97 protein-coding genes and 2 tRNA genes (2 of these 99 cut by a window edge) are annotated in these 115,343 nt (G+C 63.6%); 58 read left to right on the forward strand and 41 right to left on the reverse strand.

The annotated features are described in order from the left end of the window. From parE to U873_RS0122850, 5 genes are all read left to right on the forward strand, one after another. Positions 1-1,539: the 3' portion of a DNA topoisomerase IV subunit B gene (parE, locus tag U873_RS0122830; protein WP_025130448.1), read on the forward strand. 369 nt of this gene lie to the left of the window's left edge; only the last 1,539 of its 1,908 coding nucleotides appear in the window; its start codon lies off the left edge, out of view; the stop codon is at positions 1,537-1,539. Then, positions 1,539-2,522, forward strand: coding sequence for an esterase-like activity of phytase family protein (locus tag U873_RS0122835; RefSeq protein ID WP_025130449.1), 984 nt, complete (start codon positions 1,539-1,541; stop codon positions 2,520-2,522). Before parE ends, U873_RS0122835 begins: the two co-directional genes overlap by 1 nt. Continuing rightward, entirely contained in the window at positions 2,519-3,040 is a 522-nt protein-coding gene (locus tag U873_RS0122840) for a TIGR02281 family clan AA aspartic protease (protein WP_025130450.1), read from the forward strand. Before U873_RS0122835 ends, U873_RS0122840 begins: the two co-directional genes overlap by 4 nt. Positions 3,041-3,047: 7 nt before the next feature. Then, the gene (gene parC / locus U873_RS0122845; RefSeq protein WP_025130451.1) at positions 3,048-5,306 is read left to right on the forward strand and encodes a DNA topoisomerase IV subunit A; all 2,259 of its coding nucleotides are present in this window, start codon (positions 3,048-3,050) and stop codon (positions 5,304-5,306) included. Between the two features lie 179 nt (positions 5,307-5,485). Then, positions 5,486-6,196 carry a membrane integrity-associated transporter subunit PqiC gene (locus tag U873_RS0122850; protein ID WP_025130452.1) on the forward strand — a complete coding sequence of 237 codons (711 nt, stop codon included), beginning with the start codon at positions 5,486-5,488 and terminating at the stop codon, positions 6,194-6,196. 216 nt (positions 6,197-6,412) lie between these two features. Here U873_RS0122850 and U873_RS0122855 read toward each other — a convergent pair whose 3' ends face one another. Then, positions 6,413-7,954, reverse strand: a complete 1,542-nt coding sequence (locus tag U873_RS0122855; protein ID WP_025130453.1) for an AhpA/YtjB family protein — start codon at positions 7,952-7,954, stop codon at positions 6,413-6,415. A gap of 134 nt (positions 7,955-8,088) precedes the next feature. On the opposite strand from U873_RS0122855, the gene serB reads away from it, so the two are divergent. Further along, positions 8,089-9,303, forward strand: a complete 1,215-nt coding sequence (gene serB, locus U873_RS0122860) for a phosphoserine phosphatase SerB (RefSeq protein WP_025130454.1) — start codon at positions 8,089-8,091, stop codon at positions 9,301-9,303. A gap of 86 nt (positions 9,304-9,389) precedes the next feature. On the opposite strand, the gene asd is transcribed toward serB, so the two are convergent. From asd to U873_RS0122875, 3 genes are read right to left on the reverse strand one after another with little or no spacing between them, the layout of a single operon-like run. Further along, positions 9,390-10,250 (reverse strand): archaetidylserine decarboxylase, encoded by an 861-nt coding sequence (gene asd, locus U873_RS0122865; protein ID WP_025130455.1) that lies wholly within the window; start codon positions 10,248-10,250, stop codon positions 9,390-9,392. Between the two features lie 18 nt (positions 10,251-10,268). Beyond that, positions 10,269-11,084 carry a thiosulfate sulfurtransferase gene (gene rhdA / locus U873_RS0122870; RefSeq protein ID WP_025130456.1) on the reverse strand — a complete coding sequence of 272 codons (816 nt, stop codon included), beginning with the start codon at positions 11,082-11,084 and terminating at the stop codon, positions 10,269-10,271. Positions 11,085-11,127: 43 nt separating this feature from the next. Further along, complete coding sequence (locus tag U873_RS0122875) at positions 11,128-12,666, reverse strand: HDOD domain-containing protein (protein ID WP_025130457.1); 1,539 nt, start codon at positions 12,664-12,666, stop codon at positions 11,128-11,130. 166 nt (positions 12,667-12,832) lie between these two features. Between U873_RS0122875 and motA the strand changes: the two genes are divergently transcribed. Further along, positions 12,833-13,684, forward strand: a complete 852-nt coding sequence (gene motA, locus U873_RS0122880; RefSeq protein ID WP_025130458.1) for a flagellar motor stator protein MotA — start codon at positions 12,833-12,835, stop codon at positions 13,682-13,684. 3 nt (positions 13,685-13,687) lie between these two features. Continuing rightward, positions 13,688-14,704, forward strand: a complete 1,017-nt coding sequence (gene motB, locus U873_RS0122885; protein ID WP_025130459.1) for a flagellar motor protein MotB — start codon at positions 13,688-13,690, stop codon at positions 14,702-14,704. A gap of 172 nt (positions 14,705-14,876) precedes the next feature. Here the strand turns inward: motB and rsgA are convergent, their stop codons facing one another. Beyond that, positions 14,877-15,908 (reverse strand): small ribosomal subunit biogenesis GTPase RsgA, encoded by a 1,032-nt coding sequence (gene rsgA / locus U873_RS0122890; protein WP_025130460.1) that lies wholly within the window; start codon positions 15,906-15,908, stop codon positions 14,877-14,879. A 109-nt stretch (positions 15,909-16,017) separates the two neighbouring features. Between rsgA and orn the strand changes: the two genes are divergently transcribed. Both orn and U873_RS0122900 read left to right on the forward strand, forming a co-directional pair. Then, entirely contained in the window at positions 16,018-16,560 is a 543-nt protein-coding gene (gene orn / locus U873_RS0122895) for an oligoribonuclease (protein WP_025130461.1), read from the forward strand. 116 nt (positions 16,561-16,676) lie between these two features. Further along, complete coding sequence (locus tag U873_RS0122900) at positions 16,677-17,291, forward strand: trimeric intracellular cation channel family protein (RefSeq protein WP_177330307.1); 615 nt, start codon at positions 16,677-16,679, stop codon at positions 17,289-17,291. Here the strand turns inward: U873_RS0122900 and queG are convergent. Further along, positions 17,273-18,352 carry a tRNA epoxyqueuosine(34) reductase QueG gene (gene queG / locus U873_RS0122905; protein ID WP_025130463.1) on the reverse strand — a complete coding sequence of 360 codons (1,080 nt, stop codon included), beginning with the start codon at positions 18,350-18,352 and terminating at the stop codon, positions 17,273-17,275. The two genes, U873_RS0122900 and queG, sit on opposite strands and share 19 nt — an antisense overlap. 63 nt (positions 18,353-18,415) lie before the next feature. Between queG and U873_RS0122910 the strand changes: the two genes are divergently transcribed. The 12 genes from U873_RS0122910 to U873_RS0122965 all read left to right on the forward strand — a co-directional run bounded on the left by U873_RS0122910 (position 18,416) and on the right by U873_RS0122965 (position 32,754). After that, a complete protein-coding gene (locus U873_RS0122910; protein WP_025130464.1) occupies positions 18,416-19,276 on the forward strand; it encodes an NAD(P)H-hydrate dehydratase in 861 nt (286 codons plus the stop codon). Beyond that, entirely contained in the window at positions 19,264-19,734 is a 471-nt protein-coding gene (tsaE, locus tag U873_RS0122915; RefSeq protein ID WP_025130465.1) for a tRNA (adenosine(37)-N6)-threonylcarbamoyltransferase complex ATPase subunit type 1 TsaE, read from the forward strand. Before U873_RS0122910 ends, tsaE begins: the two co-directional genes overlap by 13 nt. A gap of 3 nt (positions 19,735-19,737) precedes the next feature. After that, complete coding sequence (locus U873_RS0122920) at positions 19,738-21,165, forward strand: N-acetylmuramoyl-L-alanine amidase (protein ID WP_218188939.1); 1,428 nt, start codon at positions 19,738-19,740, stop codon at positions 21,163-21,165. After that, positions 21,162-23,072: a DNA mismatch repair endonuclease MutL gene (gene mutL / locus U873_RS0122925; RefSeq protein WP_025130467.1), complete on the forward strand. Its 1,911-nt coding sequence runs from the start codon at positions 21,162-21,164 to the stop codon at positions 23,070-23,072. The genes U873_RS0122920 and mutL overlap by 4 nt, the downstream gene beginning before the upstream one ends. After that, complete coding sequence (gene miaA / locus U873_RS0122930; RefSeq protein ID WP_025130468.1) at positions 23,072-24,043, forward strand: tRNA (adenosine(37)-N6)-dimethylallyltransferase MiaA; 972 nt, start codon at positions 23,072-23,074, stop codon at positions 24,041-24,043. Before mutL ends, miaA begins: the two co-directional genes overlap by 1 nt. A 93-nt stretch (positions 24,044-24,136) precedes the next feature. Further along, on the forward strand, positions 24,137-24,397 hold the full coding sequence (gene hfq / locus U873_RS0122935) for an RNA chaperone Hfq (protein ID WP_007921378.1): 261 nt from the start codon (positions 24,137-24,139) through the stop codon (positions 24,395-24,397). A gap of 12 nt (positions 24,398-24,409) precedes the next feature. Continuing rightward, positions 24,410-25,711 (forward strand): ribosome rescue GTPase HflX, encoded by a 1,302-nt coding sequence (gene hflX / locus U873_RS0122940; RefSeq protein WP_025130469.1) that lies wholly within the window; start codon positions 24,410-24,412, stop codon positions 25,709-25,711. A gap of 96 nt (positions 25,712-25,807) precedes the next feature. Continuing rightward, positions 25,808-26,986 carry an FtsH protease activity modulator HflK gene (gene hflK, locus U873_RS0122945; protein WP_025130470.1) on the forward strand — a complete coding sequence of 393 codons (1,179 nt, stop codon included), beginning with the start codon at positions 25,808-25,810 and terminating at the stop codon, positions 26,984-26,986. Further along, the gene (gene hflC / locus U873_RS0122950) at positions 26,986-27,855 is read left to right on the forward strand and encodes a protease modulator HflC (protein WP_025130471.1); all 870 of its coding nucleotides are present in this window, start codon (positions 26,986-26,988) and stop codon (positions 27,853-27,855) included. The genes hflK and hflC overlap by 1 nt, the downstream gene beginning before the upstream one ends. Before the next feature lie 291 nt (positions 27,856-28,146). Next, positions 28,147-29,334, forward strand: a complete 1,188-nt coding sequence (locus U873_RS0122955) for an ATP phosphoribosyltransferase regulatory subunit (protein ID WP_025130472.1) — start codon at positions 28,147-28,149, stop codon at positions 29,332-29,334. Between the two features lie 54 nt (positions 29,335-29,388). After that, positions 29,389-30,681, forward strand: a complete 1,293-nt coding sequence (locus U873_RS0122960) for an adenylosuccinate synthase (protein ID WP_025130473.1) — start codon at positions 29,389-29,391, stop codon at positions 30,679-30,681. A 138-nt stretch (positions 30,682-30,819) separates the two neighbouring features. Then, positions 30,820-32,754, forward strand: coding sequence for a methyl-accepting chemotaxis protein (locus U873_RS0122965; protein ID WP_025130474.1), 1,935 nt, complete (start codon positions 30,820-30,822; stop codon positions 32,752-32,754). 63 nt (positions 32,755-32,817) lie between these two features. Here the strand turns inward: U873_RS0122965 and U873_RS0122970 are convergent, their stop codons facing one another. The 4 genes from U873_RS0122970 to U873_RS0122985 all read right to left on the reverse strand — a co-directional run bounded on the left by U873_RS0122970 (position 32,818) and on the right by U873_RS0122985 (position 35,953). Next, a complete protein-coding gene (locus U873_RS0122970) occupies positions 32,818-34,383 on the reverse strand; it encodes an iron ABC transporter permease (RefSeq protein WP_025130475.1) in 1,566 nt (521 codons plus the stop codon). Then, complete coding sequence (locus U873_RS0122975; protein ID WP_025130476.1) at positions 34,383-35,408, reverse strand: extracellular solute-binding protein; 1,026 nt, start codon at positions 35,406-35,408, stop codon at positions 34,383-34,385. Before U873_RS0122975 ends, U873_RS0122970 begins: the two co-directional genes overlap by 1 nt. A 206-nt stretch (positions 35,409-35,614) precedes the next feature. Then, positions 35,615-35,701: transfer RNA gene (locus tag U873_RS0122980), tRNA-Leu, on the reverse strand. 165 nt (positions 35,702-35,866) lie between these two features. Continuing rightward, positions 35,867-35,953: transfer RNA gene (locus U873_RS0122985), tRNA-Leu, on the reverse strand. A 226-nt stretch (positions 35,954-36,179) separates the two neighbouring features. Between U873_RS0122985 and rnr the strand changes: the two genes are divergently transcribed. From rnr to U873_RS0123055, 14 genes are all read left to right on the forward strand, one after another. Further along, the gene (gene rnr, locus U873_RS0122990) at positions 36,180-38,807 is read left to right on the forward strand and encodes a ribonuclease R (protein ID WP_025130477.1); all 2,628 of its coding nucleotides are present in this window, start codon (positions 36,180-36,182) and stop codon (positions 38,805-38,807) included. Further along, entirely contained in the window at positions 38,804-39,571 is a 768-nt protein-coding gene (rlmB, locus tag U873_RS0122995) for a 23S rRNA (guanosine(2251)-2'-O)-methyltransferase RlmB (protein ID WP_025130478.1), read from the forward strand. Before rnr ends, rlmB begins: the two co-directional genes overlap by 4 nt. Positions 39,572-39,820: 249 nt before the next feature. Continuing rightward, on the forward strand, positions 39,821-40,246 hold the full coding sequence (gene rpsF, locus U873_RS0123000; RefSeq protein ID WP_020299424.1) for a 30S ribosomal protein S6: 426 nt from the start codon (positions 39,821-39,823) through the stop codon (positions 40,244-40,246). 28 nt (positions 40,247-40,274) lie between these two features. Next, positions 40,275-40,505 (forward strand): 30S ribosomal protein S18, encoded by a 231-nt coding sequence (gene rpsR, locus U873_RS0123005; protein WP_002551829.1) that lies wholly within the window; start codon positions 40,275-40,277, stop codon positions 40,503-40,505. A 36-nt stretch (positions 40,506-40,541) separates the two neighbouring features. After that, the gene (locus tag U873_RS0123010; RefSeq protein WP_025130479.1) at positions 40,542-41,438 is read left to right on the forward strand and encodes a hypothetical protein; all 897 of its coding nucleotides are present in this window, start codon (positions 40,542-40,544) and stop codon (positions 41,436-41,438) included. A gap of 19 nt (positions 41,439-41,457) precedes the next feature. Then, entirely contained in the window at positions 41,458-41,904 is a 447-nt protein-coding gene (rplI, locus tag U873_RS0123015; protein ID WP_020299422.1) for a 50S ribosomal protein L9, read from the forward strand. 125 nt (positions 41,905-42,029) lie between these two features. Then, the gene (gene dnaB, locus U873_RS0123020; RefSeq protein ID WP_025130480.1) at positions 42,030-43,427 is read left to right on the forward strand and encodes a replicative DNA helicase; all 1,398 of its coding nucleotides are present in this window, start codon (positions 42,030-42,032) and stop codon (positions 43,425-43,427) included. A gap of 281 nt (positions 43,428-43,708) precedes the next feature. Continuing rightward, positions 43,709-46,006: a YgiQ family radical SAM protein gene (locus tag U873_RS0123025; protein WP_025130481.1), complete on the forward strand. Its 2,298-nt coding sequence runs from the start codon at positions 43,709-43,711 to the stop codon at positions 46,004-46,006. Between the two features lie 174 nt (positions 46,007-46,180). Beyond that, complete coding sequence (locus tag U873_RS0123030) at positions 46,181-47,122, forward strand: NAD synthetase (protein ID WP_371261342.1); 942 nt, start codon at positions 46,181-46,183, stop codon at positions 47,120-47,122. Positions 47,123-47,124: 2 nt separating this feature from the next. Further along, positions 47,125-47,586, forward strand: a complete 462-nt coding sequence (locus tag U873_RS0123035; protein ID WP_025130483.1) for a hypothetical protein — start codon at positions 47,125-47,127, stop codon at positions 47,584-47,586. A 169-nt stretch (positions 47,587-47,755) separates the two neighbouring features. After that, on the forward strand, positions 47,756-51,031 hold the full coding sequence (locus U873_RS0123040; RefSeq protein WP_025130484.1) for a DUF2126 domain-containing protein: 3,276 nt from the start codon (positions 47,756-47,758) through the stop codon (positions 51,029-51,031). 87 nt (positions 51,032-51,118) lie between these two features. Continuing rightward, entirely contained in the window at positions 51,119-53,605 is a 2,487-nt protein-coding gene (locus U873_RS0123045) for a circularly permuted type 2 ATP-grasp protein (RefSeq protein ID WP_025130485.1), read from the forward strand. Beyond that, positions 53,605-54,495, forward strand: coding sequence for a transglutaminase family protein (locus U873_RS0123050; RefSeq protein ID WP_025130486.1), 891 nt, complete (start codon positions 53,605-53,607; stop codon positions 54,493-54,495). Before U873_RS0123045 ends, U873_RS0123050 begins: the two co-directional genes overlap by 1 nt. Positions 54,496-54,572: 77 nt before the next feature. Then, a complete protein-coding gene (locus tag U873_RS0123055) occupies positions 54,573-54,953 on the forward strand; it encodes an NUDIX domain-containing protein (protein ID WP_025130487.1) in 381 nt (126 codons plus the stop codon). A 19-nt stretch (positions 54,954-54,972) separates the two neighbouring features. On the opposite strand, the gene U873_RS36995 is transcribed toward U873_RS0123055, so the two are convergent. Together U873_RS36995 and U873_RS0123065 are read right to left on the reverse strand one after the other, a co-directional pair. Continuing rightward, positions 54,973-55,149 (reverse strand): hypothetical protein, encoded by a 177-nt coding sequence (locus U873_RS36995; RefSeq protein ID WP_177330302.1) that lies wholly within the window; start codon positions 55,147-55,149, stop codon positions 54,973-54,975. A 68-nt stretch (positions 55,150-55,217) separates the two neighbouring features. Continuing rightward, positions 55,218-55,805, reverse strand: coding sequence for a TIGR00730 family Rossman fold protein (locus U873_RS0123065; protein WP_025130488.1), 588 nt, complete (start codon positions 55,803-55,805; stop codon positions 55,218-55,220). 341 nt (positions 55,806-56,146) lie between these two features. On the opposite strand from U873_RS0123065, the gene azu reads away from it, so the two are divergent. Next, positions 56,147-56,593, forward strand: coding sequence for an azurin (azu, locus tag U873_RS0123075; RefSeq protein WP_025130489.1), 447 nt, complete (start codon positions 56,147-56,149; stop codon positions 56,591-56,593). Between the two features lie 152 nt (positions 56,594-56,745). On the opposite strand, the gene nadE is transcribed toward azu, so the two are convergent. From nadE to U873_RS0123090, 3 genes are all read right to left on the reverse strand, one after another. Continuing rightward, positions 56,746-57,573 carry an ammonia-dependent NAD(+) synthetase gene (gene nadE / locus U873_RS0123080; protein ID WP_025130490.1) on the reverse strand — a complete coding sequence of 276 codons (828 nt, stop codon included), beginning with the start codon at positions 57,571-57,573 and terminating at the stop codon, positions 56,746-56,748. 3 nt (positions 57,574-57,576) lie between these two features. After that, positions 57,577-58,791, reverse strand: a complete 1,215-nt coding sequence (pncB, locus tag U873_RS0123085) for a nicotinate phosphoribosyltransferase (RefSeq protein ID WP_025130491.1) — start codon at positions 58,789-58,791, stop codon at positions 57,577-57,579. 202 nt (positions 58,792-58,993) lie between these two features. Then, complete coding sequence (locus U873_RS0123090; RefSeq protein ID WP_025130492.1) at positions 58,994-59,896, reverse strand: LysR family transcriptional regulator; 903 nt, start codon at positions 59,894-59,896, stop codon at positions 58,994-58,996. A gap of 171 nt (positions 59,897-60,067) precedes the next feature. Here U873_RS0123090 and U873_RS0123100 point away from each other — a divergent pair, with 171 nt between their 5' ends. The 9 genes from U873_RS0123100 to U873_RS0123140 all read left to right on the forward strand — a co-directional run bounded on the left by U873_RS0123100 (position 60,068) and on the right by U873_RS0123140 (position 71,242). Further along, the gene (locus U873_RS0123100; RefSeq protein ID WP_025130493.1) at positions 60,068-61,558 is read left to right on the forward strand and encodes an aldehyde dehydrogenase family protein; all 1,491 of its coding nucleotides are present in this window, start codon (positions 60,068-60,070) and stop codon (positions 61,556-61,558) included. Between the two features lie 113 nt (positions 61,559-61,671). Further along, the gene (locus U873_RS0123105; protein WP_025130494.1) at positions 61,672-62,955 is read left to right on the forward strand and encodes an FAD-binding oxidoreductase; all 1,284 of its coding nucleotides are present in this window, start codon (positions 61,672-61,674) and stop codon (positions 62,953-62,955) included. A gap of 364 nt (positions 62,956-63,319) precedes the next feature. Further along, a complete protein-coding gene (locus U873_RS0123110; RefSeq protein ID WP_025130495.1) occupies positions 63,320-64,456 on the forward strand; it encodes a branched-chain amino acid ABC transporter substrate-binding protein in 1,137 nt (378 codons plus the stop codon). Between the two features lie 161 nt (positions 64,457-64,617). Next, positions 64,618-65,532 carry a branched-chain amino acid ABC transporter permease gene (locus U873_RS0123115; protein WP_025130496.1) on the forward strand — a complete coding sequence of 305 codons (915 nt, stop codon included), beginning with the start codon at positions 64,618-64,620 and terminating at the stop codon, positions 65,530-65,532. 2 nt (positions 65,533-65,534) lie between these two features. Continuing rightward, on the forward strand, positions 65,535-66,830 hold the full coding sequence (gene livM, locus U873_RS0123120) for a high-affinity branched-chain amino acid ABC transporter permease LivM (protein WP_025130497.1): 1,296 nt from the start codon (positions 65,535-65,537) through the stop codon (positions 66,828-66,830). Then, positions 66,827-67,699 carry an ATP-binding cassette domain-containing protein gene (locus tag U873_RS0123125; RefSeq protein ID WP_025130498.1) on the forward strand — a complete coding sequence of 291 codons (873 nt, stop codon included), beginning with the start codon at positions 66,827-66,829 and terminating at the stop codon, positions 67,697-67,699. Before livM ends, U873_RS0123125 begins: the two co-directional genes overlap by 4 nt. Beyond that, positions 67,696-68,412, forward strand: coding sequence for an ABC transporter ATP-binding protein (locus tag U873_RS0123130; RefSeq protein WP_025130499.1), 717 nt, complete (start codon positions 67,696-67,698; stop codon positions 68,410-68,412). Before U873_RS0123125 ends, U873_RS0123130 begins: the two co-directional genes overlap by 4 nt. A gap of 838 nt (positions 68,413-69,250) precedes the next feature. Next, positions 69,251-70,018 carry an SDR family oxidoreductase gene (locus U873_RS0123135; protein WP_025130500.1) on the forward strand — a complete coding sequence of 256 codons (768 nt, stop codon included), beginning with the start codon at positions 69,251-69,253 and terminating at the stop codon, positions 70,016-70,018. A 318-nt stretch (positions 70,019-70,336) separates the two neighbouring features. Continuing rightward, positions 70,337-71,242: a cation diffusion facilitator family transporter gene (locus tag U873_RS0123140; protein ID WP_025130501.1), complete on the forward strand. Its 906-nt coding sequence runs from the start codon at positions 70,337-70,339 to the stop codon at positions 71,240-71,242. A gap of 54 nt (positions 71,243-71,296) precedes the next feature. On the opposite strand, the gene U873_RS0123145 is transcribed toward U873_RS0123140, so the two are convergent. From U873_RS0123145 to U873_RS0123175, 7 genes are all read right to left on the reverse strand, one after another. Continuing rightward, entirely contained in the window at positions 71,297-72,436 is a 1,140-nt protein-coding gene (locus U873_RS0123145) for an AGE family epimerase/isomerase (protein ID WP_025130502.1), read from the reverse strand. A gap of 125 nt (positions 72,437-72,561) precedes the next feature. Further along, positions 72,562-73,134, reverse strand: a complete 573-nt coding sequence (locus U873_RS0123150; RefSeq protein ID WP_025130503.1) for a HupE/UreJ family protein — start codon at positions 73,132-73,134, stop codon at positions 72,562-72,564. Between the two features lie 35 nt (positions 73,135-73,169). Continuing rightward, complete coding sequence (gene ureG, locus U873_RS0123155; protein WP_025130504.1) at positions 73,170-73,784, reverse strand: urease accessory protein UreG; 615 nt, start codon at positions 73,782-73,784, stop codon at positions 73,170-73,172. A gap of 9 nt (positions 73,785-73,793) precedes the next feature. Next, positions 73,794-74,468 carry an urease accessory protein UreF gene (locus tag U873_RS0123160; protein ID WP_025130505.1) on the reverse strand — a complete coding sequence of 225 codons (675 nt, stop codon included), beginning with the start codon at positions 74,466-74,468 and terminating at the stop codon, positions 73,794-73,796. After that, positions 74,465-74,965 carry an urease accessory protein UreE gene (gene ureE, locus U873_RS0123165; protein ID WP_025130506.1) on the reverse strand — a complete coding sequence of 167 codons (501 nt, stop codon included), beginning with the start codon at positions 74,963-74,965 and terminating at the stop codon, positions 74,465-74,467. Before ureE ends, U873_RS0123160 begins: the two co-directional genes overlap by 4 nt. 268 nt (positions 74,966-75,233) lie before the next feature. Continuing rightward, the gene (locus tag U873_RS0123170; protein ID WP_025130507.1) at positions 75,234-75,866 is read right to left on the reverse strand and encodes a TetR family transcriptional regulator; all 633 of its coding nucleotides are present in this window, start codon (positions 75,864-75,866) and stop codon (positions 75,234-75,236) included. Positions 75,867-76,035: 169 nt separating this feature from the next. Beyond that, positions 76,036-76,542, reverse strand: a complete 507-nt coding sequence (locus U873_RS0123175; RefSeq protein WP_025130508.1) for a hypothetical protein — start codon at positions 76,540-76,542, stop codon at positions 76,036-76,038. Positions 76,543-76,927: 385 nt separating this feature from the next. On the opposite strand from U873_RS0123175, the gene U873_RS0123180 reads away from it, so the two are divergent. Beyond that, the gene (locus U873_RS0123180) at positions 76,928-79,003 is read left to right on the forward strand and encodes an AsmA family protein (protein WP_025130509.1); all 2,076 of its coding nucleotides are present in this window, start codon (positions 76,928-76,930) and stop codon (positions 79,001-79,003) included. Positions 79,004-79,075: 72 nt separating this feature from the next. Here the strand turns inward: U873_RS0123180 and U873_RS0123185 are convergent, their stop codons facing one another. Both U873_RS0123185 and U873_RS0123190 read right to left on the reverse strand, forming a co-directional pair. Beyond that, a complete protein-coding gene (locus U873_RS0123185; RefSeq protein WP_025130510.1) occupies positions 79,076-79,606 on the reverse strand; it encodes a bacterioferritin in 531 nt (176 codons plus the stop codon). A 138-nt stretch (positions 79,607-79,744) separates the two neighbouring features. After that, positions 79,745-80,668, reverse strand: coding sequence for a LysR substrate-binding domain-containing protein (locus tag U873_RS0123190; protein ID WP_177330303.1), 924 nt, complete (start codon positions 80,666-80,668; stop codon positions 79,745-79,747). A gap of 125 nt (positions 80,669-80,793) precedes the next feature. On the opposite strand from U873_RS0123190, the gene U873_RS0123195 reads away from it, so the two are divergent. From U873_RS0123195 to U873_RS0123205, 3 genes are all read left to right on the forward strand, one after another. Continuing rightward, entirely contained in the window at positions 80,794-81,432 is a 639-nt protein-coding gene (locus U873_RS0123195) for an FMN-dependent NADH-azoreductase (RefSeq protein WP_025130512.1), read from the forward strand. A gap of 10 nt (positions 81,433-81,442) precedes the next feature. After that, entirely contained in the window at positions 81,443-81,748 is a 306-nt protein-coding gene (locus U873_RS0123200) for a multidrug efflux SMR transporter (RefSeq protein WP_025130513.1), read from the forward strand. 114 nt (positions 81,749-81,862) lie between these two features. Continuing rightward, on the forward strand, positions 81,863-82,753 hold the full coding sequence (locus tag U873_RS0123205) for a triacylglycerol lipase (RefSeq protein ID WP_025130514.1): 891 nt from the start codon (positions 81,863-81,865) through the stop codon (positions 82,751-82,753). 66 nt (positions 82,754-82,819) lie between these two features. Here U873_RS0123205 and U873_RS0123210 read toward each other — a convergent pair whose 3' ends face one another. Beyond that, on the reverse strand, positions 82,820-83,722 hold the full coding sequence (locus tag U873_RS0123210; protein WP_025130515.1) for a DMT family transporter: 903 nt from the start codon (positions 83,720-83,722) through the stop codon (positions 82,820-82,822). 95 nt (positions 83,723-83,817) lie between these two features. On the opposite strand from U873_RS0123210, the gene U873_RS0123215 reads away from it, so the two are divergent. The 6 genes from U873_RS0123215 (at position 83,818) to U873_RS0123240 (ending at position 98,585) form a co-directional block, all read left to right on the forward strand. Continuing rightward, positions 83,818-84,606, forward strand: a complete 789-nt coding sequence (locus U873_RS0123215) for a helix-turn-helix transcriptional regulator (RefSeq protein ID WP_025130516.1) — start codon at positions 83,818-83,820, stop codon at positions 84,604-84,606. Between the two features lie 71 nt (positions 84,607-84,677). Then, positions 84,678-84,977, forward strand: coding sequence for a PsiF family protein (locus tag U873_RS0123220; protein ID WP_025130517.1), 300 nt, complete (start codon positions 84,678-84,680; stop codon positions 84,975-84,977). Between the two features lie 243 nt (positions 84,978-85,220). Next, positions 85,221-86,924 carry a ShlB/FhaC/HecB family hemolysin secretion/activation protein gene (locus U873_RS0123225; RefSeq protein ID WP_025130518.1) on the forward strand — a complete coding sequence of 568 codons (1,704 nt, stop codon included), beginning with the start codon at positions 85,221-85,223 and terminating at the stop codon, positions 86,922-86,924. A gap of 35 nt (positions 86,925-86,959) precedes the next feature. Next, complete coding sequence (locus U873_RS0123230; RefSeq protein WP_025130519.1) at positions 86,960-96,595, forward strand: hemagglutinin repeat-containing protein; 9,636 nt, start codon at positions 86,960-86,962, stop codon at positions 96,593-96,595. A 98-nt stretch (positions 96,596-96,693) separates the two neighbouring features. Further along, entirely contained in the window at positions 96,694-97,449 is a 756-nt protein-coding gene (locus tag U873_RS0123235; protein WP_256244775.1) for a hypothetical protein, read from the forward strand. Between the two features lie 125 nt (positions 97,450-97,574). Next, the gene (locus U873_RS0123240; protein WP_016967043.1) at positions 97,575-98,585 is read left to right on the forward strand and encodes an AI-2E family transporter; all 1,011 of its coding nucleotides are present in this window, start codon (positions 97,575-97,577) and stop codon (positions 98,583-98,585) included. A gap of 82 nt (positions 98,586-98,667) precedes the next feature. On the opposite strand, the gene U873_RS0123245 is transcribed toward U873_RS0123240, so the two are convergent. Further along, complete coding sequence (locus U873_RS0123245) at positions 98,668-99,933, reverse strand: Hsp70 family protein (protein ID WP_025130521.1); 1,266 nt, start codon at positions 99,931-99,933, stop codon at positions 98,668-98,670. Between the two features lie 298 nt (positions 99,934-100,231). Here U873_RS0123245 and U873_RS0123250 point away from each other — a divergent pair, with 298 nt between their 5' ends. Together U873_RS0123250 and U873_RS0123255 are read left to right on the forward strand one after the other, a co-directional pair. Beyond that, entirely contained in the window at positions 100,232-101,170 is a 939-nt protein-coding gene (locus tag U873_RS0123250; RefSeq protein ID WP_025130522.1) for a DnaJ C-terminal domain-containing protein, read from the forward strand. 23 nt (positions 101,171-101,193) lie between these two features. Then, positions 101,194-101,496 (forward strand): chaperone modulator CbpM, encoded by a 303-nt coding sequence (locus tag U873_RS0123255; RefSeq protein WP_025130523.1) that lies wholly within the window; start codon positions 101,194-101,196, stop codon positions 101,494-101,496. 386 nt (positions 101,497-101,882) lie between these two features. On the opposite strand, the gene U873_RS0123260 is transcribed toward U873_RS0123255, so the two are convergent. The 15 genes from U873_RS0123260 to U873_RS0123330 form a co-directional block, all read right to left on the reverse strand. Next, on the reverse strand, positions 101,883-103,022 hold the full coding sequence (locus U873_RS0123260) for a sensor histidine kinase KdpD (protein ID WP_025130524.1): 1,140 nt from the start codon (positions 103,020-103,022) through the stop codon (positions 101,883-101,885). A gap of 98 nt (positions 103,023-103,120) precedes the next feature. Beyond that, positions 103,121-104,821, reverse strand: coding sequence for an urease subunit alpha (gene ureC, locus U873_RS0123265; RefSeq protein ID WP_025130525.1), 1,701 nt, complete (start codon positions 104,819-104,821; stop codon positions 103,121-103,123). 110 nt (positions 104,822-104,931) lie between these two features. After that, on the reverse strand, positions 104,932-105,237 hold the full coding sequence (locus U873_RS0123270; RefSeq protein WP_025130526.1) for an urease subunit beta: 306 nt from the start codon (positions 105,235-105,237) through the stop codon (positions 104,932-104,934). Beyond that, complete coding sequence (locus U873_RS0123275) at positions 105,234-105,767, reverse strand: N-acetyltransferase (protein ID WP_025130527.1); 534 nt, start codon at positions 105,765-105,767, stop codon at positions 105,234-105,236. Before U873_RS0123275 ends, U873_RS0123270 begins: the two co-directional genes overlap by 4 nt. 7 nt (positions 105,768-105,774) lie before the next feature. After that, positions 105,775-106,308, reverse strand: a complete 534-nt coding sequence (locus U873_RS0123280) for a GNAT family N-acetyltransferase (RefSeq protein ID WP_025130528.1) — start codon at positions 106,306-106,308, stop codon at positions 105,775-105,777. 9 nt (positions 106,309-106,317) lie between these two features. Further along, the gene (locus tag U873_RS0123285) at positions 106,318-106,620 is read right to left on the reverse strand and encodes an urease subunit gamma (RefSeq protein WP_025130529.1); all 303 of its coding nucleotides are present in this window, start codon (positions 106,618-106,620) and stop codon (positions 106,318-106,320) included. 42 nt (positions 106,621-106,662) lie between these two features. Next, complete coding sequence (locus U873_RS0123290) at positions 106,663-107,502, reverse strand: urease accessory protein UreD (RefSeq protein ID WP_025130530.1); 840 nt, start codon at positions 107,500-107,502, stop codon at positions 106,663-106,665. A gap of 30 nt (positions 107,503-107,532) precedes the next feature. After that, on the reverse strand, positions 107,533-108,231 hold the full coding sequence (gene urtE / locus U873_RS0123295; RefSeq protein WP_025130531.1) for an urea ABC transporter ATP-binding subunit UrtE: 699 nt from the start codon (positions 108,229-108,231) through the stop codon (positions 107,533-107,535). A 104-nt stretch (positions 108,232-108,335) separates the two neighbouring features. Then, a complete protein-coding gene (gene urtD / locus U873_RS0123300) occupies positions 108,336-109,196 on the reverse strand; it encodes an urea ABC transporter ATP-binding protein UrtD (RefSeq protein ID WP_025130532.1) in 861 nt (286 codons plus the stop codon). Further along, the gene (urtC, locus tag U873_RS0123305) at positions 109,193-110,272 is read right to left on the reverse strand and encodes an urea ABC transporter permease subunit UrtC (protein WP_025130533.1); all 1,080 of its coding nucleotides are present in this window, start codon (positions 110,270-110,272) and stop codon (positions 109,193-109,195) included. The genes urtD and urtC overlap by 4 nt, the downstream gene beginning before the upstream one ends. Continuing rightward, entirely contained in the window at positions 110,272-111,774 is a 1,503-nt protein-coding gene (gene urtB / locus U873_RS0123310; RefSeq protein WP_025130534.1) for an urea ABC transporter permease subunit UrtB, read from the reverse strand. The genes urtC and urtB overlap by 1 nt, the downstream gene beginning before the upstream one ends. Positions 111,775-111,920: 146 nt before the next feature. Continuing rightward, a complete protein-coding gene (urtA, locus tag U873_RS0123315; RefSeq protein WP_025130535.1) occupies positions 111,921-113,186 on the reverse strand; it encodes an urea ABC transporter substrate-binding protein in 1,266 nt (421 codons plus the stop codon). A 226-nt stretch (positions 113,187-113,412) separates the two neighbouring features. Beyond that, positions 113,413-113,712, reverse strand: coding sequence for a hypothetical protein (locus U873_RS0123320; RefSeq protein WP_025130536.1), 300 nt, complete (start codon positions 113,710-113,712; stop codon positions 113,413-113,415). 145 nt (positions 113,713-113,857) lie between these two features. After that, on the reverse strand, positions 113,858-114,868 hold the full coding sequence (locus tag U873_RS0123325) for an iron ABC transporter permease (protein ID WP_025130537.1): 1,011 nt from the start codon (positions 114,866-114,868) through the stop codon (positions 113,858-113,860). Beyond that, positions 114,865-115,343: the final stretch of an ABC transporter substrate-binding protein gene (locus U873_RS0123330; RefSeq protein WP_025130538.1), read on the reverse strand. Its footprint extends 481 nt past the window's final position; the window shows 479 of its 960 coding nt (coding positions 482-960); its start codon lies off the right edge, out of view — the gene reads right to left on this strand; its stop codon occupies positions 114,865-114,867. The genes U873_RS0123325 and U873_RS0123330 overlap by 4 nt, the downstream gene beginning before the upstream one ends.

A 115,343-nucleotide genomic window follows, 5' to 3' on the forward strand; every position in this document is an offset into this window, starting at 1 on the left:
AACGCCCTGTCGAACCAGGTGCGGGTGCGGGTCAAGCGCGACGGCAACGAATACCAGATGACCTTCGCCGACGGCTACAAGGCCACCGAGCTGGAAGTGGTCGGCACCGTGGGCAAGCGCAACACCGGCACTAGTGTGTTCTTTGCGCCGGACCCGAAATACTTCGATTCGCCGAAATTTTCCGTCAGCCGCCTCAAGCACGTGCTCAAGGCCAAGGCTGTGCTGTGCCCGGGGCTGCTGGTCAGCTTCGAAGACAAGTCCAGCGGCGAGAAGGTCGAGTGGCACTACGAAGACGGCCTGCGCTCCTACCTGGTGGATGCGGTCAGCGAATTCGAGCGCCTGCCGGACGAGCCGTTCTGCGGCAGCCTGGCGGGTAACAAGGAAGCGGTGGACTGGGCCCTGCTGTGGCTGCCCGAAGGTGGCGACAGCGTCCAGGAAAGCTACGTCAACCTGATTCCCACGGCCCAGGGCGGCACCCACGTCAACGGTTTGCGCCAGGGCTTGCTGGACGCCATGCGCGAGTTCTGCGAGTTCCGCAACCTGCTGCCCCGTGGCCTCAAGCTGGCCCCGGAAGACGTCTGGGAGCGCATCGCCTTTGTCCTGTCGATGAAGATGCAGGACGCGCAATTCTCCGGCCAGACCAAAGAGCGTCTGTCGTCCCGCGAGGCGGCGGCTTTCGTTTCCGGCGTGGTCAAGGACGCCTTCAGCCTGTGGCTCAACGCCAACCCCGAGCTGGGCATGCAACTGGCGGAGCTGGCCATCAGTAACGCCGGTCGTCGCCTGAAGGCCAGCAAGAAAGTCGAGCGCAAGCGCATTACCCAGGGCCCGGCGCTGCCGGGCAAGCTGGCGGATTGCGCCGGCCAGGACCCGATGCGCTCCGAGCTGTTCCTGGTGGAGGGTGACTCCGCCGGCGGTTCGGCCAAGCAGGCACGAGACAAGGAATTCCAGGCGATCCTGCCGTTGCGCGGCAAGATCCTCAACACCTGGGAAGTGGACGGCAGCGAAGTCCTGGCCAGCCAGGAAGTGCACAACATCGCCGTGGCCATCGGGGTCGATCCGGGCGCCGAGGACATGAGCCAACTGCGCTACGGCAAGATCTGCATCCTCGCCGACGCCGACTCCGACGGCCTGCACATCGCCACCTTGCTCTGTGCCCTGTTCGTCCAGCATTTCCGCCCGCTGGTGGATGCCGGGCACGTTTACGTGGCCATGCCGCCGCTGTACCGCATCGACCTGGGCAAGGAAATCTACTACGCCCTCGACGAGGCCGAGCGCGATGGCATTCTCGATCGCCTGGTGGCCGAGAAGAAGCGTGGCAAGCCGCAAGTCACCCGATTCAAGGGCCTGGGTGAAATGAACCCGCCGCAACTGCGCGAAACCACCATGGACCCGAACACCCGGCGTCTGGTGCAGTTGACCCTCGGCGAGGACTTTGCCGCGACTTCGGAAATGATGGACATGCTGCTGGCGAAGAAACGCGCCGGTGATCGCAAGTCCTGGCTGGAGTCCAAGGGCAACCTGGCCGAGGTGCTGGCCTGATGCACAGAGGTTTTGCCCTGGCTCTAGCGCTATTGGCAACCTCGGTGGTGGCCGCGCCGATGCCCGAACTGAGCTTGTTGTCCGAGCATCCCGTTGAGGGCATGCGCGGCGGCAATCTGTCCGGGCTGGCGCTCTGTGGCCAGGATTTGTGGACGGTCTCCGACCGCGATGACGATCAAATCTACAAACTCGATACCCGCGACAGCGTCTGGCAGGCCGAGACCGTCAAGCTGGAGGTGCCTGCGGTGCCCGACAGCGGCTTGCCCTGGGGGTTGAAGTCGCGGACCTGGGCGGCGTCCTTCGTGCGCGGTGGCGATCTGGATTTCGAGGGCATCTCCTGCGATGCCGCCGGCAACAAATACCTGGTCAGCGAAGCTCATGCCGCGGTGTTGCAAGTGCCGGCGCAAGGCGCTCCGGCCTGGTTGAAGATCTCGCCGATCATGGTTCGCGAGGCTCGGGCCAGTGGCATGCTCCTGCACTTCAATGCCTTGTTCGAGGGCCTGGCGGTGAACCCCGCCGGCGACCGGATCTGGCTGGCGGCGGAGCGCGAGCGGCGCGGGCTGTTGTTGATCAAGCGCGGGCAGACCACCTGGGATTGCGATGGCGGTTGCGTGCTGCTCAGCGAAGCCGGTTCGGAAATGCAGCCAGCACAGGTGCCCGACGCCAAGGCGGTGTCCCGGGATTTTGCCGACCTGTCACTGTTTGACGGCAAGCTGTTCACCCTGGAGCGCAACGCCTACCAGATCTGTCGCCGGGATGCGCTGAGCGCCAAGGTCGAGCAGTGCTGGTCGTTTGCTGCCCAGGCGCTGGTGGCGCATCGACGTTATCCACAGCCCTACGGGCTGACGGAAGCCCTGGTGGTAGACGCCAAGGGGGCCTGGATCGGTGTGGACAACAACAACGGCGCCCGCGCCGATGGCGAGGCACGTCCCATCGTCTGGCGCTTTGCCGCTCCTGAAGGTGGCTGGAGTAGCAAGCCATGAGCCAGCAACCGGGCAAGAGTGCCGGGCGAGTGATGCTGATCATGGCCTGGGCCGCGGCGCTGTTCCTGGCCACGCGTTTTTTCGCCGATTGGGAAGCTCGTCAGGAAAATCCCAACACCGTCGTCAGTTCGCAACAACATGAGGGTTACATCGAAGTGCAACTGGTCGGCAACAGCCAGGGGCATTTCGTCGCCAGCGGCCATATCAACGGCCAGCCGGTGCAGTTCATGCTCGATACCGGTGCTACCGAGGTATCGATTCCTTCCGGGCTGGCCGAGCGCCTGGGCCTGGAACGCGGGGTGCCGGTCACCCTGAGTACCGCCAACGGGCGCAGCGAGGGTTACCGGACCCGCATCGACCGTCTGCAACTGGGGGACATTGTCCTGCGGGATGTCCGGGCCCTGGTGGCTCCGGGGCTCGATGGCGAGCAGGTCTTGCTGGGCATGAGCGCTTTGAAGAAACTTGAATTCACTCAGCGTGGCGGCACCATGCTGCTGCGCCAGACCACGAACCAATGAGGCCCGCATGAGCGACTCCCTTGATCTCAGCCTGGATGGCGTAGAACGCCGGTCACTGGCTGACTTCACCGAAAATGCCTACCTCAACTACTCCATGTACGTGATCATGGACCGTGCTCTGCCGCATATCGGCGACGGCCTGAAACCGGTACAGCGGCGTATCGTCTACGCCATGAGCGAGCTGGGGCTGGATGCCGACTCCAAGCACAAGAAATCCGCGCGTACCGTGGGTGACGTACTGGGCAAGTTCCACCCCCACGGCGACTCAGCCTGCTACGAGGCCATGGTGCTGATGGCCCAGCCGTTCAGCTACCGCTACACGCTGGTGGACGGCCAGGGCAACTGGGGTGCACCGGACGATCCCAAGTCCTTCGCCGCCATGCGTTATACCGAGGCGCGCCTGTCGCGCTACTCCGAAGTGCTGCTCAGCGAGCTCGGGCAGGGCACCGCCGACTGGGGGCCGAACTTCGATGGCACGCTGCAGGAGCCGCTGGTATTGCCGGCCCGCTTGCCGAACATCCTGCTCAACGGCACCACCGGTATCGCCGTGGGCATGGCCACCGACGTGCCGCCCCACAACCTGCGGGAAGTGGCGTCCGCTTGCGTGCGCCTGCTGGACGAGCCCAAGGCCACGGTGGAGCAGCTCTGTGAGCATATCCAGGGCCCGGATTACCCCACCGAAGCGGAAATCATCACCCCCCGCGCCGACCTGCTGAAGATCTATGAGACCGGCCGTGGCTCGGTGCGCATGCGCGCCGTGTACCGCGTCGAAGATGGCGACATCATCGTCACCGCGTTGCCGCATCAGGTCTCCGGGGCCAAGGTGCTGGAGCAGATCGCCGCGCAGATGCAGGCCAAGAAGCTGCCAATGGTGGCTGACCTGCGGGACGAGTCGGACCACGAGAACCCGTGCCGCATCGTGATCATCCCGCGCTCCAACCGGGTCGATCCCGAGGAGCTGATGCAGCACCTGTTCGCCACTACCGAGCTGGAGTCCACTTACCGGGTCAACGTCAACATCATCGGCCTGGACGGCAAGCCGCAGTTGAAGAACCTGCGAGCCCTGCTGGTGGAATGGCTGGAGTTCCGGGTCGCCACCGTGCGCCGGCGCCTGCAGTTCCGCCTGGACAAGGTCGAGCGTCGCCTGCACCTGTTGGACGGCTTGCTGATCGCCTACCTCAACCTGGATGAAGTGATCCACATCATCCGTACCGAGGAGCACCCGCGGGCCAAGCTGATCGAGCGTTTTGCCCTCAGCGAGATCCAGGCCGACTACATCCTCGACACCCGCCTGCGGCAGTTGGCGCGGTTGGAAGAAATGAAGTTGCGGGCCGAGCAGGATGAGCTGCTCAAGGAGCAGGCCAAGCTGCAGGCCCTGCTCAACAGCGAAGCCAAGCTGAAGAAGCTGGTGCGCACCGAATTGCTGCAAGACGCTGAAACTTATGGCGACGATCGCCGTTCGCCGATCGTTGCCCGGGCGGAAGCCAAGGCGCTGTCGGAAAACGAGCTGATGCCGACTGAACCGGTGACCATCGTTCTGTCGGAAAAAGGCTGGGTCCGCTGTGCCAAGGGGCATGATATTGACGCCACTGGTTTGTCCTACAAGGCCGGTGACGGTTACAAGACCGCGGCTGCCGGGCGCTCCAACCAGTTTGCGGTGTTCATCGACTCCACCGGTCGCAGTTATTCGGTGGCAGCCCACACCTTGCCGTCGGCCCGTGGCCAGGGCGAGCCGTTGACCGGCCGCCTGACGCCGCCGCCGGGGGCAACGTTCGAGTGCGTGCTGCTGCCCGATGACGATGCGCTGTATGTGATTGCCTCCGACGCCGGCTACGGTTTCGTGGTCAAGGGCGAGGACCTGCAAGCCAAGAACAAGGCGGGCAAGGCACTGTTGAGCCTGCCGAACAACGCCAAGGTCCTGGCACCACGGCCGGTGGCCGATCGTGAGCAGAACTGGCTGGCCTCGGTGACCACCGAAGGTCGCCTGCTGGTGTTCAAGATCAGCGACCTGCCGCAGCTGGGCAAGGGCAAGGGCAACAAGATCATCGGCATTCCCGGTGAGCGAGTGGCCAGCCGCGAAGAGTACGTGACCGACATCGCGGTGCTGCCCGATGGCGCGACCCTGGTCCTGCAGGCCGGCAAGCGCACCCTGTCGCTGAAGGCTGACGACCTTGAGCACTACAAGGGCGAGCGTGGGCGCCGTGGCAACAAATTGCCTCGCGGTTTCCAGCGGGTCGATGCCTTATTGGTAGAGACTCTCAATTAAGGGCGGGCTAGAGCGCTCGATCTGCGATTTAAGCGCTGGATCGACGCTAGAACACTGGAGTCATGGCGCATATTCACGGATGATATGCGCTTTCAAACGCCAGCGTGGCTGGGCGTTATTCAGGTTTTTTTGAGTATTTACACTGTGGCTAGCCTTGTGGCCGCCACCTGGATGGGATGATGACTGCTCTGCGCCTTCCTTTTGTTTTCTTGCTCGCTGGCGTTCTTGGCCTGGCGGGTTGCAGCGTACACCAGCCGGTGTCGCTGTATCAGCTGGACAGCGGAAGTCCAGCCCAGCCGGCCAGCGCCGGCATGTCGGTATTGCTGGGCCCGGTGCTGATCGCCGATTACCTGCAACGTGAAACCCTTCTGCAACGCCAGGATGATGGCAGCCTGCAAGCCTCGACCGACGGTCGTTGGGCCGGCAGCCTGTCTTCGGACATCGACCAGTTGCTGCTGCGCCAGGTGGCTGGCCACCTGGACAGCCAGCGTGTGGTGTTGGCCCCGGCCACCAGCGGCTTCACCCCGGATGTACAGGTGTTGCTGTCGATCACCCGCCTGGATTCGGGCAAGTCGCAGCCGGCGGTGCTGGATGCGCAATGGCGCCTGATCGACCGTCGTGGCCAGGTGCGGGACAACCGCATCGTTCACCTGCAGGAGCAGCACGCAGGCACCACGGCCTCCCAGGTCCAGGCTCAAGGCGTGTTGTTGCAGCGTCTGGCCGAGCAATTGTCGGGCGCCCTCAAGCCCCTGGCCAACCAGCCAGCAGTGGCCGAAGTGCCACGCAAGGCGCCACCGGCGCCGGTGGCCAAGCCGACAGAGCAGGAGAAGCAGCCGAAGATTCCGATGGCCACGCCGATCCGCACGGACATGGAAGTGTTCAGGTTCTGAGGTGATTGGCTGCAAGACCAGGCCCGCCCATTGGCGGGCCTTGTCGTTTCTGCAGTGAGCGTGTCTGGTCGATTGCCTTCGCCGGCAAGCCGGCTGCTACCCAGTTCGCCAGGGCTATTGTCGGAGCTGGCGTGCCAGCGAAGGGCGCCACACCGCCCGCCCGCCAGGCACAAAAAAGCCCGCACTGGGCGGGCGTTTTCTTGCACGGCTTCAGCCTTACAGCTTGGCCCGTGTCTCATGCATGCGTGCCAGTTGCCGTTCAAGCATCGACGGATAGGGCTCCATCAGGCGCTCGACACAGCAAGCGCCTTCCGGACTGGCGATCGGGCGGATACGCGCCCGCTGACGAATCAGCGGGTCGTCGTTGATCTTGCGCTCCACCAGCAGCAGGTTGCGGCTGTGCTGGGACAGGGCCAGGGCGTCCTGGGCGGTCTCGGTCAGCAGCAGGTCGATCTGGCTCAGGCCGAACAGCTCGTCACCCAGGGTCAGGCCCAACTGCAGTTGCAGGGTGATGCCGCTGTCCGCCACTTCGATCTGCAGGGCGTGGCCCAGGGCGCGCAGCAGCTCGCCGCAGCAGATGGCGTTGGTCAGGTAGTCGTCGCCGCTGTCTTCGCTGTGGAACAGCATCAAGGTGCTACCGTCGTTCAGGGTGTGCAGTTCGCTCTGGTACAGCGACGCAGCCTGGTCGAGGCAGTCGCGATAGCGCTCCAGCAATTCCATCAGGCGCGCGCGGGGCAGGCGGCGCAGTTGTTCCTGGGCGCCCAGTTGCACGGCCAGCACGGCACTGTGCTGAGGTTGTGTCGGAGCCTGAGGCTGTAGCGGCGGCTGGGGTTTGGCGGCAGGAGCCGACGAGTGATCGCGCAGGTCGGCGAAAGGGTCTTCTTCGTCCTGTTCATCTTCTTCGGCGTTGACCTGATGCCGCGGCGCAGGCTTGAGGCCGGCGATCGGGGCGCTTTCGTCAAAGCTTGGGTCGCGCAGGTTGCGCACTTCGAAGGCCGGTTCGTCTTCCTCGGCATCCTCATAGGCGTCGTGGTCTGCTTCCGGCTGGGGTTCGGGCTCGGGTTTCTCGGGTACCAGGCGTGCGTGCAGCTGACGCGCCAGGTCGCCGATTTCGTCCTGGCGCTGGATCGCCGGGGTGTGCTCGTCCAGGTCCCGCAGCCAGACCCGCAGTTGCAGCAGCGGGGTGGAGATGTGCCGCCCCAGGCGCAGGCTCAGGGCCAATGCCAGGGCCAGCAGGATGGCGCTAAGGATGCCCATGCTCTGCAGGCTGATGGTCATCGGTTGCTGGAACTGGGCCATGTCCAGGCTGATCCGCAGGTTGCCGGCGGTCACGTCCTGGAAGGTGATCTTGGTCTGGTAAACGCCCTCGGTTTCACCCAGCAGGCTGCTTTTCGGGCGCTGGCCGGCCTCGGCGAGGATGCGGTTGTCGACGCTGTAGATCGCCGCGTGGGCCACCAGCGGGTTCTTGGTCAGGTTGTTGAGCAGGACATTGAGGCTGAGGATGTCGTTGGACACCAGCAGCTCGGTGGCCGAGGTGGCGGTCTGGGTGGTCAGGCTCTGACCCAGGGCGTCGGCTTGTTCGTGCATGGCTTGCTTGAACTGCAGGCCCATCACGCCGGCATAGATCACCAGGGCCAGGGCGACCAGGATCACGTTATGGCTGGCAATGCGCAATGCAATCGGCACACGGCGGTGGCGCAGTGCACGGAAGATCAGCAGGAAGAAGTTATCGGTTTTAACTGGCGTGGGCCGGTTCACTGAGCTCGGCTCTTTTGTCCGTGAAGTTGACGCGCAGTATAGCGACAGGCCCTAGACCGGCAAAGCGCTGGCTGTGCCCGATGGTCACCGAAAGTGGGTAGAATGCGCTTTTTTTCCACCTGCGGGGGTGCGCCTTGCGTGAAATTGTCCTGATAAACATCACCGGCGAAGATCGTCCCGGTCTGACTGCGGCCATTACCGGCGTTCTGGCCCAGGGTGGTGTGAACATTCTCGACATCGGTCAGGCGGTGATCCACGACACCCTGTCGTTCGGCATCCTGGTTGAAATCCCGAGCAACGAGCAGAGCTCGTCGGTGCTCAAGGACATTCTGTTCACCGCCTACAAGCTCGACCAGCAGGTGCGCTTCACTCCGGTTTCCGAGGCGGACTACCAGCAGTGGGTCGACGGGCAGGGCAAGAAGCGCCATATCGTCACCCTGCTGACCCGCAAGGTCACCGCCGAGCAGTTGCAGCGGGTGAGTTCGATCACCGCCCAGTATGGGTTGAACATCGACCATATCGATCGCCTGTCCGGGCGCATGCCCCTGGACATGCCGGCCGATCAGGGCAAGGGCTGCATCGAGTTCTCGGTGCGGGGCGAAGCCGCCGATCCTCAAGCCCTCCGGGCCGAGTTCCTCAGTGTGGCCCAGGAACTGAACGTCGATATCGCCTTCCAGGAAGACTCGCTGTTCCGCCGCAACCGGCGCCTGGCGGTGTTCGACATGGACTCGACACTGATCGAGGCGGAGGTCATCGACGAGTTGGCCAAGGCGGCGGGAGTGGGCGACCGGGTGGCGGAAATCACCGAGCGGGCCATGGCAGGCGAGCTGGATTTTCGTGCCAGCTTCAAGGAGCGCCTGGCGCTGCTCAAGGGCCTGGACGTCAAGGTGCTGGACTCCATCGGCGCCTCGCTGCGCCTGACCGAGGGGGCTGAAACCCTGTTCGCCGAACTCAAGCGCCTGGGTTACAAAACCGCGATCCTCTCCGGCGGCTTCACCTACTTCGCCAAGCAATTGCAAGCCAAGCTGGGCATCGACTACGTGTTCGCCAACGAGCTGGAAGTGCTGGATGGCAAGGTGACCGGCGTAGCCGTGGAGCCGATTGTCGACGCCCAGCGCAAGGCCGACCTGCTGCGCGAACTGGCCCACAAGGAGGGCCTGCGCCTGGAGCAGACCATTGCCGTGGGCGATGGTGCCAACGACCTGCCGATGCTGGCCATTGCCGGTCTAGGGGTGGCGTTCCGCGCCAAGCCCCTGGTCAAGCAGTCGGCCAAGCAGGCGATCTCGACCCTGGGCCTGGATGGCGTGCTGTACCTGTTGGGGTTCCGCGATCGTGACGGGCAGCTCTGAGCCGCTCTCATCCCGGGTGGGGTGAAAACTGCCCCGATAAAAAAACGCCGCTGATTCGCGGCGTTTTTTTATTCGTTCTTCCTGCGTCAGGCCTTGGGCTCGCCCAGGCGCTGGCCCATCTGTACCGGCGAACCGGCTGCCAGTTCTTCGGCCCATTTCACCTGATCCGGACCAAACAGCACGATGGCGGTGGAGCCCAGCTTGAAGCGGCCCATCTCGGCGCCTTTCTCCAGGTGGATTGGCGCCCGTGCGGCTTCGTCGTAGCGCACGGTCTTGAGTTCGCGCTTGGGCGGCGTCACCAGGCCGGCCCAGACGGTTTCGATCGAGGCGACGATCATTGCGCCCACCAGCACCAGCGCCATTGGCCCGCGCTCGGTGTCGAAGATGCACACGACGCGCTCGTTGCGGGCGAACAGCTCGGGGACGTTTTCCGCGGTGGTCTGGTTGACCGAGAAGATCCGGCCGGGAACATAGACCATTTCCCGCAGGGTGCCGGCCAATGGCATGTGTACACGGTGATAGTCCTTGGGCGACAGGTAGATGGTGGCAAAGTCGCCGCCCATGAACGGCTGGGCCAGGGTCGGATCGCCGCCCAGCAGTTCCAGCACGCTGTAGCTGTGGCCCTTGGCTTGGAATACCCGGCCATGCTCGATCGGGCCCAGCTGGCTGACTGCGCCATCGGCGGGGCTGAGAACCGCGCCCGGGGTCGGGTCCAGTGGCCGTGCACCGTCTTTCAGGGCGCGAGTGAAGAAGGCGTTGAAGTGCTCATAGGCGGTCACGTCCTCCACTTGGGCCTCGGACATGTTCACCTGATACTGCTTGGCGAACCAGCTGGTGAAGGCATTCTTGAACCAGCGCACGCGGCACTCGGCAATGCAGCCGGCCAGGCGCGACAGCAGGTGGTGAGGCAGCAGGTACTGGCTGATGATGAACAGACGCTTTTTCATTGGGTGTCCTTAAAAAACTCAAATCTCTACGGGCGTATCGGGATGATTGCCCCATTCGCCCCAGGAACCGGCGTAGCCCTTGACCCGTGGGTAGCCCAGCGCCTTGGCCACCAGGTAGGTGAAGCCGGAGCGGTGGTGGGTCTGGCAGTGGGTGATCACTTCTTTGTCTTTGCTGATGCCCAGGTCCGCAAGGATCTGTGGCATGTCGCGGCGGATGCGCAAATGGCGCGCCTGATCCATCCCGGCGGTCCACTCGAAGTTCACCGCACCGGGGATGTGCCCGCCCTTGGCGGCCAGGACCTTCTCGCCGGAATACTCCAGCGGCCCGCGAGCGTCCCAGATCGCCAGGTCGGCGGCGCCGAGGCGGCTTTGCAGGTACTCGCGGGTGGCTGTGGGTTCGTCATGCAGGGTCAGTGGTACGGGGCCGCCTTTCGAGGCCGGAACCTCGGTGGCTAGCGGCAGGCCCTCTGCGAGCCAGGCAGGCAGGCCGCCGTCCAGATAGTGGTAGCGCTGATGACCGATGACGTCCAGCAACCAGATGAAGCGTCCGGCCCAGCCGCCGCCTTCGTCGTCATAGACCACGTAGACCGCGTCCGGGTTGTGCCCGAGCTCGCCGAACAGCGCCTCGAGGGCGGACTGCGGCGGCAGCAGGCCCGGGGCCGGGGCCTGGCCGAGCTGGGTGCGCTTGGGGTCGATGAAGCGTGCCCCGGGAATATGCCCGGCAGCGTAGCGGGCGGCGCTGGTCAGGTCGACCAGGATCAGTTCGCGGGCAGCGAGACGGGCGAGCAAGTCGCTCGGTTCGATGACCAGCGGCAAGCCAGAGAATTCAGACATGGCAGGTTCCCAGGGCGCAAAGGGAGGGATTGTAGCGCAAGCGTCATTGGCTGCGGTTGGTAAAGCTGTGCAAGGCTTTTTCAATGCACTGAGCGGTCTTGCCGAACGCCTGGACGCTGGTTTCCGAGAACGGCACTCCGCCTTGGTCGGCCACGGCCAGCATCAGGACCCGGCCGTTGCACGACAGGGAGCGCATCAGCAGGTGTTCGCCACGAAACAGCTGGCGCAGGACGCCTGGCAAATGGGCAGAGAACTGCCTGTGGTTGCTTGGGGTGATGCGAACCTGCGCGGACTTTTCCAGCAGGCGTTGCAGTAGCGTGCTCTGCTTGGCTTGCAGGGTCAGGCCGGCGGCCTCCTGGGGCAAGCCATGCAGCTGTTGCACCCGCAGGTGGTTCAGGCCGCGATCGACCATCAACAGCATGACTCGCTGCATGCCGCAGGCGGCCAGGGCGTCCCGGGCAAAGCCGGTGAGGTGCACGGCATTGGTAAAGGGGCTGGGGTCCAGCAGCAGCTCGCTGCAGAGCTTGCGCCATTTGCCCAGCTCTGCGGCGGTCGGGGCCGGCGCGGGTTGTTCGCCCGGGTGCAGGCGGCGCGCGTCCCAGGGCCAGAGCAGTGCCTGTGCCGGGTGCCAGAGATCGGGCTGGCTGTCGTTGCGGGCGCTGGTGGCGGCCTGTTGGTGCAGCTGTTGCTGGACCTCGGTCACCGGCATTTGCAGATACAGCCCGGTGAGGTTCTGCCAGCGGCGGCCGTGGGGGTTGTTCCAGGAGTGCTGCGCGGCCAGCGCCATGCCGTTGGCCAGCAGCACGCAATTGGCCGGCTGATTCAGCCAGCGCTGTAGATCCGGGTCGGCGTCCAGGCGCTGCTGTTGGCGCAGTGGATGATCGCCATCGCGGGCGATCAGCATGACCTTGGCCAACTGGTGTTGTTCACGGGTCAGCAGCCGGTAACCTTGTTGCACCCAGATCGGCAGGTGCCAGGCCTGTACCAGGGCCTGGCACAGCTCCATCAGCCGTACCCCGAACAACTGCATCTCGACGTGCCGTGCCGACTCGTGCTTATAGATGACCCGCAGTTCCCACTCTTCCAGGAGCTTTGGGTAGGTCAGGGCCATGGCCCATAGCGGCGACAGAAACAGCAAGCTGCCCCAGTGGATGTCCTGCCACAGGCGGGCCAGGCGCCCGGCGAAAAAGCCGTTGGCTTGCTGGGAAGCGTGCTGGCTGACCAATTGCAACTGCCGCAATGCCCGGGGGATTTGTGCCTCCGGCAGGGTCGGTAACTGCTCGAGCAACTCCTGGGTACGCGTGAGGCCCAGGCGATTGACCGCAATCTCCAGGTTTTCTGCCGGCTCGCTCATGCTGCCGTGGGAGTGGCGGTTGGCTTCGCGGATCACGCTCAGGGCCAGCGCTGGGCTGTTCTGCATCAGATCGGCGATGTCCCGCAGTGAGCTGCGGTTGTTGGCGATGGCTTTGCAGACGCGATCATGACTGACCTGCGGCACGGGCAGGCGCACGGCATTGAGGAGCTTTACCCAGGCGTCTAGAGAGGTGGGCGGGGAGGTTGGGACGCTGGTTTCATTGGACATGGTCGGGCGCAATCATCGTCTGCTGTGAACACGCCCAGAACGGGCCAAACTGGCTTTTCGCCTTAACTGGCTATAGTCTGGCGCAGTTTTGCCGATAAGTAGAAGAAGAGTTTTAAGAACTTCCGAATATGACCTTGAACCCGACTCAATAAGTACTCTCCTACCTATGGCTAAAATTATCGGCATCATCGTCGTATTCGCGAGCGTGCTCGGCGGATACGTGCTCTCTCACGGCAAGATCGCAGCGCTGATCCAGCCTTTCGAGGTTCTGATCATTGGCGGGGCTGCCTTGGGTGCATTCCTCCAGGCCAACCCCGGCTACATGACCATGCACGTGCTCAAGAAGTCCCTGGGCATGTTCAGTTCGCGCTTCACCCACACCTTCTACCTGGAAGTACTGGGCCTGATCTACGAGATCCTCAACAAGAGTCGCCGCGAAGGCATGATGGCCATCGAAGGGGACATCGAGGACGCCGCCGCCAGCCCGATTTTCGCCAAGTACCCTGCGGTGCTCAAAGACGAGCGCATGACGGCCTTCGTCTGTGACTACCTGCGCATCATGTCCTCCGGCAACATGGCCCCCCACGAGCTGGAAGGCCTGTTCGACATGGAACTGTTCAGCCTCAAGGAAGACCTTGAGCATCCTTCCCACGCGGTCAACGGGATCGCCGACGGCATGCCGGGTTTCGGTATCGTCGCGGCCGTACTGGGGATCGTGGTGACCATGGCGTCCCTGGGGGACGGCGACCAGAAGTCCATCGGCCTGCACGTAGGTGCGGCCCTGGTGGGTACCTTCTTCGGTATTCTCGCGGCCTATGGTTTCTTCGGCCCGCTGGCTCATTCCCTGGCCCACGACGCCAAGGAAGAGCTGAATGTCTACGAGGCCATCAAGGCGTCCCTGGTGGCTTCGGCCTCCGGCATGCCGCCTTCGCTGGCGGTGGAGTTCGGGCGCAAGGTTCTGTATCCAGCGCACCGTCCTAGCTTCGCCGAGCTGGAACAAGCGGTCCGCGGTCGCTAAGTCATGGAAAATAATCAGCCGATTATCATCAAGCGCGTCAAGCGCTTCGCTGGCGGACATCACGGAGGCGCCTGGAAAATCGCCTTCGCCGACTTCGCCACGGCGATGATGGCGTTCTTCCTGGTGCTGTGGCTGCTGTCCACGGCCACCCCGGAGCAGAAGATCGCCATCGCCGGTTACTTCAAGGACCCGATCGGCTTCTCGGAAAGCGGCACGCCCTACATCATTGACCTGGGTGGTTCCCCGGAACTGGCGCCGGACAACACCCTCAACCCCGAGATCAAGTCCCAGCCACAGCCGGACAAGGTCACGGTGGACGCCGATCAGGTGGAGGGCATGGCCGAGCAAGTGGAGCGCGAGCGCCTGGAACTGTTGCTGCAGGAGCTGCAGAACAAGGTCGAAGAGAACCCCCAGCTGCAGAAGTTCAAGGACCAGATTCTCTTCGAGATCACGCCGGACGGCCTGCGGATCCAGATCATCGACTCCGAGAACCGGCCGATGTTCGACTCCGGCAGCGCACGCCTGAAACCGTACTTCGAGGACATCCTGCTGGCCATGGCCGACACCATCAAGGCGGTGCCGAACAAGATCAGCATCAGCGGCCACACCGATGCCAAGCCTTACTCGGGCAGCGGTGATTTCGGCAACTGGGAGCTGTCTGCCAACCGTGCCAACGCTGCGCGTCGGGCTCTGGTGGCTGGGAGTTATCCGGATGCCCAGGTTGCTCGTGTCGTGGGGTATGCCTCCTCGTCGCTGTTTGATCGCCAGGACCCGTTCAACCCGATCAACCGCCGTATCGACATCGTGGTGCTGACCAAGAAGGCTCAACGCGCCATCGAGGGTGAAGGTGCTCCCGAGGCACCCGTACCGACCCAGGGTACGGGAGCGCCGGGCGAGGTTCCGGCGGATCCGAACGCCCTGCCGCCGGAGCAGGAGCCGTTGCCGGCCCACGAGCTGCGCGAGCGCTTGAATATCTTCGATGATCCGGCGCCGAAACCCGCCGAGCCGCCGAAGCCCTAACCGACAAAAAAGCCGACTGTGAGGTCGGCTTTTTTGTGGGCGCTGGCAGGCTCGGAAGAGCCTGACGGATCTGGGGCTTGAGGTGTTGTAGAGGTGCTTGGCATGGGCCGCTGTCGGCCCGGAGCGAAGGTCGAGGGTAACTCCGCGCAGGCGCGGAGTTACGGGCGGCGGCTCAGTAGCTGCTGTCAGGCAGGCTGGCGAGGATCGAGCGGTAGCTGTTCATCCGCTGTTGCTGGATGCGTCCGTCTTCCAGGGCCTTGAGCAGGGCGCAGCCTGGCTCGCGGTCGTGCTTGCAGTCACGGAAGCGACAGGTGCCCAGCAGGTCGTTGAACTCGATGAAACCAGCCTCGACATCGGCCCGGCTGACATGGCCCAGGCCGAACTCGCGGATACCGGGAGAGTCGATCAGCTCGCCGCCACCGGGGAAGTGGAACAGTCGCGCGGTGGTGGTGGTGTGGGTGCCCTGGCCGGAGAACTCCGACAACGGCCCGACCCGGGTTTCGACTTCCGGTAGCAGGCTGTTGACCAGGGAGGATTTGCCCACCCCCGACTGGCCGACGAACACGCTGATGCGCCCGTCCAGCTGGGCTTGCAGTTGTTCCATGCCGTCGCCGTGATGCGCCGAGACTTCCAGCAGCGGATAGCCCAGTTGGCGATAGACCGCCAGCAGCGCGTTGAGCGCCGGAGCGTTCTGCTCGTCGATCAGGTCGGCCTTGTTCAGCAACAGCAATGGACGGATGCCGGCGTGTTCAGCGGCCACCAGGTAGCGGTCGATGAGGTTGGCATGGGGCTCGGGCATGGGCGCGAACACGATCACGATCATGTCGACGTTGGCCGCCACCGGCTTGAGCTGGCCACGGCTGTCCGGGCGGCACAGCTCGGTAGTGCGCGGCAATTGCGCGACGATCACCCCGATGCCCTGGTTGCCGGCGCGCCAGACCACCTGATCACCGGTCACCAGGGCCGGCAGGTTGGCTCGCAGGTAGCAGCGGAATACCTGTCCGGCCAACTCGCCGTCGCGGGCCTCGACCTCGACCTGGACGCCGAAGTGGGCAATCACCAGGCCGGTCTGTTCCGGACCCAGGTCGCCACCTTCGAGCGCCTCGACGGCAGAGGACTCGCGTTTGGCGGCGCGGGCAGCGCGCTCACCTTGAATCTTTTCGATGCGCCAGTTTTGGCGACGGTTGAGCTGGCGTTTGGCCATTGGTGTTCCGTGTCGATAATTACGGCGGTTGGGTAAAACGGCGGCGAGTTTAGCACGCCGGGCAGGCCCTCTAGGCTAAACTGCGCAACTACGCCGAGGAGCCCACCCCATGCAAAACCCGCAGAACCTGATTTGGATCGACCTGGAAATGACCGGTCTGAACCCTGACACCGACGTCATCATCGAAATGGCGACCATTGTCACTGACAGCAATCTCAACACCTTGGCTGAAGGGCCGGTCATTGCCATCCACCAGAGCGACGAGATCCTCGCCGGCATGGATGAGTGGAACACCCGCCAGCACGGCGGTTCGGGCCTGACCCAACGGGTTCGAGACAGCCGCATCAGCATGGCCGAAGCCGAAGCCCAGACCATTGCCTTCCTCGAGCAGTGGGTGCCCAGGGGCAAGTCTCCGATCTGCGGCAACAGCATCTGCCAGGACCGGCGTTTCCTCTATCGCCATATGAAAGACCTGGAAAGCTACTTCCATTACCGCAACCTTGATGTGTCGACCCTCAAGGAGCTTGCCGCGCGCTGGGCGCCGGACGTGCGCGACAGTTTCAAGAAAGGTGGCACCCACCTGGCGCTGGACGACATCCGCGACTCGATCGCCGAGCTGCAGCACTACCGCAAGCACTTCATCAAGTATTGATGGCGGGCACAGGTTTGCTCGCAGGCGGGCGCGGTGGATCACTCGCGCCGCGTGACCGCCCTCTTTTGGTGCCTGCTTCAACTGAGTAGACTGCGCGCCTTCCCGTAAGGACCGCCATCATGCTGTTGATGCTTTATCTGATCGCCATTACCGCCGAAGCCATGACCGGCGCCCTGTCTGCCGGTCGTCGAGGCATGGACTGGTTCGGCGTGGTGCTGATTGCCTGCGTCACCGCGCTGGGCGGCGGCTCGGTCCGTGATGTGCTGCTCGGGCACTACCCGCTGACGTGGGTCAAGCATCCGGAGTACTTGGTGCTGACCTCGGTGGCTGCACTGGTGACGATCTTTATCGCGCCGCTGATGCGCCACTTGCGCTCGCTGTTCCTGGTGCTCGACGCCGTGGGTCTGGTGGCCTTTACCCTGATCGGCTGCATGACCGCACTGGAAATGGGTCATGGCATGCTGGTGGCTGCGGTCAGTGGGGTGATCACCGGGGTCTTTGGCGGCATCCTCCGGGATATCTTCTGCAACGACATTCCGTTGATCTTTCGCCGCGAGCTGTATGCCAGCGTGTCCTTCGCCGCGGCCTGGTGCTACATGCTGTGCATCTACCTGCAGTTGCCCAGCGAGCAGTCGATCCTGGTCACCCTGTTCGGTGGTTTCCTATTGCGCCTGTTGGCGATCCGCTTTCACTGGGAAATGCCCAAGTTCGTCTATAACGACGAGCATTGACGGTTGGCGTGCTGGTTCAGCGCCCATTGCACGTGCTCGCGCACCAGTTCCGAGGGGTAGTCCTGGCGGGCCTTGAGGGCCTCCAGCACCGGAATGCTCGACGGCGCGTTGCCCAGGCCCACCGCGAGGTTGCGCAGCCAGCGCTCGTAGCCGGCGCGACGTAGGGGCGAGCCCTCGGTGCTGCTGAGGAACCGGTCCTCGTCCCACATGAACAGTTCGGCCAGTTCGGCATTGTCCAGGTTGTGCCGCGGCTTGAAGTCACCTTCGCCCGAGGTTCGGGCGAAGCGGTTCCAGGGGCAGACGATCTGGCAGTCGTCACAACCGAATACCCGGTTGCCGATCAGTGGGCGCAGGTCTTCGGGGATGGCGTTTTTCAGCTCGATGGTCAGATAGGAGATGCAGCGTCGTGCATCCAGCACGTAGGGGCCGACGAAGGCATTGGTCGGACAGATGTCCAGGCAGGCGGTGCAGCGCCCGCAATGCTCGGTGGTGTGTGGGGCGTCCACCGGCAGCGGCAGGTCGACGAACAGTTCGCTGAGGAAGAAGTAGCTGCCGGCCTTGCGGTTGAGCACCAGGGTGTTCTTGCCGATCCAGCCCAGGCCGGCCTGCTCGGCAATGGCTTTCTCCAGCACTGGAGCGCTGTCGACGAAGGCGCGATAGCCAAAGGGGCCGATGGCTTGCTGGATGCGCTCGGCCAGTTGCTGGACGCGTTTGCGGATCAGCTTGTGGTAGTCGCGGCCCAGGGCGTAACGCGAGACATAGGCCTTGGAAGGCTCGGCGAGGCGCTTTGCCATTTCAGTATCGCCGGGCAGGTAGTCCATGCGCAGCGAAACCACTCGCAAGGTGCCGGGCACCAGTTGCTCGGGATGGGAGCGCTTGCTGCCGTGGGCGCCCATGTATTCCATCTCGCCGTGGTAGCCGGCGGCGAGCCAGCGCTCCAGGTGCTGCTCATGCTCGGCCAGGTCCAGGCCGCTGATGCCGACTTGTTGAAAGCCCAGTTCACGGCCCCAGTCCTTGATCGATTGGGCGAGAGCGGGGAGATCCTGGGTAATAGCGGGCATGAGGCGAGAGAAACCGGGGCTGAGGTGCGTATAATTCTGCCAGACATCGGAGCCCGAAGACGCATGCCGCAGACAAAACACCCATTACCTGACGTTCAGTTGCTGACAGCTGGCCATTTGCCGTGTCTGAGTGCGCGTTCTCCGGATGCCCACAAAGGACAGTTCGGCCACCTGCTGCTGATAGGTGGCGACCGTGGTTTTGCCGGCGCCGCTCTGCTGGCCGCAGAAAGTGCCTTGCGCAGCGGCGCAGGGCTGGTGTCCCTGGCTACCCGCAACGAACACGTGGCGGCGGCCGGCGCACGCTTGCCAGAAGTCATGACCCAGGGCACCGATTCGGCCAATCAGCTGATGGGCTTGCTGGCGCGGGCCACGGTGGTGGTGGTCGGTCCCGGGCTGGGCCAGGGGGCCTGGGGCCGCAGCCTGCTGTCGGCGGCGGCCAATGCGTCATTGCCCCAGGTCTGGGATGCCGATGCCTTGAATCTGTTGGCCGGGGGCGAGGTGCAACTGCCGGCCGCCAGTGTGATCACGCCCCACCCGGGGGAGGCGGCGCGCCTGCTGGGGCTGTCCATCGGCGAAGTGCAAGGCGATCGCCCCGCGGCGGCGTTGGCGCTGAGCCGCAAGTTTGCGGCTGTGGCCGTGCTCAAGGGCGCCGGCAGTCTGATCGCCAGCCCGGACGGACGCCTGGCCCGTTGTGATGCCGGGCATCCGGCAATGGCCACGGCAGGGTTGGGGGATGTGCTTGCCGGGTTGATCGGTGCGCTGCTGGCCCAGGGGCTGCCGGCATTCGATGCCGCCTGCCTGGCGGTCTGGCTGCATGCCAGTGCCGGTGAGCAGCAAGGGAAATTGGGCCGTGGGCTGGCGGCCAGTGATCTGATACCAGCCATTCGTCAGTTGTTGGAGGAGCAATCACCGTGTCTGAGTTAACCCTTTATCTGGCCGATGAACAGGCCATGGTGGAATTTGGAACGCGCATTGCTCGGGTGACCCAAGGGGTAGGGGTGATATTTCTCGAGGGCGACCTGGGGGCGGGGAAAACCACCCTGTCCCGGGGAATCATCCGTGGGCTGGGGCATGTAGGGGCGGTCAAGAGCCCGACCTTTACCCTGGTGGAGCCTTACGAGATAGGTTCGGTGCGGGCCTTTCACTTTGATCTCTATCGTCTGGTAGACCCAGAGGAGCTGGAGTTCCTGGGGATTCGCGACTACTTCGAGGGTGATGCTCTGTGTCTTCTGGAGTGGCCTCAGCGTGGTGCAGGCTTTTTGCCAAAGCCCGACCTGACCATTACCATAACCCCGCATAACAATGGGCGTTCTGTACATCTGTTGTCTCAAGGCTCGCGCGGCGAGTCCTGGTGTGCCGCTTTGGCGTTGGAATTCAAATAATTGATGGGGTTAGGTATGCGCATTCGCGCGTTGGTTGCTGTCGTAGGACTGTTGCTTACGGCATTGGCCGTCGATGCTGTGGCCGCTACACAGGTTCGCAGCGTCCGCCTGTGGCGGGCACCGGATAACACGCGGCTGGTGTTCGACCTGTCCGGCCCGGTTCAGCACAGCGTCTTCACCCTGACGGCCCCCGATCGCCTGGTGATCGACATCAACGGCGCGACTCTGGGCGGTCCGCTGAATGTCGCCACGGCCAACACGCCGATTACCGCCATGCGCTCGGCGCAGCGGACCCCGAGTGACCTGCGGGTGGTCATCGACCTGAAAAAAGCGGTCACGCCGAAGAGCTTTACCCTGGCCCCCAATGCCCAGTACGGCAACCGCCTGGTGGTCGACCTGTTCGATAACCCGGCCGATGCCGCGCCGCCGGTCGCTCCACCCCCTTCCGTGGCGACCGTGCCGGCAGTCCCTGTCACACCGACCGCACCGGCGATCAAGCTGCCTCCGGCTCCTGCGGGCAAGCGCGACATCATTGTGGTGATCGACGCCGGTCACGGTGGCGAAGACCCGGGTGCCTCCGGTTCTCGCGGCCAGCATGAAAAAGATGTGGTGCTGGCCATTGCCCGGGAGCTGCAACGCCAGGTCAATGGCCTCAAGGGCTTCCGGGCCGAACTGACCCGTACCGGCGACTACTTCATTCCATTGCGCGGCCGTACCGAGATCGCCCGCAAGAAAGGCGCCGACCTCTTCGTTTCCATTCACGCCGATGCCGCGCCTTCCACCGCCGCTTTCGGGGCCTCGGTGTTTGCCTTGTCCGAGCGCGGAGCGACCTCCGAAACCGCCCGCTGGCTGGCGGACAGTGAAAACCGTTCCGACCTGATTGGCGGTGCCGGCAATGTCAGTCTCGATGACAAGGACCGGATGCTGGCCGGGGTGCTGCTGGACCTGTCGATGACTGCGTCCCTGACCTCCAGCCTGAATGTCGGGCAGAAGGTCCTGAACAACATCGGCCGGGTCACGCCGCTGCACAAGCAGCGGGTGGAGCAGGCCGGGTTCATGGTGCTCAAGTCCCCGGACATCCCATCGATCCTGGTGGAAACCGGCTTCATCTCCAACTCCAACGAAGCCTCGAAGCTGGCTACTGCCAGCCATCAACAGGCCCTGGCCCGCTCCATCAGCAGCGGTGTACGGCAGTTCTTCCAGCAGAATCCACCACCGGGTACCTACATCGCCTGGCTGCGGGATTCCGGGAAGATCGCCCAGGGGCCTCGCGACCACCGGGTCAGTCCGGGCGAAACCCTGGCCATGATCGCCGTGCGTTATCAGGTTTCGGCGGCGGCCTTGCGCAGCGCCAACAACCTGAAAAGCGATGAATTGAAAGTGGGGCAGGTCCTGACCGTCCCTGGTACAGAACTGGCGGCCAAGGAATGAGTGAGTCGCTAATCAGTGGCGCCCGCATCGAGCTGCTCAGCCCGCGCCTGGCCAACCAGATCGCTGCGGGCGAGGTGGTCGAACGCCCGGCTTCGGTGATCAAGGAGTTGCTGGAAAACAGCCTGGATTCCGGCGCCAAGCGTATCGATGTGGATGTCGAGCAGGCTGGGGTCAAGCTGCTGCGGGTCCGCGATGATGGCAGCGGCATTTCTTCCGATGACTTGCCCCTGGCCCTGGCGCGCCACGCCACCAGCAAGATCCGCGACCTGGAAGACCTTGAACGGGTGATGAGCCTGGGGTTCCGCGGCGAGGCCCTGGCCTCCATCAGTTCGGTGGCGCGTCTGACCCTGACTTCTCGTACCCGGGAGGCCGAGCAGGCCTGGCAGGTGGAGACCGAGGGCCGGGACATGGCGCCGCGGGTTCAGCCAGCGGCGCACCCGGTGGGCACCTCGGTGGAAGTGCGCGATCTGTTTTTCAACACCCCGGCCCGACGCAAGTTCCTCAAGGCCGAGAAGACCGAGTTCGATCATCTGCAGGAAGTGATCAAGCGCCTGGCACTGGCCCGTTTCGACGTGGCGTTCCATTTGCGTCACAACGGCAAGAGCATCCTCAGCTTGCACGAGGCCAAGGACGATGCGGCCCGGGCCCGGCGCGTGGCGGCGATCTGTGGCTCGGGTTTCCTGGAGCAGGCGTTGCCCATCGAAGTCGAGCGCAATGGCCTGCACCTGTGGGGTTGGGTAGGTTTGCCGACCTTCTCCCGCAGCCAGGCAGACTTGCAGTACTTCTACGTCAATGGCCGGGCCGTGCGTGACAAGCTGGTGGCGCATGCGGTGCGCCAGGCTTACCGCGATGTGTTGTTCAACGGCCGGCACCCGACCTTCGTGCTGTTTTTCGAGGTCGACCCGTCGGTGGTCGACGTCAACGTGCACCCGACCAAGCACGAAGTGCGCTTTCGTGATGGACGCATGGTGCATGACTTCCTGTATGGCACCTTGCACCGTGCCTTGGGCGATGTGCGTCCCGAAGACCAGTTGGCAGCGCCGGCGGCGGTTGCCGGCATCGTGCGGCCAACCGGTATCGAGGCCGGAGAGTTCGGGCCTCAGGGCGAGATGCGCCTGGCCGCCAACCTGGCCCTGGAGCAGCCGCAGTCTCAGCCAGGCTTCAGCGCGCCGGGCAGTGGCGCCGGCAGTGGCTATCAATACCAGTACACGCCCCGCCCCCAGCCGGTGCTGCCGGCAGCGGAGGCCCAGGGCGCCTATCGCGAGTTCTTTGCACCGCTGCCTGGCGCCGCCACTGCTGCCCTGCCAGAGGGGCAGGAGGACATTCCCCCCTTGGGTTACGCCCTGGCTCAGCTCAAGGGGATCTACATCCTCGCGGAGAACGCCCATGGCCTGGTGCTGGTGGACATGCACGCGGCCCATGAACGGATCATGTACGAGCGCCTGAAAGTGGCGATGGCCAGCGAAGGCCTGAGTGGCCAGCCACTGCTGGTGCCGGAGTCGATTGCGGTCAGCCAGCGCGAAGCCGATTGTGCGGAAGAACACGCCAGCTGGTTCCAGCGTCTGGGCTTCGAGCTGCAGCGCCTGGGCCCAGAGTCCCTGGCGATCCGGCAGATTCCGGCGCTGTTGAAGCAGGCCGAGGCCAATCGACTGGTGCATGACGTGCTCGCGGACCTGATGGAGTACGGCACCAGCGACCGGATCCAGGCTCACCTCAACGAGTTGCTGGGAACCATGGCCTGCCACGGTGCGATCCGTGCCAATCGGCGCCTGGCCTTGCCGGAAATGAACGGCTTGCTGCGGGACATGGAAAACACCGAGCGCAGCGGCCAATGCAACCACGGTCGACCGACCTGGACCCAGATGGGCCTGGACGATCTGGACAAACTCTTTCTGCGCGGCCGTTGATGACTCAGCTTCCTCCAGCGATTTTCCTCATGGGCCCGACCGCTGCGGGCAAGACCGATCTGGCCATCGAGCTGACCAAGGTACTGCCTTGCGAGTTGATCAGTGTCGACTCGGCGTTGGTTTACCGGGGGATGGACATTGGTACCGCCAAGCCTTCCAGGGAGCTCCTGGCAGAATTTCCCCATCGCCTGATCGACATCCTCGACCCGGCTGAAAGCTACTCGGCGGCGGACTTTCGTCACGATGCCCTGGCGGCGATGGCCGATATCACCGCCAGGGGCAAGATCCCGCTGCTGGTGGGCGGCACCATGCTGTATTACAAGGCGTTGCTCGAAGGCCTGGCGGACATGCCCGCAGCGGACCCTCAGGTGCGCGCCGAGCTCGAAGAAGAGGCGGCACGCCTGGGCTGGCAAGCGCTCCATGAACAACTGGCGGCGGTGGATCCCGAGTCCGCGGCAAGGATCCACCCCAATGATCCCCAGCGCTTGAGCCGGGCCCTGGAAGTCTATCGGGTCAGTGGCCTGACGATGACCGCACATCGTCAGCGTCAATTGGCGCAAAGTGCTGAAGCAGGCGCATCGGGACGCAGTCAATTGCCCTATACTGTCGCCAATCTGGCCATCGCTCCGGCGAATCGCCAGGTGCTTCACCAGCGTATTGCACAAAGATTCACACAAATGTTGGAACAGGGATTCATTGACGAGGTCGTAGCTCTGCGTTCCAGAAGTGACCTGCATGCCGGGTTGCCGTCTATACGTGCAGTGGGTTATCGCCAAGTCTGGGATCATCTGGATGGCAAGCTGACGTCAGCCGAAATGCAGGAACGGGGCATTATTGCCACGCGCCAGTTGGCGAAACGACAGTTCACCTGGTTACGCAGTTGGGCTGACCTGCAATGGTTGGACAGCCTCGATTGCGACAATCTGCCACGCGCCTTGAAATACTTAGGGACGATCTCCATATTGAGCTGAGTCCCTGCAATTGCCGTCTATCCTTGGGGGTGTGACGGCTTTGGCCATCTGTTTTCTGATTTTTTATTATTGATCCTTAAAGGAGTGCGGCACATGTCAAAAGGGCATTCGCTACAAGACCCTTACTTGAATACATTGCGTAAAGAGAAGGTTGGGGTTTCCATCTATCTGGTCAACGGGATCAAGCTGCAAGGTACGATCGAGTCTTTCGACCAGTTCGTCATCCTGCTGAAAAACACCGTCAGCCAGATGGTTTACAAGCACGCTATCTCGACAGTGGTTCCAGTTCGCCCAATTCGCCTGCCTAGCGCATCCGAATCCGAACAGGGTGACGCTGAGCCAGGTAACGCCTGATAGGAGTCTCCTTTGTTCTTTGAGCGCCACGGTGGTGGTGAACGGGCCATTCTCGTTCACTTGGATGGTCAGGACCCTGAGGCGCGCGAAGATCCGCAGGAGTTTCAGGAGCTGGCATTATCGGCCGGCGCCGAGACCGTCGCGTTTGTTAGCGTGCCGCGTCATCGGCCAACCGCCAAATACCTGGTTGGCAGCGGCAAGGTCGAGGAATTACGCGACCTGGTCAAAGCCGAACAGGTAGACCTGGTGATTTTCAATCACATCCTCACGCCCAGTCAGGAGCGCAACCTCGAACGAGTCTTCGAGTGTCGCGTGATTGATCGCACGGGTCTGATCCTCGATATCTTCGCCCAACGCGCACGCACCCATGAAGGCAAGCTCCAGGTCGAACTGGCCCAGCTTGAGCACATGAGTACGCGACTGGTTCGTGGCTGGACTCACCTTGAGCGGCAGAAGGGCGGTATCGGTCTGCGCGGCCCGGGTGAAACCCAGCTGGAAACCGACCGGCGCCTGTTGCGCGTCCGTCTGCGGCAGATCAAGGCGCGCCTGGAAAAGGTTCGCAGCCAGCGTGAGCAGTCCCGTCGAGGGCGCAAGCGCGCCGACATTCCGACCGTATCGCTGGTGGGATACACCAACGCCGGCAAGTCGACCTTGTTCAATGCGGTGACCGAATCCGACGTCTACGCTGCCGACCAGTTGTTCGCCACGCTCGATCCGACTTTGCGCCGGCTTGATCTGGATGACCTGGGGCCGATTGTGCTGGCAGATACCGTGGGTTTTATCCGGCACTTGCCGCATAAGCTGGTGGAGGCATTTCGCGCGACCCTCGAAGAGTCGAGCAACTCCGACCTGCTGCTCCATGTGATCGACTCCCATGAGCCTGAGCGCATGGCCCAGATCGAGCAGGTGATGGTGGTGTTGGGGGAGATCGGGGCTCAAGACTTGCCGATCCTGGAGGTCTATAACAAACTCGATTTGCTCGAGGGCGTGGAGCCGCAGATCCAGCGCGATCCAGACGGCAAGCCGCAACGGGTCTGGTTGTCGGCTCGTGACGGTCAGGGGTTGGATCTGCTCAAGCAGGCCATCGCCGAGCTGCTGGGGGAAGATTTGTTCGTGGGCACCTTGCGCTTGCCTCAGCGTTTTGCTCGACTGCGAGCACAGTTTTTCCAGTTGAACGCTGTGCAGAAAGAAGAGCACGACGACGAAGGCGTCAGTTTGCTGGCCGTTCGCCTGCCACGCGCCGAGTTGAATCGGCTGGTCAGTCGCGAAGGTCTGCAGCCGTCGGAATTCATCGAGCAACACACTTTGCAATAAAAGCCTGGGTAAGCGGTTGTGCCGCTGTAGCAGGCATTCTGTAGCATTGGTCGGCGCGCCGTGGGTGCGTCTTTGCTTTATCAGATGGAGAGCGCTATGGCTTGGAATGAGCCGGGTGGCAACTCGAATAATCAGGACCCTTGGGGTGGCAAGCGCCGCAATAATGGCGATCGCAAGGGGCCACCAGATCTCGACGAGGCCTTCCGTAAGCTGCAGGAAAGCCTGAATGGGTTGTTCGGTGGTGGTAAGAAACGTGGTGATGACGGCGGTAGCTCCAGCAAGGGCGGTGGTTTCGGCTTGCTGGGTATCGGTCTTGTCGTGCTGGCGGCCGTGTGGCTGTACAGCGCGGTTTATGTAGTCGACGAGCAGGAGCAGGCCGTGGTGCTGCGCCTCGGCAAATACTACGAAACCGTTGGCCCGGGTCTGAATATCTACTTCCCGCCGATGGACAAGAAGTACATGGAGAACGTCACGCGTGAGCGTGCCTATACCAAGCAGGGCCAGATGCTCACCGAAGACGAGAACATCGTCGAAGTGCCGCTGACCGTGCAGTACAAGATCAGCAATCTGCAGGACTTCGTGCTGAACGTCGATCAGCCGGAAATCAGCCTGCAGCACGCGACCGACAGTGCCCTGCGCCACGTGGTGGGTTCTACCGCCATGGACCAGGTACTGACCGAGGGTCGTGAATTGATGGCCAGCGAGATCAAGGAGCGCCTGCAACGGTTCCTCGACAACTATCGCACTGGCATCACCGTTACTCAGGTGAACGTACAGAGCGCAGCGGCACCGCGTGAAGTGCAGGAAGCCTTCGATGACGTGATCCGTGCCCGTGAAGATGAGCAGCGTTCGCGCAACCAGGCTGAAACCTATGCCAACGGCGTTGTGCCGGAAGCCCGTGGTCAAGCCCAGCGTATCCTCGAGGATGCCAACGGTTACCGCGATGAAGTGGTCTCCCGCGCCAAGGGTGAGGCGGATCGCTTTACCAAACTGGTCGCCGAGTACCGCAAGGCTCCCGAGGTCACTCGCCAGCGCTTGTACCTGGACACCATGCAGGAAGTCTTCAGCAATACCAGCAAGGTATTGGTGACTGGCAGCAAAGGTGGGCAGAACAACCTGCTCTACCTGCCGCTGGACAAGATGATCGACAGTGGTCGTGGCGCCGGCACTCCGGTAACGGGCTCGGCTTCTGCGGCCAGCAATGAAGCGAATGCGCGTGCGGCGGCTGATCATATGCAGCAACAGCAGCAAACGCGTTCTAGGGAGAGTCGCTGATGAGCAATAAATCGCTGATCGCCCTGATCGTGGGCGTTGTCGTGGCGGTGGTTGCCTGGAACAGCTTCTACATCGTCGCTCAGACCGAGCGCGCGGTGTTGCTGCAGTTCGGTCGTGTGGTTCAGGCCGATGTCCAGCCTGGCCCCCACTGGAAAGTGCCCTACATCAACCAGGTGCGTAAGTTTGACGCCCGCCTGATGACCCTGGATGCACCGACACAGCGCTTCCTGACCCTGGAAAAGAAAGCCGTGATGGTCGATGCCTACGCCAAGTGGCGGGTTAAAGATGCCGAGCGCTTCTATACCGCGACTTCCGGCCTCAAGCAGATTGCCGACGAGCGTCTTTCCCGTCGTCTGGAATCGGGCCTGCGTGACCAGTTTGGTAAGCGCACCCTGCACGAAGTGGTTTCCGGTGAACGTGACGCGCTGATGGCTGACATCACTGCATCGCTGAACAAGATGGCGGAAAAGGAACTGGGCATCGAAGTCGTCGACGTCCGGGTCAAGGCCATCGACCTGCCGAAGGAAGTGAACCGCAGCGTGTTCGAACGCATGAGCACCGAGCGTGAGCGTGAGGCTCGCGAGCACCGGGCCAAGGGCAACGAGTTGGCGGAAGGCATCCGTGCCGACGCCGATCGCCAGCGTCGCGTGTTGCTGGCAGAAGCTTATCGCGAGTCTGAAGAGGCCCGCGGTGATGGTGATGCCCAGGCTGCGGCGATCTACGCCAAGGCCTACGGCCAGGACCAGGAGTTCTACGCGTTCTACCGTAGCCTGCGTGCCTACCGTGAAAGCTTCGCGAACAAAACCGACGTCATGGTCCTGGACCCAAGCAGCGACTTCTTCCATTACCTGGAAAAGTCCAAGCCTTGATCAGGCCCTGACCCTGGGCACCCCGCTGGGCGGCTAAAACGCCTCGCGGGGTGATCCTTTGGGAAAACGGGTGTATGATGCGGCAGCCGGGAAATTCCCGGCTTTTTTGCGTCTGCATCTTTGATTGGCCGTGGCTCGTTCAAGAGTCCGGCGAGATTTTTCGAGGAAAATGGTCTGTACAGCTGATTCCTGGCTGCCTGTCCGGCTGAGCTCGCGTCGGATGCGACTGTTTTCTGCTTCACTCTAAGGCTGGCCCCAGGCTTGCCGCCCGGACCATAGGGGAATGGCGTAATGGCAACGGTAGACCGCTGGCTGCTGCCAGATGGCATCGAAGAAGTATTGCCGCCGGAAGCGGCGCGCATCGAAGTGGCGCGTCGTCAGGTGTTGGATCTGTTTCAGAGTTGGGGTTACGAGTTTGTCGTCACTCCCCATATCGAATACCTGGAATCCCTGCTGACAGGCGCCGGCCAGGACCTGGATCTGCGTACCTTCAAGGTCATCGACCCGCAGTCGGGCCGGCAGATGGGCTTTCGGGCCGACATCACGCCGCAGGTGGCGCGGATCGACGCCCACACCCTGCGCCGTGAAGGGCCGAGCCGCCTGTGCTACGCCGGCAGTGTGCTGCATGCTCAGCCGCGGGCCTTGTCGTCCTCGCGCAGCCCGATCCAACTGGGTGCCGAGTTGTACGGCGATGCCAGCCCGAGCAGCGACGTTGAAGTGATCAGCCTGATGCTGGCGATGCTGCAACTGGCCGATGTGCCGGATGTGCACATGGATCTGGGGCACGTGGGTATCTACCGTGGCCTGGCCCAGGCAGCCGGCTTGTCCGGTGCTGTGGAGCAACAGTTGTTCGACGCCCTGCAGCGCAAGGCGATCGATGAAGTCATCAGCCTGACCGCAGGGCTGCCGGCGGATCTGGCTGACATGCTGCGCTCCCTGGTGGACCTGTGTGGCAGTCGCGAAGTGCTGGGTGACGCCCGTCGCCGCCTGGCGGGTGCCCCGACCTCGGTGTTGCTGGCCCTGGATGAATTGCTGACGATCGCCGAGCGCTTGTCGGTGCGCTTCCCGGAACTGCCGCTGTATTTCGACCTGGGCGAGTTGCGCGGCTACCACTACCACACCGGTGTGGTGTTCGCGGTGTTCGTGCCGGGCATGGGTCAATCCATCGCCCAGGGCGGTCGCTACGATGACATCGGTGCGGACTTCGGGCGCGCCCGTCCAGCCACCGGCTTTTCCACCGATTTGAAAACCCTGGTGACCCTGGGGCGTGCTGAAGTCGAGCTACCGTCTGGCGGTATCTGGATGCCAGACAACACTGACGCGGCACTCTGGCAGACCGTCTGCCAGTTGCGCAGTGAGGGTCAGCGTGTGGTTCAGGCCCTGCCTGGACAGCCATTGGCCGCTGCCCGTGAGGCGGACTGCGACCGGCAATTGATTCAGCAGAATGGGCTTTGGCAAGTATTGCCGCTGGCTTCTTGAGTTTTCCTGCCGGCGGCTGCCGGCACCAAGTTTGCGCGAATGAGGACAAGTGTTATGGGTAAGAATGTCGTAGTCCTGGGCACCCAGTGGGGTGATGAGGGCAAAGGCAAGATCGTTGATCTGCTGACCGAACATGCCGCCGCCGTAGTGCGCTACCAAGGTGGCCACAACGCTGGCCACACACTGGTGATCGACGGTGAGAAGACCGTCCTGCACCTGATCCCGTCCGGCGTGCTGCGCGAAGGCGTGCAGTGCTTGATCGGCAACGGCGTGGTGGTAGCACCGGATGCCTTGATGCGTGAAATCGTCAAGCTGGAAGAGAAAGGCGTACCGGTGCGCGAGCGCCTGCGTATCAGCCCGTCCTGCCCGCTGATCCTGTCCTATCACGTGGCCCTGGACCAGGCTCGCGAGAAAGCCCGTGGCGAACAGAAGATCGGTACCACCGGTCGCGGTATCGGCCCGGCTTACGAAGATAAAGTGGCGCGCCGTGGCCTGCGCATCGGCGATCTGTTCCACCGTGAGCGTTTCGCCGCCAAGCTGGGCGAGTTGCTGGACTACCACAACTTCGTCCTGGTGAATTACTACAAAGAGCCGGCCATCGACTTCCAGAAGACCCTGGACGAGTGCATGGAATACGCCGAGCTGCTCAAGCCGATGATGCTCGACGTTACCGCTGAGCTGCACCAGCTGCGCCGCGCCGGCAAGGACATCATGTTCGAAGGTGCCCAGGGCTCGCTGCTGGACATCGACCACGGTACCTACCCGTACGTCACCAGCTCCAACACCACCGCTGGCGGCATCGCCACTGGTTCGGGCGTGGGTCCGATGTACCTGGACTACATCCTGGGCATCACCAAGGCCTACACCACCCGCGTGGGTTCGGGTCCGTTCCCGACTGAACTGTTCGATGACATCGGTGCTTTCCTGGCCAAGCGCGGCCATGAGTTCGGTGCCACCACCGGCCGTGCCCGTCGTTGCGGCTGGTTCGACGCCGTGATCCTGCGTCGCGCCATCGACGTCAACAGCATCTCGGGCCTGTGCCTGACCAAGCTGGACGTGCTGGATGGCCTGGAAACCATCAACATCTGTGTCGGCTACAAGAACCAGGATGGTGCAGTCATCGACGCACCGACCGACGCTGACAGCTACATCGGCCTGGAGCCGGTGTACGAGCAGATGCCGGGCTGGAGCGAGTCGACCCTGGGTGCCAAGACCCTGCAAGAGCTGCCTGCCGCCGCCCAGGCCTACATCAAGCGCATCGAAGAGTTGGTCGGCGCGCCGATCGACATTATTTCGACAGGCCCGGACCGCAACGAAACCATCGTTCTGCGCCATCCGTTTGCTTGATAAGCCGTTGATGTAAAAAACAAAGGGCCCCTGATGGGCCCTTTGTCGTTTCTGCCTGCCGTACGGCACGACCCTTGCTGTGAAATTTGCTTCTAGAGTGCCATCAGAATAATGGCGTCAAAAGTAGAGGGATTTCCTGTGTCGGCCGTTCTCTCACTGTTACAAAGCCGTTTATTGCGGCCTGTGTTCGTTACTCTCGGTATCGCCCTTTTGGTGCAAGTGCTGGTAGCCGTTGCCCTGACTCGGAGCACGGTAACGGCCCTGGAGGCTGATCTGGCCTCTCGCCTGGGGGTGGACAGCCAGAAACTGGCTGGCGAGCTCGAGCAGGCGGGCAAGGAGGTCACCTCCAGTCTCGAAAGCCTGTCCAGCAGCACCCGCCAGCGCCTTACGGCTGGCCTGTCTTCGCGGCTCAAGGAAGAACAGGTCCAGTTGCGGGCGGCTTTGGAGAAGGACCTGAAAGACTCCGCCAATGACATGGCCCAATTGCTGGCTTCCGTAGCGCCTCGCGCCATGTGGGACAGCGATGTGCCCACCCTGTCCGAGTTCGCACGGCGTGCCCAGCGTAATCCCAATGTGTTGTTCGTGGTCTATGACGATGCTGCGGGCGAGCACCTGACTCGTTACCTGAACCGGGAAAACCCGATCAACAAGGCCCTGCTGGAAAAGGGCAAGGGCGATCGGGCCCTGGACAAGGTTCTGGACGCGGCGAAGAACGATCCTTCGGTCTACTACCTCGAGGCGTCGATCAATCCCAATGGGGTGGAGATCGGCAAGGTGCTGATGGGCGTGTCTACGGCATCGGTGGAGGCCGATATCGCCGCGCTCGATCAGCGCTTCGGGGCGTTGATTGCCAGCAGTGATCAGTTGGTAGGCGACAGCCTCAAGGGAGCCTCTGCCGACAGTTCGGCGGCGATGCGCGCGCGCCTGCAGTCGGCCCAGGGCACTGCAGCACAAATGCAGATCAACACCGCCAGCACCGTGCAGGAGGCAGCAGCCACCTTGCGCTGGCAGATTGGCGTGGGCCTGGCGCTGGTGGGCCTGGCCTTGCTGTTGCTGCTGGCCGTGGTGCTGGGCCGGCGCGTGGTAAACAAGCTGCATCTGCTGATCAGCGCCCTCAATGATCTGGCGGCAGGCGAGGGTGACCTGACCAAGCGGGTGCCACTCAACAGCAATGATGAAATCGGCGATATGGCTTCGGCGGTGAACCGCTTTGTGGATAAGTTGCAGCCCATTGTGCGTGAGGCGGGTGATGTGGCGCAGCGTACCGGGGTCGAGATTGGTGCCATGAGCTTGCGTAATGCCGGAGCCGATGCGGCAGCCGAAGCTCAGCGTGACGAGGTGGCTGAAAGCTTGCGGGCACTGTCGCAAATGGCCGATGAGGCCCAGGCGGAAAGCCAGGCCATGCAGGCAGCGCTGCAGCAGGTGGTGGAGATCCGCCAGGCCACTGATGAAACCACGCGGACCTCTGAGCAGGTCGGCAGCCTGATCGAAGCCCTGGCCGGCCAGGTGGACACCGGGGCCAAGGTGATCGAGCGACTGGCTCAGCAGAGCGAGCAGATCGAGGTGGTGCTGACGGTGATCCATGGCATTGCCGAGCAGACCAATCTGCTGGCGTTGAATGCAGCGATCGAGGCGGCCCGTGCGGGCGAGACCGGGCGTGGGTTTGCCGTGGTGGCGGATGAGGTGCGGGCCCTTGCCAGCAAGACCCAGAGCTCCACTGGCGATATCCAGGCTCACATCGGCGCCCTGCAGCAAGGCGCGCGGGAGGCGGTAGCGGCCATTGGTCAGGCTGGGCGTCAGGCCAGTGAAGGCTTGCTGGTACTGCGTGACAGTGCCCGCCTGCAGCAGTCGGTGCAGTCTTCGGTGGAGCAGGTGCACACCGCCATTGGCCTGGCTACCCAAGCTGCGGCGCATCAGGCCCAGGGCGCGCAGGCAGTGCGCGGGCGGGTGGAAACCATCCATGCCCAGGCCGAGCGGGCAGCTCAGGCGGTGGTGGAGACTACTGCCAGTGGCAAGGTGCTGGATGGTCTGGCGGCCCAGCTCAAGGCCAGCCTGGGACAATTCCGTGCCTGAGGCTTGGCTGGCAACTTGCTTCCTGCCGGTGATGGAGCAAGCAAGTTGTCGCCAAGGCCGGCCTCAGCGGCTCAGGTACATCCGCGTCGTCAGCAGGTACACCGGCAGGCCGGACACCAGGATCAGCAGCGCCGCATAAGGGGCTGCTGCCGCAAACTCCACATTCGCCGTGTGCGCCCAAACCTCAGTCGCCAGGGTGTTCAGTCCGGTAGGGCTGAGCAGCAGGGTGGCGGTCAGTTCCTTCATGGCATCCAGGAACACCAGGGCGAAGGCGGCGCCCAGTGCCGGGAAGATGATGGGCAGGGTCACTCGGCAAAAGGCGCTGAAGGAAGAGGCCCCCAGGGTTCTGGCGGCCTCTTCCAGCTGTGGTGCAGCCTTGTTCAGGGCGGTGCGGATCGGGGCCTGCGCCAGGGGCAGGAACAGTAGGGCGTAGGCGATCAGCAACAGGGCGGACGTCTGATACAGCACGGGTACATAGTGCAGGGCGAAGTACACCAGGGTCAGCGCAATCACCAGGCCGGGCAAGGCATGCAGCAGGTAGGGCAGGCGTTCCGCCCAGATCGCCAGTTGCCCTTTGTAGCGCACCACCAGCAGGCCCACCGGTACGGCCAATGCCAGGCATAGACCGGCGCCACCCAGGGACAGAGCCAGGGAGGAGAGCAGGGCTTCGCTGATGGCCGCGATCGGAAAGGCCGCCGATGAACCCACTGCCAGCCAATAGGCGAGCATGCCCAGGGGCACGCCGCTGCCGATCAAGGCCAGGACCAGGCAGAACAGCTGCCCGCCGATACTCCAGCGTCCCAGGCGTACCTGCTCTGCATGTCGCGCTGCACCTTGGCCGGTACGTACGTGCCGGCCCTTGCCGCGAACCCGCAGCTCCAGGCCCAGCAGGATCAGGCACAGCGCCAGCAGTACTGCTGAAAGCATCGCCGCATTGGCGTTGCTGAATTCGAGCTCGAATTGCTGGTAGATCGCCGTGGTAAAGGTTTGCAGGCCGATGATCGACAGCGCGCCGAACTCCACCAGCATGTGCAGGGCAATCAGTAATGATCCGGCCAATAGCGAGGGCCAGAGCAGGGGCAGGGTGATCCTGAAGAACACGCCCCAGCGGTTTTGCCCCAGGGTGCGCGCCGACTCTTCCAGGGAGGGGTCGAGATTGCGCAGGGTGGCCGCTACCGGCAGAAACACCAGGGGGTACTTGGACAGGGTCATGACCAGGATCGCGCCGCCAAGCCCTTCGAAGCCGGCGCTCAGCGATACCCAGGTAAAGCTGCTGACAAAGGCCGGCACGGCAAAGGGCAGGCACAGCACCACGCCCCAGATGCGTCGTCCCGGCAGGTCGCTGCGTTCCAGCAGCCAGGCCAGGGACAGGCCGATGATCGCGCAGGCGCTGGTCACTCCGAGCATCAGCAGCAGGGTGTTGCTCAGCAAGCGGAACACGTAGGGGCGCCACAGCAGGTGCAGTGCCTCGGCCCAGCCGGCCTGCCAGGCCTTGAGCCCTACATAGCCCAGTGGCAGCAGGCTCAGGCAGACCAGCAGCAGGACCGGAAGCAGCAGCCAGATCGAGGGCCGCTTGCGTCCTGGCACGTAACTGCTGGGCATGGCAGGGGCGGATGGCGATGGGTTCATCAATTCAGGCCGACGTCACGTTCCAGGTCCAGCGCTTCCTCGGCATTGCCGAGGTCGGCAGGGGTCACCTTCGGGGCTTCCAGCTCGCTGAACGGCTTGAGTCCGCGATCCGATTCCATGCCTTTGTGCAGAGGGTACTCGGCCGTGGTCTGGGTGATGACTCGCTGGCCTTCTTCGCTGGCCATGTAGGCGAGGAATTGCTGGGCCTCTTTCGGGTGTTTGCTGGACTTGAGCACCGCAGCGCTGGACACGGTAATCAAGCCGCCGACGTCGCCACCGGTGAAGTAGTGCAGTTTCGAGTCGAGTTGGCCTTTCTCTCGTTGCAGGGCGAACCAGTAATAGTTGTTCACCAGCACCGTGGCGACTTCGCCGTTTTCCACGGCCTTCAGGGCCACCATGTTGTTGCTGTAGACCTTGCCGAACGCCCGCAGGCCGGTCAGCCACTCTTCGGCGGCGTCCATGCCGTGCAGTTTGATGATGGCCACGGCCTGTTCCTGGAAGGCGCCGCTGGTGGGGACGAAGCCGACCTTGCCCTGCCATTGCGGTTGGGAGAACTCCATGACCGACTTGGGCAGATCCTTCTCTTCGATCAGTTTCGGATTGAAGGCCACGACCCTTACACGGGCGGTGATGCCGATCCAGGTGCCGTTGCCGGCCACATATTCCTTGGGCAGCACTGCCAGCGTCGCAGCATCGGTCTGTGCCAGCAGGCCTTGTTCGCCGAGTTTGTTCAGGGGCGGGGATTCTTCGGTGTAGATCACGTCGGCAGGAGAGCGGTCGCCTTCTTCAACGACCTGGCTGGCCAATTGGTTGCTGCTGCCTTTGCGCACATTGACATGAATCCCGGTCTTGGCTTCGAAAGCCTTGGCGACGGCGTCACCGACTTCCTTGTGCTGGCCGTTGTACAGGGTCAGGGAAACCGCATCGGCGGCCTGGGTGAGTGGAGATGCCAGGGTCAGTCCCAGCAAAGTGATGGTCAAGCCGCGCAGAAGGGAGATTGGAAGGAGGGTATTTCTGAACATCATTCGCAGGTTTCCTCACTGTAGTGCCGCAAAAACTTGTAACAATCATAAACGATATCGTTTCTCATGTGCGGCTTGCGGAGTTCGGATGACTTGAGGTAGAGCGGCGAGAGGGCAGCGACCCGGGGATTTCTCTGGGGGCAGAAACGCAAAAACCCGCTTTCGCGGGTTTTTGTGAGACTTGAAAACAATGCTTTCAAGTTTTGAATTGGTGCCCAGAAGAAGACTCGAACTTCCACGACCTTGCGGTCACCAGCACCTGAAGCTGGCGTGTCTACCAATTTCACCATCTGGGCAGTATCGACGTTGTCGCCGTGTCGATGGAGCGCACTATACGGACCGCGTTTTGATCTGTAAACCCCTGTTTTGGTTTTATTAAATCAAACACTTAGAATGCAAAAACCCGCTTTCGCGGGTTTTTGTTTGAGCCTTGAAACTGATCTAATCTCAAGCTCTTGAATTGGTGCCCAGAAGAAGACTCGAACTTCCACGACCTTGCGGTCACCAGCACCTGAAGCTGGCGTGTCTACCAATTTCACCATCTGGGCAGCATCGTTGACGTCTCCGTCGTCGATGGCGCGCACTATACGGAGGGACCTTTAAGCTGTAAACCCCTACCTTCAAAAAAATCTGAAAAAAGCATCAGCGGGTTGTCCTGGGGATGTATCCGAACCCCCGGCAGGGAATTTTCCAGTGTTGTCTGAGCCTGAAATTTCCCGTTTCAATACGCGTATGCCAAACTAACCCGCATATAGACAAGGTGAAATTTATCTAATGGCCGATTGGCAGTCCCTCGATCCCGAGGCCGCTCGTGAAGCGGAAAAATACGAAAACCCTATTCCTAGCCGCGAACTCATCCTCCAGCACCTTGCTGACCGGGGTTCGCCTGCTAGTCGCGAGCAGTTGGTCGACGAGTTCGGTCTGACCACCGAAGACCAGCTCGAAGCCCTGCGCCGCCGCCTGCGCGCCATGGAGCGTGATGCTCAACTGATCTACACCCGCCGTGGCACTTATGCACCGGTGGACAAGCTTGACCTGATTCTCGGCCGTATCAGCGGCCACCGCGATGGCTTCGGCTTCCTGGTGCCCGATGATGGTAGCGATGACCTGTTCATGAGCCCGGCGCAGATGCGCCTGGTGTTCGATGGCGACCGTGCACTGGCCCGGGTTTCCGGCCTGGATCGCCGTGGCCGTCGTGAGGGCGTGATCGTCGAAGTCGTATCCCGTGCCCACGAGAGCATCGTCGGTCGCTACTTCGAAGAAGGCGGTATCGGTTTTGTCGTGGCGGATAACCCGAAGATCCAGCAGGAAGTGCTGGTCACTCCGGGGCGCAACGCCAATGCCAAGATTGGTCAGTTCGTTGAGGTGAAAATCACTCACTGGCCGACACCACGCTTCCAGCCGCAAGGCGATGTGGTGGAAGTGGTGGGTAACTACATGGCTCCGGGCATGGAAATCGACGTTGCCCTGCGCACCTACGATATTCCCCATGTCTGGCCAGAGGCCGTGCTCAAGGAAGCCGCCAAGCTCAAGCCGGAAGTGGAAGAAAAGGACAAAGAGAAGCGCATCGACCTGCGTGATCTGCCGTTCGTCACCATCGACGGCGAAGACGCTCGCGACTTCGACGACGCGGTGTTCTGCGAAGCCAAGCCGGGCAAGCTGCGCCTGTTCGGCGGTGGCTGGAAGCTGTACGTGGCGATTGCCGACGTTTCCAGCTATGTGAAGATCGGCTCGGCCCTGGATGCTGAAGCCCAGGTGCGTGGCAACTCGGTGTATTTCCCTGAGCGGGTGATCCCGATGCTGCCCGAGCAGTTGTCCAATGGCCTGTGCTCGCTGAACCCGAAAGTCGATCGCCTGGCCATGGTCTGCGAGATGACCATCTCCAAGTCCGGCGAGATGACCGATTACCAGTTCTACGAAGCGGTGATCCACTCCAAGGCGCGCCTGACCTACAACAAGGTCAGCAGCATGCTCGAGCAGCCGAAAACCAGCGAAGCCAAGCAGCTGCGCAGCGAGTACGCGGATGTCGTGCCACACCTCAAGCAGCTCTACGCGCTGTACAAGGTTTTGCTCGGTGCCCGTCACACCCGTGGCGCCATCGATTTTGAAACCCAGGAAACCCGGATCATCTTCGGTTCCGAGCGCAAGATCGCCGAAATTCGCCCAACCACTCGCAACGATGCTCACAAACTGATCGAAGAGTGCATGCTGGCGGCCAACGTGGCCACTGCCGAATTCCTCAAGAAACACGAAATTCCGGCCTTGTACCGGGTGCACGATGGTCCGCCGCCGGAGCGTCTGGAAAAACTTCGCGCCTTTCTCGGCGAGCTGGGTTTGTCCCTGCATAAAAGCAAGGACGGCCCGACACCGAAGGACTACCAGGCCCTGCTGGAAACCATCAAGGATCGTCCGGATTACCACCTGATCCAGACCGTGATGCTGCGCTCCCTGAGCCAGGCGGTATACAGCGCCGATAATCAGGGCCACTTCGGCCTGAACTACGAAGCCTATACCCACTTCACTTCGCCGATCCGTCGCTATCCGGACCTGTTGACCCACAGGGCCATCCGCAGCGTCATCCACTCCAAGCAGGACACGCCGCACGTGCGCCGTGCCGGGGCCATGACGATTCCGAAGGCACGCATCTATCCGTACGACGAGGCGCTCCTGGAGCAGCTCGGCGAACAGTGCTCGATGAGCGAGCGCCGTGCCGACGAGGCCACCCGCGATGTGGTGAACTGGCTCAAGTGCGAGTTCATGAAGGATCGCGTCGGCGAGTCCTTCCCGGGGGTGATCACCGCGGTTACCGGTTTCGGCCTGTTCGTCGAGCTGACCGACATCTATGTCGAAGGTCTGGTGCACGTCACGGCCTTGCCGGGTGACTACTACCACTTCGACCCTGTGCACCACCGCCTGGCGGGCGAGCGCACCGGCCGCAGCTTCCGCCTGGGCGATACCGTGGAAGTGCGGGTCATGCGTGTGGACCTGGACGAGCGCAAGATCGATTTCGAGATGGCGGAAAAAACCATCAGCGCGCCGATCGGTCGCAAGAAGCGTGGCGCTGCCGATGTGCCGGCGAGCAAAGTCGTTGAAGAGCCTGCTCCAGCCAAGGCGGGGCGTCGCAGCGCTTCCAAGGAAAAGGCCAGCGAGGCTTATCGTCCGAGCGACGCTGCGGCGAAGAACGCCGAGCTGCGCAAAAGCCGCGAAATGAAGCAGGCGCTGCTGGCCGAAGCCAAGGGCGGTGGTCGGGCGTCGTCGGCTGGAAAGCCCGGCAAGTCGTCTTCCGCGCGTGACGGCGACAAGCCCGCCAAGCCGAGCAAACACCGTAAGGGGCCGCCAAAAGCGGGCTCTGCTTCCGGCGCGAAGAGCGGCGGGGCGCGTAAACCTAAGGCGAAGTCATGAGTCAGTTGGAAAAAATCTACGGTGTGCATGCCGTGGAGGCGCTGCTGCGCCACCACCCCAAGCGGGTCAAGCAGATCTGGTTGGCTGAAGGTCGCAGCGATCCACGGGTCCAGGTGCTGGTAGAGCTGGCCGCACAGAACCGTGTGTCGGTCGGTCAGGCCGAGCGTCGGGAAATGGACGCCTGGGTCGAAGGCGTGCACCAGGGCGTTGTGGCTGAAGTCAGCCCGAGCCAGGTGTGGGGCGAAGCCATGCTCGACGAGCTGCTGGATCGCACCGAAGGCGCGCCGCTGCTGCTGGTGCTGGATGGCGTGACCGATCCGCACAACCTAGGTGCCTGCCTGCGCACTGCCGATGCGGCGGGTGCCCTGGCGGTGCTGGTGCCCAAGGACAAGTCGGCAACCCTGACGCCGACCGTGCGCAAAGTTGCCTGCGGCGCTGCCGAAGTGATCCCGCTGGTGGCCGTGACCAACCTGGCGCGCACCCTGGAAAAGCTCCAGCAGCGTGGCTTGTGGATCGTCGGCACCGCCGGCGAGGCCGAGCAGGAACTGTACGATCAGGACCTGACCGGCCCGACCATCATCATCATGGGCGCCGAAGGCAAGGGCATGCGTCGCCTGACCCGCGAGCACTGCGACTACCTGGTGCGCCTGCCGATGGCCGGCAGTGTCAGCAGCCTCAATGTCTCCGTGGCCACAGGCGTCTGCCTGTTCGAAGCCATGCGCCAGCGCGGCGTCAAGGCCAAGGCCAGCGCCAAGAAGGCCTGACCGTCCCGCTGTAGGAGCCGGCTTGCCGGCGAACCACGTGCCGTCGTTCATTGTCGGCCACCGGCTCCTTCAGGTGATTGTTCAAATATTCACCAATTGCCTTGCGCCGCTGTTCCCCCTTCTCTACAATTGCGCCCCTTGCCGTGACGGCAGGCGCATATGTGCCTATCTGTGGCAAGACACACCAGTGTCATTCACTCCTTGTCTGACCGCTTATAGGCGGCAGGCTACAACCCGTAAGGAGCATTCATGCGTCATTACGAAATCATCTTTTTGGTCCACCCGGATCAAAGCGAGCAAGTCGGCGGCATGGTTGAGCGTTACACCAAGCTGATCGAAGAAGACGGCGGCAAAATCCACCGTCTGGAAGATTGGGGCCGTCGTCAACTGGCCTACGCAATCAACAATGTTCACAAGGCTCACTACGTGATGCTGAACGTTGAGTGCACCGGCAAGGCCCTGGCTGAGCTGGAAGACAACTTCCGTTACAACGATGCTGTGATCCGTAACCTGGTCATCCGTCGCGAAGAAGCCGTTACCGGCCAATCCGAGATGCTCAAGGCTGAAGAAAACCGCAGTGAGCGCCGTGAGCGTCGTGACCGTCCTGAGCACTCTGACAGCGCCGATGGCGATGACAGCGATAACAGCGACGCCAGCGACAACGCTGACGAGTAATCCACGGACCTTTTGAGGAGCCAATTACATGGCACGTTTCTTCCGTCGTCGTAAATTCTGCCGCTTCACCGCTGAAGACGTGAAAGAGATCGATTACAAAGATCTCAACACTCTGAAAGCCTACGTATCCGAGACCGGCAAAATCGTTCCAAGCCGCATCACCGGTACCAAAGCTCGTTATCAGCGTCAGCTGGCCACCGCTATCAAGCGCGCCCGCTTCCTGGCCCTGCTGGCCTACACCGACAGCCACGGCCGCTGAGATCGGGCAGTCGACAAGTAGTAAGGGATTGAATGCATGCGCGCCTTAGCTGAGTTCATCATGCGCGGTCGTGTGCAGGCCACGTTAGTCGTGGCCGGATCTGCGGCATTGCCGCTGTTGTTCTGGTTGAGTGCCGCTGCGGGTTGCCTTGTGCTCCTTCGGCGCGGTTCGGACGCCCTTGGCGTCCTCGGAGTCGGGGTGCTTTCAGCATTGATTTGCTGGCACTTCCAGAAAGACCCCAGTGCACTGTTGGTGCTGCTTGGGTCTTGCGGTCTGGCGCTGGTGTTGCGCGCCGGCCACTCCTGGAATCGTGTGCTGTTGGCGAGCGTGGCGATTGCGCTGTTGTGTGCAGCGATATTGGGGACGCTGTTCAGTCCCTTTGTCGACGCGGTGACGCAGGAACTTGTAAAGGTCCTGCCACTGATGTTGGGTGAGGTCTACCAGCAGCTTTCGGTAGATCAGCGAGCCAATCTCGCCTCACTCGTTGCACCCATGGTGATCGGTTCGATTGCGATGATGTTCCAGGTCTTCAGCGTGCTGTGCCTGATTCTTGGGCGCTACTGGCAAGCGTCGTTGTACAACCCCGGTGGTTTTGGTCGCGAATTTCGCCAGATCAGAATCCCCAAGGGACCCTTGATGTTGCTGCTGGCATTGATGTTTGTGGGGCCGATTCTGAGCCCGCAAATGTGGATTCTGGTGCCGTTTTGCAGCGTACCACTGGTCCTCGCCGGGCTGGCCCTGATGCACGGGCTGGTGGCGCAGAAAAGACTGGCCAATTTCTGGCTGGTCGGGGTTTACGTCACGCTGCTGCCTTTGATGCACCTGCTCGTCCCGTTGCTCGTGGTCCTGACCATTGTTGACAGCCTGATTGATTTTCGCGGTCGTTTGGCGCCGAAAGACGCCGATGACGGCTCTGCGAACGGTGAAGGTTAAAAGTTAAGAGGATTTTCACATGCAACTGATCCTTCTGGAAAAAGTCGCCAACCTGGGCAACCTGGGCGACAAAGTGAACGTTAAGGCTGGTTACGGCCGTAACTACCTGCTGCCTTACGGCAAAGCCACCGCTGCGACCGCTGCCAACCTGGCTGCGTTCGAAGAGCGTCGTGCTGAGCTGGAAAAACTGGCTGCAGACCGTAAAGCTTCGGCTGAAAGCCGTGCTGCCCAACTGGCCGAGCTGGAAGTGACCATCACTGCCACCGCCGGTGACGAAGGCAAGCTGTTCGGTTCGATCGGCACCCACGACATCGCTGATGCACTGACCGCCTCCGGCGTTGAAGTTGCAAAAAGCGAAGTTCGTCTGCCGAACGGCACCATCCGCAACGTGGGTGAATTCGACGTAGCCGTGCACCTGCACGCTGAAGTTGAAGCAACCGTACGCGTTGTCGTGGTGGCTGCTTAAGCAGTACCAAATCGTCTGGCACCTTGTGTGGCTGACGGTTAACATCGGGCACGATCCTGTTTACAGGTCGTGCCCTTTGTCTTTCTGCAGACCCTGATTTTTAGCCCCCCGAATTCCAAGTGGCCATGAACGATATCTCCGCTCCCGAACAATATGATCTGCAAACCGCTGCCCTGAAGGTGCCGCCGCACTCCATCGAGGCCGAACAGGCCGTGCTCGGTGGTCTGATGCTGGACAACAACGCCTGGGAACGCGTGTTGGATCAAGTGTCCGATGGTGATTTCTACCGGCATGACCACCGCTTGATCTTCCGTGCCATCGCCAAGCTGGCCGACCAGAACATGCCGATCGACGTGGTGACCTTGTCCGAGCAGCTGGACAAGGAAGGCCAGACCTCCCAGGTCGGCGGCCTGGGCTACCTCGGCGAGCTGGCGAAGAACACCCCGTCGGTGGCCAACATCAAGGCCTATGCACAGATCGTTCGCCAACGGGCGACCCTGCGCCAGCTGATCGGCATCAGCACCGAGATCGCCGATAGCGCGTTCAACCCCGAGGGGCGTACGGCCGAGGAGATCCTCGACGAGGCCGAGCGGCAGATCTTCCAGATCGCCGAGGCCCGGCCCAAGACGGGTGGCCCGGTAGGCGTCAACGAGCTGCTGACCAAGGCCATCGATCGTATCGACACCCTGTTCAACACCGACAACGCCATCACTGGCCTGTCCACCGGCTACACCGACCTCGACGAGAAGACCAGCGGCCTGCAGCCTGCCGACCTGATCATCGTTGCCGGTCGTCCGTCCATGGGTAAGACCACCTTCGCCATGAACCTGGTGGAGAACGCGGTGCTGCGCAGTGACAAGGCGGTACTGGTGTACTCCCTGGAGATGCCAGGTGAATCGCTGATCATGCGTATGCTCTCGTCCCTGGGACGGATCGACCAGACCAAGGTCCGTTCCGGCCAGCTGGAAGACGATGACTGGCCACGCCTGACCTCGGCGGTCAACCTGCTCAATGATCGCAAGCTGTTCATCGATGACACCGCGGGTATCAGCCCCTCGGAAATGCGCGCGCGGACCCGGCGCCTGGTGCGTGAGCACGGCGACATCGGTCTGATCATGATCGACTACCTGCAACTGATGCAGATCCCCGGTTCCAGTGGTGACAACCGGACCAACGAGATTTCCGAGATCTCCCGCTCCCTGAAAGCCCTGGCCAAGGAATTCAACTGCCCGGTGGTGGCCCTGTCCCAGCTCAACCGCTCCCTGGAACAGCGTCCCAACAAGCGCCCGGTGAACTCCGACTTGCGGGAATCCGGAGCGATCGAGCAGGACGCCGACGTGATCATGTTCGTTTACCGCGACGAGGTGTATCACCCGGAAACCGAGCACAAGGGCATTGCCGAGATCATCATCGGCAAGCAGCGTAACGGCCCCATCGGGTTTATCCGCCTGGCCTTCATCGGCAAGTACACCCGCTTCGAGAACCTCGCCCCGGGCAGCTACAACTTCGACGACGACGAATAACCGCGCGGCCAACCGCCTGTGGTGGCGAGGGAGCCTGCTGCCGCCGCGGGCGCCCGGTACGCCTGGAGCCCGGCGGTGCCCTCATGCTGGCTCGGTGATTGCTGATCCGCGTCTGCCGCGGGTGAGAGCACAAGCGCGCTGCCTTGCCACAGGTCGTGATCTTGAAACGATGAATTCCGACCCTTTTGGTCGGAATTGGTTATTTTTTGTGCTATATTCCGCGCCCGCGAATTTTCCTGTCATTCATCGCGTCCCTATCTACGCCAACACCGGTCATCGACATGCAAGCAGCCAAGCCATTATTTGACTATCCCAAGTACTGGGCCGAATGTTTCGGGCCGGCGCCGTTCCTGCCCATGAGCAGGGAGGAGATGGATCAGCTCGGCTGGGATTCCTGCGACATCATCATCGTCACCGGTGATGCCTACGTCGATCACCCGTCGTTCGGCATGGCGATCATCGGCCGGCTGCTGGAGTCCCAGGGCTTTCGCGTCGGGATCATCGCCCAGCCCAACTGGCAGTCCAAGGACGACTTCATGAAGCTTGGCGAGCCGAACCTGTTCTTCGGGGTCGCCGCCGGCAACATGGACTCGATGATCAACCGCTACACCGCGGACAAGAAGATCCGCTCCGACGACGCCTATACCCCGGGTGGCCTGGCGGGCAAACGTCCGGACCGCGCCAGCCTGGTGTACAGCCAGCGTTGCAAGGAAGCCTACAAGCATGTGCCGATCGTCCTTGGCGGCATCGAGGCCTCCCTGCGCCGGATCGCCCACTACGACTACTGGCAGGACCGGGTGCGCAACTCGATCCTGATCGATGCCAGCGCCGACATCCTGCTGTACGGCAACGCCGAGCGGGCCATCGTCGAGGTCGCCCAGCGCCTGTCCTACGGCCACAAGATCGAAGACATCACCGACGTGCGCGGCACCGCCTTCATTCGCCGCGATACGCCCAAGGACTGGTACGAAGTGGACTCCACCCGTATCGACCGTCCGGGGAAGGTCGACAAGATCATCAACCCCTATGTGAATACCCAGGACACCCAGGCCTGTGCCATCGAGCAGGAAAAGGGCCCGGTGGAAGACCCCAGCGAAGCCAAGGTGGTGCAGATCCTTGCCAGCCCGCGCATGACCCGGGACAAGACCGTGATCCGCCTGCCGTCCATGGAGAAGGTGCGCAACGACCCGGTCCTGTACGCCCACGCCAACCGCGTGCTGCACCTGGAAACCAACCCGGGCAACGCCCGTGCCCTGGTACAGAAGCATGGTGAAGTGGACGTGTGGTTCAACCCGCCGCCCATTCCCATGACCACCGAAGAGATGGACTACGTGTTCGGCATGCCCTACCAGCGCATTCCGCACCCGGCCTATGGCAAGGAGAAGATCCCGGCCTACGACATGATCCGTTTCTCGGTGAACATCATGCGCGGCTGCTTCGGCGGCTGTACCTTCTGCTCGATCACCGAGCACGAAGGACGGATCATCCAGAACCGTTCCGAAGAATCGATCATTCGCGAGATCGAAGAAATTCGTGACAAGGTTCCCGGCTTCACCGGGGTGATCTCCGACCTTGGCGGCCCGACCGCGAACATGTACCGCATCGCCTGCAAGAGCCCGGAGATCGAATCCGCGTGCCGCAAGCCGTCCTGCGTGTTCCCGGGCATCTGCCCGAACCTCAACACCGACCACTCTTCGCTGATCCAGTTGTACCGCAGTGCCCGTGCGCTGCCGGGGGTGAAGAAGATCCTCATTGCCTCGGGCCTGCGCTACGACCTGGCGGTGGAGTCGCCGGAGTACGTCAAGGAACTGGTGACCCACCACGTCGGTGGCTACCTGAAGATCGCCCCGGAACACACCGAGGAAGGTCCGCTCAACCAGATGATGAAACCGGGCATCGGCAGCTATGACAAGTTCAAGCGCATGTTCGAGAAGTACTCCAAGGAAGCGGGCAAGGAGCAGTACCTGATTCCGTACTTCATCGCGGCCCACCCGGGCACCACCGACGAAGACATGATGAACCTGGCCCTGTGGCTCAAGGGCAACGGTTTCCGTGCCGATCAGGTGCAGGCGTTCTACCCGTCGCCGATGGCCACCGCCACCGCCATGTACCACTCGGGCAAGAACCCGCTGCGCAAGGTCACCTACAAGAGTGGCGAGGTGACCATCGTCAAGAGCGAGGAACAGCGCCGTCTGCACAAGGCCTTCCTGCGTTACCACGACCCGAAAGGCTGGCCGATGCTGCGTGAAGCCTTGCTGCGCATGGGCCGTGGTGACCTGATCGGCCCGGGCAAGAACCAGCTGATCCCGACCCACCAGCCGGCAACCGACAGCTACCAGAGTGCCCGGCGCAAGAACTCGACACCGGCCGGCAGCCACAAGGTGGCCAAGGAAACCAAGATCCTCACCCAGCACACCGGCCTGCCACCTCGGGGCAGTGACGGCGGCAATGCCTGGGACAAGCGCGAGCAGGCCAAGGCTGCGGCATTCGCCCGCAACAAGCAGGCGGCCAAGGAGCGTGCCGACGCGGCCAAGGGCAAAGGCAAGAAGCCGACCCGCAAGCCGGTAGTGCCGCGCTGATCCACGCAAACGCCAGCCGCAGAGCTGGCGTTTTGCCTTTATGGGGATCGGTTTTTTTTGCCCGGGAGTGGGCAACAGCCCCCCTGAGCTTTGCTAAGGTGGCCCGGTTTTTTCAATCTGGTGCCACCGGCCTTGCGCCTTGCTCCGGTGGTGGATGTCCTCTTCAGTTCAAGGATGAGTAGCGTGACCAGCCCGTTAGCCGGCATCGGCATGGATTCCAACCGTTCGCAGTTTTTCGCCCGTCAACGCATCGAAAGCGAGGTCAACCTGCCTCGGCTGTTCGCCGCCATCGATGCCGATCCGGCGATCGTCGGGGCCGGGGTGGTGTACATCGATGCCGACTTCAATGTGGTGACCCTGCGCGAGTTCAAGCCGATCTGCAGCATCACGCCCAAGCGGCTGATCCTGCGGGAGGTGAAGAAATACATCACCCCCCAGCAGTACATCGAAGAAGTGAAGAAGAACCCCCGGGAGTCCCGGCTGGCCAGCGAGGCGATGAATGCCACGCTGTCCTGTGGCGCGGCGGTACTGGGCTGGATCGTGGTGCTCAGCGGCAGCATTGCCGTGCCGTTCACCGCGGGTGCCAGTGTCTTCATGGTCGGCCTGGGGGTGGCCGCCGCCACAGCCGGCACCGCGCAGTGCGCGATAGGTGGCGTGCGGGTACTGAATGAAATCCAGAACCCCGAAGCCAACGACGAGATGGACGATGCCGAGTGGTACACCACGGTATCGCCGATTCTCGACGGCATCTCCCTGGTGGGCGTGGGCGGCTCGGCGCTGACCACGGTCAAGCTGCTCAAGGCCAGCAAGGCCTCCGGGGTCGGCAAGAGCTGGTATCAACTGTTGCGTGGGCTCAATCGCCAGGAGCGGGCCAAGCTCACCCGCGAGCTGCTGACCCTGCGCGACCCGAGCCTGACCTCCAAGCTGTTGAAGCTGCGGCAACGGGCCGGTGCACTGCCCAAGCGCTATGCCTCTAGCGAGATCCGCCACGCCACAGTGACCCAGATCAAGGACGCCGTGGGCGGCGGCATGTCGGTCTGGGGGAGCTACCGGGCGGGCAATCTGAAAGAGGGCAAGACGTTGGCCGTGGGGCTGTACGAGGAGTTCAACGAATGAAGGTGGTTGGCGGCGGATCGCTGCGGGCATTCCTCGCACAGTACTTCCCGGTTTTCATGTGCACGGTGCTGCTGGGCTGTTTCAGCGCCTCGACCCTGCTGTCCCTGGCTGGCACCACCTACTGGCGTGGCCTGCCGCCGGCACAGCGCACCGATTATCTGGGGATCGCCCTGCTGGTGCTGATACCGGTGCTGGTGCTGGGCAACCTGATGATCATCCGTGGCCGTTCCTGGGCGGTGTGGGTGGTGGCCGGGTATTTTCTTGGCTGCCTGGTGATGACCGCTCCGATGATCCTGTACCACCCCCATCAGGCGGTGTATGCGTTTGCTCTTCTGCTGCCACTGCTGGGGTTGCTGCTGCTCAATAGCAAGCGGCATCGGGAAATGCGCGAAAAACTGCTGGGTATTCGCCATGAGCGCCAGCGCATCAAGAAGGCGGCCGGGCAACCCCGCCGCCGGGGGTGAGTGGGGGCTGGCGTGCGCTGCATCCGAGTGCGTCCGGTTGCACCTCGACACGCCGATTGCGCGGTTTTGGTGCTCTGCTGCCCCGGGTTGCTGAGCAAACCCTGGAGCTGTGCGCTGGCATAAGTCTTGCGCAGGTTGCTCCACCGCTCAGGCCCGCAGGAGGCACGCCGTGTCGATTCATGTCGGATTGCACCACGTCACCCACTATCGCTACGCCCGCGCCGTGGAACTGGGCCCGCAGATCGTTCGCCTGCGCCCGGCCCCCCACAGCCGCACGCGGATTCTGTCCTATGGGCTGAAGGTCCAGCCCGAGCAGCATTTCATCAACTGGCAGCAGGATCCCCAGGGCAATTACCTGGCGCGTCTGGTATTCCCGGAAAAAACCACCGAGCTGCGCATCGAAGTGGATCTGCTGGCAGAGATGGCAGTCTTCAATCCGTTCGACTTCTTTCTCGAGCCCTACGCCGAACGCATTCCCTTTGCCTATGCCGCCGATGAGGGGCGGGAGCTGGCGCCCTATCTGCAGACCCTGCCCCTGACTCCGACTTTCCAGGCCTACTTGCAAGGCATCCCGCGTGCACCCTTGCCGGCGGTGGACTTCCTGGTGGGCTTGAACCAGCGGCTCAGCGCCGACATCACCTACCTGATCCGCATGGAGCCCGGGGTACAGACCCCGGAGCAGACCCTGGCCAATGCGTCCGGCTCCTGCCGGGACTCGGCCTGGCTGCTGGTGCAGTTGCTGCGCCACCTGGGGCTGGCGGCGCGTTTCGTCTCCGGTTACCTGATCCAGCTGACGGCGGACGTCAAAGCCCTGGACGGTCCAGCGGGTACCGAGGCGGATTTCACCGACCTGCACGCCTGGTGCGAGGTCTACCTGCCGGGTGCCGGCTGGATCGGCCTGGACGCCACCTCCGGGTTGTTCGCCGGCGAGGGGCACATTCCCCTGGCTTGCAGTCCCGATCCGTCCTCCGCAGCGCCCATCAGCGGTCTGGTCGAGCCCTGCGAGTGCGAGTTCAGCCATGAGATGAGCGTGGAGCGGATCTGGGAAGCGCCCCGGGTGACCAAGCCCTACAGCGACGAGCAATGGCTGGCGATCCAGGCTCTGGGCCGGCAGATCGACGTCGACCTGCTGGAAGGCGATGTGCGCCTGACCATGGGCGGCGAGCCGACTTTCGTGGCCATCGACGACCCGGATGGCGCCGAATGGAACACCGCGGCCCTGGGCCCAAACAAGCGGCGCCTGGCCGGTGAGCTGTTCCAGCGCCTGCGCCAGCACTATGCACCTCAGGGGCTGGTGCACTTCGGCCAGGGCAAGTGGTATCCGGGAGAGCAACTGCCGCGCTGGTCGCTGAACTGTCACTGGCGGCGCGATGGCGTGCCGGTCTGGCGCAACGGCGCCTTGATTGCCGATGAGCATCAGGACTATCAGGCTGACGCGTCGCTGGCCGAGCGTTTTCTCGCCCGTGTTGCCGAGCGCCTGAAGCTGCCGGCGCGCTTTGTGTTCCCGGCCTACGAGGACACTTTCTACTACCTGTGGCGCGAAGGCCGCCTGCCATCGAATGTCAGCGCCGAGGACTCGCGTCTGGAAGATGCACTGGAGCGCCAGCGGTTGCGCCAGGTATTCAGCCAGGGGCTGGACCAGGTCATTGGCCAGGTCCTGCCCCTGGCTCGCACGGCCAAGGGTGATCAATGGCAGAGCGGGCGCTGGTACTTGCGCGACAGCCATTGCCGCCTGGTGCCGGGGGACTCGCCCCTGGGCTATCGCCTGCCCCTGGCCTCCCAGCCCTGGGTCAGCGCGGCGGAGTACCCGTTCATTCACGCCAGCGACCCGAACCAGGATTTTGCCGAACTGCCGGACCCTGCCCAGCTGGCCGCGATCGGCGATCCCGGGCCCTTGGATGAGCGCCAACCGACCATCGATCAGTCGGCCGATTGGCTGACCCGCACCGCCCTCTGCGCGCAAGCGCGGGAAGGGCGCCTGTACCTGTTCATGCCGCCCCTGGAGCGCCTGGAAGATTACTTGCAGCTGGTCAGCGTGATCGAGGCCACTGCTGAAGAACTGCATAGCCCGGTGCTGCTGGAGGGCTATGAGCCTCCGGCGGACCCGCGCCTGTGCAGCTTCCGGGTGACCCCGGACCCCGGGGTGATCGAAGTCAACGTACAGCCTTGCGCGAGTTGGGACGAGCTGGTGGAGCGCACCGAGTTCCTCTACGAAGCAGCCCGGCAGACGCGCCTGGCCAGTGAGAAGTTCATGATCGATGGGCGCCACACCGGCACCGGCGGAGGCAACCACTTCGTCCTAGGCGGCGCGACCCCGGCGGATTCGCCGTTCCTGCGGCGTCCCGATCTGCTGCGCAGCCTGATCAGCTACTGGCACCATCACCCGTCGCTGTCCTATCTGTTTTCCGGGTTGTTCATCGGCCCGACGTCCCAGGCTCCGCGGATCGACGAGGCGCGCAACGACGCGCTGTATGAGTTGGAAATCGCCTTTGCGCAGATGCCGGCCGCCGGCGAGGAATGCCCACCCTGGCAAGTGGACCGGCTACTGCGCAACCTGCTGATCGATGTCACCGGCAATACCCACCGCACCGAGTTCTGCATCGACAAGCTGTACGCGCCGGAAGGCGCCAGCGGGCGTCTCGGATTGCTGGAACTGCGGGCCTTTGAAATGCCGCCCCACGCGCGCATGAGCCTGGTCCAGCAGTTACTGTTGCGGGCGCTGGTGGCGCGTTTCTGGCGCGAGCCCTACGCCCCTGACAAGCTGGTGCGCTGGGGCACCGAACTGCACGATCGTTACCTGCTGCCGCACTTTATCGAACAGGATTTTGCCGATGTGCTGGTGGAGCTCAATGCCGCCGGCTACCCGCTGCGGGCCGAATGGTTTGCTGCCCACTTGGCGTTCCGTTTTCCCAAGGTTGGCGACTATGCGCTCAGCGGTATCGAACTGGAGCTGCGCCAGGCCCTGGAACCCTGGCATGTGCTGGGCGAGGAGGGCGGCGCCGGTGGCGCGGTGCGCTACGTCGACTCTTCCCTGGAGCGGCTGCAAGTCAAGGTCAGCGGGCTGACGCCGCAGCGGCATGTACTGACCTGCAACGGCGTGGCGGTGCCCCTGTACCCCACCGGGCGGGTGGGCGAGTACGTGGCCGGCGTGCGCTACCGCGCCTGGCAGCCGGCCAACTGCCTGCAACCGACCATCGCGGTGCACGCGCCGCTGGTGTTCGATCTGCTGGACACCTGGGTGCAGCGTTCCCTGGGCGGATGCCAATACCATGTGGCCCATCCCGGCGGGCGCAACTACGACAGCCTGCCGGTGAACGCCAATGAGGCGGAAAGCCGGCGCATGGCGCGCTTCTTCCGTCTGGGGCACAGCCCCGGCAGCCTGCCGGTACCGCCTCTGGTGATCAACGATGAGCTGCCCATGACCCTGGATTTGCGACGTTTCTAATCCACCTGCAACGCCTGCGAGATAGCCATATCCGGGTGTCATGGCCGTGCGTTAATCTGACTTTCCCTGCCGTCTGCCGAGTGTTCCATGCCTGACTTGCTAGACCGTTACCCGCTGACGGCGGGTACCTACCACGAGTTGCTGGATGACCAGGGCGCGGTCCGGGCGCACTGGCAGCGCCTGCTCGAGCAGTTGCAACGCAGCAGCCCGGCGCAGTTGGCCCAGCGCCAGGCGCTGCTGACCCGGCAGATCCACGAGAACGGCGTCACCTACAACGTCTATGCCGACCCCAAGGGCGCCGACCGGCCCTGGGAGCTGGACCTGCTGCCCCATGTGATTCCAGCGGATGAGTGGCAGCGGCTGGCAGCGGGGATTGCCCAGCGCGCGCGCCTGCTCAACGCGGTGCTGGCAGACCTGTACGGCCCGCAGCGTTTGATCAGCGAAGGGCTGCTGCCGGCTGAGCTGGTGTTTGGCCACAACAACTTTCTCTGGCCGTGCCAGGGCATCCGGCCGCCGCAGGAAACCTTCCTGCACCTGTATGCGGTGGATCTGGCGCGTACCCCCGATGGACGCTGGTGGGTCACTGCCGATCGTACCCAGGCGCCTTCCGGGGCCGGTTATGCCCTGGAGAACCGAATGATTGTGTCCCGGGCCTTCCCCGACCTGTACCGCGACCTGCAAGTGCAGCACCTGGCCGGGTTCTTTCGCACCCTGCAGGAAACCCTGGCCCGCCAGGCCCCCCGGGATGCCGAGGCGCCGCTGATCGTGCTGCTGACCCCGGGACGCTTCAACGAGAGCTATTTCGAACACCTGTACCTGGCGCGCCAATTGGGGTACCCGCTGGTGGAGGGCGGTGACCTGACGGTGCGCGACGCCACGGTGTACCTCAAGACCCTCAGTGGCCTGCGTCGGGTGCACGCCATCATGCGGCGCCTGGACGACGATTTCTGCGATCCCCTGGAGCTGCGCACCGATTCGGCCCTGGGGGTTCCCGGCCTGCTGGATGCGGTGCGCCAGGGCCGGGTGCTGGTGGCCAATGCCCTGGGCTGTGGCGTGCTGGAGTCGCCCGGACTGCTGGGCTTTCTGCCGAAAATCAGCCAGTACCTGCTGGGTGAAGAACTGCTCCTGCCGTCCATTGCCACCTGGTGGTGCGGCGAGGCGCCGGTGTTGCAACAGGCCCTGGAGGCACTTCCCGAGTTGCTGGTCAAGCCGGCCTTTGCGTCTCAGAGCTTCACCCCGGTGCTGGGGCGTGACCTGAATCCGGAGCAGCGCCGACGTCTCGCCGAGCGCATGCGTGCCCGGCCCTATGCCTATGTCGCCCAGGCGTTGCCGCAACTGTCCCAGGCTCCGGTCTGGCAAGCCGAAGAGGGTTGCTTGCAACCCCGGGCCATTGGCATGCGGGTGTATGCGGTGGCCTGCGAAGCAGGCTATCGGGTGTTGCCTGGCGGCCTGACCCGGGTCGCCGCCGATGCCGATGCCGAGGTGGTGTCGATGCAGCGTGGTGGGGCCAGCAAGGACACCTGGGTACTAGGAGAACGGGTGCCCAGTGGCGAGCAGTGGAAGGCCCAGCGCACCATTGGCGTCTATGACCTGGTGCGCCGCGATCCCTACCTGCCGTCGCGGGTGGTGGAAAACCTGTTCTGGTTCGGTCGTTATTGCGAGCGCTGTGATGGCAGTGCACGGTTGCTGCGGATCATGCTGGCGCGCTACGTCGATGGCGATGACCCGCGCGCGCTGCTGGCGGCGGTGGACCTGGGGGAAAGCCTGATGCTGCTGCCCGACGAAGGCGAATTGCCCGAGCGCCTGCTGCAGGCCCTGCTGGGTGAAGACTGGTCCTTCAGCCTGCGTTGCAACCTGCAGCGCCTGCAGTGGGCGGCGTCCCAGGTGCGTGGCAAGCTGTCCCGGGAAAACTGGCAGGCCCTGGTGGAGTTGCAGCGCGAGTCCCAGGAGCTGGACACCGCGCAACCGGACTTTGGGGAGCTGCTGGACTTCCTCAATCGCCTGGTGATGTCTCTGGCCGCGCTCTCCGGCTTTGCCCTGGACGACATGACCCGGGATGAAGGCTGGCGCTTCCTGATGATCGGCCGACGCATTGAACGCCTGCAGTTCCTGAGCAGCAGCCTGGCGGCGTTCCTGCGAGGCCCCGCGGCCTTCGACCAGGCCAGCCTGGAATGGCTGCTGGAGCTGGGCAACAGCAGCATCACTTATCGTTCGCGCTACCTGGCGGTGGCCCAGTTGATCCCGGTCCTCGACCTGTTGCTGCTGGATGAGCAGAACCCCCACGCGGTGCTGTTCCAGCTCAAGCTGGTGACCCGCACGCTGAAGCGCCTCAACGACGATTTTGGTGCGCCCCGGGAGCTGGCGCTGCCGAGGCTGGTGCAGCGCCTGGCGCATTTCGACCTGGGTTGCCTGGAGAACGCTCTGTTTGGCGAGGCCAGTGTCCGGGCCGCGCTGGAAGGGCTGGCGGAGCTGTTGGCGGAAATCGCCGAGGTCAGCGGTCAGGTTTCCGATCGCCTGGCCTTGCGGCACTTCGCCCATGTAGAGGGTGTCAGCCAGCAAACGGTGTCGGTCTGATGAGCGCGCGCTACCAGGTTTTCCACGACACTCACTACCGCTACGACAGCCCGGTGTCCCTGGCCCAGCAACTGGCCCACCTGTGGCCTCGGGCCTGCGCCTGGCAGCACTGCACCGAGCGCCAGTTGCTGATCAGCCCGCAGCCCACCTCCCGCCGCGATGAGCAGGACGTATTCGGCAACCCGCTGACTCGCCTGGCGTTCGAGCGGCCCCATGACGAGTTGCAGGTCAATGCCCAGCTCAGTGTCGAGGTGCTGGAGCGGCCGGCCCTGGACTTCGCGGCGTCCCTGGCCTGGGACGCCGCCTGTGAGGCCCTGACCTACAGTGGCCGGCCGCTGTCCGTGGCCTTGTTGGAGGCTTGCCGCTTTCGTTTCGAATCGCCCTATGTGCACCTCAAGCAGCGTTTCGTCGAGTTCTGCGAGGGCTGCTTCCCTCCCGGGCGGCCCGTGTTGCAAGGGTGCCAGGCGCTGATGGAGCAGATTCACCGCGAGTTCACCTTCGATGCCGAGGCGACCCAGGTGGCCACTCCATTGGTAGAGGTCCTGGAACGCCGCCGCGGGGTATGCCAGGATTTCGCTCATCTGATGCTGGCCTGCCTGCGCTCGCGGGGGCTGGCGGCGCGGTATGTCAGTGGCTATCTGCTGACTCAGCCGCCGCCGGGGCAGCCACGGCTGATCGGCGCCGATGCCTCCCATGCCTGGGTCTCGGTGTTCTGTCCGGTGCTGGGCTGGGTGGACTTTGATCCCACCAACAATGTGCAGCCGGCGCTGGAGCACATCACCCTGGCCTGGGGCCGGGACTTTTCCGATGTCTCGCCGTTGCGCGGGGTGATTCTTGGCGGTGGCAACCATGATCCGGAGGTCCGGGTGACTGTCATGCCCCTGGAGTGATCCGGGGCTTGCGGTGGCGCAGTGATAAACGATTGCACGGCTGCAACGACAGGTTGCAGGGCACAAGGGAGGCAGTGATGTTTGCAGTGTCGATCAAGGGCGTCTTGCAGTCCCCGGACGGTCGGGTGGTGCTGATGCTCAACGAGCGTGACGAGTGGGAATTGCCGGGCGGGCGGATCGAGGTGGGGGAGAGTGCCCCGCAGTGCCTGGCCCGGGAGATCGCCGAGGAGCTGGATCTGCAGGTGAGGGTGGGCGAGCCGCTGGATTCGTACCTGTTCGAGGTGATTCCCGGCAAGCGGGTGTTCATTTCAACCTACCGCTGCCAGTTGCAGGGCGGCTTCGAGCCGAAGGTCAGCCATGAGCACAAGGAGGTCGGCCTGTTCGCCGCCACCGGGTTGCCGGCCAATCTGCCCCAGGGGTATCGCGATTCGATTTTCAGGGCACTGGGCCTGAGCTGATGCTCAGGCCTCGCGCTGCTCAGGCCTGGGGCGCCTGATGCTCGGCGTCGTCGACGCCCACTTCACCTTCCGCATCCGGGCTCAGTGTGCCGGCTTCTTCTGCGGCGGCTTTCTTGCGTTGCAGCTTTTCCTCTTTCTTCTGTTCCTTGGCCAGGTCGCGTTGACGTTTGGCGAAGGAGTAGTTGGGTTTGGCCATGGGCGATCCTCTGGGGTCGAAGGTGAGGTTGAGCGGCGCGTATTCTGCCTGTTATCGGGCCTGGGTGGTTAGCTGGGTTTGCGCTCGGCCCATTTGTCCGGGACAGAGGGCTGCCAGGCGTCCAGGGCAGCCAGCAGGCTGGCGGGCGACTCGCTCATTTGCAGCATGTCACGGTGCGGGGCACGGACGAAGCCTTCGCCGACGATATGGTCGAGAAAACCACTGAGTTTTTCATAGAAGCCGTTCACTTCCAGGAGGCCCAGGGGCTTGTGGTGGTAGCCCAGTTGGCCCCAGGTCCAGACTTCGAACAGCTCTTCGAGGGTGCCGAGGCCACCAGGCAGGGCGATGAAGGCGTCGCTGAGTTCGGCCATGCGGGCCTTGCGGGCATGCATGCCGTCCACCACTTCCAGGCGGGTCAGGCCGCTGTGGCCGATTTCCTTGTCCTTCAGGCTTTGCGGGATGATCCCGATGACTTCACCGCCAGCCGCCAGGGCCGCGTCGGCGACGATGCCCATCAGGCCCACTGCGCCACCGCCATAGACCAGGGTCAGCTTGCGCTCGGCCAGGGCACGGCCCAGGGCCTGGGCGGCTTCACGGTAGGCGGGATTGGCACCGGTGCTGGCGCCACAGAATACACAGACAGAAGTTAACGACATGCCTTGCTCCGAGGTCATTGATGGCATCAGGGTAAAGGCTCCAAGGCGTGGCTCCAAGCATTAAACCGCAGTTGCATGGGTGCCACTGGCGCCACAGGCATAGGCGGCGAGCAGGCTCTGCAGCAGGCTGTTGAGGGGCATGGCGATGGCTCCGGCAGGGATGATGGGGCGATTCTAGGGCCGGGTTTGGACGCTGGCCGCTTGATTGTCTCGATCGGTCCGATAGCAGAGAGTTGTATACAATTTTTTGATGCAAATCATAGGAACTTGCGAGAAATTCAGGCAGTCTTCCGTCCCATGGATTCAGATGGATTTTGTTAACCCTGCCTTGGAGATTCACCATGTTTGCCAAACTCGTTGCGGTATCCCTGTTGACACTGGCCAGCAGCCAACTGATGGCTGCCGAATGCAAGGTCGATGTCGACTCTACCGACCAGATGTCCTTCAACACTAAGGAAATCACCATCGACAAGAGCTGCAAGACCTTCACCGTGAACCTGACCCACTCCGGCAGCCTGCCGAAGAACGTCATGGGCCATAACTGGGTCCTGAGCAAAACCGCAGACATGGCTGGCATCGCCACCGACGGCATGGCCGCCGGCATCGACAAGAACTACCTGAAGGAAGGTGACACCCGCGTCATCGCCCACACCAAGATCATCGGTGCTGGCGAGAAAGACTCGGTGACCTTCGACGTATCGAAGCTGACCGCGGGCGAAAGCTACGAGTTCTTCTGCTCGTTCCCAGGCCACAACTCGATGATGAAGGGCGCTATCGTCCTGAAGTAAGCATCAGGCCTGGCTGCAACAAGAAAGCGCCCCGAGGGGCGCTTTTTTGTGTGCATCCGTAGGAGCGGGCTTGCTTGCGAAGAGGTCCTGAGCCTTGTGCAGCATCAGGCTGCCTTTTCGCCGGCAAGCCGGCTCCTACAGCGCGAGGCGGGTCATGGGGCGAAGGGCATCACGCGTTTGTGCTGGGTCTTGCGGTAGGTGTCGCAGATGATCCTGAAGGCCTCTTCGCGTACCGGGTGGCCGTGCAGGAAGGCGTCGATCTCGGTGTAGGTGACGCCGTGGGAGGCTTCGTCCGGCTTGCCCGGGGAGAGGTCCTCGAGGTCGGCAGTAGGGACTTTCTCCACCAGCGACTCCGGAGCACCGAAATACCGGGCGATGGAGCGCACCTGGTTTTTCACCAGCCCGCTCAGCGGCGCGAGGTCGCAGGCGCCATCACCGAACTTGGTGAAAAAGCCCATCACGGCCTCGGCGGCGTGGTCGGTGCCGATCACCAGGCCATGGGCGGCGCCGGCGATGGTGTACTGGGCGACCATGCGCATCCGCGCCTTGGTGTTGCCGAGGACGAAATCCCGGGACACCGCATGCTGTCCCTCGAAGGCCGCCACTTCATTGGCCAGGGCCTTGACCGCCGGGCCGATGTTCACCGTGTGGCGTTCATCGGGGTTGATGAAATCCACCGAAGCCTGGGCATCGTGCTCGTCGAACTGGGTTTCATAGGGCAGGCGCACGGCGATGAAACGGTAGCTGCCATCACCGCTGCGCTCGCGCAGTTCACGCATGGCGCGTTGGGCCAGCAGGCCGGCGGTCAGCGAGTCGACGCCGCCGCTGATGCCCAGCACCAGGGACTTGAGCCCGGAATTGACCAGGCAATCCTGGATGAAGCGGATGCGCCGGGCGACTTCCGCCTCAAGGGCGGCGTGGTCGGAAAAAGGTGCTTGGACCTTGAGCTGCTGCGCAATCTCACGCTGTACGGCTTGCATGATTCACTCCTTGCCAGGTTGGGCTGGTACTTGGAAAACGTGGCGCAAGTAAGCGACGAAGTTCGGATCCTTGCAATGGGTCTTGCCCGCTTCATCGGAGATCTTGGCGACGGGCTGGCCATTGCAGGCAGCCATTTTAAGCACGATGCTCATCGGCTCGACACCGGGAATGTCACAGGTCAGGTTGGTGCCGATGCCGAAGCTGACATTGATCCGACCCCGCAGTGCACGGAAGATTTCCAGGGAACGGGGCAGGGTCAGGCTGTCGGAGAACACCAGGGTCTTGCTCATCGGCTCGATGCCCAGCTTGTGATAGTGGGCGATGGCCTTTTCCGCCCAGAGGATCGGGTCCCCGGAGTCGTGGCGCAGGCCGTCGAACAGCTTGGCGAAGAACAGGTCGAAGTCGCCGAGGAAGGCATCGGTGGTGATGCAGTCGGTCAAGGCGATGCCCAGCAGACCGCGGTATTCGCGGACCCAGCAATCGAGGGCGGCAATCTGGCTGTCGATCAGCCGTGGCCCGAGTTGCTGGTGGGCCATGATCCATTCGTGGGCCATGGTGCCCAGGGGCTTCATGTTCAGCTCGCGGGACAGGTGGACGTTGCTGGTGCCGACAAAACGCCCGGGGAAATCGTGCTTGAGCACGTTCACCACTTCTTCCTGGACCCGGTAGGAAAAGCGCCGGCGGGTGCCGAAATCCGCCACCTGCAGTTCGGACAACTCTTCACTGCTGGCGTTGGCGCTCAGCCAGTCGAACTTGCGGTACAGCTGTTCGCGGGCCTGTACCAGCAGCACTTCACGGTAGCGATAGCGGTTGCGCACTTCACTGATGATGGCCAGCATCGGCACTTCAAACAGGATCACGTGCAGCCAGGGGCCGCGCAGGCGGATGAACAGCTCGCCGTTCTCGATGCCGGTGTGCACGTAGCGCAGGTTGAAGCGGAACAACCCGAGAAAACGCAGGAAGTCCGGCTTGAGAAAACTGATGCGTTCGAGAAAACCCAGTTGGTCGGCGCTCAGGCTCAATTCCGCCAGGCGCTCGAACTGATAGCGGATCTCGGCCAGGTAGGGCCGTAGGTCCTCGCTGTTACGGCAACGAAACTCCCATTCCACTTCCACGTTGGGATAGTTGTGCAGCACCGCCTGCATCATGGTCAGTTTGTAGAAGTCGGTGTCGAGCAGGTTCTGCACGATGCGATCGGCAAACACACTCTCGCTCATAACGGGAATCTCCATGCTGGCCGCAACAGACAGCGGCGGCTTCAGCTCTTTCTGTGAAGGCGCTAGTGGCGCATAGACGCCCGGCGCTTTGCCAGTGTTTTTTCGTGGTGGGTGATTGTCCGGCCGCAGGAGCTGGCTCGCCAGCGAATCAACCTTCAGCCTTGTGCAGGGCTCAAGGGCCTGTTCGCCGGCAAGCCGGCTCCTACGGGAGAGGGGAATCGTTGTGTTCCAGCATCCAGCGCACGAAGTCGCGGACCTTGGGCACCTCCGCCGAATGCTCGGGATAGGCCAGGTAGTAGGCGTCCTGGCTGGGCATCGCGTGTTTCCAGGCGATCACCAATTTGCCCTCGGCCAGCTCTTCCTCCACCAGGAACCGGGGCAGCAGCGCCACGCCGCAGCCGACCTGGGCCGCGCGGATGCACATATAGAAGGTCTCGAAGCGCGGGCCGTGGTAGCTGTGCTCGGTCTGGTAGCCCTGCTGGTCGAACCACTCGTGCCAGCCCTGGGGCCGCGAGGCGTTCTGCAGCAGCACCAGCTCGGTGAGTTGCCGCGGATCGGTCAAGGGCTCGGCAGGCAGGCTGTCGGGGGCGCACACCGCCACCAGTTCCTCGCTGAACAGTTTCAGGCTCTCGGTGCCGGGGCGCGAACCCTGGCCGAAGTAGAACGCCAGGTCGGCGTGGCCCTGGAGCAGCTCGTCCGGCTCCTGTTCGTTGCACAAGTCCAGATGGATGTGCGGGTGGCGCAGGCGCCAGCCCTTGAGCCTTGGCACCAGCCAGCGCGCGCCGAAGGTGTAGGGCGTGGACACCCGCAGCACCTCGGTCTCGCCGCCGTAGGAGCGCAGGTAATGGGTGGACATCTCCACCTGGGTGAGGATCTTGCGCACTTCCACCAGGTACAGGTCGCCGGCCGGGGTCAGTTGCAGGCGTCGGCGCACGCGGCGAAACAGCAGGTGCTGCAGCAGTTCTTCCAACTGCGCCACCTGTTTGCTCACGGCGCTCTGGGTGAGGTTGAGTTCCTCGGCGGCGCGGGTGAAGCTCAGGTGCCGGGTCACGGCTTCAAAGCACTGCAGGGCAGTGATCGACGGCAGGTAGCGTTTGTTCAGCATGGCTTGTCCTTGTTCTTATCGGTGCTGGAGGCCGGCTCAGCATGAATAAACGGAATGATATCTCGCTTAAAGGTCGTTTGTTGGCAAGTCTCGGGCCAGCTACAACTACAGGCCTTGATGGCCGTCGCAGCGGTCGGGATTTTTCGCATTCATCTGTAAGGAGTGACCCCCATGGTTGCCGCATTGCTTGATCGTCTGGGTGTGAACCCGGCTCTGTACCAGTCGGGCACACAGCCTGTGCATTCGCCCATCGACGGCAGCCGCATCGCCGCGGTGAACTGGCAGGGCGCTGCCGAAGTGGAGCAGCAGGTCAGTCGCGCAGAGCATGCATTTGCCCTGTGGCGCAAGGTGCCGGCACCGCGCCGTGGCGAGCTGGTGCGCCAGTTCGGCGAAGTGCTGCGCGAGTACAAGGCCGACCTCGGGGAACTGGTGTCCTGGGAAGCCGGCAAGATCACCCAGGAGGGGCTGGGGGAAGTGCAGGAGATGATCGACATCTGCGACTTCGCCGTCGGCCTGTCGCGCCAGCTCTACGGTCTGACCATCGCTTCCGAGCGCCCGGGCCACCACATGCGTGAAACCTGGCATCCGCTGGGCGTGGTCGGGGTCATCAGCGCCTTCAACTTCCCGGTGGCGGTCTGGGCCTGGAACACCACCCTGGCGCTGGTGTGCGGCAACTCGGTGATCTGGAAACCTTCGGAGAAGACCCCGCTCACCGCCCTGGCCTGCCAGGCGCTGCTGGAGCGTGTGCTGAAGAACTTCAGCGATGCCCCCGAGTACCTGAGCCAGGTGATCATCGGTGGCCGTGATGCCGGTGCCGCCCTGGTGGACGATCCGCGGGTGGCCCTGATCAGCGCCACCGGCAGTACCCGCATGGGCCGCGAAGTGGCGCCGAAAGTGGCCGCACGCTTTGCCCGCAGCATCCTCGAACTGGGGGGCAACAATGCCATGATCCTCGGCCCGAGCGCCGATCTGGACATGGCGGTGCGCGCCATCCTGTTCAGTGCCGTGGGTACCGCCGGCCAGCGTTGCACCACCCTGCGTCGCCTGATTGCCCACGAGTCGGTGAAAGAGGAAATCATCAGCCGCCTCAAGACGGCCTATTCCAAGGTGCGCATCGGCCACCCGCTGGAAGGCAACCTGATCGGCCCGCTGATCGACAAACACAGTTTCGAGGCCATGCAGGATGCCCTGGAGCAGGCCCTGAGCGAGGGCGGCCGGGTCTTCGGTGGCCAGCGCCAGCTGCAGGACCAGTTCCCCAATGCCTACTACGTATCGCCGGCCATCGTTGAAATGCCCGAGCAGAGCGAGGTGGTGTGCAGCGAAACCTTCGCCCCGATCCTCTATGTGATTGGCTACAGCGACTTCGAAGAAGCCCTGCGCCTGAACAACGCCGTGCCCCAGGGCCTGTCCTCGTGCATCTTCACCACCGATGTGCGCGAAGCCGAGCAGTTCATGTCGGCGGTGGGCAGCGACTGCGGGATTGCCAACGTCAACATCGGCCCGAGCGGCGCCGAGATCGGCGGCGCCTTCGGCGGCGAGAAGGAAACCGGGGGCGGTCGCGAGTCCGGCTCCGATGCCTGGCGCGGCTACATGCGGCGCCAGACCAACACCGTCAACTACTCCTGGGAGCTGCCATTGGCCCAGGGCATCACCTTCGATTGAAGTTGTTCGCGAGCAAGCTGGCTCCTACAGGTCGGTTTGTAGGAGCCAGCTGGCTGGCGAATCGCGATCAATGCGTTTCAGCGTCTGTGGTTCGTTGATTTCGGAGTCTGGCAATGGCGCTACAAGAACAATGTCTATGGGAAACACTCACCCCGCAACGGCCTGACAAGGCGCCACTCCAGGGCGAACTGACGGCGGATGTGTGCATCATCGGCGCCGGCTTCACCGGGCTGTCGGCCGCCGTGCATTTGCTGGAGCAGGGCAAGCGGGTCTGTGTGGTCGAAGCCCACCGCGCGGGGCACGGCGGCTCGGGGCGCAACGTCGGGCTGGTGAACGCCGGCATGTGGATCCCCCCGGACGAGATCGAGGCCGGTTTCGGCGAGCAGGTGGGCAGCCAGCTCAACCGCATGCTCGGCGCGGCGCCGGCTTTGGTGTTCAGCCTGGTGGACAAGTACCGCATCGATTGCCAGCTGCGCCGCGAAGGCACCTTGCACATGGCCCACAATGCCCGGGGCGAGGCCGATCTGCGCAGCCGTGAAGAGCAATGGAAACGTCGCGGGGCTCCCGTGGAGTTGCTGACCGGCGCGGCATGCGAGGCGGCAACCGGCACCCGCAAGATTGCCGCGGCCCTGCTCGACCGGCGGGCGGGGACCCTCAACCCCATGGCTTACGTCAGCGGCCTGGCCAGGGCCGCCACGGAAATGGGCGGGCGTCTGTTCGACCATTCCCCGGTCACCCGTCTGGAACGCCAGGGCCAGCGCTGGTCGGTGCAGACCGAGCAGGGCTCGGTACTGGCCGAACAAGTGGTGATCGCCTCCAACGCCTACACCGAAGGCGACTGGACCGAATTGCGCCGCAACTTTTTCCCCGGCTACTACTACCAGGTGGCTTCTGCGCCCCTGACCGAAGAGGCGGCGCAGCAGATCCTGCCCGGGGGGCAGGGCTCCTGGGATACCCGCCAGGTGCTCAGCAGCATTCGCCGGGATGCCGAGGGCCGCCTGCTGCTGGGCAGCCTGGGCAACGGTCGCCAGAAGCCCATGTGGTTCCTCAAGGCCTGGGCCGATCGGGTGCAGCAGCATTACTTCCCCTACCTCAAGCCGGTGCAGTGGGAATGCACCTGGACCGGCTGCATCGCCTTCACCCCGGACCACCTGATGCGCCTGTTCGAGCCGGCCCCGGGCCTGGTGGCCGTGACCGGTTACAACGGCCGTGGGGTGACCACCGGAACCGTGGTCGGCAAGGCCTTCGCCGACTACCTGTGCAACGGCGACCCCCAGGCCCTGCCGATCCCCTTCGCAGCCATGCAGCCCCTGGCCGGCGTGGGCTTGCGCAGTTGCCTGTACGAAGCCGGCTTCTCCCTCTACCACGCGGGCCAGTGCCTGCGAATCGTGATCTGAACAAGGAAATAATAGGCTGCCGACGACGCTTTTCGATGCAGCGACTAGCCTGTAATGGTGCGGCTCGTAGCAGTCCCGCACCAGCAGTGTGCAGTTCGGTGACGCGGGCTGTTACAGCAGGGTTGCACGTTGAATTGTGTCGCGGTTGCAATGATGGCACGCATGGGTTGCGCCCATTAAAAAGCAGGGTTTTACCTTCCGCGGTTTAGACGGTTGCACGCCCAATAAAAAAGGGCTCGAAACAGTCGAAATAACAATAAGACAGCGACTTTTTTCAGAATAAAAAACCACTGGCACGGCGCTTGCTCTGAGCAACCTTAGTGAAGTCGCAGTGCCAACTAAAAAAACCTTGGAGCACCACCTCATGTCCCAGACGTTTTACAAGAAAGGCTTTCTGGCCCTCGCAGTGGCAACTGCGCTGGGTGTTTCTGCGTTTGCTCAAGCCGACCTGAAGATCGGCGTAGCGGGTCCCATGACAGGCGCCAACGCGGCATTTGGCGAGCAGTACATGAAGGGTGCACAGGCAGCGGCTGACGAGATCAATGCCAAGGGTGGGGTCAACGGCGAGAAGATTGTCCTGGTGAAAGGCGACGACGCCTGCGAGCCGAAACAGGCCGTGGCCGTGGCCAACCGCCTGGTGGACCAGGACAAGGTGGCCGGGGTGGTCGGGCATTTCTGTTCTTCTTCGACCATTCCGGCTTCCGAGGTGTACAGCGATGCCGGGGTGATTGCCATCACTCCGGGCTCCACCAACCCCCAGGTCACCGAGCGCGGCCTCTCCGCGATGTTCCGCATGTGCGGGCGTGACGACCAGCAGGGCATCGTCGCCGGCGACTACATCGTCGACGTGCTCAAGGGCAAGAAAGTCGCGGTGCTGCACGACAAGGACACCTACGGCCAAGGCCTGGCGGATGCGACCAAGGCGCAGCTGACCAAGCGCGGTGTGACCCCGGTGCTGTATGAAGGCCTGACCCGTGGCGAGAAGGACTTCAGCGCCGTGGTGACCAAGATCCGCGCCGCCGGCGCCGATGTGGTGTATTTCGGCGGCTTGCATCCGGAAGCCGGCCCGCTGGTGCGCCAACTGCGTGAGCAGGGCCTGAAGGACGTCAAGTTCATGTCCGACGACGGCATCGTCACCGACGAGCTGGTGACCACCGCCGGTGGCCCGCAGTACGTCGACGGCGTGTACATGACCTTCGGCGCCGACCCGCGCCTGCTGCCGGACAGCAAGGCGGTGGTGGATGCGTTCCGCAAGGCCGGCACCGAGCCTGAAGGCTACACCCTGTACGCCTACGCTTCGATCCAGGCCCTGGCCGCCGGCTTCGGCGGTGCCAAATCCAACAAGGGCGAAGACGCCGCCAAGTGGCTCAAGGCCAACCCGGTGAAAACCGTGATGGGCGAGAAGTCCTGGGACGCCAAGGGCGACCTGAAGATCTCCGACTACGTGGTCTACCAGTGGGACAAGGACGGCAAGTACCACCAGCTGGAAAAACAGAAGTGACATGAGTCCGTCCGGGTCGGCACCACCCCCTGGTGTCGGCCCGTGCTCGTGCAGTACTTGCCTTTTTTCGTAGAGCTGCACAACGGACGTGTTGCGCGGACGGGTGATCCCTGTCCGGCGTTGACGCCCTGTGCCGTCTCTCAAGTCCGTGAGATTGCGTTATGGATGGTATTTTCCTGCAGCAACTGATCAATGGACTGACCCTCGGGTCCGTCTATGGTCTGATCGCCATCGGCTACACAATGGTCTATGGCATCATCGGCATGATCAACTTCGCCCACGGCGAGGTTTACATGATTTCCGCCTACCTCGCGGCAATCAGTCTGGCTCTGCTGGCCTACTTCGGCATCGAATCCTTCCCGCTACTCATTCTCGGCACCCTGATCTTCACCGTGGTGGTGACGGGGATCTATGGCTGGGTCATCGAGCGCGTGGCCTACAAGCCCCTGCGCAACTCCACCCGGCTGGCACCGCTGATCAGTGCCATCGGTATTTCGCTGATCCTGCAGAACTACGCGCAGATCAGCCAGGGCGCCAAGCAGCAAGGGGTGCCTACCTTGCTGGCCGGGGCCTTGAAGGTCGATATCGGCACCGGCTTCGTGCAGCTCACCTACACCAAGATCTTCATCCTGGTGGCGGCGTTCGCTGGCATGGCGCTGCTCACCTACATCATCAAGTACACCAAGCTCGGGCGCATGTGCCGGGCCACCCAGCAAGACCGCAAGATGGCCTCGATCCTCGGGATCAACACCGACCGGGTGATCTCCTACGTGTTCGTCATCGGTGCCGCCATGGCGGCCCTGGCCGGCGTGCTGATCACCATGAACTACGGCACCTTCGACTTCTATGCCGGCTTCGTCATCGGCATCAAGGCGTTCACTGCCGCGGTGCTCGGCGGCATTGGCTCGCTGCCCGGGGCGATGCTCGGGGGGATCATCCTCGGCATCTCCGAATCGCTGTTTTCCGGCTTGATCAACTCCGACTACAAAGACGTGTTCAGTTTCTCACTGCTGGTGCTGATTCTGATTTTCCGTCCCCAAGGCCTGCTGGGTCGCCCACTCGTGGCGAAGGTATAAGTATGTCTGCTGCCAATAAATCGATTGATATCAAAAAGAGCGTTGTCGACAGCGTCCTGGCCGGACTGATCTCGCTGATCGTGTTCGGGCCTATCGTGGGTGTGGTGCTCGACGGCTACAGCTTCAACCTGCAACCGGCGCGCGTCGGCTGGCTGGTGGCGATCGTGATGCTGGGGCGCTTTGCCCTGAGCCTGTTCCTGCAGACCCCCAAGGGCCTGAAGATTCTCCAGGGCTTCGAAAGCACCGGCTCCGGCGTGCATGTGCTCAAGCCGGATTACAAGTCGCGGCTGCGCTGGATCATCCCGGCGCTGATCGTGATCGCCATCGTGTTTCCGTTCTTCGCCAACAAGTACTTGCTGACCGTGGTGATCCTCGGCCTGATCTACGTGCTGCTGGGCCTGGGGCTGAACATTGTGGTGGGCCTGGCCGGGCTGCTGGACCTGGGCTACGTGGCGTTCTACGCCATCGGCGCCTATGGCCTGGCCCTGGGCTACCAGTACCTGGGGCTGGGCTTCTGGAGCGTGCTGCCCCTGGCGGCGATCGCCGCAGCCTTGGCGGGGTGCATATTGGGCTTCCCGGTGCTGCGCATGCATGGCGACTACCTGGCCATCGTGACCCTGGGTTTCGGCGAGATCATCCGCCTGGTGCTCAACAACTGGCTGTCCTTCACCGGCGGGCCCAACGGCATGCCGGTGCCGTCGCCGACCTTCTTCGGCCTGGAGTTCGGCCGCAAGGCCAAGGACGGCGGGGTGCCCTTCCATGAGTTCTTCGGCATGGACTACAACCCCAACCTGAAATTCCTGTTCATCTACATCGTGCTGTTCCTGGTGGTGTTGCTGGTGCTCTACATCAAGCACCGGCTGACCCGCATGCCGGTGGGCCGGGCCTGGGAAGCTTTGCGTGAAGACGAGATCGCCTGTCGCGCCATGGGCCTGAACCATGTGCTGGTGAAACTCTCGGCCTTCACCATCGGCGCCTCCACCGCCGGGCTGGCCGGGGTGTTCTTCGCCAGCTACCAGGGCTTCGTCAACCCGTCGTCCTTCACCTTCTTCGAGTCGGCGCTGATCCTCGCCATCGTGGTATTGGGCGGTATGGGCTCGACGGTCGGGGTGGTGATCGCGGCCTTCGTGCTGACGGTGGCGCCGGAGCTGCTGCGCAGCTTCTCCGAGTACCGGGTGCTGCTGTTCGGCGTGCTGATGGTGTTGATGATGATCTGGCGACCGCGAGGGCTGATCCGCATCAGCCGCACCGGTGTCACTCCACGCAAAGGTGCCCTGGCCGAGAGGAGCGCGTCATGAGCGAATACATTCTCTCGGTTGAAAACCTGATGATGCACTTCGGTGGCATCAAGGCCCTCAGTGACGTCAGCCTCAAGGTCAAGCGCAACTCGATCTTCGCCCTGATCGGCCCCAACGGGGCCGGCAAGACCACGGTGTTCAACTGCCTGACCGGTTTCTACAAGGCCTCCGGCGGGCGCATCGAGCTCAATACCCGCGGCCAGCAGACCAACGTCATCAAGCTGCTGGGCGAACCCTTTCGCGCCAGCGACTTCGTCTCGCCGAAAAGCTTCGCCAGCCGCCTGTACTACAAGATGTTCGGCGGTACCCACCTGGTGAACCGTGCCGGGCTGGCGCGGACTTTCCAGAACATTCGCCTGTTCAAGGAAATGTCCGTGGTGGAGAACCTGCTGGTGGCCCAGCACATGTGGGTCAACCGCAACCTGCTGGCCGGCATCCTCAATACCAAGGGTTACCGCAAGGCCGAAAGCGATGCCCTGGATCACGCCTTCTACTGGCTGGAAGTGGTGGACCTGGTGGACTGCGCCAACCGCCTGGCGGGCGAGCTTTCCTATGGCCAGCAACGGCGCCTGGAAATTGCCCGGGCCATGTGCACGCGGCCGCAGATCATCTGCCTCGACGAACCGGCTGCCGGCCTCAACCCCCAGGAAACCGAAGCGCTGAGCGCGATGATCCGGCTGCTGCGCGACGAGCACGATCTGACCGTGGTGCTGATTGAACATGACATGGGCATGGTGATGAGTATTTCCGACCATATCGTGGTGCTCGACCACGGCAACGTGATCGCCGAAGGCGGCCCCGAGGCAATCCGCAACGACCCGAAAGTGATCGCCGCCTACCTGGGTGCGGACGAAGAGGAACTGGTATGACGCAGACCATCCTCGAACTCAAGGACCTGGATGTGTACTACGGACCGATCCAGGCCCTGAAGAAAGTCTCGCTGCACATCAACGAAGGGGAAACCGTGAGCCTGATCGGCTCCAACGGTGCCGGCAAGTCGACCCTGCTGATGTCGATCTTCGGCCAGCCCCGGGCCGAGTCCGGGCAGATCCTCTACCGCGGCGTGGACATCACCCACAAGTCGTCCCACTACATTGCCTCCAACGGGATCGCCCAGTCCCCGGAGGGGCGCCGGGTGTTCCCCGACATGACGGTGGAAGAGAACCTGCTGATGGGCACCATCCCCATTGGCGACCAGTACGCCAGCGAGGACATGCAGCGCATGTTCGAGCTGTTCCCCAGGCTCAAGGAGCGGCGTACCCAGCGGGCCATGACCATGTCCGGCGGCGAGCAGCAGATGCTGGCCATTGCCCGGGCGCTGATGAGCCGGCCCAAGTTGCTGCTGCTGGACGAACCGAGCCTGGGCCTGGCGCCGATCGTGGTGAAACAGATCTTCGCCACCCTGCGTGAGCTGGCGGCCTCCGGCATGACCATCTTCCTGGTGGAGCAGAACGCCAACCATGCACTGAAGCTGTCGGACCGGGCCTATGTGATGGTCAACGGCGAGATCCGCCTCAGCGGTACCGGGCAGGAGCTGCTGGTCAACGAGGAGGTGCGCAACGCCTACCTGGGCGGCCACTGATCGCAATCGTTGTGGATAAGCCACGCCCCGGCGGGATGACCGCCGGGGCGTTGGTGTTATCCACAGCATGGTTTTTTCGCAAGCCGCCCCCCGCGATCCACCGTTTATTCCCCGGGGGCGGTCGAGGAGCCCTGGAGGGCGTCGGACAATTGTGGAAAACATTCTTTGCAAGCTATCAAAACGCGGCATAAAGACGCTGCAAACAGTTGTTTTTCCACTGTTTTGACTTGTCCCCGTTTGCTGTGGAGCGGGCTGTGGGTAACGTGGGAGTAGCTGGCTGGACGCCTTGATCCACGTGGCCTGCAGGCGATTGATTGTTTTTTGAGCAGTGGTTTTTGTGGAGGCTCAAGGTGCGCTTGTCAACCTTTTTATTGTCGCAGGCGTACCCGAAAAAGGGCTGGGACAAGGCTGTGGATAACTCTGTGGTTAAACTCTGGAAAGACGGCCCTGAGCAGCGTAGTTACTGGCCTCTGGCCTTATCGTCCTTGACCGCTCGGTCATCTTTTACCGGGGTGGCTGCATGGACCCACGGTCGGGGTCAAGCAAAAAACTTCCGTTGAACCAGCGCAAGCCCTGTGGATAGCGGCTTGCAGCCGTTTGCACTTGCCCCCAAAGACTGTGGACCGGCCTGTGGATAAGGTGCGCGCATATGGCTGCGGGCCACGTCATGCGTGGCTTGGCGCCTGGTGAGCATTTTTTGTACAGCCCGGCAGCGGGTGCGAGGGGGATTCGCGACGCTTTACGGCCAAAGGCGCGGTTGCCGCTAAGAGCCGGCCCGGGCATGCTGCGAAGCGTTTTTTATTGATTCGGCGGCTGGCCATCCAGCAAGGAGAACACCATGACTTCCACACTGTTCATCACGGGCGCGACCTCTGGTTTCGGCGAAGCCTGCGCTCGTCGTTTTGCCGAGGCCGGCTGGTCGCTGGTGCTTACCGGTCGTCGTGAGGAGCGTCTCAATGCCCTGTGCGCGGAGCTGTCCAAGCAGACCGAAGTGCACGGCCTGGTGCTCGATGTGCGGGACCGCAAGGCCATGGAGGCGGCAATCGCCAACCTGCCACCGTCCTTCGGCACACTGCGTGGCCTGATCAACAATGCCGGCCTGGCCCTGGGCGTCGACCCGGCGCCCAAGTGCGACCTGGATGACTGGGACACCATGGTCGACACCAACATCAAGGGCCTGATGTACAGCACCCGCCTGCTGCTGCCACGGCTGATCGCCCACGGCCGCGGTGCCGGGATCGTCAACCTCGGTTCCATCGCCGGCAACTACCCATACCCGGGCAGCCACATCTATGGCGCGAGCAAAGCCTTCGTCAAACAGTTCTCCCTGAACCTGCGCTGCGACCTGCAGGGCACGGGCGTGCGGGTGACCAACATCGAACCTGGCCTGTGTGAAAGCGAATTCTCCCTGGTGCGCTTCGCCGGCGACCAGGCGCGCTACGACGCCACCTACGCCGGTGCCGAACCTATCCAGCCCCAGGACATCGCCGAGACCATCTTCTGGGTCATGAACACCCCGGCCCATATCAACATCAACCGCCTTGAACTGATGCCGGTCAGCCAGACCTGGGCCGGGTTCGCCATCGAGCGCAACGCCAAGCCCTGAAGCTTGCGCGGCGCCTGCAGCCCCGGCGGGATCCGCGCGGCCGGGCGCTGGCGCCGAGTGTTGCCCGGGGCCAAAAGGCGCTCTCGCCGGACCGGCGCCACGAAGCTCCGGCCCGGTGGCGACGGCTTGCCATCCACTGCGGATTGCAAGGCAATCGGGAAGCAGGCTTGGCGGCAGGCGCTACAGTTGGTTGTACTCGGAAATAAATAAGCTGATTCGTTTCAGCTTACGCTCAGCCTTGGCAGGGTAGAATTCCGGCCCGAAATTTCGCTGTCGCCTCACACGGGGCGCTGTCTTCGAAGTTCGCTAGGAGGAATCGTGAGTAACCGAGGTGAGCAGGCACTGCTCAAGCAATCCACCGTACTGATGTTCGCCGTGGCGATCGCCGGTATCGTCACGGGGTTCGTTTCCGGATCCCAGTCCATCCTGTTTGATGGATTCTTTTCGCTGATCGCCACCTTCATCAAGGTCCTGATGCTGATCACGGCCAAGTTGATCGCCAAGGAAAGCAACCAGCGCTTCCAGTTTGGTTTCTGGCACCTGGAACCCATGGTGCTGCTGATCGAAGGCAGCTTCCTGCTGCTGATCGCCATCTATGCGTTTCTCAACGGGGTGTTCGGCATCATCAACGGGGGCCGGGAGATCGAGTTGGGCCTGGTGATCCTCTACGCCGCAGTGTTCACGGTGGTGGAGTTCGCCTACTTCTTCTACGTGCGCCATCGCAACCGCACCCTCAAGTCGTCACTGATCCAGTTCGACAACATCAGCTGGCTGGTGGACGCGATGCTTTCGGTGGGGCTGCTGGTGAGCTTTGTCACCGCCCTGCTGCTCAAGCAGTACGGTCATGGCGAGTGGGCGGCCTATGTCGACCCGGCGATCCTGATCCTGCTGGCCCTGAGCATGCTGCCGCCGGCGTTGAAGATTCTCCGCCCGGCACTGCGCGATGTATTGGGCATGGCCCCTGACCAGCTTGATGACAAGGTGCGCACGGTCATGGAAGAGGCCAGGCAGGCGCATGGCTTTGACGATTACATTTCCTATGTGCAGAAGCACGGTCGGGCGCGTTTCATCGAGATCCATATCGTGCTGCCGGCGGACTATCCGTTGCAGGATGTGGCCACTCTGGACCGGTTGCGCGAGGAGATCTCCAGCCGGCTCGGTGAGGCCGATGCGGCCCGCTGGCTGACCATCAGCTTCACTGGCGACCGCAAGTGGATTGCCTGAAGCCTGAAGGCCTGGTGGCCGCTCGGTTGCTCAACCGAGCGGCCGGGGCCTGGCTCAGGCGAAGTACTGCGCCAGCCCGTGGTAACAGGTGAGCAGATGGTAGGGCGTGGTTGATGGCATGTCCCGCCGGCTGACTGCGCCGCTGGCATCCAGGCACTCGTTCCAGCCCCGGTCATGCAGGAAGTGGGTCTTCAGCGCCAGCAACTGGCGTTGCAGGGCTTCCTGGCTGTGGGGGCGCAGGGTCAGGGCGCGCAGGTATTCGGCCTGGGCCCAGATGCGCTGGGTGGCATCCAGGGGCGGCTGCGTCGGGGGCAGGGTGAGCATCGCGACCACTGCACCGCTGTGGGGGGCCACGCCTTGCTGTTCGGTGTAGGCGAAGGCTCGCTCCAGCGATGCATGCAGCGGGCTGCCCCGCAGCAAGGCTGAAGATTGCAGCAGGAAGAACCATTCGAACTGGTGCCCTGGTTCGAACCAGTTATCCACAGCCCCAAGGGGTTTCTCCAGCATCAGGCCCTGGTCCGGTTCGATGAAGTTGTCTTGCATTGCTTCGCACAGCCCCAGCAGGTCGGCTTGTACTTGCGCATCCTCGCGTACTGCCAGGGTTGCAAGGAACGCCTCGGCCAGGTGCATCAGCGGGTTCTGCAGAGGGCCGGAGCCCAGGGGCGACCAGTCCTGTTCGAGGCTCGCCTCATACAGCCGGTCTGCACTGGCAAAGCGCTGGGACACGACTTCCAGGGCGGCATTGAGCACCGACTCCACCAGCGGTTCGCGGACCTTGTCCCAGTAGTGGGCGCAGGCAAAGATGATGAACGCGTGGGTGTAGAGGTCCTTGCGCCGGTCCAGCGGAGCAGCTTGCGCGTCGATGCTGTAGAACCAGCCACCGTGCTCGGCATCGTGGAAGTGCCGTTGCAGGGAGCGGAACAGGGCGGCGGCGCGTTCGGCAGCGAAGGGGGCTGCCGGGTCGCCGATCAGTTGAGAAAAGACATACAACTGGCGCGCGCAAGCCATGGCCCGATAACGCTGTGGCGGCAGCGGTTGGTGCTCGCCGTCCAGGGCTTCGTAAGGCAATGCCAACTGCGGATTCCAGCCTGGACCCAGCCACAAGGGCACGATCACCTCTTGAAAATGCTGGTGCACGGCTCGAAACAGAGCCTTCGATTCAGGCGAGAAGGTGAGGTGGGCTACATCGGGCATTGGCTGGCGTCGTCACGGCAGGTTTGAATGCGCGACATGTTAACAGAGAAGGTCCCGGGGATTGCTTCCCCGGCACCGGCCGGCCAGCGCCGACTTGTTGCGCTGCACCGGCCGGCCCGAATGGCTCAGCCTGCCAGCAGCCACACACCGGCGGCGGCGGAGGCGGCGCCGGCTACGCGCACCAGTGGTGCGGCAGCCCGGGGCAGGACCCGCACCACACCGTAACCGGCGGCGTGCAGGGCGGCGGTGGCGGCGACAAAGCCTGCGGCGTAGGCCCAGGGGCTGGACATGTCCGGCAGCTCAAGGCCGTGGGCCACGCCATGGAACAGGGCAAACAGCGCGGTGGCGGCCACCGCCAGGCTCAACGGCGGGCGTACCGCCAGGGCCACGGCCAGGCCCAGGGCCAGGACAGAGGCGGCAATGCCGCTTTCCAGGGCCGGCAGGTTCAACCCCTCGAACCCCAGCAGGCCGCCGATCAGCATGGTGCCGACAAAGGTGCAGGGCAGCGCCCAGCGCGCCGCGCCTTGCTGCTGCGCGGCCCACAGGCCGACGGCAACCATGGCCAGCAGGTGGTCGAGACCGCCGATGGGGTGGCTGATGCCGGCCATCAGGCCATTGTCACCATGGCCCGGGTGGGCGAAGGCCAGGGCTGGGGTCAGCAGCAGGGCCAGGGCCCCGAGGATTCGGTTCAATGTCATGGGTGGGCTTCCTTGTTGAGTTTTAAGCGTTGCTCTCAGGCCGCGGTCAGCAGGCCCTGGCGTTCGATGAAGGCGATGATTGCTTCCAGACCCTGGCCGGTCTTCTGGTTGCTGAAGACAAACGGCTTGCCGCCGCGCATGCGCTGGGTGTCGCTGTCCATCATTTCCAGGGAGGCGCCCACCAGTGGCGCGAGGTCGATCTTGTTGATCACCAGCAGGTCGGATTTGCAGATGCCCGGACCGCCCTTGCGCGGCAGCTTGTCGCCGGCAGAGACATCGATCACGTAGATGGTCAGGTCCGAGAGTTCAGGGCTGAAGGTGGCCGAGAGGTTGTCGCCACCGGACTCCACCAGGATCAGGTCGAGCCCCGGGAAGCGTCGGTTCAACTGGTCCACCGCTTCCAGGTTGATCGAGGCGTCTTCGCGGATTGCGGTGTGCGGGCAGCCGCCGGTTTCCACCCCGATGATCCGTTCCGGTGCCAGGGCCTGGTTGCGCACCAGGAAATCGGCGTCTTCGCGGGTATAGATATCGTTGGTAACCACCGCCAGGTTGTAGCGCTCGCGCAGGGCCAGGCACAGGGCCAGGGTCAGGGCGGTCTTGCCGGAGCCCACCGGGCCACCGATGCCGACGCGCAAAGGTTGTGCGTTCATGAGTTTCTCCTAGGAACGGAACAGGCGGCTGTACTGGCGCTCGTGGGCCATGCTCGCCAGGGACAGGCCGAAAGCGGCGCTGCCGTAGTGGTGGGGGTCAAGGTTGGCGGCGTGCCCTTGGGCCTGCTGCAGCAGGGGAAGCAGCTCGCTGGTCAGGCGCTGGGCCGCTTGCTGGCCCAGGGGCAGGGTTTTCATCAGTACCGCCAGCTGGTTTTCCAGCCAGCTCCAGAGCCAGGCGGCCAGCGCGTCTTCGGGGCGCATGCCCCAGGCGCGCGCCGCCAGGGCCCAGCCCAGTGCCAGGTGCGCTTCGTCCTGGCGTGCCAACAGTTCTCGGGCAGGGGCATCCAGTTCCGGCAGGCCTTCGAGCAATTGCTTGAGGGAATAGCCCATTTGCCGGCTTTCCTGGTACAGCTCGCGGGTCTCGCGGCTGGCCCGATGCTCATCACAGAGTCGTTGCAGCGCGGCCCAGTCCTGATCGGCGGCGGCCTGGCAGTGGGCCAGCAACAAGGGCGCTTCAAAGCGCGCCAGGTTGAGCAGCAACTGGTCTCTGAGCCAGTGTCGGGCGCTCTCGGGGTCATTCACCCGCTGTTGCTCCACGGCCATCTCCAGGCCTTGGGAATAGCTGTAGCCGCCAATCGGCAGCTGCGGGCTGGCCAGGCGCAACAGGGCCCAGGCGGGGTTCATGGGCGGACGCCGAACTGGTGCAGGCGTGGCGGGTAGTTGAAATCCTCATCGCCGTGGCGTGAATGGTGGTGACCACCGCCATAGGCGCCGTGCTCGGGCTGGAAAGGGGCTTCGAGGGTTTCGGTGGTGGCACCCAGTTGCTCGAGCATGGCCTTGAGCACGTAGTCGTCCAGCAGCCGCAGCCAGCCGTCGCCCACTTGCAGGGCCACGTGGCGGTTGCCCAGGTGATAGGCGGCGCGAGTCAGTTCGAAGGCGTTGCGGCAACTGACATGGAGCAGGGTTTCGGGGCGGGCGCAGACCTTGACGATGCGCCCGTCTTCGGCCTGGAGAAATTCGCCATCGTGCAGTGGCGGCTGGCCACGCTCCAGAAACAGGCCGACGTCTTCGCCGTCGGCACTGAAACAGCGCAGACGGCTTTTGCTGCGGGCCTCATAGGTGAGGTGCAGTTCGGCAGACCAGGTGGCTTGGGGATCGGTCCTGCGGTGAATCACCAGCATCGGTAAGCTTCCAGCTATGAGCGATACACAAGCCAGAGCAAGGGCCTTGCCAATCACTCGGTGGAAAAGAAAATCCCTTTAGGCACCCGTATCTGCGCCTGAAAATGGGGCAGAACTCTGTTTTATCTTGTTACAAATTGGGCGCTGAACAGATTTATAGCACTGACTTGGTGCAGGCGAAATGCTTTTTGCTGCAACAAGGTGCTGTGCCGAGGGTTGGCGCAAAGGTGCAACCCAGAGCAGGGCGTGGGGATTGGGAGGGGGGGGCCTACTCGGTGCTGCCGAGGCCTTGCCAATGTTTCAGGCCGATGAAGATGAAGCGCAGTTGCTGGGTGATCTTGGCCTGGGGCGTCAGGTGATCGGGCAGGGCCTGGGCGGGGGGATCGATGATGTCCGGCAGGGTGGCGAACACGCTTTTGACGATCAGGTCGGCCATCACGCTCAGGTCGGCGGCATTCAGGTGCTGCAGCTTGGGCATCAGGGTCAGGTCGGTGGCCAGGTCCGCACTGATGTTCTCGCGCAAGTGGGCGATCGCTTGGCGCACCGGCAGCGAACCGCCGTATTGCTCACGAGCGAGGAACAGGAATTGCCCGCGCTTGGCCTCCACCACATCGAGGAAGATGCGCACCGAGGCATCGATGATGCCGCCCATGACGAATTCATTGTGGCGCACCAGGCGCAGGGTTTCGCGAAAGGTCTGGCCAACTTCGCTGACCAGCTCCAGGCCCAGTTGGTCCATGTCGCTGAAGTGCCGATAAAAACCGGTGGGCACGATGCCGGCGGCTTTTGATACTTCCCGCAGGCTCAGGCTGCCGAAACCACGGCCACACTCCATCAGGTGCCGGGCGGCATCCATCAGGGCGTTGCGGGTCTGTTGCTTCTGTTCGGCGCGGGGCAGCATCGGCGGGTGAATTCTTGGCTCAATGGGAGCGGCGCACTCTAGCAAATCAGCTTTGCCGGAGTCGAACTGGCGTCAGGACAGTGCAGGGGGGAAGGCGGGGGAAATACAGCACCCATGAAAGTCAAAGCCCGATTCGGTGATCGGGCTTTTTTCCAGGGCCGTCATGGCCTTAGCTCGCAGCTTGATGACGTTCGGCCAGGCGATCGGCACCGCCTTCGGCAACAGTCTGACCTTGTGGAGTGCGGCTGTAGCCGTCTTCAACCAGGCCTTTCTCTTCGAGGCGATCGCGGCCGCCTTCGGCAACAGTCTGGCCTTGTGGGGTACGGCTGTAGCCGTCTTCAACCAGGCCTTTCTCTTCCAGGCGATCACGGCCGCCTTCAGCTACGTTTTGACCTTGTGGAGTGCGGTCGTAGCCATCTTCGGCAACGTTCTGGCCTTGTGGGGTGCGATCATAGCCGTCTTCGGCAACGCTCTGGCCCTGTGGAGTGCGGTCATAACCGTCGGCAGCGACTTTGTTGCGTTCGATCAGGCGATCCGAACCACCTTCGGCCAGGGTCTGGGTGAACACGCTGTGGCTGGCCTTGACCTGTGGAGTGGCTTGCTCGGCTGCAGGCAAGGCGAAGGCGTTGGCAGCCAGGATCGATAAGGTGAGGCTCAGTAGGATGTGGCGTTTCATGATGGGTTGCTCCTTGGGAGGGCGATAAACTGGGTACGGAGCTAATGTTACCGCCGCTAAATCGATATAAAAGTTCATAAACACAATGGTAATAATCAACAGAATTGATTGTTTGCCCCGAAGGCTCTAGCCCGGGCATTTCCGCCGATGGCTTTTGCACCAGGCTGGGTATTTTCGACCCACTTGTGCGTCACGCCGGGGCGGTTCGAGGTAACACAAAGCTGCCTGAATGATCAGGAATACGGGTTTTTGCGCCGGATCGGGCACCCGGATTAAACCTGCGCGGGCTTTGTCAGTCGTAGTTTTCATGGCCGGTGGTTTTTCCATCGGCGTTTCATCGATGCGTCGTAGTTTGGCGCCCAGTTGTGTTCAGGAGCCTCGTGCAATGACGCGCACTCGTAAAATTCTCGCCTGGACGGTCACCAGCCTGATCCTGCTCGTGGCAGTGTTGGTGTTGGTGATTGCGTTCTTCGATTGGAACCGGATCAAACCAACCCTCAATGCCAAGGTCTCCGAGGAGTTGCACCGGCCGTTCGCGATCAATGGTGACTTGTCGGTGGTCTGGCAGCGCGAGCCCGACGAGGGCGGCTGGCGCGCCTGGGTGCCCTGGCCGCACGTGGTGGCCCAGGACCTGACGCTGGGCAACCCGGACTGGTCCAAGGCGCCGCAGATGGTCAGCCTCAAGCAGGTCGAGCTGCGTATTTCCCCCCTGGCCCTGTTGGCGCAGCGGGTGAGCATTCCGCGCATCGATCTCACCGAGCCTGATGCGGCCTTGCAGCGCCTGGCCGACGGCCGCGCCAACTGGACCTTCAAGTTCGACCCCAAGGACCCCAGCGCCGAGCCTTCCAACTGGACGGTGGACATCGGCGCCATCGGCTTCGACAAGGGGCATGTGACCCTGGATGACCAGAGCCTGAAGACCCAACTGGACCTGCAAGTGGAACTGCTCGGCAAACCGATTCCCTTCAGTGACATCGTCGGAGAGAACGAGGCGAAGAAAATCGCCGAGAAAGGCGCTGAACCCCAGGCCTATGCCTTTGCCCTCAAGGTCAAGGGCCAGTACCACGGGCAGAAGCTCGCCGGCACCGGCAAGGTGGGTGGCTTGCTGGCGCTGCAGGACGAGCGCAAGCCCTTTCCATTGCAGGCCCAGGCGCAGATTGGCGACACCAGGGTGGAGCTGCGGGGCAGCCTGACCGACCCGCTGAACCTCGGTGCCCTGGACCTGCGCCTGAAGCTGGCCGGCGCCAGCCTGGGCAATCTCTACCCGCTGACCGGGGTGACCCTGCCGGATTCGCCGCCGTACTCCACCGACGGCCACCTGACGGCCAAGCTGCACGACCCGGCAGGTGCGACCTTCAGCTACCAGGATTTCAACGGCAAGATCGGCGACAGCGACATCCACGGCAACCTGACCTATGTCGCCAGCCAGCCGCGGCCCAAGCTCAGCGGCGCGCTGGTGTCCAACCAGTTGCTGTTTGCCGACCTGGCGCCGCTGATCGGTGCCGACTCCAATGCCAAGCAGAAGGCCCGCGGTGGTGAAAGCAAGCAGCCGGCGGACAAGGTGCTGCCGGTGGAAGAGTTCCGTACCGAGCGCTGGCGGGATATGGATGCCGATGTCGAGTTCACCGGCAAGCGCATCGTCCACAGCGCCGAGCTGCCGTTCACCGATCTGTACACTCACCTGGTGCTCAACGACGGCCAGCTCAGCCTGGAGCCCCTGCGTTTCGGCGTGGCCGGCGGCAAGCTCGATGCCCAGGTGCGTCTCAACGGCCGTACCACGCCGTTGGAAGGCCGGGCCAGGCTGACCGCGCGCAACTTCAAGCTCAAGCAACTGTTCCCCACCTTCGAGCCAATGAAGACCAGCTTCGGCGAGCTCAACGGCGATGCCGATCTCGCCGGTCGCGGCAACTCGGTGGCGGCTCTGCTGGGCAGCGCCAACGGCGACCTGAAGATGTTGATCAATGATGGCGCCATCAGCCGCGGCCTGATGGAAATCGCCGGCCTCAACGTCGGCAACTATGTGGTCGGCAAGATGTTTGGCGACAAGGAAGTGAAGATCAATTGCGCCGCCGCCGACTTCGGCATCAAGACCGGCCTGGCCACTTCGCGGCTGTTCGTCTTCGACACCGAGAACGCGATCATCTACATCGATGGCACGGCCAACATGGCCACCGAGCAACTGGATTTGACCATCACTCCGGAGTCCAAGGGCCTGCGCCTGTTTTCCCTGCGCTCGCCGCTCTATGTGCAAGGCAAGTTCATCAAGCCCAGTGCCGGGGTCAAGGCTGTGCCCCTGGTATTGCGCGGTGCCGGGATGCTGGCGCTGGGCGTGATTGCCGGGCCGGCGGCGGGCCTGCTGGCGCTGGTGGCGCCCAGTGGCGATGAGCCCAACCAGTGTGCGCCCCTGCTGGAACAGATGCGTTCGGGCAAGGCGCCGGTGACGGTCAAACCCACCCGTTGAGACAGCTGGCGGGCAGGGCCCGGCCACAAAAAAGCCAGTGCGCCGCCAAGCGCACTGGCCCTGGAGTGGTTGCTAGAGGTCGTTGAGGATGTCCGCCATGTCATCGGCGTGTTCTTCTTCCTGGGCGAGGATTTCCTCGAACAAGCGGCGAGTGGTGGGATCCTTGTCACCGATGTACTGAATGATCTCGCGGTAGCTGTCGATGGCGATCCGCTCCGCCACCAGGTCTTCGTAGACCATCTCCTTCAGGGTGTTGCCGGCCACGTACTGGGCATGGGAGTGCTTGGACAGCAGGTCGGGGTTGAACTCCGGCTCGCCGCCGAGCTGGACGATGCGCTCGGCCAGTTTGTCGGCGTGCTCGGCTTCCTGGGTGGCGTGCTCGAGGAACTCGTCGGCGGCCACGCTGGCCTTGAGGCCGTTGGCCATGAAGTAGTGGCGCTTGTAGCGCAGGACACAGACCAGTTCGGTGGCCAGCGACTCGTTTAACAGGCGCAGCACCTGTTCACGGTCGGCGTTGTAGCCCTCGGTCACGGCGCCGTTTTCCACGTGTTGGCGGGCGCGTTCGCGCAGGCTTTTTACATCAGACAAATGCTTGTCGCTCATCTCGATCTCCTGGAGGCTAATCCGATTGCGCCAGGCTCTGTTGGCCTGGTCGCTACCTAGGGTGTGAGTGGCGGGCGAGGCAAAAAGTTTTATCGAATGTGGCCGGTGGTCGCTGGCGCGCGCTGGCGGGCCCGGAGCTCAACTGCGGCTCAGCAGCGGATGCCCGGCCAGAAGTGACTCTTCCTGCAGCCACTGGAAGAATGCCCGCACCGGCGGGTGCCGCTCGCGTCCCGGCACGCACAGGGCGCTATAGCCGGCGCCGTCCACCAGGACCTCGGGCCGATAGGCCTGCAGCAGGCCGCTGGCCACGCTCTGGGACACCAGGATGTTGCTTGCCAGCACCAGCCCCTGGCCGGCGATGGCGGCTTGCAGGGCGTACTGTTCCTCGTCGTAGGAGCGGATCAGCGGACGGTCATCGAGCCAGTTTTCCCCGGCCTGGGCGCACCAGGCTTGCCAGCCATCGGCATAGAGACTGGAGTTGCGCCAATGCACGCTGATCAGGGCCGGCCGCTGGGTCCTGGCCAGGGCCACCTGTTGCGGCGAGCCGTAGACGGCAAAGCGTTCGTCAAACAGGCACAGGCCGTGGAGGTTCAGGTAACCGTCCTGGCTGTAGCGGATCGCCAGGTCGATGCTCGCGTCCTGTTGCAGGTCCACCACCTCGCACCGGGTGTCCAGGCGCAGGCTGATACCGGGGTGCCGGGCATAGAAACGTCCCAGTCGCGGTACCAGCCACAGGGCGGCGAAGGCGGCCGTGGTGGAAACGGTCAACTGTGTGCTGCTGGGCTTGGGGCGCAGGGTATCGACGCTCTGTGCCACGTCCAGCAGCGCGCCATGCAGGCTGTGGAACAGCCGGTTGCCGGACTCGGTCAGGCGCACCTGACGCGGCAGGCGCTCGAACAGGGGGACCCCCAGCCAGTGCTCGAGGCTGCGGATCTGATGGGACACCGCCGTGGGGGTTACCGCTAGGTCTTCGGCGGCGGCCTTGAAGCTCAGCAGGCGTGCGGCGGATTCAAAGGTCCGCAGGGCGGTGAGGGGCAGGTGGGCAAACATGCTGTGCTCCATGGATGAGCTGAATTCATCCGAATGAATATTTACTCATTTGTTGGCGAGTCGCTGAGCTCTTAGCTTTAGCGCGAATGCAGGCCGGAGTTCAAGGCCTTTCCAGTCCAGCTCAGTGAGTAAAACAGATGAGTACAGTTCTTGCGATTCACGGCAGCCCGCGAGGCGAGCGTTCCCATAGCCGGCGTCTGACCGAGGCCTTTCTACACGCCTGGCAAGCAGCCAACCCCGCGGGCAGCCTGACTCGGCGCGAGGTCGGCCGAGGTTCGCTGCCTCATGTCAGCGAGGCGTTTATCGCCGCTGCCTTTTATCCACAGCCTGAAGCGCGACCGCTGTCGATGCAGGCCGACCTGGCCTTGAGCGACGAACTGGTGAAGGAGTTGCTCGGCCATCAGCGCCTGGTGATCTCGGCGCCCATGCACAACTTCAGCGTGCCCAGCGGGATCAAGGCCTGGGTCGATCACATCGTGCGCCTGGGGTTGACCTTCAACACCCTGCAGGACAACGGCGTGGCCCAGTATCAGCCCCTGGTCCAGGACAAGAAGGTGTTGATCGTCACCTGTCGCGGTGGCGGTGGCTTTGGTCCGGGAGGTGAGTTCGAAGCGTTCAACCATGCCGATCGCTGGTTGCGCACGGCCCTGGGCTTCATCGGTATCGAGGACGTCACGGTGATTGCCGCCGAGGGCGAAGAGTCGGTGGCCGAGAGGTTCGAGCAGTCCTGCGCGCAAGCGCAAGAGCGCCTCCTGGCCCTGGCCCGGACCTTCTGAGGAGCACGCCATGGCCTGGTTGTTTCTGCTGTTGGCGGCGGCCTTCGAGGTCACTTTCGCCATGGGCATGAAGTACGCCGAGGGTTTCACCCGGCCCTGGCCTTCCCTGGTGACCGTGGTGGCTGCGGTGGGCGGCATCTACTTCCTGACCCTGGCCATGCGCGAATTGCCGGTGAGCGTGGCCTACCCGATCTGGACCGCCATCGGCACCCTGGGCACGGTGCTGCTGGGGTTCGCGCTGCTGGGAGAGAGCCTGACGCCGGTCAAGCTGGTGTCGGTGGGCTTGATTGTCGCCGGGGTGATCGGACTCAAGTAGGGAGAGGGCCTGTCATGGCTCTGTCGTCAAAGTGTCACGGAGACTGACGACGCCCTTGGTTATGGTCTAGTTTTCAGCCTGGGCCCATCGAGGTCATCACAAGGATGTCGCTGCATGTCCCAAGAGCTTGCCACGCGTTACCCCCTGGTGCTGGTGCCTGGCATGCTCGGCTTCGTCCGGCTGCTGCTGTACCCCTATTGGTACGGTATCGTCCCGGCCTTGTGCCAGGGCGGGGCCCGGGTGTTCCCGGTGCAGGTCTCGCCGCTCAACTCCAGTGAGGTGCGTGGCGAGCAACTGCTGGTCCAGATCCAGCGGATCATGGCCGAGACCGGCGCCGACAAGGTCAACCTGATCGGGCATAGCCAGGGCGCGCTGACCGCCCGCTACGCGGCCGCCCGCCGCCCGGACTGGGTCGCCTCGGTGACGTCGGTGGCAGGCCCCAACCACGGTTCCGAGCTGGCCGACTACCTGCAGCGGCATTCCCCTGCCCATAGCCTGCGGGGGCGAGTGCTGAGCCTGGTGCTGCGTGGCGTCTCGGCGTTGATGACACTGTTGGAGACCGGCTATCGCGGGCCGAAGCTGGCGGTGGATATCCATGCCTCGCACCAGTCCCTGACCACCGAGGGCGTGGCGCTGTTCAATCGCCAGTACCCCCAGGGGCTGCCCCAGACCTGGGGCGGACAGGGGCCGGAAGAGGTCGCCGGGGTGCGCTACTACTCCTGGTCCGGCACCTTGCAGCCAGGCAAGACCAACCGTGGCCGCAACCTGTTCGACGGCACCAACCGCAGCTGCCGGCTGTTTGCCCGAACCTTCGTCCGCGAGGCCGGGCAGTGTGACGGCATGGTCGGGCGCTACAGCTCGCACCTGGGGCAGGTCATCGGCGACGACTATCCGCTGGATCACTTCGATATCGTCAACCAGTCCCTGGGGCTGGTGGGCAAGGGCGCCGAGCCGATCCGCCTGTTTGTCGAACATGCCCGGCGCCTGAAAGCTGCCGGTGTCTGAGGCGATCCGGGGGCCAAGGGCCGGCGTGCAGCGATGCGCGCCATTGGCCGGGCTCGGCCCGAGCCTTCAGGATTTGCAGCTGGCGACCGCGCACTGGTTGCGGCCCAGGACTGTGGTCCAGCGCTCCGACAGAATGACCCCACCCAGGGTCAGCAGGCCGCCTACCAGATGGAACCACGCCAGTTGCTCATGCAGTACCACCGCGGCAATCAGCGCCGTGATCAGTGGCAGCAGATTGAAAAACAGCGTGGTCCGGCTTGGTCCCAGGCGTGCCACCGCCTGCATCCAGGCCAGGGGCGCGAGCATCGAGGCCAGCAGGCAGGCATAGAGCACCAGCGGGATGTTCTGCAGGTTCGGCCCGACCTTGGGCGAGGCGAGGAACAACGGCAGCAGCACCAGTACCGCCACCAGCACCTGCAGGTACAGCAGCACCAGCGGCGGCAGGCGCAGTTGCCACTTCTTCAACAGGGTGCTGTAGATCGCGTAGGCCAGGGTGGCCACCAGCATCATCGCGTCCCCCAGGTTGACTCCATGCTGCAGCAGGGCGGCCAGGCTGCCGGAAGACACCACCACCAGCACGCCGGCGAAGGACAGCACCGCGCCCACCAGGGCTCCGGCAGTCAGGCGCTGGCCGAGGGCGGCGATGGCCATGGCCAGGGACATCAACGGCATCAGGGACAGGATGATGCCCATGTTGGTGGCTGAGGTCAGGGTCGCGGCGTAGTAGGCCAGGCTCTGGTACACCGCCATGCCGAGTACGCCAAGGATGAAGATCCGCCCCAGGTTGGGACGGATCACCGACCAGTGGCGGATCACCGGCCTGAGCATGAAAGGGGTGAACAGCAGGCCCGCCAGCAACCAGCGATAGAAGCCGATCTCCGCGGGAAAGATGGCGCCCACGGCGAGTTTGTTGATCACGGTATTGCCGGCCCAGATGAAGATGGCCAGCAGGGGATAAGCGTATTGCATGGAAACAACCAGAAAGTTGATGAGGGCTGATTATCCCCTGTCCGGATCAATGCCTATACTGCGATCCAGACAACCCGCCCTTGCATCCGGACAGCATGAGCAAAAAACACATCGATCTCCTGGATTTCCACGGGCTGCCTGCGCCGGTGTACTTCCGCTATGCCGACTTCGCCGCCCACAGCCATGCCCTGGAGCACCGCCATCCCTGGGGCTGCCTGGAGTATTCGGCCCATGGCGTGATGCACATGGAAATTGCCGGGCAGCGCTTCATGTCGCCGCCGCAATACGCGATCTGGGTACCGCCGTACACCGCCCACAGTTTCTACACCCCGCAGCCGATCAACTACCGCGCAGTGCTGCTGGCGCCGGACCTCTGCCAGGGATTGCCGCAGCAGGGCAGTACCTTGGCCATCAGCGACATTCTCAAGGCGATCCTCAAGGATTTTGCCGCCCGCGACGTACAGGTTCCCGAGGGCGCGGCCGACTTGCGTCTGGCCCAGGTGCTGCTGGATCAACTGCGCCAGGCGCCGGTGCATACCTGCTACCTGCCGTACGCCAGCAGCCCTGACCTGGCCCGGGTGCTCCAGGCCCTGCAGGATGACCCCGGCAACAGTCAGCCCCTGGCGCATTGGGCACAGCAGGCTCACGTCAGCGAGCGCACCCTGGCCCGGCAATTCGTTCGTGAGCTGGGCATGAGCTTCGGCGAGTGGCGCCAGCGCCAGCGCTTTCTGGCTGCGATCGAGGCCCTGGAACGTGCACGCAGCGTCCAGGAAATCGCCTTTGACATGGGCTACAGCAGCGCCTCGGCGTTTATCGCGATGTTCCAGCGCCAGGCAGGCTGCACCCCGGAGCAATACCGCCGGGCCAGCCTGCAGAACAGGTGAAGGTGTAACAGGCTTTGTCTACACTGCGCAGGAGGCCGTGCCCGTCGGTGCGGTGACCAGGAGAAAACTCCATGAAGATGTTGCGTATCCCTTTGTTGATGGTGGGCCTGCTGCTCTGCTCCCAAGGTTTTGCCGCCACTGCCCAGCAAAACAAGATGACCACCTGTAACGCCGAGGCTACCGCCAAGACCCTCAAGGGCGACGAGCGCAAGGCCTTCATGAGCACCTGCCTCAAGGCGGCTCCGGCCGCTGCCGCGACACCTTCCACCCCTCAGGAAAGAATGAAATCGTGCAACGCCACCGCCACCACCCAGGCCCTCAAAGGCGATGCGCGCAAGGCGTTCATGAGTGATTGCCTGAAGAAAAAGTGAGCCTGAATCGATGGGGCCAAGGTATCCGGGCCGGTACAGGGCCTTGGTCTGCATCGGTTTTGATGATTTCAGGATCATAAAAGTTATTTAATTTCAATGAGATAAGTCAGAAAGTTGCCATTCGTCGCTTTTTTTAATGTCATAAATTTTACATTTAGACTTGATTCCCTTCGAAAACAGGTGCCGGGATGCACCGCGCGGCCGCTCTAGTACTGGCGTCTGCGAATCAAGGGAATGCAAAGCATGTCGCGTTTTGGCTGGTTCAGGCCTGTAGTAGCGTTTTGTGCTTTATCTGGCTCGTTGACCCTCAGCGCCGCGCCGCTGCAGACGCCGGGTGACCGAGATCTGATCCGTGATCGCCAGCAGCAGTTGCTGCAAGAACAGCAAAAGCGCCTCGACGAACTGCAGCAACTGCCGGGCAAGACCTTGCCCCCCGAACCTGCTCCGCAACCTGGCGAGCAGCGTTGCTTCACCATCAAGACCGTGGTTCTCAAAGGTGCCGACCACCTCTCGGCGGCCGACCAGGAACGCCTGGTGGCGCCCTATCGCGACCAGTGCCTGTCGGTGGCGCAGATCAACACCCTGCTCAAGGCCATTACCCACCACTACCTGGAACGGGGCTACGTCACCACCCGCGCCTATCTGCCTGCCCAGGAGCTGGCGTCGGGGCAGTTGATCATCGTCATCGTCGAGGGCCGCCTGGAAAGCCTGGACAGCTCGGCCCTGGCCAGTTCCCGAGAGTTGGCCATGGCCTTTCCCGGGGCCACCGGCGAGGTGCTGAACCTGCGGGAGCTGGAACAGTTGGTGGATCAGCTGAGCCGCCTGCCTTCGCGTCAGGTCGAGTTGGAGCTGGCCCCGGGGGAGAAACTGGGCGACAGCCGCGTCGGCCTCAAGGGCCAGCGTCTGAAGCCGTGGCGGGTGTCGGCGACGCGCAACAACGATGGCGATAAAAGCACCGGCGAGCAGCAGATGGGCGTCGGCCTGGATTGGGACAGCCCCCTGGGGCTGGCGGACCAGTTGAGCCTGCGGGCCAACCAGGATGCGGTCAGCGACCGCTGGCGCCACTCCGACAACCAGAGCCTCTACTACAGCTTGCCCTGGGGCTGGTGGACCTTCAATTACAGCTACAGCCAGAGCTACTACCGCACCCGCAACGATGTCACGGGCTTCAAGTTCGACATGGACGGCGTGAGCAAGAACCAGCAACTGCGCGCCGAACGGGTGCTGCACCGCGACAACCTGAGCAAGACCGGCATGAGCCTGGGCCTCAGCCACCTGCGCACGCGCAACTACATCGATGACAACCTGATCGATGTCTCCAGCAACCGGATCACCGAAACCCAACTGGGCTTCAATCACGGACGCCGCATCGGCAACGCCCTGGTCAACGCCGACATTGGCTGGCAACAAGGCATCGGCGCACTGGATGCCCAGGCCAGCGGCCACCCCCAGGGCAGCGAGCCGGTGTCGCGCTACAACAAATACAGCCTGACCCTGAGCTACCTGCAGCCGTTGCGGCTGTGGGGCGAGAACTTCAGTTTCGACAGCCTGGCCACCGGCCAGCGCAGTGAGGATGTGCTGTTCAGCCCCCAGCGGATCAGTCTGGGCGGGCTCAATTCGGTTCGTGGCTTCCAGGACCAGAGCCTGTCCGGCAACAGCGGTGGCTACTGGCGCAATCAGCTGCGCTGGCGCCGTGCGGTGACCTGGCCGGTGCTGCAGCCGTTCCTCCAGGAATACGGCATGGCGTTCGCCTATGACGTTGGCGTGATCAAGGCCGATCGCTACAACCATGACGCCAGGGGCCGGATGACCGGCAACGCTTTCGAACTCAATACCCGCGGCCAGTACCTGGCCGCGTCTGTCAGTTTCGCGCGCTCCCTGGAGCGACCGGCAATCATCGAGCGGCGAGAACATCCGGTGTACTTCCGGGTAGACCTGTTCTTCTGACCTGACTCAAACGTTATTGGATGGATGATTCGCATATGGACGTACGCAAGCCTTTTGCCCAATGCATTGCCCTGTCGCTGTCGGGGATCCTGCTGCTCAATCCGATCGTCAGCGTCGCTGCCGGCCTGACCCTGGACCCGGCGGCCGGGGGCAATGCCAGCATTGGTGCCGCGGGCAACGGCGTCCCCGTGGTCAATATCAACGGGGCCAACGGCAGTGGCCTGTCCCATAACAAATTCAGCGAATACAACGTCGGCAGCAATGGCCTGATCCTCAACAATGGCACCGGCCCCACCCAGAACACCCAGCTGGGTGGCTACATCCTCGGCAACCCCAATCTCAAGGGCACGGCGGCCCAGGTGATCCTCAACGAAGTCACCGGCAGCAACCGCAGCAAGCTGGCGGGCTTTACCGAAGTCGCGGGCCAGTCGGCCCGGGTGATCGTCGCCAACCCCCATGGCATCACCTGCAACGGTTGTGGCTTCATCAACACCCCGCGAGCCACCCTGACCACCGGCAAGCCGGTGATCGAGGGGCAGAAGCTCGATCGCTTCCAGGTGGATGGTGGCGATATCAGCATCGAGGGCGCGGGGCTCAATGCGAGCAATATCGACCAGTTCGACCTGATCACCCGCAGCACCCAGCTCAATGCCAACCTCTACGCCAAGAAGCTCAACGTCATTACCGGACGCAACGACGTCAAGGCCGACGATCTGACGGTCACTGCCCGTGATGACGACGCCAGCGCCAAGCCGGCCCTGGCCATCGACAGTTCGGCCCTGGGAGGCATGTACGCCGGGGCGATTCGCCTGGTGGGCACGGAGAAAGGCGTCGGCGTGAACGTCTCCGGGGAAATGGCCGCCAGCACCGGCGACATCCAGATCGATGCCAACGGCAGGGTCACAGTGGCGAACATGGGCGCCAACCAGGCGATCGCGATCAAGGCCCAGAGCATCGACGTGCAAGGCAAGGCCTATGCCGGTACCGACGCGACGCTGCAGGCCCAGGAGCAGATCAAGGTCCAGACCAGCCTCGCGGCCCGTGATCAGGTGCGGGTGGTGGAGGCCGCCCAGGTGGTCAACCACGGCATCATCGAGGCCGGGGTCAACAGCGACAACAGCCGCAATGACCACGGCGAGGTCAAGCTGACCGCCGACCATCTGGAGAACCGTGGCAATGTACTGGCCAGCCGCAACCTGGAACTGACCGCACGCCAGACCCTGAACAACCAGAATGGCGTGATCCAGGGGCCCAAGGTCGAGGTCAAGACCGCGCGCCTGGTCAACCAGGGCGCGCAGGCCCGGGTCCTGGCGCAGAACGAGCTGCTACTCAACACCCCAGCGATCGCCAACCTCGACGGCCTGATCCGTTTCGGCGATCGCCAGGCCGCGACTTTGTCCCTCGACACCTTCAACAACAACGGCGGACGCCTTGAAGTGGCCGGGGCCGACCTGACCCTCAACGCCCGCGAGGTGAGCAACCAGAAAGGTTCGATGATCGCCGACCAGGTGGAGATCCGCGCCGATCGCCTGGACAACCAGCAAGGCCTGATCGGATCCAGCCAGGGCCGCGCCACCTTCAAGGTCAGCGAGCAGTTGAACAACAACGGCGGTCAGTTGCAGGCCCAGACCCTGCTGGAGACCGAGGGCGGGGAACTGCTCAACCAGGGCGGCAAGCTGCTGGCGGACCAGATCAAGGTCACCGGCAAGCGCCTGGACAACAGCCAGAAGGGCCTGATCAGCGCCGAGCAGGGCGCCCTGCAAGTGAGCCTCGATCAGGACCTGATCAATGCCGGTGGCAAGCTCCAGGCCACTTCGCTCCTCAACCTCAAGGCTGCCAGCGTGGACAACCGCGGCGGCACCCTGGTCGCCCCGCAACTGACCCTCAACAGCGCCGGCAAGCTCGGCAACCAGGGCGGCACCCTCACCGCCGACAGCCTGGAACTGCACAGCGCAGACATCGACAACCAGGGCGGCCTGCTGCAAGGCAAGAACAACCTGCTGCTGGAAGCCCGGGACCTGGCCAACAACCAGGGCCAGGTCATCGGCAACGCACTGACCGCCAACCTCGACAGCCTCAGCCAGAACCAGGCCGGGGTGCTCAGTGCCGAGACCGGCAAGCTGACGCTGACGGTCAAGCAGCACCTGAACAACGCCCTGGGCCACCTGCAGGCCAAGGCGGGCGACGTGCAGATCGTTTCGGGCAGCCTGAACAACCAGGGCGGTGTGGTGGTGGGCAACCAGCTGCAGCTGACCAACAGCGGCCTGCTAGACAACCGTGGCGGGCAACTGGCCGCGGATCGGCTGACCGTCACCACCCAACGCCTGGACAACCAGGCGTCGGGCCTGCTGGCAGCCGGCAGCGATGGCCTGCAGTTGACCTTGACGGCCGACGGCACAGCGCCGGGGCAACTGCTCAACAACCAGGGGCACCTGCAAAGCGACGGGCATCTGCAGATCGACGGTGGTCAGTTGAACAACAGCGGCGGCGTGCTGCTGGGCCGCAGCATCGGCATCGATGCCGCCGGCCTCGACAACAGCACCAAGGGGGCGGTGGTGGCCAGCCAGGGAGTGCTGGAACTGAACCTCAACCACGGCGCACTGAACAACAACGCCGGGGTCATCGACGCCGGTGACCAGGCGCTGCGAGTGACCCGGGGCGGGCAACTGGACAACCAGGGCGGCACCCTCAAGGGCAAACGCCTGGAGGTGGCGGGCACGGCCCTGGATAACCGCCAGGGGCAACTGTTGGCCGGCAGCGATGGCTTGAACCTGGTGGCCGGCGGCCTGAATAACGCCGCCGGGCTGATCCTGGCCAAGGACAGCCACGGCGAAGTGGCGCTGGGCCAAGGCACCCTGGATAACCGTGGCGGCACCCTCCAGGGCGCGACCCTGGGGATCACCGCCGGGGCTGTGGATAACAGTGCCCTGAACGGCAAGGCCGGGCTGATCAGCAGCCAGGCCGGAGCGCTCAAACTGGTGGTCGACCGCCTTACCAACCAGGCTGGCAAGCTCTACACCAATGGCCTGCTCAGCAGCACCGGGCAGACCCTGGACAACCGCCTTGGCGGTGAAATCAGCGCCCAGCAGCTGGACTTGAACGTCGCGGCCAACCTCTACAACCAGGGCGGCCTGGTGGAGTCGGCCGGCTCGTTGCTGCTGGTGGGCGGCAACCTCGACAACAGTGCCGGGGGCCGGGTCCGTGCGTTGGGCGGCGAGCAAAGCCGGATCAGCCTCGGCGGCGTCCTCAACAACCAGGGCGGCACCCTGGCCCTGGGCTCCAGCGCCTTTGCCCTGAATGCCGCACAGCTGAACAACATCGGCGGCGGCATCGAACATGCCGGCGGCGGCCTGTTCAAGCTCGACCTGGGCACACTGTCCGGCTACCAGGGACGGATCACCGGCCTCGGCCGAGGCGACTGGGATGTGGCGGTGGTGGATCGCAGCGGGCTGATGCAACTCAACGGTGCGCTGGACCTGAGCACCGGGGGCGACCTCAACCTGAGCGCCGGCGACCGCATCGCCAGCGCCACGGGCCTGCGAGTGGGCGCGAGCACCCTGAACAATGCCGGGGAACTGGCCACTGACGGCTACCTGACCCTGGACCTGGGGGGCAACCTGAACAACAGCGGCCTGCTGTCGTCCCGAGGCAAGCTGACGGTCGGCGCCACCGACCTGAACCAGAATGGCGGACGTATCGCCAGCGGCGGTGACAGCGAACTCAACCTGCGCGGCACCCTGGACAACCTGGGGCGGCTGATCGCCAGCCAGAACCTCAATGTCTCGGCGGCGCAGATCAACAACCGCGGCACCCTCGGGGCGCTGGGGCAGATGCAACTGCGCTCCAGCAACGGCATCACCACCTCGGCCGACACCCTGATCTACAGCGGCGCCGACATGCTCCTGCGGGCCAACGGCCTGGCCAACAGCTACGGCGACATCTACAGCGCCGGCAACCTCAGCTTCGCCGCCCTCGACGGCGGCCGTGCGGCCCTGCTCAGCAACCGCTCCGGGACCATCGAGAGCGAGGGCGACATGAACCTCAACGTGGCGTCGCTGCAAAACGCCATGGACAAGTACCAGGTCGGCGAAGTCATCACCCGGCGCAATATCGAGATCAACTGCACCGACTGCTCCGGCGATCACCACACCGCCACTTACATCGTCAACACCACTTATGAAGGCACCATGGGCGAGCACTCCGCTGGCGCGCGCCTGGTGTCCAACCGTGACCTGACCATCAATGCCGACACGGTGGAAAACGATCAGAGCCTGATCGCCGCCAACCGCGATGTCTCCATCACCGCCAACAATCTCTACAACCGTGGCCTGACCCTGGGCCAGCGGATCGAGACCGTCAGCTATCTGCTGCTGGGGGTATCCCAGGGGGCCTTCCGGGCCGCCGAGCGGGCCACGATCCAGTGGAACGCCAACAACGCCAATCGCGCGCCGGGCCAGCAGGACCCGCTGCCAACCGTGGTGACTCAGTACCCGATCTACCAACCGGGCACTCACACCGTGCTGGTACCGGGAAACCAGACCGCCTACGCCTCCACCTTGCAGGCCGGCCAGCGCCTGCACCTGCAGGTCAGCGGCACCCTCGAGAACGGCGTGCAGAACGAGCAGAGCCGCGCCCAGCTCACCGGGCAGTCGCTGCAGAACAATCTGTCCCAGGTGGGTGGCCAGGTGATCACGGTCAACGCCCAAAGCTCGGCAGCCGCCAACCAGGTGGCCAAGGATGTACAACGCATCGAAAAAGTCGCCGCCGACGGCACGACCCAGGTCAGCTTCGTGCCAGTGGACTTCGCCGGCGTGCCTTTCGCCGCCGTGGACCCGACTTCCCTGTCGAGCTTCCGCGTGCCTCAGGGCGAGTACGGCTTGTTCGTCAAGAGCCAGAACCCCCAGGGTCGCTACCTGATCGAGACCAACCCGACCTTCACCGACCTGTCGCGCTTCATGAGCTCGGACTACATGCTCGGCCACCTCAACTACAACACCGACCAGACCTGGCGCCGCCTGGGTGACGGCCTGTATGAGACCCGGCTGATCCGCGATGCAGTGCTGGCCCAGACCGGCCAGCGCTTCCTGGCCGCCGGGCTGACCAGCGACTACGACCAGTATCGCTACCTGATGGACAACGCCATCGCCTCCAAGGACCAGTTGAACCTCAGTGTCGGGGTCTCCCTGACCGCGGCGCAGGTGGCTTCGCTGACCCATGACATCGTGTGGATGGAAACCCGCGAGGTGCAGGGCGAGAAGGTACTGGTGCCGGTGCTGTACCTGGCCCAGGCGGAAACCCGCAACCTGCGCGGCGGCAGCCTGGTGCAGGGGCGCGACATGACCCTGATCGCCGGTGGCGACCTGAGCAACGTCGGCACCCTGCGCGCCAGCAACGACCTGAGCGTGAATGCCGGCGGCAGCCTGTACCAGGGCGGCCTGATCGAAGCCAACGAGCGGGTCAGCCTGATGGCCCAGGACAGCGTGCGCAACGCCCTGGCCGGGGAAATCCGCGGCAACCAGGTCAGCGTCACCTCGATCAAGGGCGACATCATCAACGACCGCACGGCGGTGGCCGTGGGCTATGGCTCGGGCAACCGCACCATCCTCGACCAGGGCAGCCAGATCACCGCGCGCCAGCAGCTGGACCTCAGTGCCGGCCGCGACCTGAGCAACCTCGGCCAACTCGCCAGTGCCGGTGATGCCAAGCTCAGTGCCGGTCGCGACATCGACTTGCTGGCGGTGCAGGATCACACCTTCACCCAGAGCGCGATCCGTCGCGGCCTGGTGACCCACGACACGGTGCAGACCCTGGGCTCCAGCGTGACCACCGGCGGCAACCTGGAACTCAACGCCGGGCGCGACCTGGCGGTGGTGGCGAGCAAGGTCGATGCCGGCCACGACCTGTCCCTGAATGCCAAGCGCGATGTGGTCATCGCCTCGGCCCAGGACGAGCAGTCCTCGACCTTCTACCAGAAGAAGAAAGGCTCCTGGGGCAAGAGCAAGACCACCCAGAGCGCCGACTCCTCGACCACCAACGTGGCCTCCGAGATCAGCGCCGGGCACGACCTGATGGTCAACGTCAGCCAGGACAAGGACGGCCGCATCAGCCTCAACGGCGGGCGCGACGTGACCGTGGTCGGCAGCCAGCTCAAGGCCGGCAACGACCTGCTGGTGGGCGCCACCCGGGACGTCAGCCTGGTCTCGGCCCAGGAGCAGCAGGACAGCGCCTACAGCCAGAAGAAGAAAGGCAGCTTCGGCCTGAGCAAGAGCGGCAACAGCCGCACTTCCAGCAGTACCACCCAGGTGGGCAGCGAGCTCAGCGCCGGCAACGACGCGGTGGTGATCGCCGGGACCAACGTCAACCTCTCGGCCAGCTCCATCGAGGCCAAGCGCGATGCCGAAGTGCGCGCCGGGATGATCGACAAGAATGGCGACATCAACCTGATGGACGCCGCCAACACCTCCAGCAGCCAGAGCGACAAGTACAAGAGCAAGGTCGGGTTCTCCAGCTCCGGCAGCTTCACTTCGATTGCTTCGGCGAAGAAGTCCGGCCAGGAAAACACTCAGTCCCAGAGCGTGGGCAGTGTGGTCAGTGGCGGGCGTGACACCACTCTGCAAGCCTCCCGCGACGTCAACATGATCGGCAGCACCGCGGCGGCCGAGCGCAACCTCAACGTAGGGGCGGGGCGCGATATCAACGTGCTGGCCGGCAGCAACAGCTCGGACCAGAGCAACTGGAAATCCGAGAAGCATGTGGGGCTGTCCCTTGAGAGCGATCGCAACGGCGTCACCGCGTTCCTGGGCAGCGAAGGCCTCAAGAAGAAGTCGCGCAATGCCGAGCAGACGGTAGCGCCAAGCCAGTTGCTGGCCGGGCAGGATGCAACCATCAAGGCCGGGCGCGACCTGACCCTGGAAGGCTCGCGAGTGGACACCGGGCGCGATATCAACCTGCAGGCCGGGCGCGATATCAGCATCGACGCCGGCAAGGAAACCTCGATCGAGGAGCGCAGCAAGAGCCGTGACCGCAATGGCCTGACGGTCAACGTCAGCCACAACTACGGCAACACCATGGACGCCCTCAAGGGCACCGGCAAAGGTGAGGACAACACCAGCAAGGCGTCCAGCGTGCTGAGCACCGTGGATGCGATCAACCAGTTCACCTCGGGCCCGACCACCGCGACCCACTTCGGTACGGCCAGCCAGTCCAGCAGCTCGCGCCAGGAAGTGCACAGCAACAGCCCTGCCAGCCTTGGTGCCGGACGGGACATCAGCGCCGTGGCCGGCAATGACATCAACATTCGCGGTGGTCAGTTCGACGCCGGGCGTGACATCACCCTGGTGGGTCGCGACATCAATGTGGATGTGGCCCGCGGCTCGGTTTCCGAAGAGAGCAAGACCGCCCGCAGCCAGGGTGGCATCAACGGCCAGAGCGGTGGCGGCAGCGCCCGTGCCGGTATCGGCGGCAGCAACGGTGTGGCCAGCGAGCAGATGAACCAGGGCACCAACACTCCGTCGGTGTTCCTCGCCGGGCGCGATGTCAGCCTTGAGGCGCGCAACGACCTGACCCTGATCGGGACCCAGGTCCATGCCGGGCGCGATATCGACCTGGGGGCGGGCAATGACCTGACCATCCGCGCCGCGCAGAACGATTCCAGCAGCGAATCCAGCCGTCGCAGCGGCGGTGGCGAAGTGGGCCTGGCGGTGGGCGGCAAGGATTTCATCTCGGTCTATGCCAGCGTCGACATGGGCAAGGGCCAACTGGACCGGGACAACCAGCGGCAACAGAACGCCAACCTGGTGGCCGGTGACCAGCTGCGTTTCAGCAGCGGCAAGGACACCACCATTGCCGGCGCCACCCTGCGTGGCGGCGAAGTCGTCGGCCGGGTTGGCGGCGACCTGACCGTGTCCTCGGTGCCGGACACCGGCAAGGTCAGCGGCAAGGAGCTGGATGCCAGCGTCACCGTGAGCATCGGCCTGGGCGGTGGTGGCAGCGTCAGCGGTTCCCTGGGCGTGGGCAAGACCACCGGCAAGACCAACTGGGTCCAGGAGCAGACCAGCATCACCGGCAAGAACGGCGTGGACATCCGCACCGAGAAGCACACCCAGCTCGATGGCGCGCTGGTTGCCGCCGACAACGGCAACCTCAAGCTGGACACCGGCACCCTGGGCTTCCGTGACATCTCCGGCCAGGACAAGGAGCACAGCTACTACGTGAACGCGGGCGGCACCTTTGGCTGGGGCGGCGGCGACGGCGCCAAGGCCACCGGTGGCAAGGACGTGGCCTTCACCACCGACAAGAGCCAGGAAGGCAAGGGCAAGACCGGTGCCTCCGGCTGGAGCGTCAGTGGTTATGACTACCGCAAGGAGCGTGAGCAGGAAGTGCGCGCCACGGTGGGCGCGGGCACCATCACCGTGCGCAACGACGCCAAGACCGGCGCGGACTCCACTGCGGGTCTGAACCGCGATGTGTCCCAGGCCTATGAAATCACCAAGGACAAGGAAAAGCGTACCGACCTGTATGTGTCCCAATCGTCCCTGGAGGCGGTGGGCCATCCGGTGCAGACCCTCAACCAATGGGCCCAGGGGCTCAAGGACTATGGCAAGAATGCGTCGGCGGCTTTTTCCCAATACGGTGATCTGACCAAGGCAGCGGACAAGGCACTGGCAGACAACCCGGCACTGGCGCCCCTGGCCTGGATACCGGGGCTCTTGCAGAAAGCCATGGACGAGTCGGCCTACTACACCGGCGGAGTGATGCCGGGCGTCATCAGCCATGGCGGCGTCATCACCCAGGTCCCGGCGCTGCTGACGGGGGACATGAGCTTCTATCATGTGACGATGCAGTACAAAAAGGATAAAGACGGCCATGTCTTCATCGACCCGGAAACCGGCAAGCCGGTTATGGACGTGGATGCGACACGCGAAGGCCTGAAGACCCTGCTGACACCTGACGGTAACGGTGCGGTGTTCACCAACGGGATTCAGAACTCGCTGGATGCGGCGCTGGTCAATGGCGGCATGCAGACCGGCCAGGACCAGTTCATGCAGGCCTACAACCCGGAACACGGCCTGCTGGGCGACCTGGTGGAGTCGCTGTGGGATGTGATGCTCGGCGGTGCCGTGCGTTCGGGGAACGCACGGCAGCTCAGCGACTTCCTCGGCGCCGGTATAGACCAGGGCAACAAGCTGGATGTCTTCGGGCACAGCCAGGGCGGCTTGCTGACCTACCGGGCCATTGCCGGGCTCAATTTCAACGTCAATGGCAATGCGGGTAGCATCCAGCTGTCGGGCGCGCCCGTCGGCTCGACGGACTTCTTCGCGGCGGCCAAGAATGCCGGGTTCGATATCAGTGAAGGGGCGTTCTTCCAGGTCAACCGGCCGACATCGAGCATGCTCTTCAATACGTTGCCGGTGACCGATACAGTGTCCGACTTGCTGGGGCTGAATGCGTGGCACTCGTCCGATACGGTTGCCCGATTCTTCGGCGCCGCGGCCACTTCAGGCAAGTTGTTGGGCGCGGACAGTCCTCACTCCAACTACCTGTGTGTGGCCAAGGACATTTGTGGTGGGGCTGGCAGTAAACTGCAAGACACCTTCAAGCGCAGCGACAAGTACATTGTCCCGACCTTGATCGATCAGTACGGCAACGACAAATTACTGGGCACGCAATGAAGGCTGCACGGATCGCGCTGATAGTACTGACCAGTGGGTTGCTGCCGGCTTGCGGCGGCCCACCCTTGGTCTATGAAAATGCGCGCCTGGATGCCCGAATGCTGTGCCAGGAGGGCGCGAAGCGGGTCACCCTGATGCAGCGTTATTCCTTCGATCTGCCTGGGCCATATCGGCAGGCGCCGTGCGGCACCGTCACCGGTGGCTTCGACTATGAAAAGGGCCGTGACGCGCTGTCGGTCGGTACCTCCGGAACCTTCTCCTACGGTACGGTCCAGGTGACGGCTGCGGCGCTGTACATGCGGGTCAACAGCTTTCTCGATGGCCGGGCGGACGGGCTTTTGTATCCCCGCCAGGCTTTTCTGGATGATCTGCTGGCTCGGCAGGCGTTGTCGTCCCATACCGGGGTCAAGCCCAGCAGCCTGGAGTGGGTGACAGTGCAGGGCTTTCAATGCCTGCGTGCCTACGAGCGCTGGGAAGGGAGCGCGGTGGGCATTCTCGAAGACAAGGTCAAGTACTGGTGCTGGGAACAGGAGAGCGGCCTGCAGCAGCCGTTCTATGTGCATGCCGGGCAGCGCCTGGCCCTCGGCGCCAAGGGCTACGACCTGGATCAGGTGTTCATACTGCCGTTCTTCCAGAGCCTGAAGATCAACCCTTTGCCGGCGCCGGTGCTGGCGAAGGCCCAGGCCGATCTCCAAGGGTTCTGCGCCCATATCAAATCTCGCTACGACCAGAACCTGGTATGGGGGGATGACTACCCCGATAAGCGACTGATCCGGACACAATTGCATTACTGCGGCTACGACGTGGCGCTGCCCGACCTTGCAGCCCCGGTGGCCCGGGCCAAAACCGACTGAACCTTCGCCGGTCACAACACTCCAGTACCCTGTAGACCCATGCCCTTGGGGCGCCTGCCACTATTCCTCCGGGGTGAAGGCTGGCAGACTGCCGGTCTTTTCCCCGCTGTTTGTCTTGAGGCTATATGCCAGCGTTTTCACAGCGTCATCTGTTGTTCATCAGTTGGATCATCATCTTCGGCGGCCTGCTCCTGGCCTTGCCCTTGCGCCTGCTACCTAGCCTGCTGGCCGGTCTGCTGGTGTTCGAGCTGGTCAACATGCTCACCCCGCAACTGCAGCGCCTGATCGAAGGCCGGCGGGCGCGCTGGCTGGCGGTGGCGTTGCTGGGCACCCTGGTGGTCAGCTTGCTGACCCTGCTGTTCGCCGGAGCCATCAGCTTCCTGCTGCATGAGGCGGAGAACCCCGGGGCGTCACTGGGCAAGTTCATGGTGGTGGTGGACAAGGCCCGGGGCCAGTTGCCGCCGTTCCTCGATTCCTATCTGCCGGCCAGCGCCGCCGAGTTCCAGGCCGCCATCGGTGCCTGGGCCAGCAAGCACCTGAGCGAGTTGCAACTGGTGGGCAAGGACGCGGCGCACATGTTCGTGACCCTGCTGATCGGCATGGTCCTGGGGGCGATCATCGCCCTGCAGCGGATTCCCGACCTGACCAAGCGCAAGCCCCTGGCGGCGGCGCTGTTCGACCGCCTGCACCTGCTGGTTCAGGCGTTTCGCAACATCGTTTTCGCGCAGATCAAGATCTCCCTGCTCAACACCTTCTTCACCGGGATCTTCCTGGCGCTGATCCTGCCGCTGTTCGGGGTCAAGCTGCCGCTGACCAAGACCCTGATCGTGCTGACCTTCCTGCTGGGCCTGCTGCCGGTGATCGGCAACCTGATCTCCAACACCCTGATCACCATCGTCGGCCTGTCGCTGTCGATCTGGGTGGCGGTGGCGGCTTTGGGCTACCTGATCTTTATCCACAAGCTGGAATACTTCCTCAACGCGCGGATCGTCGGCGGGCAGATCAGTGCCAAGTCCTGGGAGCTGCTGCTGGCGATGCTGGTGTTCGAGGCGGCGTTCGGCCTGCCCGGGGTGGTGGCGGGGCCGATCTATTACGCCTACCTGAAAAGCGAGCTGAAGCTGGCGGGCTTGGTTTAACGGCAGCTGCAAGCTTGCAGCTTCAAGCCACAAGCTAAAGCCGCTTTGCTTGCCGCTTGAAGCTTGAAGCTTGCTGCTGCTTTTATCCGTAGCGCTTCTTGGCTTCGATCGCCAGGCCGCTGCCGATGCTGCCGAAGATATTGCCTTCCACATGCCGGGCATTGGGCAGCATCGCCGCCACGCTCTGGCGCAGGGCCGGGATGCCGCTGGAGCCGCCGGTGAAGAACACCGTGTCGACCTGGCCGACGCTGACATTGGCGTCGCTCAGCAAACCGCTGACGCTGGTGCGGATGCGCTCCAGCAGGCTGTCGATGGACGACTCGAACAGGGCCCGGCTGAGGTCGACGCTGAGGTCGCGCTCGATCCGGTCCAGGGGCACCAGGCGATTCTCGGCATGGGTCAGCTGGATCTTGGTTTCCTCGATCTCCATGGCCAGCCAGTGGCCGGCGCGCTGTTCGATCAGCTTGAACAGGCGGTCGATGCCACCGGTGTCCTCGATGTCGTAGCGCATGCTGCCCAGGGCCAGCTGGGACTTCTGCGAGTACACCGAGTTGATGGTGTGCCAGGTCGCCAGGTTCATGTGGTGGCTGGTGGGCATGTAGGCGCCGCTCTTCATCCGGCTGCCGTAGCCGAACAGCGGCATCACGCCCTGCAGGCTCAACTGCTTGTCGAAGTCGGTCCCGCCCACGTGCACGCCGCCGGTGGCGAGGATGTCGTCGTGGCGGTTGTCGACGCCACGGCGCTCGGGGGACAGGCGCACCAGGGAGAAGTCCGAGGTACCACCGCCGATGTCGACGATCAGCACCAGTTCTTCACGTTCGATGCTGGACTCGTAGTCGAAGGCCGCAGCGATGGGTTCGTACTGGAAGGACACTTCCTTGAAGCCGATCTTGCGGGCCACTTGCACCAGGGTGTCTTCGGCTTCTTGGTCGGCGGCGGCATCGTCATCGACGAAGAACACCGGGCGGCCCAGCACCACTTCTTCGAATTCCCGACCGGCGGAGGCTTCGGCACGGCTCTTGAGCTGGCCGATGAACAGCCCCAGCAGGTCCTTGAAGGGCATCGCGGTGCCCAGCACGCTGGTGTCGTGCTTGATCAGCTTGGAGCCCAGCAGGCTCTTGAGCGAGCGCATCAGCCGGCCTTCGTAGCCTTCCAGGTACTCGTGCAGCGCCAGGCGGCCGTACACCGGACGGCGCTCCTCGATGTTGAAGAACACCACCGAGGGCAGGGTGATCTTGTCATCCTCCAGGGCAATCAGCGTCTCCTCGCCGGGGCGCAGCCAGCCGACGGTGGAGTTGGAGGTGCCGAAGTCGATGCCGCAGGCACGGGCCGGGGAGGCGTTGTTCATGTCTTTCGATCCGGTGAAAAAAACGGCCGCGCAGCGTACGCCAGTCCTCGCGCGTTGCAAAGGCCGACTATCTGCTAAATCGCAACCGGTCATGCCTTGAAAGACTATCCTTGACCCCCAAACTTGCAGGCATGAGCCTGGCAGTCCCGGAATGCTCGCAAGATCCGCCAGTGGCTGCCGATAAACTTCTGATGCGCCGTTCAGTCAGAGGATTGAGACCGATCAATTCTCATGCTGCCAGACCGGGCATGCTGTGCTGCACGCCGCGCGACATTGATAACGGATGGTGATTCCCGCGATGGACTTCAAAGACTATTACAAGATTCTCGGCGTGGAGCCGACGGCTGACGATAAGGCGATCAAGGCCGCCTATCGCAAGCTGGCGCGCAAGTACCACCCCGACGTCAGCAAGGAAAAGGACGCCGAGGCCAAGTTCAAGGACGCCTCGGAAGCCTATGAAGCGCTGAAAAGCGCCGACAAGCGCGCCGAGTACGATGACCTGCGCAAGTACGGCCAGCATGGCCAGCCGTTTCAGGGCCCGCCGGGCTGGCAGAGCCGTGGCGGCTTTGGCGGCGGCGACGGTGGCGACTTCTCGGACTTCTTCAGTTCGATCTTTGGTAACCGGGGGCCAGGATTCGGCGGCCCGGAGCAGCGCCGCAGCAGTGGCCGTCGTGGACAGGATGTGGAAATGGAACTACCGATCTTTCTTGAGGAAACCCTGTCGACCGAGTCGAAGAAGATCAGTTTCCAGGTCCCGCAGTACAACGCGGCTGGCCAGCATGTGAGCAACACCAGCAAGAGCCTGAACGTGAAGATCCCTGCCGGGGTCACCGACGGCGAGCGCATCCGCCTCAAGGGCCAGGGCGCCCCGGGTGTCGGCGGTGGGGCCAATGGCGATCTGTACCTGACCATTCGCTTCGCCCCTCATCCGAAATTCGATGTCGAGGGCGAGGACCTGATCATCACCCTGCCACTGGCTCCCTGGGAGCTGGCGCTGGGTACCGAGGTGGCGGTGCCGACCCTGACCGGCAAGATCAACCTCAAGGTCCCGGCCGGCAGCCAGAACGGCCAGCGCATGCGCGCCAAGGGCCACGGCCTGCTGAACAAGGCCGGCCAGCGCGGCAACCTGTTCGTACAGCTCAAGGCGGTGATGCCCAAGCAGGCCGGCGACGACGTCAAGGCGCTGTGGCAGGAGCTGGCGAAGAAGGCCGCGTTCGATCCTCGGGAACATTTCTGATTCGACACTAGGAGGCGCTGACCATGAGCACCCTGATCGTTCAGCTGGACATGGAAGAGTTCTGTGAAGTGGCTGACCTGCCGGCGGCCTATGTGATCGAAATCGTCGAACACGGCATTCTCGAGCCTCAGGGCCGTGCGCCCAAGGATTGGCGGTTCAACGATGTCGAACTGGCCCTGGCCAAGCGTGCGGCGAAGCTGCGCCGTGACCTGGAGCTGGAATGGGAAGGCGTCGCCCTGGCGCTGGACCTGCTGGAGGAAGTCCAGCAATTGCGCGCCGAGAACCAGATGCTCAAGCAGCGCCTGGGCCGCCTGCTGGTGGACTGAGCGCCCCGTAGGAGCCGGCTTGCCGGCGAAGCGGCCCTCGGGCCTTGCGCAATCTGTGCCGACGCCTTCGCTGGCAAGCCAGCTCCTACGGTTTGCCCCCGTTCGTTGTAGGAGCCGGCTTGCCGGCGAAAGGGCCCTCGAGCCTTGCGCAATCTGTGCCGACGCCTTCGCTGGCAAGCCAGCTCCTACGGTTTGCCACTCGTTCGTTGTAGGAGCCGGCTTGCCGGCGAAGAGGCCCTCGAGCCTTGCGCAATCTGTGCCGACGCCTTCGCTGGCAAGCCAGCTCCTACGGTTTGCCCCCGTTCATTGTAGGAGCCGGCTTGCCGGCGAAGAGGCCCTTGAGCCTTGCGCAATCTGTGCCGACGCCTTCGCTGGCAAGCCTGCGCCTACGAGCTGGCGCGGGACACCCGTGGCAGGATCACGGTGAAGGTGGTGCCGTCGCTCTCGTTGGAACTGACTTCGATGCTGCCCTGGTGCGCGGTCACCACTTCCTTGACGATGAACAGGCCCAGGCCAAGGCTGGTGCTGGGGTTGCCCAGGGCCTCGTCGGCGCTGCGCACCAGGGGGTCGAACAGGGTGCTCAGGGCCTCCTTGGGAATGGGCGCGCCATAGTTGTGGATGGTCAGCAGCACCTGCTCGGCACCGCCGGTGAGGGTCACCGTGACCGTGCGGCGGTTGCTGCCGTGTTGCAGGGCATTGCCAATCAGGTTCTGCAGCAGTTGCTCGATCCGTCCACGGTCCCAGATGCCATGGCTGTCGCCATGAAAACTCAGCTGCGGGGTGCAGTCGGGCTGCCCGGCGCAGGCTTCGTCCATGGCCGCCTTGACCGCGCTGGCCAGGTCCATGGGCGCCGGCTCGATGGGCAGGCTGGTGCCCAGGCGGCTGCGCACGAACTCCAGCAAATCACTGACCATCGCCCCCATGTGCCGGGTGCCACTCTTGATCCGCGATACGAACGCCTGGGCATCGGCGTCCAGCGCCACTTTGCGCGCCAGCATCTCGGTGGACATGCTCACCGCCTGCAGCGGCGCTCGCAGGTCGTGGCCGAGGATCGCCAGGAAGATGTCCCGCGAGCGATTGACCTGTTCGGCATAGGCCGCCGTCGACTCGGCCAGGGCCTCGTCGATGGCTTCGTTGAAGCGGATCATGTCCTGGAAGTACGCCAGCTCCGGCGAGTCCAGGCTGTCGACCCAGAGGCGGATCACACAGGCGCGCAGGTGACGGAATTCCGACGTCATCTGCACCAGATCGAAACCCACGTGGTGGCGCAGTTCGCCATGGCTGGCGGCGGCCGCGTCCAGGCTCGGGGTCTTTTCCGGGCCTTCGCCGCGGGCCTTGGCCAACTGCTCGCCAGGGCTCTGGGCGGTGCACATGTCGCGGGCAGCGGCCAGCAGGATCGACTTGGCGTGGTCGCGCAGTTGCAAGCGGCTCATGGAGTCGGCTTCAGGGGCAATGGACCGGGCGAACTGCTCCCATTTATCAACGATTCGATCTACGTGTTGCACGATGAAATCGGACAGGTGCATGGCCGGATACCTTGCAGGGCAGAGAGTGAGGAGGCGAGTCGCATATTAGCGCCTCGATGGCGTCTTTCAACACGGCCTCCGCTCAGTGGATAGCGCTTCTAGAACAGAAAGTAGCGCTGGGCCATGGGCAGCACATCCGCCGGTTCACACCACAGCAGAACGCCGTCGGCCTTGACCTGGTAGGTCTGCGGGTCGACGTCGATGTTCGGCAGGTAGTCGTTGTGGATCAGGTCGGCTTTCTGCACGTTGCGACAGCCCTTGACCACCGCAATGCGTTTTTTCAGGCCCAACTGCTCTGGCACGCCGGCCTCCAGGGCCGCCTGGCTGATGAAGGTCAGGCTGGTGGCATGGCGGCTGCCGCCGTAGCTGGCGAACATCGGTTTGTAGTGCACCGGTTGCGGGGTCGGGATCGAGGCGTTGGCGTCGCCCATCAGGCTGGCGGCAATCGCCCCGCCCTTGAGGATCAGGGTCGGCTTGACCCCGAAGAATGCCGGGCGCCAGAGCACCAGGTCGGCCCACTTGCCGACTTCGACGGAGCCCACCTCATGGCTGATGCCGTGGGTGATCGCCGGGTTGATGGTGTATTTGGCGATGTAGCGCTTGACCCGGAAGTTGCTGTTGCCCGGGCCATCCCCTGGCAGCGGGCCGCGCTGCTTGTGCATCTTGTCGGCGGTCTGCCAGGTGCGGGTCACCACTTCGCCGACCCGGCCCATGGCCTGGCTGTCGGAACTGATCATGGAGAAGGCCCCCAGGTCGTGAAGGATGTCCTCGGCGGCAATGGTTTCCCGGCGGATGCGGCTTTCGGCGAAGGCCACGTCCTCGGCAATGCTCGGGTCCAGGTGGTGGCAGACCATGAGCATGTCCAGGTGTTCGTCGATGGTGTTGCGGGTGAAGGGCCGGGTCGGGTTGGTGGAGCTGGGCAGCACGTTGGCGAAGCCGCAGGCCTTGATGATGTCCGGCGCATGGCCGCCGCCGGCGCCTTCGGTGTGGTAGGTGTGGATGGTGCGGCCCTTGAAGGCGCCGAGGGTGGTTTCGACGAAGCCCGATTCGTTGAGGGTGTCGGTGTGGATCGCCACCTGCACATCGTACTGGTCGGCGACGTTCAGGCAGTTGTCGATGCTGGCCGGGGTGCTGCCCCAGTCCTCGTGCAGCTTGAGGCCGATGGCCCCGGCCTTGACCTGTTCGATCAGCGGCTCCGGCAGGCTGGCGTTGCCCTTGCCGGTGAAGCCGATGTTCATCGGGAAGGCGTCTGCCGCCTGAAGCATGCGCGCCATGTGCCAGGGGCCCGAGGTGCAGGTGGTTGCATTGGTACCGGTGGCCGGGCCGGTGCCGCCGCCGATCATGGTGGTGACGCCGCTCATCAGCGCTTCTTCGATCTGCTGCGGGCAGATGAAGTGGATATGGGTGTCGATGCCGCCGGCGGTGAGGATCATGCCTTCACCGGCAATCACCTCGGTGCTGGCGCCGATGGCGATGCTCACGTCGGGCTGGATGTCCGGGTTGCCGGCCTTGCCAATGGCGGCGATGCGTCCGTCCTTCAAGCCGACGTCGGCCTTGACGATGCCCCAGTGATCGATGATCAGCGCGTTGGTGATCAGGGTGTCCACCACTTCGGCGGCCAGCAGCTGGCTCTGGCCCATGCCGTCGCGGATCACTTTGCCGCCGCCGAACTTCACTTCTTCACCGTAGGTGGTGAAGTCCTTCTCCACTTCGATCCACAGCTCGGTGTCGGCCAGCCGCACCTTGTCGCCCACGGTAGGGCCGAACATATCGGCATAGGCCTCACGGGAAATCTTCATCGCAGCTCCTTACAGAAAACAAAACCTGTAGGAGCTGGCTTGTCAGCGAAGGCGGCCTCTCGGGCCCTTTCGCCGGCAAGCCGGCTCCTACGCGCGTGGCGTCGAGGGGCTCAGAGGTCGCCCATGATGCGTCCGGCAAAACCGAAGACCCGGCGATGACCCGCCAGGTCCACCAGTTCCACTTCCCGGGTTTGTCCCGGTTCGAAGCGCACGGCGGTGCCGGCCGGAATGTTCAGGCGCATGCCGCGGCTGGCGGCGCGGTCGAAGGTCAGGGCGTCGTTGGTTTCGAAGAAGTGGTAGTGAGAGCCGACCTGGATCGGCCGGTCACCGCTGTTGGCAACGCTCAGCCTGAGGGTACGGCGCCCGGCATTGAGTTCGATCTCGCCAGGCTGGATCTGGTATTGGCCAGGAATCATAGGGGTTGTCCCAAGGTCTTGAAGTAGATGGCGGTGGGGGTATAGGTGCCGTCCGGGCTCTGGCAGTAGTTGGGCAGTTCGCCGACCCGGGTATAGCCCAGGGAGCGGTAGAAGTCTTCGGCCGCCGACCCCGCTTCGGTGTCCAGGTAGAGCAGGCCGCGCTTGTGCTGGCGAGCGGCCTGTTCCAGGGCTGTCATCAGTTGCTGGCCCAGGCCCCGGCGCCGGGCGCTGTGCAGGACCTGGAGCTTCTGCACTTCGCCACGATTGCGCCCGTTGGCTTTCATGCACAGCGCCAGTTGCACGCTGGCCAGGACCTTTTCATCGTGGACCACCACCCACAGCAGCAGGCTGCCGTCCTCGACGCCGGCCTGGACCTGATTCAGATAGGCCCGGGCCTGGCTGTCATCCAGGTCGGCCATGAAACCTATCGATGCGCCGTGCTGCACCGAGTCGAACAGCAGGTCGATCAATCCCTGGCGGTAGTGGGCAAAGCTTTCTCCATGGACTCGGCGCAGTTGGGCGGCGTTCATCGACAGGTCACTCCTTGTGAGGGGCGGGCGGTTGGGCCCCGGGGTTGAGCGTCAGTTGCATGAAGGTCAGGTCCAGCCAGCGCCCGAACTTGGTGCCCACCTGGGGCATCTGCCCGGTGATGATGAACCCCAGGCGCTCATGCAGGCGGATCGAGGCGCTGTTGCCGGTTTCGATGGCGGCCACCATCACGTGCTTGTCACAGCCGCGGGCGCGTTCCAGCAGCGCCTCCATCAGGCGCGGTCCCAGGCCATTGCCGCGCTGGTCGCCGCGTACATAGACCGAATGCTCCACGGTGTGGCGAAAGCCGTCGAAGGGCCGCCAGTCGCCGAAAGAAGCGTAGCCGAGCACCTGCTCCTCGGGGGTGACGATCACCAGGATCGGATAACCCTGGGCCTGGCGTGCGCTGAACCAGGCCTGGCGGTTGCCCAGGTCCACCGGTGATTCGTTCCAGATCGCCGTGGTATTGAGCACGGCATCGTTGTAGATATCGCGAATTGCCGGCAGGTCGGCGTGCAGCGCGTCGCGGATGCGATAGGTCATGGCACGGCCTCAGGCGATGGGTTGATGGACGGTGACCAGCTTGGTGCCGTCGGGGAAGGTGGCCTCCACCTGGATGTCCGGGATCATCTCCGGGATGCCTTCCATCACCTGTTCCCGGCTCAGCAGGGTGGTGCCGTAGTGCATCAGCTGGGCCACGGTCTGGCCGTCACGGGCACCTTCGAGCAGGGCCGCGGAAATGTAGGCCATGGTTTCCGGATAGTTGAGCTTGAGGCCGCGGGCCAGTCGCCGCTCGGCCACCAGGCCGGCGGTGAAGATCAGCAGCTTGTCTTTCTCGCGTGGGGTCAGGTCCATCGTGATCAATCCGTTATGGGCAGTTAGAAGAAGTCGGGTGCTTCATGTATTCCAGATCCTCGGCGGCACGGCCTCGCGGCCCAGCAACGCCGGACGCAGCAAGCGCCACAGGTCGATCAGCCAGGCCCGGGCCAGCAGCGCCTCGCTGGCCAGGCAGCGGGCCACCAGCAGGCCGGGCAATTGTGTGAGGTCGCCCCGCACCGGGTGCTCCAGGGCGCGGCAGTGTTCCAGCAGTTCGGCGCTGATCTCGCCGGTGGCCAGCAAGGTGGCAAACACCGGGTGGCCGTCCAGGCCGATGGGTGAGTCCAGCAGGCCATCGCCACCGACGATGCGCTGGCGTTCATGCCACAGCGGCTTGCCGTCACGGCGGATATCCAGGTGCGATTGGAAGTGCCCGTGTGCAAAGTGCTCCCCACTGGCCGGACGTCCCAGGGCCACCACGTCCCAGTAGAACAGCCGGGCATCGCCCTGCAGGTCGACCTGGGTACTGAGCTCGGCCTGGGCGGCGCTGAAGACGATGGTCTCCTGGGGCAGCCACTCCAGGGTCGCCCCCGGTGCCACCTGCAGGGCCAGGGTCTGGCCGGCCGGGCCGTTGGCGCGGTACCACTTGGCGGCCCCGGGGCTGGTCAGTTGGGCCCAGGCACCGTTGTCGACCCGGGCACTGATGGCCAGTTGGTCGCCGCCGGCTATCCCGCCGGGCGGGTGCACGATGATGTGCTGGCACACCTGTGGGCCTTCGGCGTACAGGTGCTTCTGTACCCGCAACGGGCCCAGGTGGCGGCGCAGTACCGGGCGCGTGGTGGCGCCGAAACGGGCGTAGGCCAGTTCCAGCTCGGCGTGCCAGCTGGGGGTGAACAGGGCGGTGGCGGCAGGTGAGTTCATGCTGGGTCGTTATCGTTAGGAGGCTACAGATTAGATCGTAACCAGGCCGCGTACACCTTCTGCCTGCATATTTTCCCCGCGGCCCTGCTGGACGATTTCCCCCCGGGACATCACCAGGTACTGGTCGGCCAGTTCCGCGGCGAAGTCGTAGAACTGTTCCACCAGCAGGATCGCCATGTCGCCCCGGGCGGCAAGCTTTTTGATCACCGCGCCGATCTCCTTGATCACCGAGGGCTGGATGCCTTCGGTGGGTTCATCGAGGATCAGCAGGCGTGGGCGGCTGGCCAGGGCGCGGCCGATGGCCAGCTGTTGCTGCTGGCCGCCGGAGAGGTCGCCGCCCCGGCGTTGCTTCATCTGCAACAGCACCGGAAACAGTTCGTAGATGAAGGGCGGAACCTCTCTGGCCTCGGCACCGGGAAAGCGCGACAGGCCCATCAGCAGGTTTTCCTCCACGGTCAGGCGGGCGAAGATTTCCCGGCCCTGGGGCACATAGGCGATTCCGGCGTGGACCCGCTGGTGCGGCTTGTAGGCGGTGATGGTCCGGCCCTCCCAGTTGACCGCGCCTTCCTTGGCCGGCAGCAAGCCCATCAGGCATTTGAGCAGGGTGGTCTTGCCCACGCCGTTGCGCCCCAGCAGGCAGGTGACTTCACCGATCCGGGCTTCGAAGCTCAGGCCGCGCAGGATGTGGCTACCGCCGTAGTACTGGTGCAACTGGTCGACTTGGAGCATGGTCGGGTACTCGAATCTTGTGGGAATTGCGGGGCGCTCTTCGCTGGCAAGCCAGCTCCTACGGGAGGGTGCAGGCGCAGGCTTGCCGGCGAACGGCGATCGCGTTAACGGCCGAGGTACACCTCGATCACCCGTTGGTTTTCCTGCACCTGCTCCAGGGACCCTTCGGCCAGCACGCTGCCCTGGTGCAGCACGGTGACGTGGTCGGCAATCGCGCCGACAAAGCCCATGTCGTGCTCCACCACCATCAGCGAATGCTTGCCGGCCAGGCTCTTGAACAGCTCGGCGGTGAACTCGGTCTCGGCATCGGTCATGCCCGCCACCGGTTCGTCCAGCAGCAACAGCTGCGGGTCCTGCATCAGCAGCATGCCGATCTCCAGGAACTGTTTCTGGCCGTGGGACAGCAAGCCCGCCTGGCGTTGCGCCGAGGCTGTCAGGCGGATGGTCTCCAGCACCTGTTCGATGCGCGCCCGCTGTTCGTCGCCCAGGCGCGCGCCGAGGCAGGCCCACACCGACTTGTCGGTCTTCTGCGCCAGCTCCAGGTTCTCGAACACCGTCAGGGCCTCGAACACCGTGGGTTTCTGGAACTTGCGGCCGATTCCGGCCTGGGCGATCTGCACTTCGCTCATGCGCCTCAGGTCCAGGGTTTCGCCGAACCAGGCCTTGCCCTGGGTGGGCCGGGTCTTGCCGGTGATCACGTCCATCAGGGTGGTCTTGCCGGCGCCGTTGGGGCCGATGATGCAGCGCAACTCGCCAACGCCGATGTACAGGTTGAGGTCGTTGAGGGCCTTGAAACCGTCGAAGCTGACGCTGATGTCCTCCAGGGTCAGGAGGGTGCCGTGGCGGGTGTTGAGGCCGCTGCCGGCGGCCTGGCCCAGGCCGATGGCGTCGCGGCTGGCGCCGGCGTCCTTGTTGCTGTCGAGAATAGGTTCGAGCATGAACTCCGCCGTCGCTGTGACTCTCATTGTGCACCTCGTTTGTTCAGCAGGCCGATCACGCCCTTGGGCAGGTACAGGGTCACCCCGATGAACAGCGCACCGAGGAAAAACAGCCAGTACTCGGGAAAGGCCACGGTGAACCAGCTCTTCATGCCGTTGACCAGGCCGGCTCCCAGCAGCGGACCGATCAGCGTGCCCCGCCCTCCAAGGGCGACCCACACGGCGGCCTCGATGGAGTTGGTCGGGGACATTTCGCTGGGGTTGATGATGCCCACCTGGGGCACGTACAGGGCCCCGGCCAGGCCGCACAGCACCGCGCTCAGGACCCAGACGAAGAGCTTGAACCCGCGAGGATCGTAACCGCAGAACATCAGGCGGTTCTCGGCATCGCGCAGGGCCGTCAGCACCCGGCCGAACTTGCTTCGGGCCAGGCGCCAGCCGCTGTACAGGCTGGCCACCAGCAACAGCACGGTGGCCAGGAACAGCACCGCCCGAGTGCCCGGTTCGGTGATGCCGAAGCCGAGGATGCTGCGAAAGTTGGTGAAGCCGTTGTTGCCGCCAAAACCGGTCTCGTTACGGAAGAACAGCAGCATCCCGGCGAAGGTCAGGGCCTGGGTCATGATCGAGAAATACACGCCCTTGATCCGCGAGCGGAAGGCGAAGAAACCGAACACCAGGGCCAGCAGCCCCGGGGCCAGCACCACCAGGCACAGGGCCCAGAGGAAGTGCTGGGTGCCGACCCAGTACCAGGGCAGCTCGCTCCACGAGAGGAAGGTCATGAACGCCGGCAGGTCATCGCCTGCGGCCTGGCGCATCAGGTACATGCCCATGGCGTAGCCACCCAGGGCAAAGAACAGCCCGTGGCCCAGGGACAGCAGCCCGGCATAGCCCCAGACCAGGTCCAGGGCCAGGGCGACAATGGCGTAGCAGAGGATCTTGCCCACCAGGGTCAGGGTGTAGGCCGAGACCTGCAGCGGGTTGTCCGCCGGCAGCAGCGACAGCAGCGGCAGGGCCAGCAGCATCAGGAGCAGCAATGCGCCGACGGTGATCGTGACCCTGGGCCCGGCTTTCTGGCTGGCGGTAATCAGCAGTGGTTGATTCATCAGTCGATCACCCGTCCTTTCAATGCGAAGAGTCCTTGCGGGCGTTTCTGGATAAACAGAATGATCAGCGCGAGGATCAGGATCTTGCCCAGCACGGCGCCGATCTGCGGTTCGAGGATCTTGTTGGCGATGCCCAGGCCGAAGGCCGCCATGACACTGCCAGCCAGTTGCCCGACCCCGCCGAGCACCACCACCAGGAACGAATCGATGATGTAGCCCTGGCCCAGGTCCGGGCCGACGTTGCCGATCTGGCTCAGGGCCACGCCACCGAGGCCGGCGATGCCCGAGCCGAGGCCGAAGGCGAGCATGTCCACGCGGCCGGTGGGCACGCCGCAGCAGGCGGCCATGTTGCGGTTCTGGGTCACTGCCCGCACGTTCAGGCCCAGCCGAGTCTTGTTCAGCAGCAGCCAGGTGAGCACCACGACAAACAGCGCGAAGGCGATGATCACGATGCGGTTGTAGGGCAGTACCAGGTTGGGCAGGACCTGGATCCCGCCGGACAGCCACGCCGGGTTCGCCACCTCGACGTTCTGCGCGCCGAACAGCAGGCGCACCAGTTGGATCAGCATCAGGCTGATGCCCCAGGTGGCCAGCAGGGTTTCCAGGGGGCGCCCGTAGAGATGGCGGATCACCGTGCGTTCCAGGGCCATGCCGATCCCGGCGGTGACGAAGAACGCCACCGGCAAGGCCAGCAGCGGGTAGTACTCGATGGCCTGGGGCGCGTAGCGCTGGAACAGCAACTGCACCACATAGGTGGCGTAGGCACCGAGCATCAGCATTTCGCCGTGGGCCATGTTGATCACCCCCAGCAGGCCGAAGGTGATGGCCAGGCCCAGGGCTGCCAGCAACAGGATCGAGCCCAGGGACAGGCCGCTGAAAGCCTGCCCCAGCAGCTCGCCGACCAGCAGCTTGCGCTTGACCTGGGCCAGGCTGGTTTCGGCAGCGGTGCGTACCGCGGCATCGGCTTCGACCCCGGGCTCCAGCAGGCCTTCGAGGCGGGTGCGGGCCAGTGGGTCGCCGGTTTCCCCCAGCAGGCGCACGGCGGCCAGGCGCACCGCCGGGTCGCTGTCCACCAGTTGCAGGTTGGCCAGGGCCAGGCTCAGGGCGTCGTGCACGCCGGGGTCTTGCTCGGCGGCCAGTTGCGCATCGAGGAATTTCAACTGCGCCGGCTTGGCGCTTTTCTGCAATTGGACGGCAGCCGCCAGGCGGCTTTTACTGTCGGCGGCGAGCAGTTGGTGGCTGGCCAGGGCGGTGTCGATCAGGCCCCGCAGGCGGTTGTTCAGGCGCAGGGTCTTGCTTTCGCCGGCGATGTCCAACTGGCCCTGTTGCAGGGCGTTGAGCAGCGCAAGGCGCGTTGGGTCGGGCTGCGCGGCCCAGGTTTCCAGAAGCCGGGCCTGCTCGCTGGAGTTGCCGGCAACGAAGTCTTCGGCATCCCCGGCCTGGGCTGTCCATGGCAGTAACAGCAGGCCGGCGAGGATCAAACGGTAGAGGGCAGTGGGCATATCGGTGTCCTTGAAAGCGCCCGAATAACCTGTAGGAACGAGCTTGCTCGCGATCCGCGCAGCGGCCAGCCGGGCGGTTTCGTTGGAGGTCCTGCGGACCTCATCGCGAGCAAGCTCGCTCCTACGGGGAGGGCGTCAGGTTCGGATCAGTTGCTCTTGACCGCGTAGTCCGGCTTCTTGTCGTTGCCCGGAATGAACGGGCTCCACGGCTGGGCGCGGATCGGGCCCTCGGTCTGCCACACCACGTTGAACTGACCGTCGGGCTGGATCTCGCCGATCATCACCGGCTTGTGCAGGTGGTGGTTGGTCTTGTCCATGGTCAGGGTGTAGCCCGAGGGCGCGGCGAAGGTCTGCCCGGCCAGGGCCTCGCGGACCTTGTCGACATCGGTGGACTTGGCTTTCTCCACCGCCTGGGCCCACATGTGGATGCCCACATAGGTGGCTTCCATCGGGTCGTTGGTCACCGCCTTGTCCGCCCCCGGCAGGTTCTTGGCCTTGGCGTAGGCCTTCCAGGCGGCGACGAACTTCTGGTTCACCGGGTTATCCACCGATTCGAAGTAGTTCCACGCCGCCAGGTTGCCCACCAGCGGCTTGGTGTCGATGCCGCGCAGTTCTTCCTCGCCCACCGAGAAGGCCACCACCGGTACCTCGGTGGCTTTCAGGCCCTGGTTGGCCAGTTCCTTGTAGAAGGGCACGTTGGAGTCGCCGTTGACCGTGGAGATCACCGCAGTCTTGCCGCCGGCGGAGAACTTCTTGATGTTGGCGACGATGGTTTGATAGTCGCTGTGGCCGAACGGGGTGTAGACCTCTTCGATGTCCTTGTCGGCCACGCCCTTGGAGTGCAGGAACGAGCGCAGGATCTTGTTGGTGGTGCGCGGGTAGACGTAGTCGGTGCCCAGGAGGAAGAAGCGCTTGGCGCTGCCGCCGTCTTCGCTCATCAGGTATTCCACCGCCGGGATCGCCTGCTGGTTCGGTGCGGCGCCGGTGTAGAACACGTTGGGCGACAGCTCTTCGCCTTCGTACTGCACCGGGTAGAACAGCAGGCCGTTGAGTTCCTCGAACACCGGCAGCACCGACTTGCGCGACACCGAGGTCCAGCAGCCGAACACCACCGCCACCTTGTCCTGGGTCAGCAACTGGCGGCCCTTTTCAGCGAACAGCGGCCAGTTCGAAGCCGGGTCCACCACCACCGGTTCCAGCAGCTTGCCGTTGACCCCGCCCTTGGCGTTGATCTCGTCGATGGTCATCAGCGCCATGTCCTTCAGGGACGTTTCGGAGATCGCCATGGTGCCCGACAGCGAGTGCAGGATCCCCACCTTGATGGTCTCGGCGGCCTGGACGGTCCAGGTCATGCCCATCGCGGCAATCGATGCCGAGAGGGTGAAAGCCTTGAGCAAGCTACGACGCTTCATTGTGCGATCTCCATGAACTCTTGGTTTTTTTAAGAGGCAGATGCGGACTACTGAAGGGCTGTTTTGCAAGGGGTGTGCCGAGTCGGTGCAGGGCAGGAAAACCTCGCTTTACGCGCGCGCGCAGGAGAATCGATGCCCCAAGACGAGGCCTGGGTCAGGGCGTGGTGCGCCGGGGTGCGTCATTGTGGTGCTGGCGCACAGCGGCAGCCGTGATCGGCGCGGGGCTTCAATTCACGCCGGGGAAGGAGTCGACATATTTGATGGTGAAGTCGGGAAAGGAGTCGACGATCTGGATCTTGTAGTCGGGAAAGCTGTTGACGATTTTCCACTTGCCCGGCGAGTCGGCAAAGGAGTTGACCTGCTTCACCTTCAGGTCGGGGAAGGAGTTCACTACCTTGACCTTGTAGTCGGGGAAGCTGTTGACGATCTGGATGTTGCCGTAGATTTTCGAGACGTCGACGGATGTGGCGGCCACGGCGCCAAGGGATGTACCGAGCAGCAAGGCCAGGAGCAGGGTTTTAAGCATGAGACTCATCCTGAGAGATCGAAGGACGCGATCTTAAAGCACGGGCGACGCTTGTAGGAGCTGGCTTGCCAGCGAAGAGGCCCGCGAATCCGGCATACGGCTCACGGGCGCTTTCGCCGGCAAGCCGGCTCCTACAGGGGCGCGGTCAGCGGCGGCGCATCAGGCCGATGAAGAACAGCCCACCGATGGCCGCGGTGGCCACGCCGATGGGCAGGTCCTCGGGGGCGATCAGGGTGCGGGCGGCGACATCCACCCAGACCAGGAACAGGCTCCCCAGCAGCACGCACACCGGCAGCAAGCGGCGATGCTCGGCGCCCACCAGGCGCCGGGCAATGTGCGGCACCATCAGCCCGACAAAACCGATGGAGCCGCTGATGGACACCAGCACCCCGGTCATCAGCGAGGCAATCAGGAACACCTTGAGGCGCACATTGCGGGCATTCAGGCCCAGGGTCACGGCGGTCTGCTCGCCGGCCATCAGGGCATTCAACGGACGGGCCATGCCCAGCAGCAGGGCCAGCCCCAGCAGCACACTGGCGGCGGGAATCGCCAGCAGCTCCCAGCGCGCCAGGCCCAGGCCGCCGAGCATCCAGAACATCACCGCGGAGCTGGCCCGGTGATCCCCCATGAACAGCAGCAGGTTGGCCACGGCCATCATCACGAAGGACACGGCCACGCCGCATAACAGCAGGCGGTCACTGTCCAGGCGGCCGTTGCGGGCGGCGATGCCGAGCACCAGGACCATGCTGGCCAAGGCGCCGATAAACGCCGCCAGGGGCAAGGTCAGCAGGCCGATCACCTGCCCCAGGTGCAGGACCACGATCACCGCGCCGAGGGTGGCGCCGGAGGTGACGCCCAGCAAGTGCGGGTCGGCCAGGGGGTTGCGGGTCACCGCCTGCAGCACCGCGCCGATCAGCGCCAGCCCGGCCCCCACCAGGGCGCCGAGGAGCATGCGCGGCACGCGAATCAGCCAGACGATGTGTTCCTGCCCGGCAGGCCAGTCCACCACGCCGATACCCAGCGCCTTGTGCAGGAGAATCCGCCACACCAGCTCCGCCGGTACCCGTGCCGGGCCAAAGCCCAGGGACAGCACGCAGGACACCAGCAGCAGGGCGCCAAGGATCAGCAGCAGGCAGGCATAGCGACCCTTGATCATTCGCCGTGGAAACCCTTGGCCAGGGTTTCTACCGCCAGCACATTGTCGATGCCCGGGGTGGCCTGCACGTAGGGGATGACGATGAAGCGCTGGTTCTTGATGGCGTCGATCCCCTGCAGGGCCTTGTTGTCCAGAAGGAACTGCTGCTTCTGCTCGGCTGTGACTTCGCTGTAGTCGACGATCACGATCACCTGTGGGTTGCGCTCGACCACGGTCTCCCAGTTGACCCGAGTCCAGCTGGCGTCGACGTCCTCGAGAATGTTGCGCCCACCGGCAGCCTCGATCAGCGCGTGCGGCATGCCCAGGCGGCCGGAGGTCATGGCCCGGTCTTCGCCGCTGTCATAGAGGAATACTCGCGGCGGGTCCTGGGGCAGGTCCTTCTGCACCTGCGCCACCTGTGCCTGCATCTGGGCGATCAGGGCATTGGCGCGGTCCTGAACATCGAAGATCCGGCCCAGGTTGCGCAGGTCGTTGT

This window comes from Pseudomonas sp. PH1b (assembly GCF_000633395.1).
Lineage (GTDB): Bacteria > Pseudomonadota > Gammaproteobacteria > Pseudomonadales > Pseudomonadaceae > Aquipseudomonas.

Bases quoted from the DNA above. Each gene is read 5' to 3' on its own strand.
- U873_RS0122835 (WP_025130449.1), top strand. From the start codon at position 1,539: ATGCACAGAGGTTTTGCCCTGGCTCTAGCGCTATTGGCAACCTCGGTG.
- U873_RS0122840 (WP_025130450.1), top strand. From the start codon at position 2,519: ATGAGCCAGCAACCGGGCAAGAGTGCCGGGCGAGTGATGCTGATCATG.
- parC (WP_025130451.1), top strand. From the start codon at position 3,048: ATGAGCGACTCCCTTGATCTCAGCCTGGATGGCGTAGAACGCCGGTCA.
- U873_RS0122850 (WP_025130452.1), top strand. From the start codon at position 5,486: ATGACTGCTCTGCGCCTTCCTTTTGTTTTCTTGCTCGCTGGCGTTCTT.
- asd (WP_025130455.1), bottom strand. From the start codon at position 10,250: ATGAAAAAGCGTCTGTTCATCATCAGCCAGTACCTGCTGCCTCACCAC.
- rhdA (WP_025130456.1), bottom strand. From the start codon at position 11,084: ATGTCTGAATTCTCTGGCTTGCCGCTGGTCATCGAACCGAGCGACTTG.
- U873_RS0122875 (WP_025130457.1), bottom strand. From the start codon at position 12,666: ATGTCCAATGAAACCAGCGTCCCAACCTCCCCGCCCACCTCTCTAGAC.
- motA (WP_025130458.1), top strand. From the start codon at position 12,833: ATGGCTAAAATTATCGGCATCATCGTCGTATTCGCGAGCGTGCTCGGC.
- motB (WP_025130459.1), top strand. From the start codon at position 13,688: ATGGAAAATAATCAGCCGATTATCATCAAGCGCGTCAAGCGCTTCGCT.
- rsgA (WP_025130460.1), bottom strand. From the start codon at position 15,908: ATGGCCAAACGCCAGCTCAACCGTCGCCAAAACTGGCGCATCGAAAAG.
- orn (WP_025130461.1), top strand. From the start codon at position 16,018: ATGCAAAACCCGCAGAACCTGATTTGGATCGACCTGGAAATGACCGGT.
- queG (WP_025130463.1), bottom strand. From the start codon at position 18,352: ATGCCCGCTATTACCCAGGATCTCCCCGCTCTCGCCCAATCGATCAAG.
- U873_RS0122910 (WP_025130464.1), top strand. From the start codon at position 18,416: ATGCCGCAGACAAAACACCCATTACCTGACGTTCAGTTGCTGACAGCT.
- U873_RS0122920 (WP_218188939.1), top strand. From the start codon at position 19,738: ATGGGGTTAGGTATGCGCATTCGCGCGTTGGTTGCTGTCGTAGGACTG.
- mutL (WP_025130467.1), top strand. From the start codon at position 21,162: ATGAGTGAGTCGCTAATCAGTGGCGCCCGCATCGAGCTGCTCAGCCCG.
- miaA (WP_025130468.1), top strand. From the start codon at position 23,072: ATGACTCAGCTTCCTCCAGCGATTTTCCTCATGGGCCCGACCGCTGCG.
- hfq (WP_007921378.1), top strand. From the start codon at position 24,137: ATGTCAAAAGGGCATTCGCTACAAGACCCTTACTTGAATACATTGCGT.
- hflK (WP_025130470.1), top strand. From the start codon at position 25,808: ATGGCTTGGAATGAGCCGGGTGGCAACTCGAATAATCAGGACCCTTGG.
- hflC (WP_025130471.1), top strand. From the start codon at position 26,986: ATGAGCAATAAATCGCTGATCGCCCTGATCGTGGGCGTTGTCGTGGCG.
- U873_RS0122955 (WP_025130472.1), top strand. From the start codon at position 28,147: ATGGCAACGGTAGACCGCTGGCTGCTGCCAGATGGCATCGAAGAAGTA.
- U873_RS0122960 (WP_025130473.1), top strand. From the start codon at position 29,389: ATGGGTAAGAATGTCGTAGTCCTGGGCACCCAGTGGGGTGATGAGGGC.
- U873_RS0122970 (WP_025130475.1), bottom strand. From the start codon at position 34,383: ATGAACCCATCGCCATCCGCCCCTGCCATGCCCAGCAGTTACGTGCCA.
- U873_RS0122975 (WP_025130476.1), bottom strand. From the start codon at position 35,408: ATGATGTTCAGAAATACCCTCCTTCCAATCTCCCTTCTGCGCGGCTTG.
- rnr (WP_025130477.1), top strand. From the start codon at position 36,180: ATGGCCGATTGGCAGTCCCTCGATCCCGAGGCCGCTCGTGAAGCGGAA.
- rlmB (WP_025130478.1), top strand. From the start codon at position 38,804: ATGAGTCAGTTGGAAAAAATCTACGGTGTGCATGCCGTGGAGGCGCTG.
- rpsF (WP_020299424.1), top strand. From the start codon at position 39,821: ATGCGTCATTACGAAATCATCTTTTTGGTCCACCCGGATCAAAGCGAG.
- rpsR (WP_002551829.1), top strand. From the start codon at position 40,275: ATGGCACGTTTCTTCCGTCGTCGTAAATTCTGCCGCTTCACCGCTGAA.
- U873_RS0123010 (WP_025130479.1), top strand. From the start codon at position 40,542: ATGCGCGCCTTAGCTGAGTTCATCATGCGCGGTCGTGTGCAGGCCACG.
- rplI (WP_020299422.1), top strand. From the start codon at position 41,458: ATGCAACTGATCCTTCTGGAAAAAGTCGCCAACCTGGGCAACCTGGGC.
- dnaB (WP_025130480.1), top strand. From the start codon at position 42,030: ATGAACGATATCTCCGCTCCCGAACAATATGATCTGCAAACCGCTGCC.
- U873_RS0123025 (WP_025130481.1), top strand. From the start codon at position 43,709: ATGCAAGCAGCCAAGCCATTATTTGACTATCCCAAGTACTGGGCCGAA.
- U873_RS0123030 (WP_371261342.1), top strand. From the start codon at position 46,181: ATGAGTAGCGTGACCAGCCCGTTAGCCGGCATCGGCATGGATTCCAAC.
- U873_RS0123045 (WP_025130485.1), top strand. From the start codon at position 51,119: ATGCCTGACTTGCTAGACCGTTACCCGCTGACGGCGGGTACCTACCAC.
- U873_RS0123050 (WP_025130486.1), top strand. From the start codon at position 53,605: ATGAGCGCGCGCTACCAGGTTTTCCACGACACTCACTACCGCTACGAC.
- U873_RS0123055 (WP_025130487.1), top strand. From the start codon at position 54,573: ATGTTTGCAGTGTCGATCAAGGGCGTCTTGCAGTCCCCGGACGGTCGG.
- U873_RS36995 (WP_177330302.1), bottom strand. From the start codon at position 55,149: ATGGCCAAACCCAACTACTCCTTCGCCAAACGTCAACGCGACCTGGCC.
- U873_RS0123065 (WP_025130488.1), bottom strand. From the start codon at position 55,805: ATGTCGTTAACTTCTGTCTGTGTATTCTGTGGCGCCAGCACCGGTGCC.
- azu (WP_025130489.1), top strand. From the start codon at position 56,147: ATGTTTGCCAAACTCGTTGCGGTATCCCTGTTGACACTGGCCAGCAGC.
- nadE (WP_025130490.1), bottom strand. From the start codon at position 57,573: ATGCAAGCCGTACAGCGTGAGATTGCGCAGCAGCTCAAGGTCCAAGCA.
- pncB (WP_025130491.1), bottom strand. From the start codon at position 58,791: ATGAGCGAGAGTGTGTTTGCCGATCGCATCGTGCAGAACCTGCTCGAC.
- U873_RS0123090 (WP_025130492.1), bottom strand. From the start codon at position 59,896: ATGCTGAACAAACGCTACCTGCCGTCGATCACTGCCCTGCAGTGCTTT.
- U873_RS0123100 (WP_025130493.1), top strand. From the start codon at position 60,068: ATGGTTGCCGCATTGCTTGATCGTCTGGGTGTGAACCCGGCTCTGTAC.
- U873_RS0123105 (WP_025130494.1), top strand. From the start codon at position 61,672: ATGGCGCTACAAGAACAATGTCTATGGGAAACACTCACCCCGCAACGG.
- U873_RS0123110 (WP_025130495.1), top strand. From the start codon at position 63,320: ATGTCCCAGACGTTTTACAAGAAAGGCTTTCTGGCCCTCGCAGTGGCA.
- U873_RS0123115 (WP_025130496.1), top strand. From the start codon at position 64,618: ATGGATGGTATTTTCCTGCAGCAACTGATCAATGGACTGACCCTCGGG.
- livM (WP_025130497.1), top strand. From the start codon at position 65,535: ATGTCTGCTGCCAATAAATCGATTGATATCAAAAAGAGCGTTGTCGAC.
- U873_RS0123125 (WP_025130498.1), top strand. From the start codon at position 66,827: ATGAGCGAATACATTCTCTCGGTTGAAAACCTGATGATGCACTTCGGT.
- U873_RS0123130 (WP_025130499.1), top strand. From the start codon at position 67,696: ATGACGCAGACCATCCTCGAACTCAAGGACCTGGATGTGTACTACGGA.
- U873_RS0123135 (WP_025130500.1), top strand. From the start codon at position 69,251: ATGACTTCCACACTGTTCATCACGGGCGCGACCTCTGGTTTCGGCGAA.
- U873_RS0123145 (WP_025130502.1), bottom strand. From the start codon at position 72,436: ATGCCCGATGTAGCCCACCTCACCTTCTCGCCTGAATCGAAGGCTCTG.
- U873_RS0123150 (WP_025130503.1), bottom strand. From the start codon at position 73,134: ATGACATTGAACCGAATCCTCGGGGCCCTGGCCCTGCTGCTGACCCCA.
- ureG (WP_025130504.1), bottom strand. From the start codon at position 73,784: ATGAACGCACAACCTTTGCGCGTCGGCATCGGTGGCCCGGTGGGCTCC.
- U873_RS0123160 (WP_025130505.1), bottom strand. From the start codon at position 74,468: ATGAACCCCGCCTGGGCCCTGTTGCGCCTGGCCAGCCCGCAGCTGCCG.
- ureE (WP_025130506.1), bottom strand. From the start codon at position 74,965: ATGCTGGTGATTCACCGCAGGACCGATCCCCAAGCCACCTGGTCTGCC.
- U873_RS0123170 (WP_025130507.1), bottom strand. From the start codon at position 75,866: ATGCTGCCCCGCGCCGAACAGAAGCAACAGACCCGCAACGCCCTGATG.
- U873_RS0123175 (WP_025130508.1), bottom strand. From the start codon at position 76,542: ATGAAACGCCACATCCTACTGAGCCTCACCTTATCGATCCTGGCTGCC.
- U873_RS0123180 (WP_025130509.1), top strand. From the start codon at position 76,928: ATGACGCGCACTCGTAAAATTCTCGCCTGGACGGTCACCAGCCTGATC.
- U873_RS0123185 (WP_025130510.1), bottom strand. From the start codon at position 79,606: ATGAGCGACAAGCATTTGTCTGATGTAAAAAGCCTGCGCGAACGCGCC.
- U873_RS0123190 (WP_177330303.1), bottom strand. From the start codon at position 80,668: ATGGAGCACAGCATGTTTGCCCACCTGCCCCTCACCGCCCTGCGGACC.
- U873_RS0123195 (WP_025130512.1), top strand. From the start codon at position 80,794: ATGAGTACAGTTCTTGCGATTCACGGCAGCCCGCGAGGCGAGCGTTCC.
- U873_RS0123200 (WP_025130513.1), top strand. From the start codon at position 81,443: ATGGCCTGGTTGTTTCTGCTGTTGGCGGCGGCCTTCGAGGTCACTTTC.
- U873_RS0123205 (WP_025130514.1), top strand. From the start codon at position 81,863: ATGTCCCAAGAGCTTGCCACGCGTTACCCCCTGGTGCTGGTGCCTGGC.
- U873_RS0123210 (WP_025130515.1), bottom strand. From the start codon at position 83,722: ATGCAATACGCTTATCCCCTGCTGGCCATCTTCATCTGGGCCGGCAAT.
- U873_RS0123215 (WP_025130516.1), top strand. From the start codon at position 83,818: ATGAGCAAAAAACACATCGATCTCCTGGATTTCCACGGGCTGCCTGCG.
- U873_RS0123220 (WP_025130517.1), top strand. From the start codon at position 84,678: ATGAAGATGTTGCGTATCCCTTTGTTGATGGTGGGCCTGCTGCTCTGC.
- U873_RS0123225 (WP_025130518.1), top strand. From the start codon at position 85,221: ATGTCGCGTTTTGGCTGGTTCAGGCCTGTAGTAGCGTTTTGTGCTTTA.
- U873_RS0123230 (WP_025130519.1), top strand. From the start codon at position 86,960: ATGGACGTACGCAAGCCTTTTGCCCAATGCATTGCCCTGTCGCTGTCG.
- U873_RS0123235 (WP_256244775.1), top strand. From the start codon at position 96,694: ATGCTGTGCCAGGAGGGCGCGAAGCGGGTCACCCTGATGCAGCGTTAT.
- U873_RS0123240 (WP_016967043.1), top strand. From the start codon at position 97,575: ATGCCAGCGTTTTCACAGCGTCATCTGTTGTTCATCAGTTGGATCATC.
- U873_RS0123245 (WP_025130521.1), bottom strand. From the start codon at position 99,933: ATGAACAACGCCTCCCCGGCCCGTGCCTGCGGCATCGACTTCGGCACC.
- U873_RS0123250 (WP_025130522.1), top strand. From the start codon at position 100,232: ATGGACTTCAAAGACTATTACAAGATTCTCGGCGTGGAGCCGACGGCT.
- U873_RS0123255 (WP_025130523.1), top strand. From the start codon at position 101,194: ATGAGCACCCTGATCGTTCAGCTGGACATGGAAGAGTTCTGTGAAGTG.
- U873_RS0123260 (WP_025130524.1), bottom strand. From the start codon at position 103,022: ATGCACCTGTCCGATTTCATCGTGCAACACGTAGATCGAATCGTTGAT.
- ureC (WP_025130525.1), bottom strand. From the start codon at position 104,821: ATGAAGATTTCCCGTGAGGCCTATGCCGATATGTTCGGCCCTACCGTG.
- U873_RS0123270 (WP_025130526.1), bottom strand. From the start codon at position 105,237: ATGATTCCTGGCCAATACCAGATCCAGCCTGGCGAGATCGAACTCAAT.
- U873_RS0123275 (WP_025130527.1), bottom strand. From the start codon at position 105,767: ATGAACGCCGCCCAACTGCGCCGAGTCCATGGAGAAAGCTTTGCCCAC.
- U873_RS0123280 (WP_025130528.1), bottom strand. From the start codon at position 106,308: ATGACCTATCGCATCCGCGACGCGCTGCACGCCGACCTGCCGGCAATT.
- U873_RS0123285 (WP_025130529.1), bottom strand. From the start codon at position 106,620: ATGGACCTGACCCCACGCGAGAAAGACAAGCTGCTGATCTTCACCGCC.
- U873_RS0123290 (WP_025130530.1), bottom strand. From the start codon at position 107,502: ATGAACTCACCTGCCGCCACCGCCCTGTTCACCCCCAGCTGGCACGCC.
- urtE (WP_025130531.1), bottom strand. From the start codon at position 108,231: ATGCTCCAAGTCGACCAGTTGCACCAGTACTACGGCGGTAGCCACATC.
- urtD (WP_025130532.1), bottom strand. From the start codon at position 109,196: ATGAGAGTCACAGCGACGGCGGAGTTCATGCTCGAACCTATTCTCGAC.
- urtC (WP_025130533.1), bottom strand. From the start codon at position 110,272: ATGAATCAACCACTGCTGATTACCGCCAGCCAGAAAGCCGGGCCCAGG.
- urtB (WP_025130534.1), bottom strand. From the start codon at position 111,774: ATGCCCACTGCCCTCTACCGTTTGATCCTCGCCGGCCTGCTGTTACTG.
- urtA (WP_025130535.1), bottom strand. From the start codon at position 113,186: ATGAAGCGTCGTAGCTTGCTCAAGGCTTTCACCCTCTCGGCATCGATT.
- U873_RS0123320 (WP_025130536.1), bottom strand. From the start codon at position 113,712: ATGCTTAAAACCCTGCTCCTGGCCTTGCTGCTCGGTACATCCCTTGGC.
- U873_RS0123325 (WP_025130537.1), bottom strand. From the start codon at position 114,868: ATGATCAAGGGTCGCTATGCCTGCCTGCTGCTGATCCTTGGCGCCCTG.